Source organism: Stieleria sp. JC731 (genome assembly GCF_020966635.1).
In the GTDB taxonomy this organism is placed as follows: domain Bacteria; phylum Planctomycetota; class Planctomycetia; order Pirellulales; family Pirellulaceae; genus Stieleria.
Genome location: NZ_JAJKFQ010000011.1, coordinates 288,358 through 403,700 on the forward strand (window position 1 = coordinate 288,358; position 115,343 = coordinate 403,700).

Below are 115,343 nucleotides of genomic sequence, written 5' to 3' on the forward strand. Positions count from 1 at the left end.
ACGGCCGGTCCTTTTGCGACTACTTCGTTTAAATACACTGCGTCTCCATCAACCGTTCGAAACGCCAATCCACGCAGTGACTGCCCGACGGGCTCAACCGACTGGTCTGCTAACAAGTTGTGGCCGGGCGCGATTTGCTTGGATGCGTCATCAACAACTTCGCCCTCAACCGCATTGTCTTCAACTGCACTGCTTTTGACGATCGGAAGAATCGCTAGGGCGGCAACCAATAGTATGCGGAAGGTCATCAATTCACTCTCAAGCATCAATTCACTCTCAAGCAAGGGGTGAGGCCAATTGTGGTATGCAAAACTAGGACGCAAGCTTTGAAGGCGATTGCGTTACCAATGGAACGACCCCGGGGCGTGGTGGTCCCGTAGCTCTGCTGCGGCAGGGAATAGCTTAGCAACTTGCGGTTACCACGTCATGACAGAGTCCGATTCGCAGCCTGTGCGGGACGACTGGTCGAACGCCTGAAAATCAGTGCACAATCGTACGGCTTCTAGTCCTCGATAAATCACCGTCGTCACGATCTTCCACGTCGCTGCTGATTCACCACACCGTTTTCGAGTCGCTAAGTGGCCTAGCAGCACCATGCTGCAAGCTGAAACGACTGGCGTTGCAAAAGCCTCGCTCTCGATCCGCGACCAGCAATTGCGCCCTCGGGTTGGCCTTTTTATGCCGTACAATAGATGGATGCATTTGTGACCGCGATTTGTTTAGTCGACGGGCAATATTTTCCTGTACCGAACCGAACCTATGAACCGCCGCTCCCAGTTAACGACTGTTTCGATTGCACTGCTTTTGCTGGCAGGTTGCGACAAGATCCCCTATTTTGGATCTGCCCCCGACAACGTGACGGCAACCACGGCAGAAGTCGTACTCGACCAAGAGACTGTCGGACAAACGGTTCCAGTCGGGCAGGCGATTCACGAGGTCAGTCAGGAAGGCAGCCAGCGGATCGGGAAATTGCTTGAGAACGTTTTCCCAACGTTGGAGGAGGCTCGGACGCTCGTCGACCAGCACGCAGATCTCCCGGACAGTTCTTCCATTCCCTTTCGAACCGACAAGCAATCCAATTCGGCGGCAATCAACGAATTGCTAGACGAGGCGATCGAGGCGCTTTGTATTTCGCAGGTCAGCGACTATCGGCAACAGATACGTGACGCGACAAACGCGATTGCAAATTCGCAAGAAAAGATCGCCGATTACCGTCGTCAGCGATTGAGCGCCTCATACGCCAAAGACCAATCTCAGATCGATAAGGTCAATCCGTTCGAGCTTTCCAAAGAAGCAATCGATGAACAGATCAAGTCGGAGCAGGATTCGATCGAAAACCAGCGTGAGCGACTTGCTGAACTGAAGGCGACCTTTGCTAAAGAGCTGACCAAAATCGGTGTCGATGTCGATGAGGAAGGCGTCGAGTCTTTGTTGTCGTCCGTTTCTGGTGACGACATCGTTTCTATGGCGGTGGTCTTTGACAACATCAAACAACTGACGTCGCAGCTACAAGAGCTGACCGAGGAAAGCGGCGAAGCACTCGAAACATCCAAACGTTACTACGGGATGTACGTCGTCTTGGTGCACGTTATGGACCGGATCCAAAAGACATTCATCCGTGATATCAACACCGACTACATTCCAAAATTGGATGGGTTTGCCGAACAGGCGACAAAAAACATCCAACAGGCGCAGACGTTGATCAAGGCAAACGGCGGTGACGTCGATACGCTGAAGGGCAACATCGAGTCGAATGAACTGACCCGGCGGACTGCCAAGTTATACATCGAGTTCTTGAAGCAAAATGCACAGCAGATTGCCAACGAGAACAAACGAGCGCAAAAGAATCTGGCGACAGCGATGAATACGTACGATACGGTCAAGTTGTCTAGCGACGTGGCAAAACTGATGAGCACCGGGCGTCGTGATTTCGAAGTGTTAATGAAGCTAAAAGTGCCATCACTGCGCGAGTTCAACAACGATGCAATTCGGAAGGAGTTTCAACGGATGACGTCGGAACTGCGATCCACATAACGCCAGCTTCACAGTGTTGAGGCTTGCCTTTGAAGATAGACGCTAGGTCGAGGAACTCGTCACGGTCAATTCGACCGGGCAATGATCCGAACCCATGATGTCGTCGCGAATGCCCGCCGATTCGATTCGATCGATGAAACGTTTGGCGACCCAAAAGTAATCCAAACGCCAGCCAATGTTCCTTGCCCTGGCGTTCATCCGGTAGGTCCACCAAGTGTACTTTTCTGGGGACGGGTCGAAGTGGCGGAATGAATCGATGAATCCGGCACTGCAGACGTTATCGAGGCCAGCACGTTCTTCTTCGGTAAAGCCAGCGTTCTTGCGATTGGCTTTGGGGTTGGCGAGGTCGATTTCTTTGTGAGCACAATTGACATCGCCACAAAAGATCACCGGCTTGCGGCGGTTTAGTTTTTTGACGTACTCCAAGAAAGCCGCGTCCCAGATCTGACGGTAGTCCAGGCGTGCTAGTCCGCGTTGTGCGTTTGGCGTGTAGACATTGACGAGATGAAAATCGTCAAATGTCGCCGTCAGCACGCGGCCTTCGGAATCGTGGTCGACGATGCCAATGCCATGATTGATTTTTGATGGTTCGATCTTGGACCAAATGGCAGTCCCGCTATAGCCTTTCTTTTCGGCTGAATTCCAGTACTGATGGTATCCAAGTGCGGCAGCCCAGTCTGTTTGAACTTGTTCTGCGGAGGCTTTGGTTTCCTGGAAGCACAAGACGTCGGGTTGTTCGGTTTCCACATAGGATCGCAACCCCTTGTCCATGGCAGCGCGAATACCGTTGACGTTCCAGGAGACAAGTTTCATGGTTCGGTGAGAATAGAGGCTGTGATCGAAGTGCTATTTCGGTCGCGGAAATCGTTCAGGCCCGTAACCGTTGACGATTCGATTTATTCCGTCAACCAGCCGAGGCACATGGAAGTTGATCAGTAGGCCGAAGCGAAGATCAAGCAGTCTAAGATGTGAAAGAGTCTGGGCTTTGTCGACCGGATGAATCGCAGATTTGGCTTTAATCTCGACGATTCGTCGGTGATCGACCAACAAATCGGCCCGGTAGCCACAAGCCATCTTCACGTCGCCGTAAATTAGTGGTACCGGATACTCTTCTTCAACGTCGAATTGACGATTGCGTAGTTCATAGGCGAGGCATGCTCGATAGGCAGACTCAAGCAGTCCCGGTCCCAAGTTCTTGTGAACTTCGATGGCAGCCCCAATGATCTCACGCGTTAATGAGTCTTCAGACATCTGTCACTTTCTCCGATGCGAATACAAAACTGACGCCTGTCCCTGCATCGGAAAGCTTGCCTTTGTTCAAGCGAGACTACCGAGATTATAAACACCGAGTCACTGACAGCACAGAGGAGAGCCCTTTGATTGCTAGGCAACTCTGTGGTGTCAGTGCCTCTGTGTTTAAGTGGATTCCTTCCCAGTCAGTCCCGGTCCGATTTGCGTGCGTCGTACCAGCCTTGGTGGTTTTGTGTTATCTGAACGGGGAGCTTGAATAGGCTTGAGATTCTTTGGCTTGTTAGAGCTGATTGTTTTGCGCCGTCATAGGTGATCGTGCCTTGATCGAGTAGCACGACGTGGTCCATCTTGGGTGGGATTTCATCCAAGTGATGTGTCACCAAGACCAGGGTGATTTCCTGTTGACCACTCAAGGTTTCGATGACATCCAAGAATGTTGCCTTGGCGGTCATGTCCAGGCCACCTGTCGGTTCATCGAGCACAAAGATCGGTGGCCGATGAACGATGGCTCTGGCGATCATCGTGCGCCGACGTTCGCCGGTCGAAAGACGTTCGACCGGCTTGTCTTTGAATCCGGTCATGCCAACGGATTCGATAGCTGATTTGGCTGCCTCTCTGATTTCATCGGTGACCTCTGGCCCAAACTCTTTCAAGCGTGTCGCCGTGAACCCACTGATCACCGCTTCGGTGACCGTCATTCGGCCTGTTCGCCCATGCGAAAACTCTGAATCCAGCATGGGAGAAACGATTCCCATGGACCGTCGCAATTCGTGCACTTGCCACGATCGTTGGCCGAGGATTTCTACATCGCCCTGAAAACCTTGGTCATCGATCGACGGATAGAAATCACGCGTCAACAGTTTTAGCAATGATGATTTGCCTGATCCGTTTGGTCCAAGGATGGCTGTGTGCTGTCCACGTTCGATCTTGGTCGAAACGTGATTCAAAATCACGGTCTGCTCGCGACGAACCGTTACTTGGCGAAGATTGATCAATGGGGCCACAGTGCAAGTTCACTCGCGATTGAAGTTTGGATGTTGCGGTGCCAGGATCGTCGGTTTGGCAGGCCGATACGTTGTACAATAATGACCTCTCCTCGGCTTCCCCTCCCGCATTCGGCTTACCTTAGGCTGTGTCTCATGCATTCGTTTCAACGGGTTTCAGGCGTGCTGCTCTGCGTGCTGCTTTGCTCGCACGTTTCATTTTCACAAGATCGTCCGCCCAACGTATTGATGATCGCGATCGATGATTTGAACGATTGGATTGAACCGCTGGGCGGGCATCCTCAGGTTCAAACTCCTGCCATGAATCGGCTGGCGTCGCGAGGCGTCACGTTCACGAACGCGCACTGCCAGGCTCCGCTTTGCAATCCGTCACGAACATCCATCATGACGGGACGGCGTCCCTCGACGACGGGCGTGTATGGATTGTCGCCCTGGATTCGCAACGTCGATGAGCTACGCGATCTGGTGACGATGCCGCAACATTTTGCCGCCAACGGATACAAAACGTTTTTAGGCGGAAAGATCCATCACGGCGGCTATGGGCGAAGAAAGAATCCCAAGAGTGAAGCGGACGTTTGGGGGCCGCCGGCAAAAGTCGGCGCGCGTCCTGCAGAGAAATTGATCGGCGAAACGCCTGGTGGAAACAATCCTCTGATGGACTGGGGCACGTTTCCTCATCGCGACGAAGACAAAGGTGATTGGGAGGTCGCTTCATGGGCTGTCAACCAACTCGATGAACTTGGCAAGCAGCAAGACCAGCCGTTCTTTCTCGCCGCCGGATTTTTCTTGCCACACGTCCCCTGCTACGTGACACAGAAGTGGTACGACATGTATCCAGAGGAAAGCTTGGTGCTGCCTCCGATCCTTGCTGGAGATCGGAACGACACGCCGGAATCATCGTGGTACATCCACTGGTACCTACCAGAACCAAGAACGAGTTGGCTGGTTGAAAATGACCAGTTGAAAAACTTGACGCGTTCTTACTTAGCTTCGGTCAGCTTCGTCGATTCACAAGTCGGTCGCATTCTCGATGCGTTAGATCAATCCGGCTTGGCCGATTCGACCATTGTTGTTCTGTGGAGCGACCACGGTTACCACCTCGGCGAAAAAGCGATCTCAGGAAAGAACTCGCTTTGGAGACATTCGACGAGAGTCCCGCTGATCATTTCTGTTCCAGATGGCTTGGCCAATATCGATGTGGCGGCTGGATCGAAGTGTCGTCAGCCCGCAGAGTTGCTGGACTTGTATCCCACCTTATCGCAACTGGCGGGCTTGCCGATTCCTGCTGGTCAGGAAGGACAGAGTCTGGTTCCGCAGTTGGCGAATGTTGATCAGCTGCGCGAACGACCAGCAATTTGTACGCACAACGCGGGCAACCATTCGGTTTGTGACACGGCATGGCGATACATCGTGTATGCCGACGGGGCACAGGAGTTGTACGACTTGGCAAAGGATCCTTGGGAGCAACACAACTTGATCGGCAGTGCCGGAATCTTGCCCGTGCATCAAGCGACCGTTGATCGTCTATCGGCCTACCTGCCTACCGAGGAATCGCAACTCGCCCCAGGGAGCGCGCACCGCATTTTGGAAAAACGCGAGGACGGGTTCTACTGGGAAGAGAAGAAGATCGTTCCGGAAGACGCAATGAAATAGACGCCTGTGAATCTTATTCCGCCCGACTAGCAAGGCCTTCGATCTTCAATCGATCGAGGCCTCGCGGTTCATCGTCGGTTAGGCGGCGGTTTTCAAGCCAAGACGCCCAAGCAAGACACCGACCGCAAGGACAATGGCAATCGCAATCAATGCGACCGAACTTGCGATGACATATTTAAAGTTTGCTCGGTTTGAAAACAGCTGATTCCAGCTCAATCGTTGATCCGGATCGACGCCTTGGATCGAAGCCATGACAACCGGTTCGCCGTCGTCAGGCCCGGGGCCTTGTGGAGTGACAGTGCTGGCGAAAAGCAAGCCTTGGTCTTGGTGGCATTCGGTGCAACCCTTCGCGCCCAAGGCCCAGCCGGCAGGGCGAACGTTGTGTGCCAAAGGCCACTGAATCATGTCGATCGCTTCGGTGTCTTTGACTTCGATCTTCTTGATCGTGTCTTTCTCATCTCCGGATGCGTAGACAAAGCCTGCCGAAACATAGACGGCTTGTTCGGCACCAGTTTCTTTCTCGATTGCGGCCAATGCGGCGGCGACCTTTTCGGCAAATTCTGCCTCGCCCGCTTTGGCAACTGCAGCGGCGACCTTGTCGCCTTCCTCAGCAGTCCATTCTTCTGGTTTGGCGCGATACCGATCCTCACCAAGGACTTCTTTCATGTCCGCGCTTTTCAGTTTCGGTTGCAAGATTTCTTCGACGAAATCATTGCGGACACGAAGAGACCGACGCGTGATCTCGTAGACCTTTTCAGGAGGCAGTGGCGTTAGCTTGTCATTCTCAAGCGTCGCCCAATAAGCAGGCCAGAAAACGCGGTGAGGATAGACACGTCCGTCATCACCTTTGGCAAACACCGGACCCTGGATCTGGGGAAGTTCCGCACCGGTGCGGTGAGCTTTCTCGCCGAGTGAGTGCGCCAGCGAAGTCATCATTCCCAGGGCTCGTTCACGAGGAATGGGGCCCGAGTGACATGCCGTGCATGCGAGCTTTTCAAAGTGCAACGCCGGAAGCCCTGCGTGTGCAGGCATGGGAGAGCCAAGTCTTCCTGGCAGTTGGTCTGTTGCCAAGTCTTCGATCGCGTGGGTGTTTTCTGCATGATCTGCGGCAGAATCATATTGGGCAGCAAACTCCGCACCGAGGTGGCAACCGGCACAGGAAAGCGTCACCATCGGTTGTCCGCTCGGATGCGTTTCACCGGGGAAGCCACGCACGGTGTGATGTTCGATGCCGTTGCGGTGACAGTCGACACATTTCATCCCCGCGCGGATGTGAACGTCTTGGTCATGCGTCCAGCGTGCTTCGATGCCGTGTTCATCGATTGTGCGTTGGCTATGGCATTGGTAGCACGAGTTGTTGTCTGGTTCGCGAACCAAGTCGACAAAGACCGTTCCATCGGGAGCGAACTTGGATGCGTTGTAAGTGACCTGTGGCAGCTTTTTCTGGATATCTTCGTCGTTCGGATCTGACCCGTCCTTGATCCTTGATACATCGCCGTTGATGTCACCGATGTGCAGCGCTGCGGTTGCGGCCCATGCAAAGTTCTCTTTGGCGATTTGTTCGCGACGGGCGTTGAAGTCGTAGGACCCGGAGACGCCGTGGCAGGCAAGGCAGTCGATTTCGAGCGATCCGGTTAAGCCCCAGCGGGAAGGTGTTGCTTCGTCTTCGGGTGTGGCACTTTCCCCCTCGGTCTCTTCCGTTTCGGATTGATCTGCAGCAGGCTGGTCTGGAGCACTGCTCATTGGGCCGCCGGGAAGGCGTCCTCCGAATTGTTTCGTCAGTGCCCAATAATCAATGCCAACCGATTCTGGGTTGAAGCTCTTGGAACCGCTGCGAAATGATAGGGGTAGCTGAGTCCCGGTCCGAGGGTCGGTCCAAATCCAGGGTTCGCCTTCGCGTCCGTCCTCGGTGTCTGGCATAAATGCGTTGAAGTGCCATCCATGCGATATCGACTCGTAGTCGTGACAGCGTCCGCAAGTTTTTACGCTGGAATACGGCGTCTGCGAATCAGGCTCGATCCGTTTGTCGTTGGCGTCATACAAATGGATATGGTGCAGGTATCGCGCATTCCCGTCGGTATGTGCGTAATGTGATCCATCTGCACCGTAACCGATTCGTGCGGTGGTCAGTCCACAGGTGATCAACAGTGCCGAGAAAAAGACGGCTGAAATACGGCGATTGATCGTCATTTCTTGATTCAAATAGTAGATGTCGGCAGCACATGGGGCGAATGGAAAGACGATCAAATCTGTCCCCCATTCACGCCTACCAAGTTCGGGAACATAATTATGTCGATGCCAGTTCACCACCCTAACTGGCTCGATAGCCTAGCAATTGCTTGGCAATTCACCACCGAAAATGTATTCACCCCAGGAAGCACGATGACTCAGACAGGTGTCATTACTTTTAAAGGCAACCCGATGACTTTGGCCGGCGAGGCTTTGGAAGTCGGTTCCCCGGCACCCGACTTTGCGCTGCATTATGCCGAAGGAGGTATTCAGACGCTAACATTGGCGGACCTGAAGGGGAAACCATCCATCGTTAGCGTTGTGCCAAGCTTGGACACGCCGACCTGTGCGACACAAACGAAGAAGTTCAACGAAGAGCTTGCCGCACTGGGCGACAAAATCAATGCAGTGACTGTCAGCCGCGACCTTCCCTTCGCACAAGCTCGTTTTTGTGGTGCCGAAGATATCAAAATGCGCACCGCCAGCGACTATCAGACGCATGCGTTCGGAACCGATTGGGGCGTTCAGATCGAAGAGCTAAAGCTTTTGACACGCGCCGTGTTCGTTTTGAACGCCGACGGCGAAGTAGCTCACAAAGAAATCGTCTCGGAAGTCACCGAAGAACCCGATTACGCTACCGCAATGGCTGCGCTGCGTATGCTCGTCTAGTGCGAATGGTTCTGTAGTCCATCGGACTCTAAATACGAAGAAACATGTCGAACGAAATTTCTCATACGGACGAATCGCTCCCCATCACCGTGGCTGCTTTTTACCGCTTCGTCGCGGTGCCTCAATTCGAATCCTTTCGCACCGGATTTGAAGAGGTCTTGGATCAGCACGGCGTCAAAGGCTCGGTGCTGCTTGCCAGCGAAGGCATCAATGGCACAATCGCTGGGCCACGCGTCGGCATTGACGCGTTCTTTGACCACGTTCGTTCGTTTGAGGAATTCAAAGAAGTCGACATCAAGTATTCGTACTGCGAGAAACAGCCGTTCCGTCGTCGACGTGTACGGCTGAAACGTGAAATTGTCACGATGGGAGTCGAAGGCATCGATCCAAACCACACTGTGGGGACCTATGTCGATGCCAAAGATTGGAATGAACTGATTCGTGATCCCGATGTCGTTGTGATCGATACACGCAACGACTACGAAATCTCAATCGGGACATTCGAGCGGGCGCAGAACCCCAATACCGAATCCTTTCGCGAGTTCCCCGATTACGTCGATAAGGAACTCGATCCGGCCAAACAGAAAAAGGTCGCGATGTTCTGCACCGGAGGCATCCGCTGTGAAAAATCAACCGCGCTGTTAAAGCAGAAAGGATTCGAAGAGGTTTACCATCTCAAAGGCGGGATCTTGAAGTACCTGGAAACGGTACCCGAAGACGAGTCTCTCTGGCATGGCGATTGTTTCGTGTTCGACAATCGCGTCTCGGTTAGTCACGGTCTTGCCGAAGGAAAGCACGTGATGTGTTATGCCTGTGGCTGGCCGGTGAGTGAACAGGAGCAGCAGCACGAAGATTACAAAGTCGGTGTGCATTGCCCCAATTGCGTCAACGAAATCTCCGAAGAACGCAAGCGTCGCTTTGCCGAGCGACAAGACATGTGGGACCGTCAAGGCTATCAGCGATAGGCGTGATGACGACCTCCGATGTGGTCCGCGATCTCAGTCTTTTTGGCTAAGACGTTCCAGGTACACACGGGCGACATCGCCCATGTAGTTTGCACCGGCGAAGCTGACAGACTTTTTCATCTCGGCCTTGGCCTTCGTTTCGTCACCCATCGCATCGGCATACAACCCGAGGTACAGATGTCCGTAGAAGCGAGCAGACTTACCCGTCGACGAATCTTCTTCGGTTGATTCCATCTTGCTGATGACGCGTTCGGTATTGCCGTCATGTAAAAGCTGCAGGACCTCTTCCATCGGGATCCGCCAATCGCCAGGGGCCGGAAGCAATAATTTCTTTGCTTCATCGGGTGACTTCGATTTCGCCACGCAAAGGAAATGCCACGCGGCGTTTTCGACATCGTTTGAGTTCACTTCGCGGTGGATCTCAAATTGTTTGGCGCCTTCGTCGAATTTGCCGGCGAAAAACAAGGCGATGCCTCGTTGCCATAGGTAAGGCTTTGCTTGTGGGCGAGCCTCGGCATACCGATCAAACAGCTTGACGGACTCGTCGACCTTTCCGCATCGCAACAGCACATCGGCACACAGGCTAACCTGCTGCAGATTCATATCGGTTTCGGCAAGCGACTGTGCTGCTTTAGCGGCGGCGTCATAGTCTTGCTTCATTAAAGACTGGCTTGCTTGTTGTGCCAGTTTGATTTGCGATTCGCTGGGCTGTTGCGCCAGCACCGAAACCGAAGACGCGAGAACAAGCAGACTCAGCAACGGGAGTCGATGCAGCATGGCGTGAGCGATCATTCAATGGCCGGAAACGTCGGAGGAAGGTGTCGCTCGATTCTACACGGTTGCATCTGTACGCAGTTGCATCGACGTCGCTTGCGTTGCAACCCTATGGTGCCACGACTTCGAGCAGTTCGATTGCCGGTTCGCCATCGCAATAGATGAGGGCCGTTCGGCCGTAAAGGGTCTGGCCTTCGGTCGCACCGAGCAGTTCTGCCAATGATGGGCCGGATTTGATTTCCCAAAGGCCACACAGTTGGACTTCGCGAAGCACGTTGTGTTCGATCAAGACTCGACCCAATGGGATTTGCCGTGATTCGATCTGCTGCCAGACCTCTTTGTCGAGTGCGTTGATGTTCAAGCGGACGATCCCGTACTGAACGACTTTGCCCGAACCGGATGTCTGTAACGTTATTTCGCGGCTGTACCAATCGCCATCTGCGTTGGTCGTTCGATGAAAGCGATGGACCACGACATCGACGCTATCACCGTGATGTGATTCCACCGTCACGGTCATGTGAGCGTTGTGATTAAGCAGTTCGTTGTACGGAGACGGCAGATCGGTCGCCGGCTTGCATTGTCCTAGTTTTTCGAAACCCGAATCGGCGTCGTAGAACTCCGCCAGAAGCGTTTCGATTTTGACGTCGGCGTCTTCCTGGGACAGCTCGGTTACCATGATCTGACTCGTATCAAGGAACGCTGGCAGGTGACTGGCCAGCGTAAAAAACATACCTAAACGCTTTGATCGTTCTTATGCGGTCGGCGCGACAATACCAAGTGAGACGACCGATGTCGATTTGATTTCGGGGCGTTCCAAAACTGTATCGACTAGGAAGTACAGTAGCCGGCGAAGGGCGTCTGGTTCCAGTGAATCGGCAACAGCTTCGGCCCGTTCTTGGTGCTTATCGACAAGTCGAAATGCGGTTTCGAATACACCGGCCTTTTCGTAAAGGCGGCGGACTTCGGAAAGCCTGGCTTGGTCGTTGACTTGGCATTCGGGCGAAGCGAGGTGCAGCAGTCGCTGCTTTGCTTCAGGGTCGAGCGATTCCAGTGCCAACGCCCAAAGAAGCGTGGGGCGTCCGCCAAAGGTGTCGCCACCGGCGGACATCTTGTTGTGATCGTCGCCGGCAAAGTCGCCCAAGTCGTTCAGGATTTGGAACGCGACACCGAGGTTTCGGCTGAAAGTGCGAATCGCTTGTCGGTACTCTTCGATCTTAGACTCGTCTGCATCGCTCGCGCCGAGTCGAACTCCGCTAAACAATGCGGCTTCGAAAGCCGGCGATGTCTTTAGCGCGTAGATCTTTAATGCGTCCAGTGGCGTCAATTTTCGGTCAGCCGCGTCTCGCCAAACGAGTTCGGCCCCCTGCCCTTCGCCCAGTCGGGTGTGTGCGGCAGCCAGACAGTCCAGTACATCCAATTGTGCGGATGCATCGGCGCCTTGCATCGCGGCGCGGTCGCTGATTAAGCGATAGCCCATACCGACCAAGTAATCGCCAACGTTGATTGCCGTCGGGATCCCGAATTCCTTGTGAAGCGCCGGTTGGCCATAGCGAAAGCCATCATCGTCTTCGATGTCGTCGTGAACCAAGCTGGCTTTATGGAACGTTTCGATGCTGAGTGCTGCACGAAGAACCGCCGCTGGGATCTTCTTGACAGATTCCGCACCTGACTTGCTGGTGCAATCGCCACCGGTCATGGCGTCATACGCAGCCATGGTGATGAACGGGCGGGAGTGTTTGCCGCCTCGGGTCAGGAAGTCGTACGAGATATGTTCGGTCGCTTCGATCGCATCCATCGCTGCGACTTTCGCAGCGTTCAGTTCGCCATCGCCAAAGGGAAGCTTGCCGCGCGAACGCGGCACGATCGATTCAAGTCGAGTCGGTTCGAATAACTCGCCCGCGGCACGCATGAGGTGAACGTAGCTACGCGTTTGTTGTTCGGCTGGCTCGTACGGCGTGCGGATCATTTGATCGACCCACGCTTCGTCGACTTTGGTGTTTCTGCAATCGCTGCTCAGCAATGGAACCGCCATGCAGGGAATCCCGGCAAGCAGAACTTTGTCGATGGCTTTTTCGAGCACATTTAGGCAGGCGACACCCACGACCGCATCGACATATCCGCCGACGATGATCTTCATCACGACAGGCGAGCCCTCGGCGACCAAGACACGGTATCCCATTTCTTCGGCGAGACCGCGAAAGTCTGCGATGCTGCATGCGCCGCATTCTTTGCAGTTCATTCCGAACTCGTCGTAATCCGCTGGGCACCCTTCGGCGTGCTTTAGGCAGTGCGGTAGCAGGAATAGTCGCCGTTCTGGCGGGACGGTCCGAAGTTGATGTCGCCAAAACGATGAGCTGATCATCACCATCATCCAGCCCAGGTAGGCTTCCGGCAGATCGGCTTCTTCGAGCGTTCGTCTGGCGATCTGCTCGAGTTCATCTTTGGTCATCGGGACGGATCGGTCCAGACGATCGGCCACTTGATCGCAACGGTCTCGCAAGCTTTCGCGTAGGGCTAGCGATTCGGGGACCTCTTTGAGGTGACTGGTTTTGCGACGACGACTTTTACCGCCTGTTGATGGCGTGCTGTCGTGGCCGGTGTTGGTCTCGGTGGAGCTAAATCCTGTCGACAAACCGAATCCCCTGATCGAAGGTAGATGGGCGAAGGTGTGGGATCATTTTAGGTGGGTCGTGGCCGGCACGTTGCTTCGATTTTCGAGGCGTTGGCAAGCAATTTCGTTTGCCGAATCAGTGTGGCCAGTCGGGGGAGACGTTTGCGTCGCTCGCGCGTAGGAATTTTCCCAAGGCGGTCGTCGCAAAGATCAGTGGGTACAGTCGTTCGTGGTACCAGAGCTTGGCAAAATAAAATCCGATCGGCCAAGCAAACTCGTGCCTGCGGTCGCGGACGCTTTGGACCAAAAAATCGACTCCCCGTAGTATAGCCTCCATGACCTCGTCATTCCCAGCGGCGGCGTCCCCGGCCTTTGGGGATGGTTCCACGGGATCATTTACCGCCTGTTGATCTTGTTCTAACACCTCGCCGTGAAATTGGGACCGCCCAAAGCGTGAGGACGTGACGTTTTCGCACAATCTCCGTTGCCAGATCACCATCGAAAGGGCTTCGACTGCCAAGGCGGTTTCTTCTACGCTGCTACACAGGTTTGACGACACTTTGATTCCGTCGAAGCTGGTTTTTGACGCTTCAGAGCGGTCGCTTGAGGATTCCGTGTGGTGGGGGGGGCGATTGTTGTCGGCCAGGCGATGGATCTTTTCCACCAGTGAACGACCGCCACCCCAGCCACCGTCGACATTTTGCGAAGCCACGAGGTATTTGGTGGCTTGGTTTCGGTTTTCTGCGGATCCTTCGCCGCAAGCGAGGACTTTCGCTGTACCGTAAATCGGATTCGATTCGTCGTCTCGATCTTGGTTTCCAAACCAGAGTGGCAGCCACGATCCGTCAGGCTGCTGTTGTCGATTCAGGAAGCGAATGCCTTGGGAAATTGCCTTCACGGTCTCGTTTGAATCCGCTGACACATTATCGGCGGCCGCGGCAGCTTTGATGGCGCGAATCGCGTGCGCCGTCAGGTCGGTGCTGCTGCGGTCAAACGGTAGTTTTCCCCAGCCGCGACAAAACGTGGGCCATCCACCATTGCGATTTTGCAGGCGGAGCAGCCAACCGATTCCCATTTCGATCGCGGAATCGATTTTCCTCAAACGCTGCTCGCTTGCGTTTTCGCGGACGCAATGTTCACGCATTTTTGTCAGTGCCAGGATGGCTGCGGGAGTGTCATCGCTGTCGGGAACTGCACCGGATAAATCTGTCCATCCCCATCCACCCGGTTCAGCGCCCGTAAATGGGTGGCGGACACGGTGCTGGCAGGACAGATGCCAGTCCAGTAGTCCGTCGCTGTACCAGCTGCAGTCGTCCTCGGGATCAGAAGACAAGGCGTGAACTGAAAGCGATGTCACCCAGGTCGCGAGGTTCGTATCGATTGGCCAGCTGCCATCGTCCAGCATGGACTCATTGAGAAATCGCAGTCCAGATTCGACGACATCAAGCCTGCTGCGTCCCGTCGCTGCAAGGCTCATGACAACAAACGCGGTCAGTGGCGTCGCTTCGAGGTAGCCGCCGCTTTCGGGCTGCATTTTTCGCAGCACGTGCAACGTTCGCTCAACCGACAAGGATCGAATCATACGGATTGGCGCGAAAGCTCGTTTGCCCAGGAAGTGCCGCGCTTGGCCGATGGCGACCAGTGCGGGGATCGCATAACTGACGACCGGCATTTGCAAGAATCGGTACATTGACTGCGGGAAGACGGCGGCCTCGAATGGCAACGCCGCGACTTCGTCCCAGGAAATTAAACCCGCAATCGCCATGTTGTTCATGATCGGAACGACAAACGTTTTGTCTTTTCCGTAGCGGCGGCGCAGCCCTTCAAGACGACCCGATCGATCCAGGTAGTCGTTCAAGCGGGATTTCTGGTCAGCGGAAAGTGACTTGAGTCCATGTTGCTCGGCGAGTGTCGCTGCTGACAAAACCAGATAACTGGTCGCAATATTCGAATGGCTGCGATCGGTGTCACCAAAGCCGCCGTCATCGTTTTGCTGCCCGACCAGATAGCGAAGTCCCATTTCAACTTGCGATCGAAGCTTTGTCGAATCGATCGAGGGGGGCGCTGATGAGTCCGATAGGACCGCACACATCGCACTAACGGCGGTTGCCGTCGATAACGAGCTAGGCGAAAGCGTTCCCGTCCAATGGCCTCGTTCGTTTCGCTCGTTGATCAACTGCTGGCGCAATTGATCCAGGGTTTGCCGGGCCTGTTGTCGAACGTTGGTAATCTGGGAAGCGAAATCGTTCAAAACGAATTGGGTCCGGTGGGATCAATTGGGGGGAGAGAACGCAGCGGGACGTCCCGTGCAGTTGGCGAGATGGGATTCGGTCATTCATTTGCCCCAATCGCACAATTCAACGCGGTTTTGAATGCCGCGTCAGGATAACTTGCGAAGGCTCGCTGGACTATCGATTGCCAATTGCGGACCATTGAAGGCCAGAATTGAAATTGTTAGGCTCTGAGTTGCTTTTCGCCCAGAACTGTTAACGTCATTGCGACGCTTGGTCAGCTGAACAAGTATCGCTTCTGCGGGCCAAATTCCCCAATCGATTAGCAATCAATCAACGTGATCGCACCAAACCTTGCTTCGCAGCTTCCTGATGAACAGCGAATCGTCATCACCGGTATCGGGCTGACTTCACCCAACGGCAACGATTGGCAAAGCTATCGTGAGGCGTTGCTGGAAAATCGCAGTGGCGTTCAGCCTTATGAGATTCGTTATTTCGGCAAAACCTTGGCCGGAATCTGCGATTTTGATACGCGTCGCTATCAGACCAAGAAAGACGTCCGCCGCGGAACGCGTGCCGGTAGCGTCGGGGTCTACGCAGCTAACGAAGCGATCAATCACTCGGGAATCGACTGGGAAAATACCGATAAGTCACGTGTCGGGATCTATGTCGGGGTGACCGAGCACGGCAATGTCGAAACCGAAAATGAAATCTACATCATCAAAGGCTTTGACTACGACACGAGCTGTTGGTCGCATCACCACAACCCTCGTACCGTTGCGAACAATCCGGCAGGCGAGATTGCGCTCAATCTGGGCGTGACCGGCCCCCACTACACCATCGGGGCTGCATGTGCGGCAGGCAACGCAGGGTTGATTCAAGGGGCGCAAATGCTGCGTCTGAACGAGTGCGATGTGGCGCTTGCCGGTGGGACCAGCGAAAGCATTCATACCTTCGGGATCTTTGCCAGTTTCAACAGCCAAAACGCTTTGGCGCGGCACGAGGATCCAACCAAGGCTTCTCGTCCGTTTGACGTTGCCCGCAGTGGAATCGTTGTTGCCGAAGGCGGCTGCATTTACACGCTCGAACGTCTGAGCGATGCGAAACGTCGCGGGGCCGAAATTTACGGCGAACTGGTTGGTTATGCGATGAACACCGACGCGACCGACTTCGTTTTGCCCAACCCAGAACGTCAAGCCGAATGTGTGCAGCTGGCTCTGAAGCGGGCCGGGCTGCAGGCCGATCAGATCGATATCGTCAGCACCCATGCGACCGGGACCAGCAGCGGCGACGCCCAGGAATGCTCGGCACTGCGGAGCGTGTTCGGCGAAAGTGAAAACGTCCGAATCAATAACACCAAAAGCTATATCGGACACGCGATGGGGGCTGCCGGTGCACTGGAGCTTGCTGGCAATCTACCCGCGTTCCAAGACGGTGTGGTGCATCCGACGATCAACGTCGATGAGCTGGACGAGAACTGTGCGCTACCTGGACTGGTGCTCAATGAGGCTCAGGATGGCCGCAAGGTTGACTACATCTTGAACAATTCGTTCGGCATGTTGGGAATCAACTCGGTCGTCATCATCGGTCGGGTTTAGCGGAAAAACTAGCTGTCGCAGCTGTCTTCAGCGTATGTGTTGTTCTCTGACGCTCGACGGCGCCCAAGCTGCGGCTTCTTCCGCCCTCGGCGGATCGACTCGATTGCCATCGGCGCAAGCTGCCGGTGGTGAACGCCCGAGTGTTTTGGGAATTCGATCCGCTCACCAGCGGGGGCACTTTGCATGCCCGTTACAATTCTGTGACATCATCGCGACACGGGGCGAGAATGCCCGAAATTCTGGACTGGCGGGCACTTCGATTTCTGCCAAGAAACCGGTACACTCCCCGTTTTGACATCCAGACCTCCGCGTTTTACCAATCTCCAGCTAGACATGACGCCAGCCGAAATCCGCGAAGAAATCATTGACATCCTCGAAGACATTTCGCCGGACGATGATCTGGATGATTTGAAGGATGATGTTGCCTTTCGTGAACAACTCGAATTGGACAGCATGGACTTTCTGGACATCGTGATGGAGCTTCGCAAGCGACACCGAGTTCAGATCCCCGAAGAAGATTACGGCGCACTCGCTAGCATGAGCTCGACGGTTGAGTACCTTGAGCCCAAGATGCGTGACATCGTCAAATCCTAAAACCAACCGGTTCGGACACGCGAGCCGACAGCTCGCGTTTTGATGCAGAACGCGGGCAAGACGTTGTCGAGATCGAGGCATTGCCGATAAGCAGCATTGCCGAACAACAGCTCTGCCTTTCACCTTTCTGCACTTACCCCCGCAATCTGCTGTGACCGAAACAAGCGGCAATCAGCACTACGATACGATCATCATTGGCGCCGGCATGAGCGGGCTGGCCGCGGGGATTCGACTCGCTCACTATGATCAACGCGTCTGCATTCTTGAGCGGCATTACACCATCGGTGGCCTGAATTCGTTCTACCGAATGGGTGGCCGTGATTATGACGTCGGCCTACATGCGATGACAAACTTCGCGCGTAAAGGTTCCAAACGCGGACCATTGGCCAAGCTCATCCGTCAACTGCGATTTAGCTGGGAAGACTTCAAGCTTGCCGAGCAAGTCGGGTCATCAATCCGCTTTCCCGGTGTGTCGCTAGACTTCAGCAACGACGCTGAACTGCTGGAAAGCGAAATCGCCGAACGGTTCCCCGATCAAATCGACGGCTATCGTTCACTTTGCGAATCTTTGCTCGACTATTCCGATATGGATGGCGGTGACGAGCGGTTTATGCGCTCGGCACGCGACGTCATGGCCGAACATATTAGCGAGCCACTGCTGATCGAGATGTTGCTTTGCCCATTGATGTGGTACGGCAATGCTCGCGAAGACGACATGGATTTCGGGCAGTTTTGCATCATGTTTAGAGCCTGTTACTTGGAAGGCTTTGGAAGGCCATTCAAAGGCGTCCGGGTCATTCTGAAAAATCTGGTGCGGAAGTTTCGCGGACTCGGCGGTGAGCTGAAGCTGCGTAGCGGTGTGTCAAGAATTCATGTCGACAACGGTCGAGCGGTCGGTGTCGTTCTGGATGACGGGACCGAGTTGACCGCGAACCGAATTTTGTCGTCTGCGGGAAATGTCGAAACCATGCGACTGTGTGATGACATCACCGAGGTCGAGGTTGCCAAAGCTGGAAAGCTGTCGTTCATCGAATCGATTTCCATTCTCGACCGCATGCCGCAATCGTTTGGATTTGATCGCACCATTGTGTTTTACAACGATAGCGACAAGTTCCATTGGCGACGCCCAGACGACGAGCTTTGTGACGCAAGGACAGGTGTGATCTGCTCGCCCAATAACTACATCTATGATTCCGATGAAGGCGAGCTGCCAGATGGTGTGATTCGGATCACCACACTTGCCAATCACGACCGTTGGTGCAATCTCGGTGATGATCGATACGCGGCCGAAAAGGTCCGTCAATACGATGCGGCAGTCGGTTCGTCGGTACGCTTCATGCCGGACTTTCGTCAGTACGTGGTGGACACCGATGTCTTTACCCCGAAAACGATTCGGCGCTTTACTTGGCACGACAACGGTGCTGTTTATGGTGCTCCCGATAAACAGCTCGATGGGACGACGCACCTTCCCAACGTCTTTCTTTGCGGTACCGACCAAGGATTTGTCGGGATTGTCGGTGCGATCGTCAGTGGCATCAGCATGGCCAATCGCCATTGTTTGATGCCCTAAAAACAGTTTCGAAGTTGTGCGGCGATTGATTCCGTTCTTGGACTGCCGCGAAAACTTGGTTTGACGCTACACTATCAGTATGGCGAAGAAGCGGTCTAAAAGTAAGCAATCACGCGTTCAGTTTCGAAAGCGGTACCAGGGGCGGGTCCGTGATGGAGACTTGACGCGTCAGTTCAATTCGGGCGAAACCGAATCGCTTGCCGATGCGGTCAAAAACGAACGGGTCAGCGGCAAGGGCGAGTTGACTCGCAAGCGGACTGTCTCTGGGGCTAACTCAGAAATGCCAACTGCGGCCGACAGCGAAGCCAACGCCTCACTGATCGACGGTCGTGTCATCTGTGCCCATGGACTAAGCAACACCGTCTTGGCCGATGATGGTCGTCGATTTGACTGTGCGATTCGCCAGGTCCTGAAGTCGATCAGCATTGAAGGCCGCGGAACCGTTGTCGCTGGGGATCGAGTCAAGTTTCGTGCCGAAAGCGATCGAACCGGGATGATCGAGTTTGTCGCGCCAAGACACGGCGTGATCAGCCGACAAAGTCGCGGCCAGCAGCACATTATCGCGGCAAATGTCGACCACTTGTTGATCGTCACCAGTGCCGCAGAGCCGTCTTTAAAACCGGCGTTGGTTGATCGGTTTTTGCTGACCGCGCAGCAATGCGACGTCAATCCGGTGATCGTGATTAACAAATGCGATCTGGTCGATTGTCGTCAGTTGCAGCCGATGATTGGCGTCTACGCTTCGCTTGGTTTCAGAGTCCTGCTGACAAGTGCAGAGCAACGCATCAACATCGATTACCTACGTGAGTTGCTGCGTGGAAAACAAACCGCATTGTCAGGGCAAAGTGGTGTCGGCAAAAGCAGTTTGCTCAATGCTGTTCAGCCTGGCCTCGGTTTGGCCGTTGCGGCTGTCAGTCAAGACAACCAAAAGGGACGCCATACGACAACGACGTCCACATTGATACCGCTAGAAAATGATCCAATCGGCGCGGTCTTTGATACGCCTGGAATTCGACAGTTTCAACTTTGGGATATCACAGCGGAAGAGGTCGCTGGCTTGATGCCAGATCTGCGACCGCACGTTGGTCACTGTCGGTACGCCAATTGTCTGCACCTGAACGAAGACGGTTGCGCGGTCAAAGATGCAGTCGCCGATGGCAAAGTGGACCCACGGCGATACGATTCGTACTGCCACCTTCTTGAAGAAGACTTGTTGCTAGGGCGGTCGTAAGTAACCGCCTTCGCATCTGTCACTCCAATCATGCAGGTGATTCGAGTGTGTCTTCCGGCCTGAGGTATCGCGGTTTACTTGACGTCATCGATGCCATTTAGGTCCCACACACGGACCGTGCCGTCACGCCCACTTGTCGCGATCTGGTATCGCGTCGAGTCAAGGGAAACGTTGTGGACCGCTGAAGCGTGACCGGTCAATGATGCGGCCAGTTCGTTGGTAGCAATGTCCCAGATGCGGCACTTGCCGTCATTACCAGCGACAACGGCATGCGAACCGTCGGCACAGAAGGACACGCTCCAGTTGTCGCCTCCGGTTTCGTCAATCAGTTCTGTTTCCAGTTCGCCGGTTGCGATATTCCACATGAACATCGCTTTGCCCCATCCCACGGTCGCCAGCATGTCGCCTTTAGGAGCGAATGCGAGATCGTAAATCGGTCCCGGGTGGCCGTGCATTGTTTGGCGTGTTTCCAGGGTTTCGGCGTCAAAGACACGGACCTCTTTGTCGCTGCCGCCGGTCGCGATGTGCTTGCCATCGGCCGACCAAGCGATGGAGAAGATCGAACCTTCCTGGGCAACGGTTGCGATTTCGTCGCCTGTATTGACATCCCAGATATGAACAACGCCTTTTCTGTCGCCAGCTGCAATTCGATCGCCATTTGGTGAAAAGGCGATTTTTCGAACCGCCGATCCAGCTTGCCATTCGATTTCTGATTCAAGCGTTTCGGCGTTCCAAAGCTTGACCATTCCGTCGTCACCACTTGTCGCAACCAATTGGCCGTTGGGGTGGAACTGGATGGTCCAGGCGATGCCTTTGTGGGCATCAAAGCTGCGTAGAACCTTCTGACTGGCGACATCCCAAAGACGGACGCTGCCGTCTTCGATTGCGGCCGCTACCTTGTCACCGTTAGGCGTAAAGTCCACCGACCAAACGGTGCCTGGATTACCAGCTAAAACCGTCGATGGGAACGTCGGTCCGGTCGTTTCAACTGAACTGACACCGCCGTTTGCCCAGAAAGCGATCGCCAAAATCAGGCTCAGTACCCCAACTAGGCCAGCTCCCCAAGCGGCGCGCAGTGTGTTTTTGGAAACGAGGCGGTGGGTACCGCTGCGGCGAACTTTCTTCGTCGTTGTCGACGCGATTGAAGGGACATGAAGCGGTGAGATCGGTGAGATCGACGAAACGATTTCGGCAAGCGTTTGCGCGACGAAAGCAGCCGATTCCGGTCGACGTTGAGGTGACTTCTCCAGCAAAGCCATGGTCAATTCGGAAAGTGGACCGCAGACAGCCGAGTTCAGCTTCGTGGGACTCGGTGGTGTTTCGTCCATGATCCTTTTCATGACACCGACAATCGAAGGGGCTTCGAAAGCCGACTTGCCTGTCAGCATTTCGTACATCACCGCACCGAGCGAAAACAGGTCGCTGCGTTCATCGGTCCCCGCCCCGGTGGCCTGTTCGGGCGACATATAAAGCGGCGTGCCTGTGACCATGCCCGTCTTGGTTAACCGGACATCGTCGGTTGCCCGAGCAAGACCGAAGTCGGTCAGCTTGACTCGATTGGACGATTTTTCCAGCAGGATATTCGCCGGTTTAATGTCACGGTGAACCATGTCGCGTTCATGTGCCGCGGCCAACCCGGCGGCGATCTGCATTGCGATTCGAGCTGCTTCGATCGGGGGTAGCGGCTTCGATTGGGTGAGGCGTTTTTCAAGCGTTTCGCCTTCGATGTACTGCATGACCAAGAAGGCGATTCCGCCGTCGTCTTCTTTGGCCACGTTATGCATCGCGACGACATGTTCATGCGAAATCGCCGCCGCCGCACGTGCCTCGCGGCAGAACCGTTGGCGGGCTAAGTCGTTTTTGTCGTACTCGGGATTGAGGACCTTGATCGCAACGGTTCGCTGCAATTGCGTATCAAAGGCTTCCAAGACGATTCCCATGCCGCCACGGCCGATCACTCGTGCGACTTCAAAGTGTTTGAGCTTTCCGATGTAGGCCGGGTCGTCCGATGGCTTCAAAAAGGGCAAGTTCACCGCGGGCGTTTCGATCGTCGGGCCGGGATCGACTTCGCCCGAACCTGACGATTCCGACCCGGTCGATTTCTGCAATTCCACCGAAGTGTCATGAACACGTTCGGTGTATTGCGAATCCGCGCTGTATTGCGAATCAACACTTGGATCCGGATCGAACTGCATCGAGATATTGCTGACGGCTTTCCAATAGGCGGAGTCACTCGGCGGGAGCGCCGTGACCTGCTCTCCAACCAATGCTTCGATTGGGACGTCGACTTCGCGTTGCAATTCGCCGATTGCGACCTGCTCAATTGCGGATTGGCAACGTGTGCACGCGCCAACATGCTCGGTGGTCGATTCGGTCAGTTCAGAAGAGAGCTGCCCGTTGACGAGCGCTTCTAGGTCTTGCTTGGAGGGGCATTCGGAGACGCTCATTAGAAGTCCCCTTCGTCGGTTTGAATTTTCTTAATCTCTGCACGCAACCTGGCGGTCACTCGGCTTTTTGCGACATAGATCGCGCCGGTCGTCATCGACAGTTCCTCGGCGGCGTCGGCAGCCGAACGGCCCTCGACAGCGGTCATGCGGAACGCTGACCAGGTTTTGGGATCCGAGCTTTCTTCGATGGTTTTCATGGCCGATGCCGCGAGGGTCCGCAGATGTTCCAGTTCCCACTGCTCTGCCAGCTCATTGCGTTCGTCGGCGGCCTGCGTCAGCAGTTCAAGCTGTGCAGTGTCGTTGGCAGTGTTGCCGGCCGATCGTTTTTGTTTTTCGAAGTAGGTGTATAAGCGGTTTCGTGTGATCGTGAATAACCACGCCCGAAACCCACCCTTTTCTTTGTCGTATTCCAATTTCCCGATTGCCATCCCCACGCGTCGAAACACGTCCTGAACGATGTCCGCAGCATCCGCGTCTTGAAGCCCACGACTGCGCACAAACCGGTACAACATCGGACCATAATCGCGCAGGAAATCCTCCCACGCTTCGTAATCGTTCGCGTCACGCAATCGCATTAGCAGCGTCGCGCGTGTGACTGGGGAATCGGCCACCCTATAGTCATCTCGGCTCGAGGTTCGCAAACTCGGTGAGCCTCTTCGGCAACCTAACGATCCGAGCGAGCGATAACATCGAAATTATACCGACCAATCCAGTCCAGGCACTGGGGCTTTCGCTTCGTCTAGGAATACTTCGACCGTCGGCGGACCTTTCACCAGCATTTGCATTATTCCGATCCATATGTCGCTGGTTGGCCGAAATGACACTGGGTGTCACCGCTTTTGCGAACTTTATTGCATCGATCGTGGGACTGGCATCCTCCTAGAGTCCCCAGTTTCCACGAGTTTTCGGTCGATGTAGCGGGATAGGCGAGTGATCCAAAGCCCTGGTGGTCGCTCTAAAATCGGCAGTCGGGAACGCGAAGGTTTTGCCGTCGCGACAGTTGATCGATGAATTGTCGGTGTTGCGACAGACCGACGCAGTCCCATTGAGGTTTGTAAGTCATTGGGGGGAAGCAGACCGGTTGGCTGAGCAGATAACCGACGCTAACCCGTATCGGTTTAGATTTTGGTGTGTAACCGACGCTAACGCGTTTCGGCTGATAGGTTGCGGATCAGGTATTTGAGGACAACCGACGCTAGCGCGTATCGGCTCATGGATTGGAGCGAAGCCGAGGCGGTTCGGTTGTTTTTCAATGAGCCGCGTTGGCGCTAGCCGCGGTTGACTGTTACCGCCAACTGCCACGACCTCAAACGCGTACCTACTTTACCTGGATATCGCCTTTGGTCAGGTACAAACGGTTTTGCTGAAACTCTTTTCCAACGAATGCGGCTGCCGAAATTTTCTTGCCTGACATCGATGCTGGAATTTTGAATGTGAATTCCAGTTTTCCTTCGCCGGACGCTTCCTTTACGATCCTCTCGATCCGTTGACCCGAATCGTCCTTGATCGTCACGTGAAAACTTTGTTCGCCTAATGCTTTGGGTAGCTTATGCCGAATCGAAATCACAAAGTCTTCACCGGCCTTGGCTCCCTGACCGACATTCCAACGGAAAAGTGATCGATCCTGTTTCACTTTCGCGTTGGTATTGCGTTTGGATCGTCGAGCGTCCGCTTCGGCTTGTTTGCGATCGACGTACTCGCTGACCAAGGCATCATCGGTGCGGTTTTCAAAGGCTTGCAGCATGTGGTCGCCGCTTTGCTCCATCTGACGACGCATCGCCGCGCGGTGTTCGGCGATTTCTTTCTGGTATCGCGGATCGTCGATTAGGTTGACCAACGCATCAGGATCGTTCTCGTAGTCATAAAATTCTTCACGGACACCATGCTGGAAAAAGTCCAGCCGTTTTGCGATTTCCGGATCGGTCGGAGCGAGTTTGACCATCGCGCGATAGGTCATCGTGCCGGTTGTCGCGGTTTTGAAAACTCGCTTTCCGTCAGGCCAAGCGTTGAACAGGTATCCAAAACGTTTGGATTGAACGCCCCGCATTGGGCTGCGGTTGGCACCTGAGTTTTCGTTGTAGACTTTGTAAACGATGTCGCGGTTGTCTTGATGTTCACCTCGCAATGTCGGTGCGAAACTGCGGCCATCGAATCCGCCGGGTTGGGGCAAACCAGCGATATCAACAATTGTTGGCAACAAGTCGACTGCGGAAACCATGTGTTCACGGTCGACCGCGTCTGCTTTAGTGACGCCCGGCCAGCGCACGATCAACGGGGTCCTGGTGCTATGGTGCCACAGTGCCGTTTTTGCAAATGGCAATGGCATCCCGTGATCGGACAGAAACACAATCACGGTGTTGTCTTGCAAACCGGACTCGTTTAACGCCTTCATGATTTGGCCGACACAGTCATCGGCGCGACGAACCGAAGAGTAATAGTGCGCAAGTTCTTGGCGGACATCTGGATGGTCGAAGAGGAAGCCCGGGATCGGAACTTCATCCGCAGTGAAGACTCGCGAGGGAACATTAGGATCTTCTGTCTGATCTCCTCGCTTGCCCATACCATAGAAAGGCTTGTGAGGGTCGGAGATATTGATGTTTAAACAGAATGGCTTGTCTGCTTTGGCCGCATTCTCAATTCCACGGCTTGTGGATCGATAGTACGACTCGGGGTTTTTCATGTCTTGTTGCTCGCCGTCCAAGATGGTCAGGTCATCATCCCAGCCATACGGTTGGTACGGTGTGCTATGCGAGACTTTGCCGCGGATCGCAACGTAGTAGCCGCCCTTTTTCATCAAGTCGACCAAGTGCGGGTGATCCGCATCACGGACTTGGTAAAACCCTTCGACTCCCGTGTTGTGCGGATAGCGGCCCGACCACATGACATTTCGTGACGGAAAGCAGTTGCCCACTTGGACATGGGCGTAGTGGTATCGCAGTCCTGATTCTGCCAAAGCATCAATATTGGGCGTCGTGCCTTCCAACTTGCAGCCGAACTTGCCGACCGAATCACAACTCATGTCGTCGACGGTGATCAGCAGCAGGTTCGGGCTAGATTTCTGTGCGTCACCGGCGTAACAAAATATCGACGCCGATGTCGCAAGAACCAAAGCGATGAAGTAACGCATTTGCAAATGGGGTGGGAGTGATGCGGAGGCGGGAAAATCCGGCAAGCGTTGCGATCAGGTGAATCGCTGGCCGCTATGTCGAAAAGTCGATTCGTGATGAAGGTATTGGCGTCGCAGCTTGTTGTGTTGCAGTGACAGCCGGTGTCGAAACTACAGCTCAGTCAGTTTCAAGTTTCGAAAACGAACGAGCATGTGATGGCCGGCATGCAATTGCAGTCCCACCGGACCTTTGTCGTTGATTGCGATTCCGGTGTAATCCACAAACGGTTCTCCATTGAGAAACGTTTGAATGCGTTTGTCTTTCAGCACGATCCGGATGTGGTTCCATTGACCAACACGGTGGACTTGGGCGATCTTGTCGCTTTGGGCTGGGTAGCTTCCGCGTTTATCTTTGGGCGCGTAGATGCAGCCGGTCATATCCTTTTTCAGGCTACCGGAGATACCGATTTGGACTTGGTGCCCGTCGCCACGAAGCATCACACCGGTGTCGTAGTATTCTGACGGAGTCTGGTATTCCAGTTCCAATTCGTAGTCGGTGTACGATTTATCGGTCCAGAGAACGGAACCTTTTTCGTTTGGGTTTTCGGCAATGATCATGCCGTCATCGACTTTCCAGTGGCCGCTGGTGTCTTCGGCCGGTTTGGCTGTCCAGCCTGCCAGCGTTTTGCCATCGAAGACAGGGGTTTCTTCGGCGTATGAAGGTGTAGCTAGAACCACGCAAGCGACGAGGCTGGCGATAGTTTTAGTGATTCGTCGTAATGGCATCGAGGTTCCGCCTCCGTCCGCGGGCTTTGTCTAACTGGGGTGATGAATACCATGAATTGATTCAAGGTGATTCATTCTATCCTTGGCGGACGCGGCACGCTGGAGACTTCAGCTTAATTCAGGCAACTTAAGCCAGATGAACAAGCCTATTCATTTAGATGCTTAGCTGGATTCTTGGTCAGAAGGCCGAGTCATCCACGCGAACGAGGCGACGATCAATAGTGCGACCACGACGGAAAGTGCCGTTTTCAGGGTCGCTCCGATTTCCAGTTCCATCGAGGCGTATCCGATTGCCGCAAGTCCTGCCAAGCCGACCGCGGTTAACGCTTCACCGGCAATCACGCCAGAGGAAAACAGAATCCCGCCATGCAGAACTTTATCGTGTCGGTCCTTCGGTTTTCCTCGGGTTGCGAAGTACGCGATCAAACCGCCGATAAGGATCGGTGTGGCCAAACCGAAGGGCAAGTACATCCCGACAGCGATCGGCATCAAATGAGCCCGATAGTTCGATTTGCGTTTCATGATTTCGTCGATCACCAAGATGATGCAGCCGACGGCCGCGCCAGCACCAATCAAGTTCCACGGCAGTGTCGCTTCGCCGGAAAAGCCTTTGGCGAGCGACGCGAATAAGCTCGCTTGTGGTGCAGACAGGTTCGGCCCGCCGATTCCGCCTTCGGTGTTCTCGTGAAGCAACGTTAGTACGGGGGCCATGACAAACGCCGCGATCGAGACACCGGCGATTTGCATGATCTGTTGGCGAAACGGAGCTGCACCGACGAGCGATCCTGTTTTCAAATCGTTGCAAACGTCGCCGCTGGTGCAGGCAACACAGCACACGATCGCAGCGATGCCAAGCGTCGAAACCATCGCTTCGGTTCCACTGGATCCGTAGAGCCACAGCATGCCACCGGCGACCAGTACCGCTGTGATTGTCATTCCCGAAACGGGGCTGTTGGAGTTTCCGACGAGTCCAACGATGTAGCTAGCGACGGCGGTAAAGAAAAATCCCATTGCGAGCATGACGACTGTCGACAAGGCGGTCACGCCTGCCGATCCCGTAAAGCGATAGTTGATGAACGCCAACATCCCGATGCAAACTAGCGCGAGCGTCACTATCACTCCCGACGGAATGTCTCTTTCGCCAGCCAAAGGGGCATCTTTGTTTTTGTCGAATCCGCCCCACAGTTCCACCACGGCGGCTTTCAAGCCGGATCGGACCGCAATAAGAGAGCTTAGGCCGCCAACGACCATCGCCCCAACACCGACGTAGCGGACTTCGGTGCTCCAAATTCGCCATGCGCCATCGATTGCCGTTTCCGATTCCAAAGCCCCACCAAGCAATGGGATCCCGATTAGCCAGCCAAGTGTGCCGCCAATAAAAATCAAAATCGCGACGTTCAGACGAACGATAAAACCCACCGCGACAAGCATGGGCGAAAGGTCGCCGCCGAAATAAAAGATACGGCTTCCGGTGGAGGCTGCAGCCTGCAGCGTCTCGGTCAACATTCCGAAGTAGCCGGCAATAACCTTAAATAGGCCGCCCAATACCCCACCCGCGATCAAACGCTGCGCGGCACCTTGCTGACCGGATTCGCCGGCCTCAAGAACCGCAGCACATGCGATGCCCTCGGGATACGGCAAATCTGAATTGTTGGCGACGAAAACACGTCGCATCGGAATCATGAACAAGATCCCGAGAAGACCACCGGTCAACGCCACGATCGACACAGTCCAGAAGTCGAAGTCCTGCCAGTGGCCGATCAAAATCATTGCCGGCATGGTAAAGATGATACCGGCAGCCAACGATTCGCCAGCTGATGCGCAAGTTTGAACTTGGTTTGCTTCAAGAATGCTGGATCGTTTGAACATCAGCTTGAACAACAGCATTGCCATCACCGCAGCCGGAATCGATGCCGACACGGTCATGCCGGCTTTGAGACCGACGTAAACGTTGGCCGCACCCATAACGACCGAAAGGACGAGTCCCAACACGATCGCTCGAACTGTTAGTTCCGAACGCGTGTCCGTATCGGCGGCGTTGGGGGAAATGCTGGGAGTCGATTCAGACATGTCAAAAGCTGCGTTGGTTATTGGGACGCGCGAGCTGTGGCGGACGCATCCGTTCGAGGCGGATCAGTGCGGAGCGACTTCGATGAGATAAGCAGCTGGAGCTATCGTCCTATCATCAGCGAAGGCAACTACGGCTGGGCGGATAATATAACGAGACAGCCAACCGTTGCATTGAGATGCAGGTCGAAAACAGATTTGCTCTTTCCATAGGCTTCAATTTTTCACTCAAAAGCACCCGAAGGCGGTGCGATCTTCACCAAGAAAACGAAGCATCGGTAATGCCATTTTAGGATCGATGTTGGTTTGGATTTCATTCCCCCTGTCGTTTCTTCGTCGGTGCTGTCGACTCTGTGGCCTGGCGAAGCCATACGCCACTTCAGGCTTCTCAAACAAACTGTCCAGCGATCGGTGAGAGGCAAATGCCACTTCTGGTAAGGCTGTGAATCACTGCGGATCGTTGCGATAAGGGGGCTGCTGGTTAAATTGTGTCGCTAATTTGAGGGTTCTGGATTCCCCACGGCACTCCGCGATCGGGTACATTGATTTCGCTGCGAAGCCACGACATGCGATCGTCAATCACGCCTGCAGGAGCCGAGCCTATGCGAAACTGCGTCAAGCAATACGCCATTGGGTTGTTGTTAATACAAGGGTTATTGATTCTCGGTCAGCAAGCAGCCGTTGGCGAAGAGCGTGAGCTTGTCGCATCAATCGATCAGCCAATCCCGAGAATGCCTCCTGGGGCATCCGTATCTACAGTCTCTCCGGGTGATTCGGCATCATCATCGACGGCAATCTTGCTGCCGTTCGCAGAGCATGCTCGTGTGTTTAAAACGGAGCTGGACCAGCAGTTGTTTGCTGAACTGACAGTCAAACTTGCAAATACGGCAAAGCAATATGACCAATGGGGATTGGTCAGGACCCTGGTCAACTATGGCGATGTGAGCGATATCGACGTCGAATCCATTGCAAAACTGGATTGGGGATCGTGTGATCCGCAGTTGACTTTACAAGACCGGATTCTCCGGCATGGTGATCGATATCGAACCGAACGTGTGCTGCCAGAAGATCGTCGATTGAGATGTACGTTTGACGGAACGCTCGCACGGATCCGCAGCACGTTCGGATTGGTCAACGGACCGAAAGAGATGGTGCTTGGTGCATTTGAAGAACCGTTCGAATTCTCTTGCCCGCACGTTGCACTTTGCAGCAGCAGCTTCGGCCCGTCGATCGAATGGATGTTCGATTCAGGTTTAATGGACAGCGCGTTTCGGTCCGGGTTTGTCATCGGGCCGATCGAAGTTCAACAATGTGATGTTGATGGACATCCATGTTCCCGTGTCGATTGGCGGACCGTCATGAAACGGGACGGACAAATCGTTCGTTGTTCGGTCAGCTTTGCGCAGGACCGCGGCATGATTCCGATTTGCAAAGAATTTGCGACGCAAGTCACTGGCACGTTGTGGGAAAAGCGACTCGCAAAAACGAACACATTCCAAACCGATCAAGGGGGACGATGGTTTCCGAAGCAGGCCGATTTGACTGTCAATTTTCGAAACGACTATCAGGTCACCCGAGCATCGTACGAGCTGGACGATCAGTTTCATCAGGCATCGGTCTATTCCGATCAGTCAGCGATCTTGCAAGTGCACCAAAACCCGCCGCCTGCACTCGTTAAACCTTACACGCCTCCGGAAATACTGACGACGACTCCGCAGCGAGTTTTCCAATCTGATGACTATCTGGGCATCGTTGGGACCAGTGTCATCACCTACGGCGGGGCAAGCTTGTTGATCATGATTTTGGTTTGCGTCTGGTTTGTCTGGCGAACCAAAATGGGAGCATCGATTCGAAAGTTTTGCGCAACGCACCGAACCTTTTTCGGAACGCTCGGAATCGTTGTAACAGCAACGTTCGGAATGTTATGTACGCTGCCTCCCGGGTGGATGTCGTTTGGCGTGACTTTCATGGTGACCGGAGTGTTCGGTCTGCTCTGGATCGTATTCCAGATGATTTTGTTTCACGATGCTCGGATCACAATTCGTACGATGCTTTGTGGTGCCGCAGCTGTCGCAGTCATGTTTGCCGGTTACAACGTCGGTGTGAAACGAATGTTGGCACGCCAAAAGATGATCGAAGATGTCCGGACCACCGGCGGTCAAGTCGTTGTCGGACTATGGCATCTCGATGAAGAAGGCTTGTTCTTGCCGACCGCTTTGGCCAACCAGTTTGGCGAGGCGTGGACGGGGCGTGCCAGCCGAGCAGCGATCGAGCAAACGGCATTCAGCCGAAAAAATGTCAGAACATGGTGCCTTGAAGAATTGCGTTGGCTCGGAGTCGCGTCGGATGAGAATGAGGACTACGACGTCGATCCAGCCGCGCTAGGGGAAATGGAAGGTGACTCGCTGCTGTGGACATTTCATGCGGACAACGGATACGTCGGTGACGAAGCGATGCAAGAATTGTCTCGCTTTCACGGGCTTGTAGACCTGCATTTTGATTGTCAACGCCGCCCGGTGTCGAGTTACCTATCCGAGCTGAAGTGCCTTGAGCGGATCTGGCTGACAGACGTTATTGTCGACGAAAACCTGTTCAGGAAACTTGCCGAGTTGCCACGCTTAGAATCTGTCTTCTTGATAACGCCCGAGTTCAATACGCAAGGCATTGACTGTTCTGACTGTCGCATCAAGTCGGTGGAAGTGCAGCATGGCAGCATCGATCAGCAGGCAATTTCGATGTTAGGGCAGCTGCCGACTTACCTGACCTTTGTCGATTGCAAGTTCAATCTCAGTGCGGTCAGTCAGCCAATCGATCTTCAGCAGACGCAATCGCTGCAGGTGTTTTCGTCAATGATTGACGATCGCGCGCTGGTGAATTTTGGGAAGGCCCCAAAACTGAATTGGTTTCATCTTGGTGCGACCGATGTAACTGTCGAGGGCATCGAAAGCTACAGTCGCATGCATCCATCGATTCCGATTACGTTGGAATAGTGTCGTCGGTGGCAACTCGCGATGGAAATCCCGGGTTCAATAGTGCGGCGGCTTCTCGTCCGTCATATTAATCTGTGGATCGACCGCACTTTTAACTCGATCGAGTTCTTGTTCCCACTTAAGAATCTGTCTCGTAAGTCGGTCGATATAGCGAGATTGGTCAACGACGACTTGATTTAGTTCGTCGTACTGACGCTGTAAGTGCGCCAATTGTGTTTCGACTTCGACCAGTCTTTCATTGTTGTTCGGCATTTGTACCCAGTGTCATTGCTATGTCGGAATTTTTGCAGCGGATGGATAATTCCGTCGACGAAGCATCTCGTTGCTAACGGATACCATCGGTGGCCAGCAGCCAACGGCAGCCAACTACCAACAGCGGTCTGTGATCGCGTAGAATCGTTACTGTGTCGATCTGCGATCGTGTTGCTTCCCGCCTATTAAATTATCCGCTCGATATGGTTTCTGCTCTTCATCCTCGTCAGCGTTTACTGATGGGACCTGGACCCAGCACGGTCCCCGCCCGGATTTTGAAAGCCATTTCATCGCCCACGCTCGGCCACTTGGATCCGCAGTACATCGGATTCATGGACGAAACCTGCGACATGATCCGCCAAGTTTATCGAACCGAGAACGCATTGTCCTTCCCCGTTTCGGGGACCGGAATGGCCGGTATGGAAACGATCATGGTGAACTTGATCGAACCGGGGGACGAAGCGATCGTGATGATCAACGGCGTTTTCGGCAGTCGCATGAAAGAAATCCTGACTCGCTGCGGCGCGTCGGTGCATGTCGTCGAAGTTCCATGGGGGCAGACATTCACAAAGCAACAATTTGCCGATGCGGTGACGCAATATCCGAACGCAAAGTTGTTGGGTGTGGTTCATGCGGAAACGTCGACAGGGGCGTTGCAAGATCTTTCCGGAGTCGGCGAAATCGTTCATCAAGCCGGAATGCTTTTTGCCGTCGACGCCGTGACATCGTTGGGCGGACACGATGTTCGCGTGGACGATTGGGGAATCGATGCGATCTATTCGGGAACCCAAAAATGCCTCTCGTGTCCTCCAGGGCTTTCGCCGGTCTCGTTTTCTCCACGCGCATTGGAAGCGATCGATCAGCGGAAGGCTCCTGCGCAAAGCTGGTATCTGGATGTCAGCTTACTCAAAAATTATTACACCGGTGGCGGAGGCAGGGCCTATCACCACACCGCACCGATCAACATGGTTTATGCACTCCGCGAAGCTCTCGCAATCGTGTTGGAAGAAGGACTCGATGCGCGATTTGAACGCCACCGAAAGATGCACCTGCTGCTTCGCGAAGGTCTTCAAAAGCTGGGCCTGCAGTACATCCCGGAAAATTCGCTACATACGCTTAACTGCGTTGCTGTACCGGAGGGAATTGATGAAGCGGCCATTCGCAAACGGTTGCTAACCGAATTCGATATCGAGATCGGCGGCGGTTTAGGCGTCTTCGCAGGAAAGGCTTGGCGAATCGGATTGATGGGCGAATCGGCGGCTGAGAAAAACGTGTTGACTCTTCTGGCGGCGCTCGAAAAATGCCTGCCCTGAATTCTCAGCAACAATGTTCTCCTTTGCAGTCGCTCGTTGATCAACTGCCAAAGGGGCGTGTCAGCGAAGACCCATCGTATCGAGCCGCATTCGAATCCGATGGACTGACCGCGTTTCGCAAGCGGCCGCTTGGCGTTGTCATTCCTGAGAACCAGGACGAAGTGGTTCAGACGGTACGCTGGTGTGTTCAAAACAACGTTCCCTTTGTCGCTCGAGGTAGCGGCACCAGTTTGTCTGGCGGCTCGATGCCGGTTGCCAACGGGATCGTTATTTCGCTGAACAAGCTGCGACAGATTATCAAGCTCGATCCCGAAAATCGCATCGCGGTTGTCGAACCCGGGGTGATCAATCTGCACGTTTCGCAAGCTTCCGCTCCGCATGGCTTGTACTACGCGCCCGATCCGTCGAGCCAAAAGATTTGCACCATTGGCGGGAATATCGCCTTCAACTCCGGTGGAGCCCACTGTTTGAAGTATGGCATGACTAGCAATCATGTCATTGGAATGAAGGTCGTCACCGCAAGTGGCGAAATTGCTGAATTCGGTTCCGAATCGATCGAATCAATCGGCGCCGATATGACAGGCTTGTTCGTCGGTAGCGAGGGGCTGTTCGGGATCGCGCTGGAGATCACTTTGCGATTGATCCCGCTGCCGGAACGTTTTCACACGGTCCTGGTCGGCTACCACTCATTGCGCGACGCTGGGGATGCCGTTTCAGCCGTGATCGATTCTGGATTGTTGCCAGGCGCGATGGAGATCATGGAATCTTTGGCGATCGAGGCTGCGGAAGCGGCAACTGCATGTGGCTATCCCAAAGGCGCCGAGGCGGCGTTGATTGTCGAGCTCGAAGGCCCACGCGAACGACTCGAAATCGAAAAGCAACAATTGCGTGATGTGATCGCAAAAACCAACGCGTTCGAAACGGTCGTCGCGGCAGATGACGCCCAGCGCAACGCGATCTGGGCAGGACGGAAAAGCGCGTTCTCAGCGGTCGGAAAACTGAGTCCAGACTTTTTAGTCCAGGATGGTGTCGTCCCTCGAAAACGTCTCGGCGAAGCCTTGGTGCAAATCCAAAAGTTTTCGCAGGAGTCGGGGCTTCGCTGCGCAAACGTTTTCCATGCGGGCGATGGCAATTTGCATCCGTTAATCCTGTTTGATGATTCCGTGCCTGGGCAGCTTGAACAAGCCGAAGCCTTGGCCGGAAAGATCCTTACCCTTTGCGTCCAAATGGGAGGCTCGATCACTGGAGAGCACGGCGTCGGGATTGAAAAACGTGATTATCTTTCGCAGATGTACGACGACGATTCGATGGCGACGATGCATCGAATACGCGGTGCATTTGATCCCAAGAATTTGGCTAACCCTGGCAAGATGTTTCCCGGTGGTCCGCCGGAATCAGTCGGTATGGCCGTGCGTTCGCAGTCTGGTGGGCGGGCACCGGATTCATTTCCGGTCGAAGTCCAATCACCACAGGAACTTCGCCAGGCGATCACTGATTTTGATCAAGTCTTGGTCGTCGGGAATCAGACAAAGCGTCCGTTGTCGGTGGCGAAGGATACTCAGCTGATTTCGACTCGATCGATGAGTGGCGTCACCGAATACGAGCCCTCGGAGTTTACCTTTTCTGCGTTGGCCGGAACGACTCTGGCGGAAATAGTGAATCTGCTTGAAACCCGTCGGCAGTACTTGCCGTTTGATCCGCTGTTGGTTGATAAAAATGCGACCATCGCTGGGACGTTGGCAGCAGGGATCAGCGGTCCCGGTCGGCATCGCTATGGTGGCCTGCGCGATTTCATACTCGGGGCGACGTACATCGATGGGACCGGCACCGTGATCAAATCGGGTGGACGAGTGGTAAAGAACGCTGCAGGGTTTGATCTGCCGAAACTGTTCGTGGGCAGTTGTGGTCGACTGGCTGCGCTAACGGAACTAACCTTCAAGGTATTCCCACAGCCACCAGCGTTTCATTCTTATCGGATTCGATGTGCCGATCACGAAACGGCTCTGTCGGTCGTCGCAACCCTCGCACGAGGGCGGTGGGAGCTTGACGCGATCGACTATGACTCGGCCAACTGCACCGTTTGGATTCGAATCGGCGCGATGCGGCCGGTTGCCGATCTGCTTGTCGCGGACATCGAAGGCAGCTTGCCAAGCCAAGCGACGCAGATCGAACTTGTAGCTGATGAAAATGAGTTACCGTGGCGATCATTAAGTCGACTCGAGGGATTGAATCGCGACGATCAACTGGTGATCAAAATACCAATGTCGATCCGACTGGCCACCTCAATGGCGGATTGGTGTGATTCAGAACCGAAATCGGCCCATTTGCACGTCAGCTGTGCAGGCGCTATCGGCTGGTTAGCGATCGAATCATCGCGGTTGGATGAACTCGATCGCAAATTGTGTGATGAACAGGCGACAGGACTGGTCGTCCAAGATTCACAGGGTGTCGCGAAGAAACCTGTGATCGGATTCAGTCGAACGCAACCGATTGAGCTGGAAGTGAAACAGGCGATTGATCAAGTGCAACGTTTTCCCGGTTTGGTGTATTGATTCATGCGTCACGAGATTGATCGCGAGAAGTTTGGTTCGTTTGGCCCTGTGATGGCAGATGCTGTCAGTCAATGTGTGCACTGCGGATTTTGTTTGTCGGCTTGTCCCACCTATCAAGAGTTAGGACGCGAGCCGGATTCACCGCGTGGACGCATTATCTTGATGAAAGAAGTCTTGGAAGGTTCATTACCGATCGCTTCAGCGGCACCGCATTTAGATGCTTGCTTAGGCTGCTTGGGATGCGTGCCGGCGTGTCCATCGGAAGTTCCCTACGGTGACTTGATCAGTCCATTTCGGGCGATTCACCAAGCGGAACAGCCACGCTCAATCGGTAGCCGGATTAAAAGAACGCTCGCGCAATTGACCTTGCCCTATCCCGGACGGTTCCGTTTGGCAGCGAAGACGGGCAAGTTGGCCAAGCCTTTTTCGGGCCTGATGCCGAAGTCGCTAAGAGTGATGCTGAACATGTTGCCCGAGACAATGCCCGAGCGGCAGCAGCTTGACGAAGTGTACCCGGCAACCAATTCAAAACGAGGTCGTGTCGCGTTATTGGCTGGATGTGCGCAGCAGGTGCTTGCGCCGGACATTAACATCGCAACCATTGACGTGCTAAATCGGAATGGGATCGAGGTCGTCGTTCCTAAACGGCAGGGCTGCTGCGGTGCCTTGTCTTGGCATGTCGGCAACCTCGCGTCTGCACAAAAAATGGCGATCCACAATCTTGCGGCATTCGAAGGTGACTTCGATGCGATCGTGACCAACGCGGCTGGATGTGGGAGCGGCATTCATGAATATCCGTTGATTCTCAAGGGCACGCCTCATGAACATGCCGCTATAGAGTTTGCCGAGCGAACGGTCGATGTCGCGGTCTATTTAACATCCCTGAACGATCTGGCTCCGTTTCCAGATCGCGAAGGCGAAACCGTTGTGGCGTATCACGATGCTTGTCATTTGGCCAATGCCCAAGGCGTTAGGTCGCAGCCTCGTGACCTTTTACGCCAAGTTCCCGGTGTCAAGTTGGTGGAGGTTACAGACGGGCATCTCTGTTGCGGGTCAGCCGGAACGTACAACATCGATCAGCCAGAAGTCGCCGCGTCATTGGGCCAGCAGAAAGCGACGAACATCATCAGGAGCGGCGCAAGCATGGTCGCAATGGGAAACATCGGATGTATGGCACAGGTCGAAAAGCATATTGATGCTCAAGGAGGTGCTGTCGAGGTGATGCATACGATGCAGATTCTTCAGCGTGCTTATCAAGGCAATTTGTAGCGAGCGTTTGGCGAAAAGATGGCGGGCAGTTGATTGGGCCGCATTTTCGAGGCTCAGGATTGTCAGCTCTGCCGGTCCAAGGTCCCCAATGCGTTAGATCGGTTGCCGGAACGGTTAGATCGCTTGTCAATTCCGGGCGGGTGGGACGCACAACAACGCCGTTCCGTGCTATCCTCTGGGCTTTTCTGGATGCCACACTGCGCCTACTAGGGCGTGGATACCCGATTAATTGATAGACGAGCGACGTTGATGAGTGATCCGATCTGCCGGTGGGGGATTCTGTCCACCGCGAATATCGCGCGAAAAAACTGGAAGGGAATTCGGTTGAGCGGAAATGGCGTCGTCGCGGGGGTATCAAGCCGTAGTGCCGACCGCGCGGACCAGTTTATCGACGAATGCCAGCGTGAGGTTTCATTTGAAAACCGCCCTATCGCGTTCGAAGGCCACCAGTCGCTGCTCGATAGCGATCAGATCGATGCGGTCTATGTTCCTTTGCCGACAGGGCTTCGAAAGGATTGGGTGATTGCCGCGGCGAAAGCCGGAAAGCATGTCTTGATCGAAAAGCCGATCGCCGACACTGCCGAAGACGCACAAGAGATGCTTGCCGCGTGTCGTGAAAACAATGTCCAGTTGATGGACGGAGTGATGTTTGATCACAGCCAGCGGATCAAACAAGTTCGTGATGCGGTAAAGAATGGTGAACTGGGCTCGATTCGACGTATCCAAGCCCACTTTTCATTTACCGGTGACAAAGAGTTTCAGTCAGGCAATATCCGCACCGATCCAAAGCTCGAACGCCACGGTTGCTTGGGCGATTTGGGGTGGTACTGCATTCGTCTGATCCTTTGGTCGATGGACTGGAAAGCTCCGTCTCAGGTCAGCGGCAAGACAATTCATAAGCTTAGCCGAGAAGGTGTTGATGGTTGGGTACCGGGCGAGTTTTCCGGCGAACTGGTTTTCGAAGGTGGGCCGACCGCCTCGTTCTTCTGTTCGTTCCTAAGCTTTAACCAGCAGACCGCGACGATCTCGGGTGACGAAGGTTACATTTCGCTCGACGATTACGTACTGCCTTTGTACGGATCACACACATCGTTCGATATCAATCGACACGACCTGGAAATCGATAATTGCCGCTGGAACTTTCGCCGCAGAACCGAAACACGAGTTTGCGACGAGTATCACAGTGGCGAACCGAACGCGCAAGAAGTCGGCATGGTTCGTACCTTTGCGGATTTGGTCAATCGCAAAGAGATCAACAACGAACTGACCCGACGCGCTTTGCTAACACAGCAACTTCTTGATGCTTGTCGAAAGAGTGACGAAGCCGGCGGTGGCTTGATCGCGTTCACCGAAAAGTGATCGGAAACCCGATCGCTTCGACAGCTTCTCACCGCATCTTATCTGCACTGATTCAATACCTTCCTATTTCCTTCCCTGCATCCCTATGACAATTGCGACGTTCTTTTTGTTTACCGCTTTAGTGGCGGTCGCGACTTGGTTTGTGACCCGTGGCGGTGGTGAAGCGACAGATGAAGGCTACTTTCTAGCGGGGCGTTCGTTGACGGGCGTCTTTATCGCCGGATCGCTGCTTCTAACGAACCTGTCAACGGAGCAGTTGATCGGATTGAATGCCGCGGCATTCGACGAGGGCTTGTCGGTGATGGCTTGGGAAGTCGTCGCCGGGATTTCGCTGGTCGCGTTGGCATTGGTTTTCTTACCCCGCTATCTGAAGTCCGGTATCGCCACGATTCCGCAGTTCTTTCAAAACCGGTACGGCAATGGCGTGCAAATCTTGACCACGGGTATTTTCGTGGTCGCATACATGCTGATTCTGTTGCCGTTCGTGCTTTACCTCGGTGCCCGCGGATTGTCGGGCATGTTGCAGCTTGAAACACAGCTTGGGCTTTCAGAAATCCAAACGCTGTGGACCGTGATCATTTTCATCGCCGTAGTTGGCGGTGGTTATGCGATCTGGGGTGGACTGAAGGCCGTTGCCGTTTCGGATACCTTCAACGGTGCTGGACTGTTAGTCGGCGGTTTGCTGATCACCTATTTTACGATGAACAAGGTCGCCGACGGTGGCAGCTTTTTCTCCGCCTTCACCAAGATTGCCGAGCATAATCCTGACTCGTTTCGATCGCTTGGGACGCTACAGGAAGACGTTTCTTGGCCAACGCTGTTTACCGGCGTGTTGTTGCTGAACTTCTTTTATTGGTCGACGAACCAGCAAATTATTCAGCGAACCTTCGGCGCAAAGAACTTGGCTGAGGGACAGAAAGGCGTTCTGTTGGCTGCGTTTTTCAAAATCTGTGCGCCACTGATTTTGGTACTTCCCGGTATTGCAGCGGCTTACTTGGTACAAACCGATCCGGAATTCGCTGAAGCGGTCAACGGAAAAGCTGACAAGGCGTACGGGGCGTTGGTTGCAAGCGTTCTTCCCGAAGCACTTGGCGGGTTCTTCGCGGCGGTCGTTGTCGGTTCGATCCTTTCAACATTCAACTCTGTATTGAACAGTAGCGCAACGCTGTTCTCGCTGGATATCTACAAGCACCACTTGAAGCCGGATGCCAGCACCCGCTCGGTTGTGATCTCGGGACAGATTTGTAGCTTCGTGGTCGGAACCATCGCGGTCATTTTGGCGCCGACTTTGTTCTATGGTCGTGAAGAGATCTTTGGGTATTTTCAAAAGCTCAATGGCGTCTACTTCATTCCAATTCTTGCGATCATGTTGGTCGGATTGTTGAACAAGCGAGCCGATGGGATGTCTGCTTTGACGACCTTGGTGGTCGGTTTGATCGTGATGGCGATCGGAACGTTTTGGGAAATCAAGTTGTTCGGGTCCGGGTACCACTTCATGGCCGCCGTCTTCATCGGTCTGGTCACTCTACAGCTGACGCTCAGTGCGTTGGGGCTCCGACGTGATACGCCGTACGAGCAGCGTGACGTCGGCGCTGTCGATTTGACTCCTTGGAAAGCTGCTCCGTTTGTTGGGGGTGGATTAATTCTCTTTGCCGTGGGCGTTTACGCGTTCTTCGCGCTGTAGTCCGACATTGCAGCAACATTGGTGTCTTCGTCGCGGCTTCAGGTCCGTTTCGATACCAATAAAACCAATTTTCACAACACCCAGACGAACCATCGCCTGGGTGTTGTCGTTTGGCGTACTGTGGTGGTTTTTTGGCCTTCTGCTGTGGTCTCGAAATGGCCATCTAGGGTGTGCTTTCCATTGTCGATTTAGCTTCAAAAGGCTTTATCGGGTCTTAATGGATTTGTCGGTGAAATCACTGAACAGTAGCACTGATGGGTTGTATATACTTCGCCTTGTACTTGACGGATTGTCGCGGGAGAGATGTCCCGGCCAGAGTGTGGACTGATGTGCAGTGGGAAGCCAATTTAGGTGAAATTTCCCTTCACAGTCTGAACGCAGGGCATCGCGCGTCCGATTGAGTACCGGTTACAGAAGCTATCAGCCAATCACTTCGTTTAGCCTGAGACGCGATGGACGCCCCTCCAGAAGAACCGTTTGTGGATCCGTCCGGTGAAACGCCCGTTCGCCCAGCTAGGGAGGGCGAGACGCGGATGTGTAACGCGTTGGAAACCAACATGATCTCGCCACTTGAGGCGGGACAACGTTTTGGTGAATTCGAAATCCGCGAATTGCTCGGACGTGGCAAAGCGGGTTTCGTCTATTCGGCGCTCGATCTACTGTCAAAGCGACGCTGTGCACTAAAGCTGCTCTGCCGCATGTCGTCGCACGACCTCTATCGCAACAAGCTCGGTTTTCGTCGGATGTCTCCGTTTCGGCACCCGAGTCTGATGCGGACCGACCGTATTGAGATCATCGAAGATTACACCGTTCTGACGATGGAGGAGATCGACGGCGAGACCTTGTATGCATATGCCCGTCGGCTCCGTACAGAGCCTTCACAGGTGGCGTACAAAAAACTGCACTCGTTGTTGCACGACTATGCCTCGGGTCTTGCGGTGATGCACTTCGGTGGGCTGGTCCACCGCGATCTAAAGCCAACGAACTTGATGGTTCGCGAAAACGGGAATGGGGTCATTGTCGATTATGGCTTGGTTGCCAATTGCGATCCCGAAACCGATCCGTCTGGGCTGCGACCCTACATCGCGGGAACGCCACGATATTTCTCACCGGAAGCACTTTGGGAGCAGAGCTACACACCGGCGGGCGATGTTTTCAGTCTCGGTCTGGTGATGCTTGATTGCCTGAACGAAGTCGCGGGCAACGACCAATGGCTACGCCGCGGTGATTTTGCCGATTGGGTTCGCGATGAAGACGAAGAAACCATTGCAAACGCGATATCCGAAATGGACAAGGAGATTCCACCGGTATTACGGATGGCGATCGCCGGGATGTTGTCGGCGGATCGATCACGTCGACCGTCGTCACTTGAAGTCGTCTCGATGACTCGGGTAGGTGACGACCCGATCCGGTTCAGGACGTTGCACCATCTCTTTGGACGAGAGCAGGAACTGGAACAGTGCAACAATTTCATTCGTGACATCTACCGCGGGAGAACCGGACGGCTGCACGTCTATGGTGTTGCGGGTGCCGGAAAAACTCGGCTGCTTGATGAAATCGAACGTCAGCTGCGGCAAAACCACTGGGGCCAGGTTTTTCGCGTGCGTTGCCGATCGCGAGAAAACCAAACATTGCAGGTGATCGATCAGCTTGCCGATCAAGTCGCTCAGCGATATTCGCAGCGTGACCGTGAGCGGATCACGCTGGATGCGGTCAGCGCTTCCATTCTGAAGAAATCATTTCCTCAGCTGAAGCACGTCATCGCCGAAGACATCTACGAGGTTCCTGCTTCGTTTGATGGAAAGCCACAGCGTTTAGACGCGTTGACCGCGGCGATTCGACTGAGCCGTGAACTTCGCAAAGTCGGTCCGCTATTCATCATCATCGATGATGTTCAATGGTCTGATCATGACAGCCACACCATGTGGGACGCTTTGCTGTCGGACGATTCAGGTTATTTGGCGATCATCACGTCGTCTCGCGATGCCGAGACAAAGATTCGGTATCCTGCTGATGAGCGTGTCCACATCGGTCAACTGCCTCACGATTCAGCGTTCGCGTTTTTGCAAACCGCGGCAACACGGTGGGGTGCGAATATCAATGCGGCTGGTCTTGAGGAGTTGGTTGACATTTCCAAATGCAATGCGTTTCGCTTGCATGAGCTTGCCGAAGAGTTCCGACCCGGTGGGATGTTGCACCGCGTTGCTGATTCGGACGATTCGTCAATTTCAAACCTCGACGAAGTCGATCGCTTCTGGCGAAATCGTTTTGACAAGTTGACCAACGAAGCGAAGTCGATTCTTGCGTTTATCGTCGCCGCAAACGCGCCCGTGTCGATTTCTGAATTGGCTGACCTAACTGGGGTGGGCGACCAGGTCGATATTTCGGTTTTTGAACTCGTGCGGCAGCGTTTGGCTGTGGATGACGCGTCAGGCGCAGAGTGCGTGACGGTGGTTCACGACAAGATTGCAGACGGTTTGATCGAGAATCTGGATCCGGCCGAATTGGAACGCGCCCACCTAGCGTGGGCTGAGCTGCTGAAAAAGCAAAATCGACCTCGTGACTTTGCCGCACGAATCGCCTCGCACCTGTATTCTGCCAAACAGGATGGTGCCGCTTTACCATTCGCAATATTGGCCGCCGAAAATGCCGATCGGGCTTTCATGAAGTCCGAGGCTGGCGAATGGCATGAAAAGGTATTGAAGCAAGTTGCCGGCAAAGCTCGCTTAAAGCATTTGCGGGATGCGGCACGATGTTTCCAGGAAGCCGACTTACCGGAGCGAGCCGCTCCTTACTATGAAATACTGTCGCAAACGGAAAACGACGAAGACGAAAAGCGACGATTGAAAGCGACGGCAACTCAGTTGCTTGTCCGAAGCGGGCGTCTTGATCAGGCGCGACCGCTAATCCAGGATCTGTCGGCCGAACTTGCAATCCTGCCAAGACGCAAGGTCGCGATGTCTACTTATCGGTCAGGACTTGAGCAGCTAAACACACAGTTGGCAAAATTCGATTTCGTCGCCCTTCGAGACGAATTGATCGCCGATGAACCGCCGACGCGGCCTGCAAATGCGGCGACTGCGATGGCGTTTTGTAGCGACGCGACCCGATCAATGGCGTTCTTGGATTTTCAAGGCACGATCCAGTTGATGGCCCACGGAGCAAAGCTCGCACTGCAAAGCGGCAGCAATGCAGACCGTCTCCATTTCGGAATTCGATCGAATGTTTGGAATGGACTGTTGGCCGGGCGTGACCATGACGCGATCAAACAGTCGCGTGAATACTTAGAAGAAATGGTCGGCCACATGGAGCACTTTCCGCCGGGGCAGATGACCGGCGATGCTTGGTCAGGATTGGCATTTCTGCGTTTAATTTCGATGCAGTGGAAAGTCGTGCCGCAAGCGGTTGACCAGTGCATCGCAGATTTCGGTAATGATTCCCGCCGCCTCGGCTTCGAAGCCACTCATACCCGTTGGTTGAAACTTTGGGCTGACTGGCATTTGGGAAATTGGGATTCGCTTCGAATCAATGCCAACGATATGGCTGATGACGCCGACCGGCGTAATGACAACTACCAACGCTTTGTTGCCACATCAGGCTTTTCAGGCAATGGCTTTCTGGTCGACGGAAACATGCAGCGTCTCGCTCAACTCAGTGGTGAGCACTGCAGCATTGTTAGCGATACCGGATGCACTGAACTGATTCACATATTCCAATGGATCAACTCTGCTCAGGTCTACTTGTATCAAGGCGAGTTTTCAACCGCAGGACGTGTTGTCCGCAAGATGCATCGGGAGTTAGGTCGGTCTCCGATCCGCCGGATCAATCTGCTGCAGATCGTCGCTGACTATATGCTTTGCCTGACATCTTTGCATCAACGCCAAGAGGCAGCGTTATGTGGGAAAAGCGGAGCATCATCCTCTGGGGACCCCACAAGCGATCCTGCCATCGTACGCAATGCGATTCGTCGACTGTGCCAGCAGCCGTTTGATTTCTCCAAAATGCTTGGGGCCCTAATGAGAGGCGTAGAGCGGCGGATCAGCGGAAATGCAAAGTCTGCGAAGAAAGCTTTCCAAGACGCTGCGGATATCGCAACACTGCATTCACTGACCCCTTATCGCTTGGCTGCTGAGGACGGTTTGCTGAGCCTGCAGCAGGACGTCGATCGAGATTCGCTGCGACAGTTCATGCTGACGAACCGGGTCAAGGACCCGACAAAGCTCGAACGGCTTTACACCGTCGGATTGCCAAATCTCCCAGACTCGATCGTTTAGTCTATTGAATAGCTCTTTTGGCTGTTCCGCTGATCCCGATCACACATCGGGATCGTGTCGGTGCCCCGACCCAATAGAGACGCTTACCAAACAAAAAAAGAGCGTACCGATAACTCGGTACGCTCTTTCAATCGGAAGGAGCGATGGGCGACGCTTGCCTATTGGATTGACCGAGAGTGAATCGTCACTCTCGGCGATTTATTAGGCCCAATTCAAGTCCATCCGATAAGTTGAACATCGGCAGGACTTGATCGAGCGAATTTACTCGCGGCTTGTCAGATGAATCTCTGAAGCCAGTTTTCGTTCACATCACCACCGCTTGGCGATCGTGATGTGAATCGTCTCATTTCTGGCGAACGTCTTTCACCAAACCATTCTTAGTAGCGATAGATCGCTTCGATTTGCAGGCGACCTTCGATCACGTCTTTGAACTCAGTCAGTGGGAATTCATACGCGATGCCGTATTCGGTCGAGCATTTAGGTTTGCACTTCAAACCGACCGACTGTGTTACCAAGTCATTTCCGGTAACATCGCTGACAGACAAGTTGAATAGGTCTTGTCCGGCAACACCAAGTGCAGCACCATTGTCAGCGCTGTCGGTCCAGTGCCACCAAGCAAGTTCAGTCAGCAGGTAAACCGTGTCGGTGACTTTGACGTCAAAGTGGTTTGACCAGTGGACTGATTCACATTGAACGTTTCCGTCAGCGGGTGTTCGCCAACCGAAGGCGGACATCCAGTGTGCGTTACCGTCCAGCAGGCGTTGCCCGCCGGTGGCAAACAGGTGGAATTCGCCGTCACCGATGTCTTGCAACGCGTCTTGGCTGCCGATCGGGATTTCGTATGTACCACCAACCGATAGCAGAGTGCCGCTTTGGGCGTCACGCAGAAGGTTGTATTTCAGACCGGCGGTGACCGAAGCCCAGCCGTCGTCCAAAAGTGTGTCCAGTGCCCCGTCGGTGTTATCAAAGATGTATCCATCTTTAACACCAATCAAGCTCAAACGCTCTGTCAATGCGACTCGGAACTGCATCGCCAACAGTTGGATCGATCCACCTGCGGGAATGTTGTTGCCGATCGTTGATGGAACCCAGTGATTGACAAAAATCGGACGGATTTCTGTCAACGTTCGGGGATCTTCAAAATGAACAAAGTTGATCATTGGGCTGACGAAGTCGTCAAAGCAATGATCGGTAGGCTTGATGAACTGGGTTAGCAGTCCATCGCCAAGTGATGGCAGGCAAGCCGCATCACATCCGGAATCGCAGCCGCCCCAAGCGTCGCAGGCCGCAAGTGGCCCACAGCCGCTGTCGCAACCTGTTGCGTCACAGCATTCCGAAGAGTCACAACCGCCGCTGAGTAGTCCCAAGCCAGCAGCCTCTGCGGCAGGCGCGGCACCCGTGGCAACAGCGATTGCCAAGACTAGTTTTTGTAGTTTTTCTCGTACCGTTGATCTCATCTTATCGCCTCCGTGTGATCGGTTCGGTGTTGCTTTCCATTCGGAACCGCACACCGACAAACAGAAGCGAAAACGTAAGTCGTGTACAAACCTCCCCACTGTCAAAGCTTGACAGCACCAGACTTAAAATCGCTAAGCATTCACACCACCCTAGGGAAGCCCCATCGATGATTGACTGCAAGCGGGCGGACAAGCGTGACGTATCAGCACAACCGGTAAGGAAGCGAAGTCTGAAAGGGGGACACGCGGCAAAACCGAGGGGAACCTGCCACGCGAATTTTGGTGACGATTTTCAGACTTTGTGTCGCTGGGATCGTTTTCACGGATCAATTTGAGCCCTAGCAAATTAGGAAGCAGTTGTTCATGACATTCGCTGTGACAATCGGGCACGCCGCCTTTGACGCAGTTTTATGAACCAAATGGGCTGTCGGGGGCATTGGCAAGACCGTTCGGGTGGAACCTTTTCGAATCGGTCTTGCGACGGTTCGGCGACGCTTTCTACCCTGCCACCGTATTTTGCTAATTCTCCATACCGAGATGATTGCGCCATGGAAGGCCGACAAAACGAAAACCATGCGGTTGCCAGTCCGCAAATCGATTCGCCGTTTCAAGTGATTCGGCGTGTGACTTTCCTTGCGTCTCTATTCGTGTTGCTGTTCGCGACGCCCGTGATGGCGGACGAAGAGGCGGAGTGGATTTGGGCTAACGGATCCACACCGGACCAATCGATTGCCCGGGGCGCGCAGTGTTTTTTCCGTAAGCCGATCAACCTGAAGGTGCCTGCGGATGTGCGGATTGAAATCGCAGCCGACGACGCATACGAAGTCTATGTCAACGGAAAAGCGATCGGCCGGAGCGCGACTTCTCGTGTTGTGAATACATACGCCGCGACCGAACACTTTGAAGTCGGCCGAAATATTGTCGCCGTCCATGTAACCAACCGTAGCGGCGACACCGCGGCGTTGGTCGCGCGAATCGCGGTCCGACCAGAAAATAGCGACCGATGGTACACATTCAATTCCGATGCCTCCTGGAAAACGAGCGTCCAACGCCAGGACCTTTGGGAAACCGCGGCTTTCAACGATCGTCTATGGGGTTCGGCTGCATCATTCGGTTCTTTACAGGAAACCGATGGCGGACAAGTCGCGACTAGCCAACAGCCTCCAGCGGTTAGCACTCCAAGTGCTGTTCCGATGCCTCCCAAAGCGGACATCGCGGCTCAGCAACCCAAAACCAATTCCGCAGCAGTGGCTGAACCAGCGGCAACCGCGACGGAGAGCATCGCGACAGAAAATGTCGCGACGGATTCCCAATCTGACCAACGGGAACGTTTTCAAATTCAACGCGGTTTCGGCGTTCAGCGAATTTTGGCGGACGACAAAGTTGGGTCCGTCTTGGCAATGACCTTCAACGAATTCGGGCACCTGCTGGTTTCAAAAGAAGGTGGCCCATTGTTGTTGATCTACGATGACGACGAAGACGGAATTCCGGAAACGATTCGGACGTACTGCGACAAAGTCAATTCTTGTCAGGGAATCTTGGCTCTCAATGGACAAGTCTTTGTCACCGGTAGCGGCCCCCAGGGATTGGCGCTCTACAAGCTTTCGGACGCGGATCGCAACGGTTCGTTGGAACAGGTCGAAGCGATCGTCAAATTCACCGATTGGGCTGGACGACCTGTCAAAGCACACGAGCACGGTCCACACGGTCTGCGACTGGGACCCGATGGCATGATTTATGTCGCGGTCGGAAGCCATGTCAAAGCGGTCGGAACCAAAGGCGATGGTGAGACCTATCGCAACGGGTACGAAGGCGATTTGCTTCCACGATACGAAGACCCTGCCGGACATGCCCGAGGCGTGAAAGCTCCTGGCGGAACGATTATTCGTACCGATGTCGAAGGCAGCATTGTCGAGCGTGTCGCCGGCGGCTTGCGAAATCCCTATGACTTGGTCTTCCATAGTGGCGGTGGGCTCTTCGTTCACGACGCCGATATGGAAGCCGACATCGATACCCCATGGTACCGGCCAAATGCGGTTTTCAATGTCACCGAAGGTGGCGAATTCGGTTGGCGAACCGGATGGGCCAAATGGCCCGAATACTATCTGGACCGATTGCCAACGATGCTGGATACCGGCCGAGGAAGCCCGACGGGTGGCGTTTGCTATGAGCACTACGCATTCCCCGTTCGTTTCCAAAACAGCTTGTTCCTTGCTGATTGGAGCGAAGGCCGGATTCTGAACGTCCGCCTAACACCACGTGGCGCAAGTTATGTTGCTGAAAGCGATGTCTTTTTGCAAGGACAGCCTTTGAACGTCACCGACTTGGAAGTCGGACCTGATGGTGCACTCTATTTTTGCACCGGCGGTCGATCGACAACCGGAGGCATCTATCGTGTGGTTTACAAAGGTGATGTTCCCGAACGCATGAAAAACTTGGGCAGCGGTATCGCGGCCGCTATCCGCCAACCACAAATCGAATCGGCCTGGACACGTCAGAAAATCGCTTCGATCAAGCGAGAACTTGGCGACCAATGGAATCAACTCGTTGCGGGTGTGGCTTACAGCGATGACAACCCACCGGAATACCGTGTTCGAGCGATGTTGTTGATGCAGCTGTTCGGCCCGGTTCCGAGCGAAGCCTTGCTGCTGGAACTGAGCAACAGCGAAAACGACTTGGTGCGAGCACAAGCCGCGATCATGCTAGGACGTGAACCCGGTGCGGAAGGCAAGCAACGTCTGATGGAGCTGCTGGCTGACAAATCATTGGCCGTCCAACGTTCCGCATGCGAAGCAATGCTGCGTGGCAATGTAGTCCCCGACGATATCGAAGCATTGATGGGGATCATCAGTAGCGGCGACCGCACGTTGGCGTACCTCGGCTGCGAAGTCTTGCAAACGGTTCCGGTTGAAAAATTCAAAACAGAAGTGCTTAACACCGCCGAAACTCGCGCGGCCATCGTCGGCATGCTTGCACTTGTCAACGTTGACCGAAGCGAAGCGACTGCCCTGCAGGTGCTTGAGCGAAATAGCGAGTTGATGAAAGGTTTCCTTAGCGACGCTGATTTCATCGACGTGCTGCGACTTTGCCAAGTCACGTTGCACTTGAGCGGTGTCGATACCGCAAAACTGCGACCCTTGGCGGCTCAAGTTGCAGAGGAGTTCCCTGCCGGTGAGCCACGGATCAACCATGAAGTCATCCGTTTGGCAACTTACTTGCAAGCGGAATCACTCGCCGACCGAGCGATCAACTACTTGGAATCAGAGGCTCCTTACGAAAGTCGTACCCTGGTAGCGATGTGCTTACAATCGATGAGCGACGGCTGGAAAGCCAAGCAAAGATTCGCGCTGTTGAAGTTCTTTGAGAAAGCAGCGAATCGATCGACGTCCGGCGCATTGCCGTTGTACATGATGGATGTGACTCGCGATTTCGCATCAACACTGTCGATGGACGACTTGCACGCGATCTTGGAACAGGGGCATGTTTGGCAGAATGCTGCACTTGCCGCAATCTACAAGGTGGAGCGTCCGATTAGCCCTGAAGTCGCACAGACGCTTTTGCAGTTGGATCAAAAAATTCGTCACAACGCCGAAGAACGCGACGTTCAGCGACGGCTGCGAACCGGCATTGTTGCATTGCTGGCGACTAGCGATGAAGCCGATTCGGCTGACTACTTGCGTGAGTTGTGGCGTGAAGAACCACAACGCCGTGCAGTGATCGCCATGGCACTGTCAGTTCATCCCGATGGTGAAAACTGGGACTACCTCGTTCGCAGTTTGGCGCTCGTCGATCATGAAGCCGGCATCGAAGTTGTACGTGCATTGCGAAAAGTCGAAATCGCGACCGACGACCCGATGGCACTTCGTCAGCTAATCCTGTTGGGACTAAAGGCAGAGGCCGACGGTCGCTCGTTCGAAGACGTGGAACGCTTGCTGGAGCACTGGACCGGGATGGAGCGTCCAGAGAGTGACGAGAAATCGATGGAGCCCTGGCAGCAGTGGTACCAATCGTCCTTTCCGGATCGTCCTCCAGCGGTTCTGCCTGCTGCAGATCAATCACGTTGGGACTTCGAAGAACTCGTTTCGTACTTGGAAAGTGACCAAGGACGCAGCGGTGACCCTGCCAATGGCAAACTCGCCTTTACCAAAGCCCAGTGTGCTCAATGTCACCGCTTTGGTAACTATGGAGAAGCGATCGGGCCCGACCTTTCGGGGATCGCGAGACGATTCACCAAACGCGAAATCATCGAATCGATCCTTTATCCGGCTCATGTGGTCAGCGACCAATACGCAAGTCGTAAGCTGCTGACGCTTGACGGAAAGGTTCATGTCGGCATGGTCAGCGAACAAACCGACGGCACGATCGTTGTGCGTGACTCGAACAACGCGATGGCATTGGTCGAAGCCGACAATGTTGATCAGATTTTGCCAAGCAACACCAGTATCATGCCGAGCGGATTGATCGACAATTTAACCCAGCGAGAGATCAGCGATTTGATGTCTTATCTAGGTGTGGTGCCCGCCGCCGAAATCGCGGCAAAACCCTAGTGCTGGCTCCTATGAGCCGCACCGCGCTAGCGGCGGTTTTCGTACGGGCAACCGGTGCTAACGCCCATCGGCTAATCCGATAATCAAGTAGTGCTGGCTTTTATGAGCCGCACCGCGTTAGCGGCGGTTTTTGTACGGGCAACCGGTGCTAGCACCCAATCAGCTAATCCGAAAATCAAGCTGGACCAAATCGCTCGCCTCGCTCGATCTGCAAACGAAACGCTCTGGCATGATGCCGGGGTGATGAACGTGCAGCGATTCGGTGACCTATCGTTGATTGTTAAGTCATCTTTGTCCCGTCGTCGGAACGGGGATATTTGTTGAATCGCTGCGGGATTGACGACGTTCTGACCTACATTTCAGGATCCGACGCCCTTATTGGCTGATCGCAGGCCACAATTTCTGGCCTTTATCTCGGAATCCGGCCGGCGAATTGCTGGCAGCTGCAGTTTCGTCTTCCCAAGATCGGATTGCCCAGCCAGAATACCCGGCTATGGCGCCCTGGTGGCTCGTGGAACGAGCCCCCTCTCGGTGGGTTGCCTCAGGTCTGGGCGAGTTCCCCCACCAGCTAATCGCCGGCCAGTAAACTCCCAGTTTTTCCTCAACGAATCGAATCGATCGTGGATCGTCGCACCTATACCTTTCTCGTACTTTCGGCGGCATTCTTTTTTCTTTACATGTCGATCCGGAATCAGTTGGTTCCGCCGCAGAACGCGGAAAACGACGTGGTTGCCGAAGCTGTCGATGAGAACGCTGATCAAGCCGACGCAGCACCGGATGCGTCAGCTGAACAAACGGATGAAGCTGATCCAGAAGATGGGCCAGCGATCGAGTCTTCCGACGGGAAGGACCAGTGGTACACCATCGGCTCGATGGATCCTAACAGCAACCACAATCTGCTGATCACCTTCCGCAATCGCGGTGGTGCCATTGAACGCATCGAAGTTACTAAACGTGATAGCGACGGCGATTTGGCTTACCGCCGTGTCGATACCAAAACAGGCTATCTGGGTTACTTTGCCGGGACAGCCAGTTCGAAAGTTGACGGTGTGACGGTCAATGTTGTTGGCCCCGGTACGCCCGCGGCAATCGCCAAGGCGGAAAACGGATCGACCGGTATCAAGATCGGCGATGTGATCGTTGCTGTCGGTGAAACGCCCATCCAGTCAACCGCCGATATTGATAAAGCCTTAGACAAGACAGAGCCAGGTGATTCGATCACGGTCGAAGTCTTGCGAGAAACCGGTGAGGGACAGACGCCTCTCAAGATGCTGTTCGACGTCGCCCTGTCACAGCATCCACTGGATCTGGTGCGTTTGGCTGAAGACGGCGGCGAGGATCAGGTGGCTGGCAATATCTCGCGATTGTCTTGTTTGATGACACTGGCAAAGGCCGGTCAAAAGCGGATCCCAAGTGGTGAGCGATATATCAAAGCGCTCGGCGAACCTTCCAACCAGTATTGGCAGGCTTCGACAAATACCGCCAACGACGGCAGCGAAAGCATCGTCCTGGAGACGACCATCGGGACGGCCGCGATGAACGAGATTGGTGGCCAGCCGGTGAAACTGAAACGAACCTTTAAGGTGTCGCCATCGAGCTACGTGGTCGACATGGATATCGAGGTCGCAAACATCGGCGACAAATCGCAAGAGCTCAGTTATCGCGTCGAAGGCGCCAACGGAATCACTTTGGAAGGTTGGTGGTACAGCAACAAAATCAGCCCCAACTGGATGGGCGGCGCTGCAGCTCGTGACATCGTGTACCGGACCGCGGCCGAAGGTCACCGTTTGGTCAGTGGCGTGACGCTTTTAAAAGAAGAACGCAAATCTCCCGAGGATCCTTTCCAAGGCATCTTCGCGTCGGACAGTGAAGAGTCGGCAAAGGATTTGAAATACATCGGAATCGATGCTCAGTATTTCGCGGTCGCCTATATGCCTCCAGAAGGCGAAAATTCCTTAGACGGATACGCGCGAGCAGAAGCGATGATCGTTGCCGACGAGGCTGCGGTGGAAAAGCACAAAGAACGTGCGGTCAATACATCCTTTGCCCTCAATAGCAAGGCGGTCGAATTGGCGCCGGGGGAATCGTTCCGGCAGAGCTTGCAGATGTTTGCCGGTCCGAAAGAGCCTGAACTGCTCGCCGCACACGGCATCAGCGACTTTATCTACTACGGTTGGTTTGGGTACTTCTCGACAATTTTGTCGGGACTGCTGCACGTGTTGCGAGGGATCGTCGGGAACTATGCCGTCGCCATTATCTTGCTAACGGTCATTGTTCGCGGTGCGATGTTCCCGCTCAGCCGAAACGCTGCGGTCAACGCTCAAAAGATGCAAGAGCTGGCTCCGGAACTGAAGAAGATTGCCGAAAAGTATAAAGACGACATGGAAGGTCGTTTGAAGGCTCAGCAAGCATTGCAAAAGCGAGTCGGTTTCAATCCGCTAGCGGGTTGCTTGCCGATGTTCTTGCAGTTGCCAATTTTCATGGGCCTCTATAGAGCCTTGTCGGTCGACATCGATTTGCGTCAGAAGCCGTTTTGGTCGCCAACCGGGTGGGCCTCCAACTTGGCCGCTCCCGACCAGTTCATGTACTGGGGCGATACGATGGGCGACTTTATCGCAGGCCGTGGAACGGGATGGCTAGGGCCTTACCTAAACATCTTGCCCTTGATTGTTGTCGTGCTGTTTATCACCCAGCAAAAGCTGTTCATGCCGCCTGCCACAGACGAACAGACCGCGATGACGCAAAAGATGATGACGTTCATGACCCTCTTTATGGGCTTGTTCTTCTTCCGCGTTCCGGCCGGTCTCTGCCTGTACTTTATCGCCAGCAGTCTCTGGGGTATTGGCGAGCGTTTGTTGGTGAAGAAAACGCTTCCCAAGGGGAAACACTTTGACCTGGAAGCCGAAGGCGACGTCATCGACGCAGTTGGGGTCAAGAAGAAAGAATCGGGTAAGCAATCGCTAGCTGAGCGTTTGGTCGCTCAAATGCAGCAGAAGGAACCCGAGGCTGCCGTGGTGCGACCGAATAAACGAAAACGTCCGCCGAACAAAAAGAAATAGTCTTCGGTCCCTTGTTCGAGGTCAATTCAGGCGAAAGCAAGCCAACTCGAAAGCGAGCCCATCGGCAGTCCCCGATGGGCTCGCTGTTTTTTTATAGCGGGAGCGTTCTCTAGCACTTCTCTTGCACGTTGTGTGCTGAATTCTGCCGCAAAACTGGGTAGACTGGCGGTAGTGGTTTGCGTCCACCCAGGGGCTCTAATCTTCGATATGTATCCCGGGTGGAACAGCAGTCATGCTTTCTCAGTTCCCCGGTTGAAGTGCTTGGCGTGCGAATCGTGCCAACTCGGACTTTTCTATTGGTCGTAAATGTGATGCGGATCGATGCTTCTCGCTTGACGGCTTGTTGGGCAAGCGGACGTCGTGCTGCCGTTCATACCACAGCACTCTTTTCGTTAACCTTGTTAACGCTCATTGGCTGCGATCGATCATCACCACCATCAAACGATGAGCCGCAAGTCCAAACGAGTCCGGCATCCAGCGATGGACCCGTGTTAGAAAATGCTGCGACCGACAACACGCTGTCTCGGGATGCGGCACTAGATCAAGCCGCCGAAGCCATGCAGCAGGGGCGATTGAAGGAAGCTCGGTCGCTGCTAACGACCCTACTACTGGAAGACCCAACCGACGTCATCGTCATCTTTCAGCTAGCCACCGTTCATGCGGAACTGGGGGAACTGGAACGTGCGGTCGAAGTGATCGAATCGATCGAGCCTGATGATCCAACCGCCGGTCTGCCCGCACTTGGGCAATCAGCCGATTGGTGTGTTCAGCTGGAACGGTATGACGATGCGGAGAAGCGATACCAGCTGATCTTGAAAGAGGTCCCCGATGCCGCAGAAGCACATCGAAAACTGGCTTATCTGTACAACCGCCAAGGTCGACGGCATGAAGCGGCGCAGCACATCTATCAGCTTTGTCGGCTCGGAAACGTTCGCCAAGACGAACTGCATGCCTTGGTCGTGCTTAGCGATTCGATGTCGTTAGACACAGATGACAGTACCGCTGCCAATGATCCCAACACTGTCGACTACAGTCCGATCGGACCTTCCGGCTTGGCAAGGCAACTGTTTACCGAACATCGTTATGCCGAAGCTGCTGACGTTCTGCGTCCCGCGATTAAAAATCGAAAGGTGCCACCATCGGTTGTCGCTTTTTATGGGCGGATACTGGCAGAAGCACAACTGGATCAGGAGTTCGTCCAGTGGCTTGCCCTGACAGACGAAAGTGTTCGGCAGTATGCCGAGTTTTGGGCGGGCGTCGCGGTCTATCTTGGCACTTTAAATGATTGGCAGTCTGCATCACGCGCGGCAATGGAAGCACTGAACCGCGATCCGACCGATTTTCGATCCATCAATCGGTTGCACCTGGCGCTGACACTGTTAGGGCGAACGGAAGAGAGTGATCGCTGGGAACAGCGTTGGAAAACCTACAAGCAGGTGCTGACAATCAACAACCAGGTTTCGGCATCCAGTCCACCCAGTGTCGACGCGATTGACGAACTTGCTGCTCAGCTGTTTGCCATCGATCGAAAGCTCGAAGCGGTGTTGTGGAAATCGATCGAGTCTTACTATCGGCAGATGTCATCCGACGCGATGGCACATTGGAATGAACAGCGTCGTCAGTTGGTGAAAACCGGTACGGAGATGCCAAGCCAAGAAAGTCGACTACTAGGAATGGGCCTGGATACATTTCCGATGCCGGAATTTCAGGCGATTGTGAAGAATATCGATAAAGACTCTTCGGTGGCATCGCGGCATTCGGCGATCGAAGTCGCGACGCCCGAATTCGCCAATCTTGCGACACAGGTCGGACTGAATCACAGGTACAAGCTTGGGCCGGACGATCTGCGGCAAGGCTTCATGATGTATCACCAAACAGGAGGCGGAGTTGCTGTCACCGACTTTGATTTGGATGGCAACCCCGACCTGTACTTCGCACAAGGTGCTGCTGCCGAACCGGATTTTGTCGCAGCGGAATCCAATCAGCTCTATCGGTCTGACGGAAGCCGCGTTGTGGATGTCACCGTGAACGCGTTCGCATCGGATTTTCAATACACCATCGGTTGTACAAGTGGGGACTGGAATCAAGACGGCTTGCCGGACATTGTCACCTCGAACATTGGGACTAGTGTCCTGATGATCAATCAAGGCGATGGTACCTTTCTCGCTCGCCCATTGGCACAAACTGAAACTGTTGATCAGATGCCAGCCTCGATCGCGATGGCGGATTTAAACTCCGACGGATTGGCCGACCTGTTCGAAGTCAATTACTTGCGTGATAGCCAAATCTCTCTGCGGCCGGAAAAGAACGCCGCCGGAGATATCATTGAGGCTGTCGGGCCCGCCGATTTTGCACCGGCGGCTGACCGTGTCGGTCTGAATGACGGAACTGGCGGTGTGACGTTGCAACCTATCACCGATCAAGACTCGGCAACGCACCACGGACTTGGCGTCGTGATCGCAAACTTCGACGGCAAACCAGGCAATGAAATCTTTGTTGGCAACGACAAATCTGCTAACCAATATTGGGTGCGTGATTCAGACAAATCGACTTGGCAAGACGTCGCCGGGCTAAATGGTTTGGCGTATTCATACGACGGTGGTGAAACGGCAAGCATGGGAGTCGCCGCGGGCGATTTCGATCGAAATGGTGAGCTGGATCTTCACATCACAAACTTTCAAAATGAAAGCGCTTGTTTGTACCTTTCCCGCGACGGTGTGTTTCAAGATCGTGCCAACCGCTACCGTTTGGGAGTCCCAAGCCGTTCCGTTTTGGGATTCGGTTCGCAAGGGCTGGACTACGACAACAATGGCTGGACTGACTTGGTGGTTACCAACGGTCACATCGACAATTACTTGAAGATGAGCGGACCATACGAACAGGAATCACAACTGTTCGCGAATCATGGTGATCGATTCGAGAAAGTCGATGTGGTTGATCCATCTGGCTATTGGGCACAAATGCACCTCGGTCGCGCGCTCGCACGCGTCGATTTCAATCGCGACGGCAAGCAAGATTTTGTGGTGACTCACATGTCTGATCCGTCAGCGGTTCTGATCAATCAAACCAAGACAGATAATCATGTGGTCCAAATCAAGTTAGTCGGTACCAGAGCCGAACGTGATGCAATTGCGACAAAGGTAACGTTGCGATCGGGCGAGACAACGCAAACCGAGTGGCTCGTCGGTGGAGACGGATATCTGTGTCATAATCAGCCGGTTCTCTCGTTCGGATTGGGAACGTCGACCACTGTCGATTCTCTCACCGTCACGTGGCCCACCGGAGACGAGCAGGGATTTTCCAACGTCACTGTTGATCATCAGCTTTTGCTTGTCGAAGGTGACGACGATCTATTTACGCTTGAAACGTTTGCTGATGATGGGAATTTGAACTGAGATGGTCCATTGCAGTGCGAACAAGCCGAACGAACCAATGATTGCCTGTCGGTATTTGCTTTGGATTTGTGCCCTACAGATTCTTTTGTGTGGCTGTGGCGGAACTGTCTCCAAGGATGCACCGTCAGACGGCTTGATGCCCGACACTGAAACAGAGCCTATTGAGGCGGTTGCTCCAATTGCCCCGGTCGCACCTTCGGTTCCAAAGGCTCCGGACGCTCCTGGCAACGAATCTGATACAGCAGCACAAGTAAGTATTGATCGCGACGAGGCGATTTCGAAATCCGAGAAGCTCGCTGGCCAAGGTGACTTCGATGCTGCGTCAGAACACCTGCATGAATTGTTGCTCGTTGACAATCAAGACACCGAAGTCATCTTTCGATTGGCGGGGATGCGTGCTGCGAAGGGACGTCTTGACGAAGCCGTCGACTTGCTCGATTCGATCCCGACGGATGATCCGATCGCAGGTTATCCGGCACTTGGCCAGTCGGCTGATTATTGTTTGAAACTCGGTCGCTACGGCGAAGCGGAACGTCGGTACAAGCGAATCGTTCGGATGTATCCTGATGCCGCGGTCGCTCATCGGAAACTGGCGTTTCTCTACAATTGTCAAGGGCGGCGGCACGAGGCTGCTTACCATCTGCAATCGCTGTGTATGCAAGGCAATGTTCGGCAAGACGAATTGCACGCGTTGATCCATCTGAGCCATGCGATGACGGATGGGGATGCACCTGGCGGCGAGCAAATCATCGAAACCAATGACAACGATCCGAACTACATACCAATTGGCGATTCGGCTCAAGCAAGAATGTTGTTCACGGCGGAACGTTACCAGGAAGCGGTCGATCTGCTAAGGCAGTCGATTGCCAACGGCGAACAGCCTAACTCGATCAAAGCATTCTACGGACGTGCAGCTGCCGAAGCTCAGGATCATCGCCAACTTCAACAGTGGTTGAAAAATCCCAGTCGTGATCTCGAGCAATACTCCGAATACTGGGCGGCAATCGGTTTGTGGTTAATTGCAGAAAACCGATACGAAGAAGCTGCTAGATCTTTAATGGAGGCAATCGACCGCGATCCCACGGACTATCGATCGATCAGTCGATTGCGCTCGGTATTGGAAACGCTCGGCGACGACGAAACTGCCGCAAAGTGGGACGAGCGAGCGGTGACACTGAAAACTGTTTTCACGCAAAACAATCAAGTTGCCGATGCCGGTGAAGCTGGTGGAGAGGCGATCGAGAACCTTGCGGAAAGCTTGTCATCGTTAGGACGCAATGTGGAGGCTGTTCTGTGGAGGTCGATCGCTGCCTACCATCGGCAAGCGTCAAATGATGAAATGCAGCAGCTTCGCCAAGCATTGCGACAAACCGTGCAGAGTCGCCAGGCGTTTCCTGATCAGCAAGCACGGCTTTGTGGTTTATCGCTGGAGTCATACCCGCTGCCGAATTTGAACCTGCCCGGTTCAGAAACGAATCTGGCGTTGGAACACGCTGATTCGAACGCCGTTCAGCGGACTGATTCGTTCGTGCCAGCTGCGTTCGAAAATCTTGCTGATGCGATCGGGCTAAAACACAGCTATCAGGTCGCCAGCGAACCGCGGGAACGCGGATTTACGGTTTATCAATCGGTGGGTGGCGCTGTCGCGGTTTTGGATTTTGATCGTGATGGAATCGCAGATTTGTATCTCGCACAAGGCGCCGCCGACCCGCCGGACTTTGTCAGCCGCGAAAGCAATGTCTTGTACCGATCGAATGATGGATCAATCACTGAAGTTACCAATTCGGCACACGCCGAACTTTATCGCTATTCGACCGGCGTAACCGCGGGTGATTGGAATCAAGACGGCTTTGATGATCTGTTTGTCGCCAACATTGGTGAAAATGCCATATTGATAAACAATGGCGATGGCACGTTTACCAAGCAAGCGTTTGACGACCGAGACGACAAGACGTTGATGACGACTTCGCTAGCTGTTGCGGATCTCGATGGCGATTCCTTGCCGGACCTTTTTGAGCTCAATTACTTGCATGATTCGCGGATTACCGATCGGCCAAAGACAAATGCTCGGGGGCAAGTGATCGAACCTCTAATGCCTCAGCAATACCAGCCGGGACTGGATCGGATCGCTGTGAATCAGCCTGACGGGCAGCCTTCGTTTCAGGATATGGGGACACCATCGGAATCAGCCCGAGCTGGCTTAGGTGTCATCGTCGGTGACTTTGATCACCAACGCGGAAACGAAGTGTTTGTTGGTAACGACGTCTATGCAAACCAGTTGTGGGTAAAAGACAGTCAAGGCATTTGGGCCGATATGGCGATGCTTCATGGCTGTGCGTACGGTTTCAGTGGCGCGAAGACAGCATCGATGGGAATCGCATCAGGCGATTTCGATCGCAACGGTTGGCTCGATTTTCACATCACCAATTTTCAGCGTGAAAACGTCAGCTATTACCTAAATCATTCGGGACGGTTCAAAGATCGCAATATCCAGTACGGCTTAAGTGAACCGAGTTCATCCGTGCTCGGATTTGGGACTCAATCGATCGACTATGACAACGATAGTGACTTGGATTTGGTTGTCGCGAACGGTCACATCGAGGACGCGATTGCAAACCATGCTCCGTTTCAGCAGCCGATGCAATTGTTTGCCAATCGACGCGATCGATTTGAATTGGCGGATGTCGATGACAAGTCTGGATATTGGTCGCAATCGCACCTCGGTCGCGGCTTGGCAAAGCTGGACTGGAATCGTGATGGCAAGACGGACTTTGTGGTCACCCACCTTGGCGAGCAGACCGCATTGTTAGTCAATCGCTGTACCGATGCGAATCATTGGTTGCAGGTCTCGCTTGCCGGTGTCGACTGCGAACGGGCCGCAATCGGAGCTCGTGTCACCGCGAGCGTCAATGGTAATCGTTTGACTGAATGGGTCACGGCTGGTGATGGCTTTTTCAGCCGTAATGAGCCGATCGTTTCGTTCGGACTAGCCGCGGAAAGTGTTGTTAGTGAGTTGACGATTGACTGGCCAGGCGGTGCACGTCAGACGTTCAGCAACGTGGCGGCTGATCAACATATTCTGGTGGTGGAAGGAACCGAGGATCCGTTTTCATTTTGAATCTGGTTTATACTCGTGGTTTCGATTGTTCGCCGCGTCTCATCTTCTTTTCTTTCGTTTATGGCATTCAAAGAGATCCCCACAAGCTGCATTGTTTTCGCACTAGCAGTCGTCATTTCCGGCCTCGTTGGCTGTGATTCGGATTCGAATGACCAGACACCTGTCACGAAAGTTTCTGTCAAAGATGAAGACGAAATGCTGGCGGCGCGGCGATTGGTTTCCGCCGAAAAGTGGCAGCAGGCGGGCGATGTCGCAATCAAAGTTCTACTTCGCGATCCGGACAATGCTGAAGCCGCATTGATCGCAGCGGAATCGGCACTTCGCCAGGGCAACGCGGAACGTGCGGTTGAACTTGCCGCTTCGATCGATGATCAATCTCCGCTGGCCGAAAGTGCGATCGATATTCACGCCAGATCTCTATTCATGGTTGGCAAGGTATCGGAAGCTGCTGATGTCCTGTTGGCCGGAATCAAAAAACGCCCTGGGGAATGGGTTTGGCATCATCGTGCATGGGCGTTGCTAACGCGAATCGGACGTCGTGAAGAAGCATCGCTTGTCGCCGATCAGCTCTGTCTTGCGGGCGAAGCGACGGAAATGGAATTGAACTCGCTGATTCGTCGGACAGAATCTTTTCCGACGCAGTTGGAGTCGGACTCCGAAATCGAAGCATATTTCGAGCCTGGCCTGGGCATTGCTCGCTGGTACTTCACTCAACTTGAGTTTCGAAAATCACTTCAAGAGTTAGAACTGGCGATGGAGAACGGCTTGAAGTCGCCCGCCGCGGTTGCACTTCACGGACGTCTGCTTGCTGAGACACAGGCTCACGATCGATTTCCATCATGGCATGCCGGTTGCGATCCTAAGGAAGTTCAGCGCTTGGGTGATTATTGGGCTGCACTTGGAACCTATTTCTTTGATCGACGTCAATTCGAAGCCTCCGCCCGTGCGTTGCTCAATGCGGTCTATCAAAACCCCACCGACCGCAGCAGCATGCAGCGGTTGGCTAAAGTTTTTGATGCTTTGGGAAAGCCCGACCAGGCACAGCAATATCGGGTGCGTGGTATCGATTTGGCTCAGTGCGAAAATACATCCAATCGATTGCAGCAACGCAAGTTGCCATTCACAGAGCATCGCGAGTTGCAGCAGCGGATTATGCAACAGCTGTTGGAAATGGAACGCCCTTTCGAAGTGCTCGGTTGGGCTGGGCTAATCCATTCCACTAGCAGCAATGCCAAACAACGTGAAATCGCACTCAAGCGAGCAGAGATTCTACGCACCGAGGGTGCTGTCAAGCTGGCTCGTGAGTCAGCATTGCTTGGCGAAAAATTGGAAAACTACAAGTTGGGTGACGCCTATCAAAGGCTGCTCAATGACAAGTCTGCTGGCTCGTCGACACAGAAGGTCGTCGATGTCGTTCCGCTCGCAAAGCCACACCTGGTCGACGTTGCCGCAAAGGTTGGACTCGATTTTCAATGGTACCGCAGTTTGGAACTGGATGAATCACCGATTCCGATTCACGAATCGATCGGCGGTGCGATCGCAGTGTTGGACTATGATCTTGACGGTTGGCCGGACCTTTACTTTGCCCAGGGTTCGGGGGATCCTCCATCAGCAAATTGCACTCGATCGAATGTCTTGGTGCGAAACGTCGCGGGGCGTTTTACAGATCAGACTGCTTTGGCTAATGCTGAAGATTTCAACTACGGTTCAGGTCTAGCCGCGGGTGATGTCAATCAGGATGGATTCATCGACCTCTACGTCGGAAGCTTGGGGAACAATCGCCTGCTGATCAACAATGGGGACGGCACATTTCGTGATGCAACTGAAACACTTGGTGAAAACTCACCGCAGTTCACTTCATCGCTGGCGATCGCGGACATTAACGGAGATCGATTGCCCGATCTATTCGAGTGTGACTATATCGAGATGGACGGAGCGTTCGCGTTGCCCAAGATCGGGCCCGATGGTCGACCGTCGCAGCCATCTCCGCTTGAGCATTACGCGCAATCCGATCGGTGGTTTGTCAATCGTGGCAACGGATCATTTCAATTGCAGAAAATCGAGCGTGATGTCGCCGTTCCGGGAACCTCGCTAGGAGTCGTCGTGACTGACTTTGATGGTCAGCCTGGAAACGAAGTCTTTGTGGGAAACGATGTTCGCCCCAACCATTTGTTGATGCACCTCGGCGATGAAAAGCTAGGCAATGCGGCGGATGCGAAGGGTGTCGCCAACGGGTTTGAAGGTGCAGCGAATGGTTGCATGGGGATTGCCTCGGGAGACTACAACCGAGACGGGACGATCGACTTGCACATCACGAACTTCAATGAGGAATCCGCCAATCTTTATCTTCAATCGCCCGATGGCGGATTCACTGACTATGCCACTCGCTATGAATTGAAAGGCCCCAGTTTTCCGATGGTCGGATTTGGTACCAAGGCGATCGATATTGATCGCGATGGGTGGCTAGATTTGGCCGTGACCAATGGGCACATCTTTGACATGACTCCCTATGACGAAATGTACAAGATGCCGCCGCAGTTATTTATGAACCTTGGCACTCGATTCGAACTAACAAATGTCCAGGACGAGTCTGACTATTGGTCCGGAGACTATTTGGGACGTTCGATGGCAAAGCTGGACTTCGATCGCGATGGTGATTTTGATTTGATCATCAACCACTTGGATCGGCCGGTCGCACTGTTGGAAAATCAAACAGAAACACAGGGGAATGCCATTCAACTGGAGCTTTGCGGAACACGAAGCGAACGTGACGCGATTGGTGCCAAGGTAAGCGTGCGTTCCGGTGAGACAGTTTGGAGCGAATGGGTAACTGCAGGAGACGGCTATCTATGTAGCGATGAAGCGACCATGGAATTTGGTACTGGTGCCGCAAATACGATCGATTCCATCGAAGTGAAATGGCCTTCGGGATCTACCCAAACTTTCCCCGGTCCCATCGAACCGAAGCGGTATCTGTTAATCGAAGGGGAACAGGAGTTGCTGCAACGGTAAGTCCGTTCGAAGTCTTGACCAGAGCCGTTTCGCTGTTCGATTTAAGACCAAGGCGTTCGCCAACGTTATTGACTTTTAGTTGCCCCAAGCATGTTGACTGTGTAATAATTTGCTATCTTAGGCTTCTGTTGCAGAAATGGTTTGTCCGAGATGTCTCAGTCGATGGCAATTGCCGCAGACATCAGATGCGTCAACGTTGATGTGTGTAGTACGGCGTTTGTGCGTTCGGCTTTCCGATTTCGAACTTGTTTATTTTTGGGTTCGGCATCGACATTTTGATGGTGTCTTTGCCAGTCGATTTTTGTGGATCAATCAAATGAAAAAGCTTCTCGCTATCGCGTGCCTCGTCGCTGCTCCCGCTGTCTGTTTGACCGGATGTGGAGAATCGGGCAACAAGGTGATTCAACCACCGGAAGGTTCGACATCCATGACTAGTGACCAGATGGCAGATTACGAAGCCCAGATGCGTTCTGGAGCAAGTTCCAGCGCTCGCCCTGGTAACTGATCTTCGTTGCGGTCTCAAGCCAAAGCGTCTAAAGCGTAGCCCGGCCATCTTACTGATGACGGGCTACGCTTTTTTATTTTCAGCAGCCACGAATTCATTCAGTCAATTGACGTCAAGCATCCGCAATGCCAAGCTTTTCCTGCATCTGCTCAAGCGGAACGCCTTTCGTTTCGGGAACAAACATTTTTACCCAGACCAACTGAAGAACCATCATGAAGCAGAAGAAGCCGAAGATGGTTGCAGGCGGTAGCGACTCGGCCATCTTTGGAAAAACGAGTGTCAGTAGTGCTGCGAACAACCAGTGCGTCGAACTGCCAAGTGCCTGGCCCGCCGCTCTGCTGCGGTTAGGAAAGATCTCGCTGATGAACACCCAGATAACCGCGCCTTGTCCCACCGCATGTGCCGCAATGAAAGCGAAGATACAAGCCGGAACGATTTGGTAGCTTTCCACGCTGAAGGCATAGGTGCAAAGTCCCAGCGAAGCGATGTAACCGAACGATCCGATGTAAAGCAAAGTTCGGCGACCGAAACGGTCGATCAGCCACAGTCCTACGTATGTGAATACGAGATTGGTAATCCCAATTCCAAGCGATTGAAGCAGCGCCGCATTCTTTTCCAGACCGGTCCATTCAAAGATTCGCGGGGCGAAATACAGGATCGCATTGATGCCCGAAAGCTGATTGAAAAAGGCAATCAGAAATGCCAGCATGATCGGCCTTCGAAGCCGAGCGGTGAAAAACTTCTCAGCTTTGTTGGTGTCACCCGCACTTGCTTGGACAGTGTCTGCAAGTGACTCAATTTCCTGGGAGGTAAGATCGGGGTTGATCGAGCGGAAAACTTCTAACCCCGCATCGCGCCGGTTCCCATGTGTGATCAGCCAGCGAGGACTTTCCGGAAGCGTGATACACAAAATCGTATACAGCAGCGCCGGAAAAGCTTCGACACCAAGCATCCAACGCCATGCCACGTCTGCGCCAACGTATTTGCCAATCAGATAGTTCGACGCAAACGCGATCAGGATTCCGAAAACGATGTTGAACTGGAACAAGCCGGCCAGCCGTCCTCGCATCTTTGGCGGTGATATCTCGGAGATGTATAGCGGGGACGCGACGGTCGCGATCCCCACACCGACTCCACCGATAAATCGAGCCAACATGAACGAGAACTTTTCGGGGGCCAGTCCTGATCCGGCTGCCGAAACGAAGTACAGGATACCGACCCACAGCAGGGTTTGACGCCGTCCGAATCGCTCTGCCGGCCAGCCACCCAAAATGGCTCCGATCACGGTTCCCCACAGAGCTGCACTCATGCATAACCCATGCAGCGTGCTGTTTAGATCCCAAACGGACTGGATCTTTTGCTCTGCACCCGAAATCACGATCGTGTCAAAGCCGAATAGGAATCCCGCCAGCGACGCTGTCACTGACCAGACGAGCAACCGATTAGCCATAGAACTTGCACCTTATGCAGCGATAAAGGCCAAGACCATAACCGCGGGCAGCATCTGGCACAATCGTTCCCCTGCTCTACAACACCGAACTTCGGGCTTGATCCACAAACCCCTTGGCCAAGTTATTGGTAGGACTGCAATTCGTATGCTTCGCCGCTGTTTTGAATGATCAGGTGCAGTTGATCCGCCTTCAGTGTGCCAAAGCTTTCGATTTCGCTATCTGGCCAAGTGACGGTGACGTCTTCGATCTGTACCGCATCGCCGAGACCAGCAAGCAAGATGTCTTCGTTAGCGCAGAGGTAGCCATTTCCAGAAAGCTGCCAAAGCGTCCGTGACTTGCCTTCAACTTTGAACCGGACAACTGCGCCGATCGCGTTTCGACTGCAATGGCTGCCGCGTAATTGCAATCCGATACGATGTTGATCCGTTTTCGACTGATTGACCAACAGACCGATGCGTTCGCGGGTGTGGGTGATCGCCAAATCACAAAGCCCATCGCGATTGAAGTCCGCTGTCAACATTGCCCGCCCCACATGATCGGTCTTAAAGTAGCTGCCCCATTGGTCGTCGCTGATGGTTTCGAAGGAACCTTCGCCGCCACGTCGAAAAATTTGCAGCGGCTGAGCGTAGCGGTCCGCACCGGGTTCGGAAAACTGGCCGATGTTGCCGTTGGTCACAATGATTTCATCGAGTCCGTCATTGTCTAAATCGATCGCTTGTGATCCGAAGGCAACGAATTCAAGTGTGGGTTTAACAAGGCCCAGTTTTGCCGTTTCGTCACGCCAAAGCCCAGGTACGATCTGTTCGTAGTAGATGTTGTATTCACGTCCAAAACCGGTGACATACAAATCCAAATCGCCGTCGTGATCAAAATCACTGGCCGCGATTCCCATCGATGCTTGGGCTAGAGACCGACCGTCAACCGCAAGGCCACTTGCAGTTGCCCGGTCATCGATGGCTTCCTGATTCGCCACTGCATCCGTCGGCGAATCAGGAAGTTCATAGTAGAAATTCCGCGTCATGTCGTTGGCGACATAGATTCCCAATCGCTTCCCATCCAACATGCCGGCTAGGATGCCGAGTCCCCGCCCTGGCGGCCCCTGGCTGATCAGATCATTGGTGACATTTGCGAAGCTTGCATCGGCTGTACCCAAGAAAAACTGATCATGGTCCCCTGCGAAAACCATTGGATGACAGGGGCCGGGAACACCTTGTTTGTTTGGGCAGGCTTGGTCCAGTTCAGGGACTGTGGCACAGTACTGAGTAACGATCAGGTCGCTGATACCGTCTCGGTTGATATCGGTAAATGCCGCCGAAGTTGACCACTGGATTGGTGTCGATTGATCCAGCAAGGACGAGCAATCGGTGAAACTTCCGTCGCCGTTATTTCGGTAAAGAAGGTTCGTGCCGAGATTGGCAACGAAGACATCGGGAAAGCCATCTTCGTTAAAGTCACCGACCGCAATGCCTTGTCCAAAGTGTGTGTCGCTGAATCCTGCCGCATCACTGACATCGGTAAACTGTTTGCCAGTATTTCGATGCAAACTGTTTGGATGAGAATCAGCTTGAAGCATCGTTCCCCCTGCGTTGATTACAGCAAGATCACAGAGGCCATCGAGGTCAAAATCGATCGCTCCTCCCCCTGCACCTGTCGAGCGAATCAGTGGTGCAAGCTTGGGATCGCTCGGATCATTTTGGTCGCCAACTCCTGAAAGGTTCCATGCGATTCCGCTTTCGACAAGCCGTACATGGTCGTGTGAAGTCTGGTTCGGTACCAATCGATTGACCGTCGGATTTTGGAAGCGATCGATTTTTGGCGAGGGCAAAGAGCTAAAGTCGAGTTGCAATGCCGGATTTTGTTTGGCAATCCATCGTTGGTCTTCGCGGAGCGACGCGATAACTTTGCTGCGAAGGTTTGTCAGTTCTGACTCGGCGGGGTTCTCTTTAAGTGTGGATGCGATTGCAGACCATGCTTCTGCCTCCCAGACTCGCCCGGCATCGAAAAGGTTTTTCGCGACAATAACGGCGGCAAGTTGGCTCTTGGAACCGCCACCGGTAAAGTCGTTAAAGGAGTCGCGGATGGCGAGTAGCTTTTCGGCATGTTCCGTAATCACGTCAAGGTCGCCATCGCCGATCGTTTGGTCGGACTGACTTTGGAACTGTTGTGCAGCTTGCTTTAAGCGGTTCCATGCGAGACCACGGTTGGGATCGCGCTGGGAAGCTTCCCAGTAGGCGCGAGTCGCCTCGGCGGTCTTGCCTGAATACTGCATGTAGTCGCCAAGTGTCAGCCAGTAATCCGCGTATCGAGTTGATTCGACCGGCGCGGCTGAATACCAGTCGTTCAGTTCGTCCCAGCGAAGTTCGCCTACAAGCGATTGGCCGTACATCGCATGGGCAGGCGAGAAGTCAGGGTGATGTTGAAGGATGTCTTCGAGAACTTCGGAAGCTTTTGCAAATTCGCGGCGGTAGAGGTGCAGGAATGCTTCTGACAATCGCACCCGATGGTCGGCGGGGTTGCGCTGCAGCAATCGTTCGGATGACTTTTCCGAAAGCCTGCGTGACGACGTTTCCGTCGTTGACAGCAGCAGTGGCAGCGTGAAGTGGCGATCTTGGATCAGGATACGGAGATGTTTTGGGATCGCTTCGGTGCGTTGGGCTTCGTTGTAAAACCCGATCAAGATCTGGCGGTGTTGATCACGTTTGGGAAAAGCCTCGACGGATTCTTCCAGTAGCTCAATCGACGCGTAGATCTCGCCAACGTCCATCAAACCGGCGATCGCGGTATCAACGACACCTGCTGGCTCCAAATTGGACTGGCGTGCTGCTTCGACAAGCATCTGTGCGGCTTCGCTTTTCCGATCCAGGAACGCCAGTACACCTGCAGTCAGTTTTAGAAGCTCAGGATCATTTGGATTTTCAATCAATGCTTTGCGGGAGTACCGTTCGGCCGTCTCCCACTGCTGGTTCGCAATCGCTAACCGCATCAATCGTTCAGCATCATCGTTCTCTGCAGTATCCTCCTGCGCAACGGAGCTGTTTGGGGCCTTAGACGCTGATTGAGGCCCACATCCGGTTGAACAACACAGCGCCGCCACGAAAGCAGCCGTAAACGGTGAAATCGCGGTTCTTCTGGGGGGTGTCATGGGCATCGTCAATGGCTGCTTCTCGGAATTAACTGAACAATTACCGGATTTTTGCTGGTTTGGCCACCCATTAGCGTGTGATTAATCCCCTATGAGCATATATTGAGGGGTGCCGTGCCAGCATTGGGGCAATGCCCCATTATTTTGCGGGGTTCTGCATTCGTTCCACTTATTTTCCGGGAGATTTGTAATGGTACGAGGAAAGAAGGGGGCAAATGGTTTCACGCTTGTGGAGCTACTTGTCGTCATCGCAATTATTGGAATTTTGGTAGGGTTGCTCCTACCAGCTGTCCAGGCGGCTCGGGAAGCCGCTCGGCGGATGAGTTGTAGCAACAACTTTAAGCAGATTGGTTTGGCAATGCATAATTACCATTCTGCTTACAAAGAGCTTCCACGTCAGAACGGTGGTACTGGCTTGGGACGTCTTGATGGCAACACGTCATGGTGGGAAGGTTCCACCACGACGAACAACGAAGAGCTCAGTGCTTTCGTTGGGATGATGCCATTCTTGGAGCAGCAAGGCCTTTGGGACAACATTGTCCAGCCGGGCACCAGGACGCTTAACAATGCACCATTGCCACGTGCAGCAGGAACGTTGGGACACTGGACTTCGATGGGACCGAACCCACGATTGGACCGCGAAGGCGGCGAATCACGTCGGTTTATCCCATGGTCGACTGAAATCCCAACTTTGCGTTGCCCTAGTGACCCAGGTCAGGGAACTCCAGCAGGTGGTCGTACGAACTACGCCGTCAGCTTGGGTGACTCCTACAACCAAGTCTGGGATCACGGGCACAAGAACGCTGACCTGTCACCAGGTGACGCTTGGCGTGCAAAGTTCTTCAACGCTTCGGATCGTGGTTTCTTCTCACGTAAGAAATCCACCAAGTTCCGTGACATGCTTGACGGACTATCCAACACCATTGCCGGTGGTGAAATCATCACTGACCTTGGTGACCGTGACAAGCGAAGTGCTCTTGCTGCTGTAATCCAAAGTTGGGTTGTTGAAAACAATCCGATGGAATGTGTCGACCGCGGATGGATCGATCCAGAGTCACCATCGTTCTGGTGTGACAACGGTTCGACCGGATGTACCGCACCGGCTCGATACATGGACGGTGAAGCTGGTCGTGGTATGAACTGGGCTTGGGCCGCGTTCACCATGACCGGGATGCACACCATTCGTCCACCCAACAGCGAAATGTGTGAAGCACACTGGTACGACAACGTCGGCCTGTGCCCACCAAGTAGCCGTCACCAAGGTGGCGTCCACATCCTGATGGGCGACGGAGCGGTAACATTCATCACCGACTCCATCGAAGCTGGTGACCAACGTGCGGCCTGCATCGGTTCGCACAGCGAACCACCACGTAGCCCAGACGAGCCTTGGCGAGTTGGTAAGCCAAGCCCATTTGGTGTTTGGGGTGCACTCGGAAGCCGTCGTGGTCGTGAGACCATCGAAGAGCAACTGTAGTCTGCCTCTACATTGATTTGAAAAGTCGCATGGCCTCGCTCGCAGTTTCTGTGGGCGAGGCCTTTTTCGTGATCTTAGGTGTTGGCATTGATCTGATTGCCTGCGATTTCACATGCGGGCAGCTCGCTTCCCTGATCTGAAAGATGGCAGAAACGCATTGCCGTTTAACCTGCATTCTAGACGTGATGAATTGATCTTCAGTTGCTATGGATTGAAGGTCTGTGTCTTCGTCTATCTCGCTACAATGAATGGCAGGAGCGAAAAGCACGATTTGAGCTTTTTCATCCGTCGTTGGGTTGCCAGTCGTTTGCTCGAACCGAACTAGGGAGTGTTCGTGAGACGCGTTCTGATCTTGCCGTTGTTCTTTCTTTTTTTAATCGGCGCTTTCGTCCAAATTCCTTTTTTAGCTGAGGAAAGGCGTTCGGCACCGAGTGACGTACCATCCTTGCCAGCGACAGAGGCCTTGCCAGCTATAGAGGCAACGCCGCAGGCATCCGCTAATGCCGACACACTTGTACCAACTTATGTTGGGCGAGAAGTCTGCAAGGAATGCCACCAAAGCAACTACGAACTTCATCAGCACCACGGCCATAAGTCGACCTTTGCCTTAGCCGCCGATCCAGAGATTGCCGAACTGTTTCGTGGCAAGACCTATGATGCCGGTCAGCCGTACGGCACTTATCACTACGATGTTGATGGAGAAGGTTTGTACGTCACGATCCCCGACAAATTTGGTGATCGAAGATTTCGATTGGATTACGCCTTGGGATCAACCAAGGGTGCAATCACGCTGCTTTCTTTGATACCTGGACAGGATGGCCAAACGATCGCGATTGAACATCGCGCCTCGTGGTTTAAAGCTTTGAATGATCTTGCGCCAACTCCTCAGGAAGACCCAGGTACACCTCGAATACCAGGAGAATTCTTTGGACTGATGCATGAAGGCATCGTCATGCGAAAGTGCGTTTATTGTCACACGACGCAGGGCGAAATCGAGAACCAGACCGTCAACGGGTTGGTTGCGAACGTCAATTGTGAAAAGTGTCATGGTCCCGCCAGCGAACACGTCCGACTCGCCAAGCAGATGGACAATCCACCCAAGTTTTCTGTCGGCAAAGAGGATTGGGATGTCGAATCCGAAATCCAGCTTTGCGGGGATTGTCATCGCTTGCCGGCGACGATTTCAACGAAAAAGATTCGTGAATACCCCGACGAATTGGTTCGGTTCCAGCCTGTCGGAATCCTACGAAGTGAGTGCTATTTGCAATCAGGCGGTCAACTCACGTGTTCGACCTGTCACAATCCTCATCAATCGGTTCATGAGGTCAGCAAACAGGAGCACGAACAGAACTGTATTGCGTGTCACCAGCAGTCTGAATCCGATCATGTCGCTTGCCCGGTGTCTCCAAAGTCCGGCTGCATCGAGTGTCACATGCCGGCTTTAGAATTGCCCGGATTGCATGTCGGTTTTCATGACCATTGGATTCGGGTCCACGATGAACAGTAGTGTGTCACCAACATGCGTCGTACAAGTGCGTCAAAACATGAGTTTGGCAAGTAACCGATCCACCGGTGTGACATTCGGTATCGTTCTGATCTGCCAATTTCTAATTCTGGCGGTTGGCTGTTCGCAAAAATCAGAGCCGCTAGATCAGCAAGTTCAAGCACCTGAACCGGCTTCGCCAACAATCGCAGAAAGGCAGTCGCCGCAGTCGAGTGATGCGGTTGAAAGCCACGCTGAAGTCCAGCAACCCGCAGCGTCAAACGAAACCAGCCACGCGAAGGACTTTGCTGCCTCGCCAAAGCCGATGGATCCGATCGCACTACAAGATGCCGCGATGGAGGCATTGCAAAGAGGCGATACCAATTCGGCTTTTCAGTTGATCCGGAAAGCAAAGCGTTTGCAGTCGGAAGATCCACACACAAACTTTTTGATGGCCCGGATTTTGGCGGAGCGAAAGCGGTTTCCCGAAGCGATCCAGATGTTGGACAAGATGGTGCTCACCAGCCCAGAAGCGAGACTGCCTATCCTAGGGCAAACTGCAGAATGGATGTTGATGTACGGCCAGTGGCAACAAGCCGAAGACCGACTGAAAACATTGCTCGAAGAAGTGGATGACGGGACACTTGTTCGACGAATGCTTGCCGGATTGTATCTTCGTCAAGGACGTCGTATCGAAGCGTTTGATTTATTGAACCAACTTTGTCGAGCGGGCAATATTGAGGAGGTTGAATTACGTGCGTTGCTAATCGGTTTGCATCCGTTTCAAGGTGAGCAAACCGATGACGAACTGGAGCCGGTCGGACCGCTGGGCGCCGCAAGGTTTGCAATCGCAAAGGGAGATTGGCAGGCCGCGCGTCAGTTGTTGGATGAGGTGGTCGATCGAAACGTTCATGAACAAGAGTTGTTCGTTCGAGTTCTAGCTCAGCAAGGCGAATTCGAACAGCTGAATGCTTGGGCAGAAACGTTGTCTCAAAGCGTGGCAGCGCAACCAACGACGGCGGACGGATGGTTCGCATTGGGAGTGTTACAATCCCATCGCGATCTTCCCGAAGATTCAGTGAAGGCTTTTTGCGAATGTGTACGGATCGATCAAACCGATTGGGCCGCGTACGAAAAGCTAAGTGAATCGTTAAGTCAACTGGATTTATCGAAACCGGCTCAGGAAGCATCGAAACGTTCACAAACCATCCAAAAAACACAGCAGCTTGGTGCCGCAATGGCGTCGACAGACAAGCGCGACAACGCTGACTTCGATGCGTTGATTGACAGTCTCGATATGCTCCAGCGCCCTCTAGAAGCTGCAGCTTGGAAGGCGATGCAGGCCGTTTACGCGCAGTCTGCAGGGGAACTTTCAAGTCAACAAGCGATGGCTCTACTGCAGGAAATTAACAAGCAACGCCAGCAGGTGTTAGCATCCGGAAATGCATCCGCGTCAGAATCATTCATCAAGTGCGGCGTCGATTTAGAGGCTCTCTCTGCAGAACCCAATTCGGTCCAGTAATCCTGCTCAGTTGACTGGCTCGATCAGTCGCCTGGCGCACTGACCAGCGGTTGCCTCTTACCATCAGCCGCTTGGTGCCAGCCTGCGGTTACTACCTGCCGCATCAACCAGAACCGCACGCTCGCGGGTTGCGGCTGATAGACGCAGCACGATCATCGGTTTTCACCATCAGCCGCTTGGCGCCAGCCTGCGGTTACCACAACCGCATCAACCAGAACCGCACGCTCGCGCGTTGCGGCTGATATACGCAGCACGATCATCGGTTTTCGCCATCAGCCGCTTGGCGCCAGCCTGCGGTTACCGCCTGCCACATCAACCGGAACCGCACGCTCCCGCGTTGCGGCTGATATGTGTAGCACGATCATGGGTTTCCACCATCAGCCGCTTGGCGCAAGCCTGCGGTTACTACCTGCCGCATCAACCAGAACCGCACGCTCGCGCGTTGCGGCTGATAGACGCAGCACGATCATGGGTTTCCACCATCAGCCGCTTGGCGCCAGCCTGAGGTTACTACCTTGGGATTTGATGCTAAATAATGGTATATTCGCTCGAATTATGAATGATGATCCACTTGCCTATTTCATCACCTGGACGGTCTATGGCACATGGCTGCAGGGTGACGAACGCGGATGGCGTCGATTTCGTGGCGGGCATGAAACACCACAACCAATGCTATCCAACTGGAGACGGGAACGGTTGCAGTATGACGTTATGCTGCTGAATGATCACCATCGCCTTGTCGTCGCTGAAACCATCGAACGTCATTGCAGGCAGCGAGGCTGGAAACTGTGGGTGGCTAACTCACGAACCAATCATGTGCATGCCGTGGTCTCCGCGACGAATTGCAGTGGGGCGAGAGTCCGAGATCAGTTGAAGGCCTACTGCACGCGGTTGCTGCGCGTAAATGATGCGAGATTCCAAAAACGACCGGTTTGGAGCCGCGGTGGTGACTGGCAATGCGTTAATTCAGAAGATGATTTAGCAACTGTCGTGTCATATGCGGGCGAAGTTCAAGATGCGAAGGACAAACAATAAAACTGCTGCCTGGTCCGACTGCGGTTACTGCAGTCGTGTCAGATGGAACCGCACGCTTGCGCGTTGCGGCTGATGATTGTGGCCGAACATGCGATCAACCGCTTGGCGCCAGCCTGCGGTTACTGCAGTGGTGTCAGGTGGAACCGCACGCTCGCGGGTTGCGGCTGATAGACGCAGCACGATCATCGGTTTTCGCCATCAGCCGCTTGGCGCCAGCCTGCGGTTACTGCAGTCGTGTCAACACAAACCGCATGCTGGCGCGTTGCGGCTGATTTGTCGTCCGCCCTGCTCTGCGAACAGGGTGGACGTCAATCATTTCTTAGTCCGCATAATCGCTACGAGGCGTCAGGGTTCGGTCGCAACGTTTCGAAGCTTTTGAGAGTCGTTTGTTCGTCTGGCCGATGACTCAGGTGGACCGTGCCGCAATCGAATCTTCCCCACGCATCGAGATCTCAGTGCGTGGTGTTGATCAATGTATGGAGACAGGTTGGATCATGCGGGCGTCAATACACTCTTCTTTCGCAACGGCAATCATCGGTGTCGGATTCGTCGCGGGCTGCGCAAATCCGACAACCATCTTGGCTCGGAAATACTCTGCGGTTATAGAGCAACCGGCGCTCAGTACGACCCCGATTGGTGTGGCGCGAACAGATGAGACGCATGCAAAGACCACGCTGACGGCGACTCCGGCCGTTTCTCAGTTACCCAGTACGCCGACGGAATCGGGGAAACCTATTCAACAAGTCGATTTCGAGTCATTGGGGGACTTGGTCGCCAGTTCCACTGCTGTCGAAGCGGATCCTTCCCTTGAAATTACACAGCAGAATGATTCGGTGGACTCGTTGGTTGCGATTGCGGTCCAAGAGAATCCGACGCTTACGAAACTTCATCGTGAATATCTTTCCGCGGTTGCCAAATCTCGCTACGTCGACAAGTTGCCCGACCCTCGAATTGGAACGAATATCTTCGGCCGACCGCTTGAGACTGCAGCAGGATCACAGCGTGCCAACCTTAGCGTCAGCCAAGCGATTCCCTGGCTCGCAAAGTTAAATGCGCAGCAACAGCAGGAATGTTTGCGCGCATTGGCGATTCATTCAGAATATCAAGCCGCGCGGTTGGACGTTGTCGCTCGAGTTCGTACGGGTTGGTTTCGCTTGTACGTTATTGACAAGCAAATTGAAACGACAAAGGCCAATCAACAATTGCTACAGTCGCTGATTGATGTTGCGAACGCCGGTTTCGCTGTCGGAACGTCAACGCAAGGTGAGATCCTGCTTGGCACTGTCGAGATGTCCAAGCTGGAAGAACGATTGTTGCTGCTGAGCAAACAGCGGCGTGTAACGGAAGCCGAGATCAATCGTTCGATAGGTAGAAACGCCGGGGTGCCGATCCGTTCGGTGGACGCCTTAGAAGTTCAGCCTATCAAAGACGATTCGGCAACCATTCACCAAATCGCTTTGGCGCATCAGCCCGAAATTCATGCGGCACGATATCGAGTTCAGGCCAGCCGCTGGGGCGTGGAAGTCGCAAGACTCAGTCGGCGTCCCGAGTTCATGGTGTCGGCGAACTACTTCATGACCGATGACAACCGCCCGGCGTCGCCGGTGGTCAATGTTGGCGAAGACCCTTGGTCGATCGGTTTGCAGATGAGCTTGCCAATCTGCCGTGAAAAGTATGACGCTATCGCAAACGAAGCAGGTTGGAAACACCAAGCGGCACACGCTGGTGTTGAAGAATTGATCGATCGGTACGATTCCTTGATCGTCCAGCTTAAGGCCGAAGCCAGTCGGGCGAACGAAACCGCTTCGCTCTACAAAACCACAATCATCCCGCAAGCTCAACAGGCCTTGGCTGCTAATCAGCAGCTATTTGCGAACGGGAAAGCTGACTTCGATCGTGTGATCAGTGACTATCGAACCTTGCTTTTGTTGGAACTGGGGTATCATCAAGCGGTCGGTGAGTTGGCAATCGCGAACGCCAAATTGAGGCAGGCGGCGGGGATCGATCTCTAGTCGTCGAGCCCGTGGAAGTCATGTGTTTCGGCCAGTGGCTTGCCGAGACCGAAATTCCGGGTGCCTGAAAACCGCATGGCCTGGAACGGAAATTCGGGGTAAACTTGACACCAGCACGCTCTCGTTCCCGCGCGGTTTTCACTTAAATCTCTTTCGAGTGCCAACCAGTGGATCCGCTTGACCTGCCGTCTAAAATCATCTGACTGTGTGACGTGAGAGGTGCAGATGTGAGCTTACACCCCACTGATACGGGGGCGATAGTTTCGTTTTTGTCGACGTTGATTCTCTTTTCCGATTACGACTTTGTTTCGTCAATTCCAGAAAACAGCCGTTTGGATGACAGTAGCGATGCTGCTGGTGCAATCGGTCTGTCCTCAGGTCGCGATCGGTTGTGGGTGTCAGACGTCTTTCAGCCAAGCATTTTCGGAACACGCAAATTGTTGTTGCTGTTCGGAGCTGATATCCGAAACGCATCCATCATGTCCACATTGCGACGCGAAGCGGTCTGAGTCCGATTCCTCTGAGTGTGGCTCAGGAGTCGATTCGGCGGATGGGCAAAGTGAAAATTTAGGTGTCCAGCTCGGTTGCCGTTGCAGCCATTCGGCATCGAAGACCCCCGTGATCCCAAATTCAAATGACGGTCCCGGGGCTACACTACAGTGTTGGCTGGACTTGGTTTCCGCTGCGAATGAAGCCACTGCGATTACCATCGCATCGGTATCGGTTTCATCTCATGGGCCCTGGTTATCCAGTGAAGAGCTAACACGTCATCACAAGCAAATTGTGTTAGGTGTTTGGCGAACATAGCCAATATCCCTTCTTGATGCGTCTCGCTATGACGCCAGCATTGTTTGCCAGCGATAGTTCATCGCAATCGTCGAGGGTGTATCCGTAAAGATCCCTCCGAACGAGTGTTCTGAACTGTCAATTCAGTCTGATTCCATACCTGACCATTTAAGCCAGGTTTCTCGTTTCTGAACCTACCTATTTAACAAAAGGGTTTACTCATGCGCGCTTTGAAATTCTCGTTGATGATGGCTCTCGCCGCAGCCTTCGTCGGATGTAAACAGTCGACTCCGGAACCGACTGCGGTCGATGATGCACCCGATGTCACAATGGTGTCCACCGACAATGAATATTGCCCAATGATGGGCGGCAAAGTTTCCGCCGATGGAGGCACCGTGGAGTGGAACGGAAAGACGATCGGGTTCTGCTGTGACGGATGCGATGAGAAGTGGGAAGCTCTCACCGAAGAAGAGAAGGAAGCGAAGTTCGCTGCTGCGGAAGCTAAAAGCGAAGGTGAAGCTGATCACGACCATAGCGATCATGATCACGGTGAAACGAACACGGGGAACACGAAGCTTCCTGATTAAGTTCATCTCGGTTGAGCATTTCGAATTGGGTGGCTGACTGGGGCACGTTTCGGCACGGTCCAAATGCTGATTCTCTCAGTCAGTCACTCGTCTTCTCATTGTGATTATGTTGGTACAGGATCGATGTCGAGCGATTCAAAATCAGCGGACTTCGAAGGCCGCGTGAAGCTTCAGCCACGAAAACTGTCGTGGTGGCTCCGTCGTGTCGGCAATGTCGGCGCGTTCTTCTTTGCAGGCGTATTGCTGATTGTTGTTCTGGGGCTTGCACAGCGGATCGGCTGGCTTAGCAGCGGAATGGGATCCGGCAACAGTACCAGTGCCGGCAGCGGACAGCAGATCTACACATGTCCGATGCATCCACAGATTCGTCAAGAAGGCGAGGGACGCTGCCCCATTTGCGGGATGGCACTGGTCCCCGCAGCGACCGCGTCTTCAGGAGGCGATGATTTCGCGATCCAAATCGAGCCGGCACAGCGTCGTGTCGCCAACATCCAAACCGCTCCGGTCGTTTCGCATCCAGTCATTTCCACGATCCGGACGATTGGCTCGATTCGGATTGACGAAAGTCGAAAAGCGACAATCGCATCTTATGTGGACGGTCGAATCGAACGGTTGTTCGCAGACTACACCGGGGTCTTCGTCGAACCGAATGATCATCTGGCGGTGATCTACAGTCCGCAGCTCTACGCGGCGCAGGTTGAGTATCTTGAGGCAATTGAATCACAGAGCAAGCTGGTCGGCTCGGCACTTCAATCGGTGCGCGAGACACAGGACAAGCTCGTTCGCAACGCGAGACAGCGACTAATCGAGCTCGGCTTAAGCGAACAACAGCTGCTGGATCTTGAAAAAAACAAAGAGGCAAAGTCTCGGCTGACGATTTATGCGCCGATCGGTGGGACGGTGATCGAAAAGTTGGCAGAGGAGGGAATGTATACGAAAGCCGGTGAGCCGATTTACCGGGTCGCGAATCTTTCCACTGTCTGGTTGATGTTGGAACTGTACCCAGCGGATGCGGCAAAAATCCGGTTCGGCCAAGTTGTGAAAGCTGAGCTAAATTCGATGCCAGGAAAAACACTGCAGGGACGTGTGGCATTTGTCGATCCGGAAGTCGACCCGTCCAATAGGACGGTTGGTGTTCGTGTTGAATTTAAAAACGCGAATGGCGAATTGCGACCCGGCGATTATGCCGAGGCAACCATCGAGATCCCGATCGGTCCTAAAGGTGATGTTTACGATGCGGAGTTGGCGGACAAGTGGATCAGTCCGATGCATCCGCAAATCATTCAGGACCAGCCTGGGACTTGTCCTATTTGCGGGATGGAGTTGGTTCCGACTTCGCGATACGGGTACAGCAGTGATCCAGTTGAACAGACCGAATCATTAACCATACCTCGTACGGCGTTGTTGATGGCGGGGGAATACAGCGTCGTCTATGTCGAGACCGAACCCGGACGATTTGAAATTCGCAGTGTGAAAGTCGGTCCGATTCTCAAGGATGAGGTTGTCATCGTTGACGGGCTCAAAGTCAGTGAAAGCGTCGCAACCTCAGGGAACTTCTTGATCGATTCCCAAATGCAATTGGCCGGAAAGCCCAGTCTGATCGATCCGACACGGGCGATCAAAAAACAATCCATCCGCAACACGCCACTACAATTCGACGATATCAATGTTTCTGTCGTCAACGGCGAAACAGGGGCAAAACTCGAAGAGTTGTTTCAAGCTTACTTCGGAATCCAACAAGCCTTCGCGGCCGACAAACGACCGACCGAAAATCAAGTCAAGCAGTACCAAGACGTTGCCAATGCGTTGCTTCAAGCCGATCAACTTGATGATGACGTCCTGAACCTCATCGAATCTACACTAGATCCCGTTGCCCATTTACATCACCACAAGATTGATGAGGCTCGCCAAAAGTTTAAGCCTATAAGCCATGCGGTGGTTCGCCTTGCGACTATCGCGCGAGGTGAGTCGGCGAAGCAACCGTTCCATCAGTTTTTCTGCCCGATGGTCAAGCAGGGCGAAGGTGATTGGTTGCAAGACAACGATTTGTTGAGCAATCCTTACTGGGGCAGCGAAATGCTGCGGTGCGGTGAATTGGTCCGTACCATTTCGCCGGATCAACAAACGCTTGTTGATGACACTCCCGCCCAAGGGGACCAATGAGATGTTGCGATCCCTCATTGCGTTCTGCGTCCGCGAACCGTTGGTCATGGCCGTACTCATCTCGGTGGCGGTTGGGTTTGGAATTCATTCTGCGAAGAATGTCTCGATCGATGCAATTCCCAACGTGGGTGAAAACCAAGTCATCGTTTTCACCGCATGGCCAGGCCGTTCGCCAAAAGATATCGAAGACCAGGTGACGTATCCGCTATCGGTTGCCTTGCTGGCAGTCCCTGAAGCCGAATCGGTTCGAGGGAAGAGTCTGTTCGGTTACAGCTTTGTTCAAGTGACCTTTAGCGATTCGACGGACTTTTACTGGGCGCGCTCACGTGTGGTTGAGCAACTGGGGACGGTTGCTGAGAAATTACCCGATGGCGTCTCACCAGTTTTGGGACCCGATGCGACCGGGCTTGGGCAGGTTCTGTACTACACACTAACACCAACCGATGAGACCAACCTGGCAGACTTGCGAAGTATTCAAGACTTCGTCGTCAAGTATGAGCTGCAAGCGGTTCCCGGCGTTAGCGAAGTGGCGAGTGTCGGAGGGCATATACGGCAATATCAGATTGAGGTTGATCCAGATAAACTCCGGTTTCACAACATTCCGCTAGACCAATTGGTTGATGCGGTGAAAAGTTCGAATCTGGATGTCGGAGCAAAGACGGTTGAATCGGGCGGCATGGAGTTCATCATCCGAGGACGAGGGTTTCTCGGATCAGGCGAAGAAACCGGGCAAGCGATCAAGGATATCGAGCAGACGGTCGTCCGTTCGCGTGATGGGATACCGCTGCGAATCCAGGATATCGGGCAAGTCCAACTGGGACCGGAATTTCGGCGTGGCGCAATCGATCTAAACGGAGTTGAGGCCGTTGGCGGAGTCGTGGTGATGCGTTTCGGGGAAAATCCTCGAGATGTGATCGAACGGGTTAAGCAAAAGATCGCTCAAATCGAACCCAGTTTAGGTGGGGTGAAGATCAACATTGTTTATGACCGAACGGGACTGATTCACGAGACTATCGGCACGCTTACCGAAGCTTTGACACAAGAGGTTCTAATCACCGCGGCTGTCATTCTGGTGTTTTTGCTACACCTTCGTGCAAGCATCGTCGTCGCATTGACGCTGCCGATCGCAGTGCTGTTGGCCTTCATCGGAATGTACCTGTTCGGCATTGATGCCAACATTATGTCACTGGCGGGGATCGCGATCGCGATCGGAACGATGGTCGACATGGGCATCATCGTTTCAGAGTCCATCTATGATCGACTTGCGAGATGGGAGGCCGATGGTCGCGCCGGAGGACAGGAAAAGCGAATTGAATTGATCAATCGATCGGCAAGCGAAGTCGCTCCTGCAGTGGTCACTGCGGTTCTAACAACTGTGATCAGTTTCTTGCCCGTCTTTATGCTGACCGGTCGTGACTACAAGCTGTTCGCGCCGCTCGCATGGACGAAGACTTTTTCACTGTTGGCGGCCCTGCTTGTCGCGGTAGCCATCGTTCCGCTGCTGAGTCGACTGTTTTTGAAATCCAATCAGCTATCCAAAAAAGCTCGGGTCTTCGGGGCACTCGGATTTGCGATTGCCGGTGTCTTTGTTGCAGTGATGATCCGTGGGGACGCAATTTCAGATGCTCGGGAGTTTTTGATTTATGGTGTCGCGGCCCTAGTTGGTGGTGGGCTGGGGTACTGGATCTTGGGAGAACGACTTTGCCCGGTTGATCAAAACCCTGTAAGCCAATTGGTGTTGATGCTGTACCGTCCAACCCTTGGGTTCTTTTTGGCACGGAAAGGACTTTTTCTTGCGTTGCCAATCATGACCACGCTATTGGGCATCGGTGCATGGATCGGTTTGGGGCCTGTGCTGCGACCGATCGAAAAAGTCGGCGGATACCTTGGGGCCGACTTCAATGGTGTCCCTGGTTATGTCGAATTCAAACACTTTTTCACCGGTTTGGAATCAGACGATTGGATCGCACTCGACGAAGGAAGTTGGTTTTACATGCCAACTTTGTATCCCGCAGCGAGTTTTTCACAGGCCATGGAGGTGCTTCAGACTCAGGACGCACTGATCAAAGAAATCCCCGAAGTTGCAGACGTGTTGGGCAAGATCGGTCGAGTCGATTCGGCACTTGACCCGGCGCCCACAGCGATGATCGAAACGTATGTGATGTTAAAGCCACGTGATCAGTGGCGAAGCGGCATCACTGGCACAGACATTTGGGAACAGATCAATAGCGTGGCGACTCTGCCCGGGGTCACACCGGCTTCACCCCTTCAGCCTATCGAGGGCCGTGTTGTGATGCTGCAAAGCGGCATCAAGGCTTCGATGGCGATTCGCATCTATGGTGATAGTTTAGATGGTCTGGCCCAAGCCTCACTGGATGTTGCCGAACATCTAAAAAAAGTACCGCAGGTCCAAGCCGGGACGGTTAACCCAGATATTGTGCTTGGGAAACCTTATGTCGAATTTGATGTCGATCGTGATGCGGCCGCCCGCTACAGCATGTCGACCAATATGGTCAATCAGATTATCGAGACTGCTTTAGGGGGAAGCAATGTCACGAAAACGGTCGAAGGACGTGAACGATATCCGGTTCGCATTCGATATGAACGGCACCTGCGGGAACAGCTTGACGAACTGAAAAATCTTCCGGTTGTGACACATTCAGGAAGCGTTGTGCCTCTTTCGAACTTAGCTTCGATGCAGACGACTTGGGGGCCTGGTGTAATCAATAGCGAAGACGCGAGGCTGGTCGCCCATGTTTCATTTTCGCCCTCCGGAATCACTGGTGACTTGGAAACGGTTCAAGCCGTCGAGCAGTCACTGCGCAATGCTCAGAATGACCAAACCTTGAAGCTGCCTACCGGCTACGCATTGAAGGCAGTCGGTTCGTTTCAGAACCAGATCGAAGCGAATGAGCGATTGATGTGGGTGATTCCGATGGTGATTCTTATCAACCTGTTTATCATCTATTTGCAATTTCGGCATTTGCCGATCGCGATCACGGTCTTCGCGGGAATCCCGGTGGCGTTCGCAGGCGGAATGATCTTTCTGGCTTTGAATGCGGTCGAGATCAATACCGCTGTCTGGATCGGGTTTATCGCTTTGTTTGGGATCGCCGTCGACGACGGGGTCGTGATGGCAACGTATCTGGACCAAGTGTTCACAAGAAAACGGTTGGCAAGCGTTAGCGATATTCGCAAGGCAACGATCGAAGCCGGTTGTAAACGGATTCGCCCTTGCCTGATGACAACGTTTACAACCATCATCGCATTGATGCCAGTGATCTATTCGACAGGCCGAGGATCTGATGTCGCAAAGGCGATGGCTTGGCCGGTCATCGGCGGTATGGCGGTCGAGTTGTTGACCTTATTCGTTGTGCCCGTCTTATTCGCAGGGTTCAAGGAGCTTGAGATGAACTTGGGGCTGGATGATCGACATTGGCAAGCGGTCGATCCGGAACGAGCGGATGATTGAATTTACCGGCTGGAGGCGGAGTGGGTCGCGACAATCGCAAAACCCCATGCGGAGTGGGATTGAAGGGAGCCAAGGGTGAGTTAACCTTGGCTGATTCCAATGTGTATTTGTGATCCCGACCGTTGCCGGACTTGATTTCATGCTGACCAAGCCTCGCTTGATTCTCTTGGTGGCGATTCTGCTGTTTGTTGTTTTCCGCTACCCCATTCTGGAGCATCATCCAGGAATTCAAGACGAGCAGTGGTTTGCGATTCCAGGCTACACCATGTGGAATGAAGGCGTTCCACGGATCCCATACCTTCCAACGAGGATCCGATCGTCTTTCTTTGAGAACGCCGATGTCTGCTTGATGGCATTGCCACCTGGATTGGCGTTTGCGCAGGCACCGTTTTTCGGAATATTTGAAGCGGGGTATCCGACGGCTCGAATACCGACATTCTTGGCGGCGATCGGAATCATCGTGATCGCTTTTCGATTGGCAAAGCTTTTCGAAGTCGGCGACTTTGTCTTGAGCATGCTGCTGTTCGTTATTGCCCTTTCACGTCCGTTGATGTTTGCCGGATTGACGTCTCGTCCCGACGTCCTCTGTATCTTCTTCGGACTGTTGTGTTCGTTGATCCTCGCGACCGAATTCGTTGCCACTGACCGTATCACCCAGACCACGGCGGACGTTTCAACGAGACGTCGATACCTTTCAGTTGCCTTTGCGGGACTCAGTTGTGGACTTGCCGGACTCTGCCATCCTTTGGCGATCGTTTTCGCGATGCAGGCTGGTATAGCGTTGCTGTTTTTGGGTGGAGGTATCAAGCGAATGTTTATCCGATTGGTGACATTCGGCTTAGCATCACTAGTCGGCATTTCGCCTTGGCTGCCCTATATCGCAAAGTACACGTATGAGTTCCGGTCGCAGTTCATGTCCAATGTCTTGGATCGTGCTGGGCCAGGTCTGTTCGCAAGAATGCTCTGGCCATTCCCATCGTTGACGCATCACACGGGATTGCTTTGGGAGTTGTTAGGCCCGATTCAGCTGTCGGCGTTACTTCTGGCGATCATCTTCGGAACGGTCTATGTCGCTCGGCGTTTTAGGACTGTTCCTGTGCTAACGAAACCAACAGAGGCTATTGGCGAAGATGCGGGGGTGCACGATACGGAGACAAGCTTCGAACAACGACAACCCAAGCGGCTGCAAATCTTTATCGTGGCAACATTCTATGCATGGTCAAGCTTGTTTTTGACCGCCACTGCTGCCGGACGCCATCCAAGCCAACTGTATTGGCTCTATGCGTTCATTTGGTGCATGCTATTCGGAGCGATCGCCCTGGATGAAGTTGTTCATCGTGTGCTTGCACTGAGGTCAGAACAGCAGCATGTGGCTGGTAAAGTTTATGCGGTAACGTCAATCGGTTTGGTGTTATGCATCGCGATCGTTTTGCCCGGGGGAGGTTTTCGAACCTGGCTAACCTATGTCACCCATTGGAAAGACCCACGTTATCACGGCCAGCGATTCATAGCAGAGGTGCTTGAACAGATACCGCAAGGTGCGGTCTGTTACGTCGATGTCAGCTATGTCTTTGATGTTTACTTGAGCGGACGGCCGACGATCCTTTGTGCAAATCGTGAAGGAATGTGGGGCGATGAAGAATTGCACTATGATTGCTTGTTGTTGGCTTGGGAGGGCGACGATGGCGATTGGGCCAATCACTACGAAGCCATGTTTGTCAAGCAATTTGGTTCACAAGCTTCGCCGCAAAATTGCTACGTCGACTTGTTTGTGCCGCTAATTCAGCTGAAAGATTCGACGCTCAAAAAACCTGAAGCAATCAATTGATTCGAGGCACACTTTGTACGTTGTTCGACAAATCCGCTGTCCCGAACAAGAACATGGATCAGGATTCAACCCACGGGTGAATCGAACAAGTAGAATACGAGTCTCTATTTCATATTGACTCAGATCTTCGGTCGAACGGTTGGTGCGAGCATGCGTTCCATTATGAAAAGTGCAATTTGGATTTCCGTTGTATTGCTAGTGACCTTCACGCTCGGCGCCCGCGAGAGTGCGGCTCAAGAGGTGAGAACTTGGGCGGATTCGAGCGGGCGATTCAAGTTGCCGGCGACATTGATCGAGGTCAAAGACGGTACCGTATTTCTAAAGCGAACTGACGGTCAGACGGTAAAAGTGCCGCTGGATCGGCTAAGTCCATCGGACCAGCAGTACCTTCGGGGACTTGAAAATCCTTTCGAAATGGTGGCGGAAGATTCCAAGACGACGCTACAGCCCTCTGCCAGCCGACCTTCTTCAACGCCACCACAAACGGTATCTGGTTCCGCAGACAATTCGAACGAGGCCACCACGGGGCTCGCTGTCTGGGGGAATCCGCCAGAAGTCCGTTGGACCGGAGTGAAAGAACTTGACGAAGGTTTCGGCGATCAGCAGTGGACCTACCAGCCCGTTGAAAACACGCTTAGTTTCGAGCCGAAACCCGCGTCTGTGCCTGAGAAGAAAAACTTTTTCGAGGGCATGAGGCGACTGCAGGTCAATCCGGTCAACGGAACTTGCGTTGCTGGGTACACCTGGACCTTCAGTACTCCGGAACATGTCAGTCGCATCTCGCTGGTAGATCTAAAGACGGGACAGTCTCGGAACAGCGAATTGGTCACTTGCAATATGTGCCCGCTAGCGGTCCTGCAAGACGGCGAGACTGTTCTGATGCAAGGGACTGGGCGTGAACGCGAGGGATATGAAACAGGAGATCAACTACAGCTTTGGAAGTTCAACGGTACCAAGATCGCTCGATCGGGCATCTGGATTCCATTTCCAAGTGAGAAAAAGGCGTTCGGCAAAACTGTGAACGCCCAGGTTTCGCAGGCGTTTCCAATCGCAAACAACCGGATCATCTTGCTCGCCGACAATGGGCACTTGGCGTGTTTTGATCTTGGGACCTTAAGCCCACAATGGCATTTTCAACTATCGCAAAACCGCGCGATCACGATGACCGTGGATCATCAGCAGATGTTCGTTCTCAATGAACGTCGATTGCTGCATGTCGACCCTCTGACTGGTGACGTCAAAGGTTCATTGACGTTGGAAGGTGAGCCACGGATGGGCTGGACGAAAATCCGTTTGAATCCGACTGGTGAGCGAATGTTGATTTCGTACGTCAATCATTTGCGAGTGATCGATCTGGTCGATGGTAAGACTTTAGATGAGTACGCAACTGCTGGCGGAGCACCCTTGTCACCGAATGGTTTGGGGTACCCTGCCGATGACTATGCGCTGCTAAATAATCACCTGTTGTTCCACATACCATCGCGCATCACGCTTTGCGACTACAAGGACGCGGCGTCGATTGAAACGGTCGGGGGCCTGGCGTTCGTTGGCATTTTGTCCGACCGCGGCGGAAGAATCGTTCCTTTAAAACTTCCGCATCCAGAAGCGGAGACGATGTTGAAACAGGCTGTTGATGATCCCAGCGTATTTTTGATGTACCCGGGAGTCCAGGTTTCGTTGGATGTGTCCGACGTGCCCGCAGCCTATCGCGCCGAAGCCGAGAGTGGTCTCCGAGAGGCGATCGGTACCGCCGGATACCGGTTTGCAAAATCAGCGAATTTGCAAATCAAAGCGGCGGTCACTGGTCCGGTTCAGGAAGCGGTTTCGTATATCGCCAGAGGGGCCTATATCGCGAACAAGTACACGACAACGGTTGAGATTCGCTTCAACGGAGAAAAGGTTTGGAGCCGATCGTCAAGCAACATCCCCGGCGTGTTGATGACGAAGCGTGGGCAATCGATTCAAGAGAAACTCGATGAGCTTGGTCGGTCACCCAACGTCGGATTCTTCAAGTCGATTCCCTTGCCAAAATTGCTTCAAAAACCGACCAGCAACGGCAGCGGCAATCAGCAAAATGCCCTGATGGTGTCGAAGTTTACGATGCAAGGGATTGTGGATTCGAAGTGATGAGTCTTGTTGGGGAAGGTGCCTGGGCGTGCATATGTCGATTGTTTGAAACTCTGAGCCGTGCGGCGTTAGCCGCGGTTAGGTGATTAACACTGCAGAATTTCATCAACCGTCGCTAGCGCGATAACGGCTCAGTTTGAGTCTGGTATGAGCCGCCCGGCGTTCGCCGCGGTTAGGTGACTAATACTGCAGAGTTTCATCAACCGTCGCTAGCCCGATAACGGTTCAGTTTGAATTTGGTATGAGCCGCACGGCGTTAGCCGCGGTTAAGTGATTGGCAGTGCAGAGTTTCATCAACCGTCGCTAGCGCGATAACGGCTCAGTTCGAATCCGCTATGAGCCGTACGGCGCTAGCCGCGGTTAAGTGGCTAACAGTGCAGAGTTTCATCAACCACCGCTAGCGCGACAACGGCTCAGTTTGGATCTTGTATGAGCCGCACGGCGTTAGCCGCGGTTAGGTGACTAACAGTGCCAAGTTTCATCAACCGTCGCTAGCGCGATAACGGCTCAGTTTGAATCCGGTATGAGCCGTACGGCGTTAGCCGCGGTTAGGTGACTAACAGTGCAGAGTTTCATCAACCGTCGCTAGTGCGATAACGGATCAGCATCACAAACTAACCTGAGCCGTAATCGCGCTAGCGACGGTTGTATGGTTGTTGCCTTTCTGCGGGCGGAACCTGTGGGACCTTTGATGCGAGGCAGGAGCTTCTCACGAGAATGGATACATCGTTCTGCGGACGATCAACTATCGAACTCTTTGAAGTTCGATTCGTCGGCAGCGCTCAATAGGACTTCTTTGCCCGCTTCTCGGTCAGGATTTGATCCAAGACACTGATGACTTGACTGCTTCCAACTTCCATGTCCTCAAGAGCATCGGCGATTGATGGATCGTCTGTCGAAATTGGAGTGGAAAGAAGTTCAAATACTCGCTTCGTACCTTGATGAACCTGAGCGTGTGGTGCTTCGAGCTTTTTATAGGAGAACGTCGACGAGAATGTCGCTTGCCCTTCCCCGTCGTAATACCACTTGCCGAGTCGGCAATTGTGGCAGTCGACAAAGTCGAAGATGGGCTCTCCTTCGAGAACACTTAGATACGTGTTGACTTTCCAAACGATGTGGTCCAGCTTCGCCAGACTCATAAAGACGATATCGTTCGCGGCTGATACCTGAATCGTCGATTCGACGTTGCCTTTGTTGGTCTGAAGGACACGGTCATTGAGGTGTGAAACGGTATCGCGAATATGATCGCTCCGCTCATCGAGTTCTCGCACACGATCAGCAACAACCGTTGATTTTTCTAGAATCTGTTCGATCGATGTGGCGATATTCTTAACCGCGCTACTGGTTTGACTGGATAGGTTTTTAACTTCGCCAGCGACTACCGCAAACCCTTTGCCGGCTTCACCTGCTCGTGCCGCTTCGATCGTCGCGTTTAATGCCAAGAGGTTGGTTTGGCATGCAACGTCTTCAATCAATTCGACGAACATCCGCATTCCGATCAGTTGCCGATCGGTTTGTTCGACAAGCGAACGCATGTCCGTCACTGCGTTTGAGAATTCATCTGTCGCTGAGCGGATCGATTCAGATTCATGCGCCAGTTGTGAGCAGTTCTCTTCAATTCGACGGCAGTTTTCGATGTTTTGAATATTGACTGAAACAGCGTCCGCCAATCCCGACTGAATATTCGACAACCCCGCACGAAGCTGGAGATTTTCGTTCTTCAAGATCTCGATTAAACGATCGTTGTTTGTCTCTTCAACCAAATCAGCGTCATGGATGACTTGGCGTTTTTTGACAAGAAACATGTCCCGTGCTGTCCCAGCGTTTCTGTAGTTGTCAGTCCTCGCAATGCCGAACGCTAGAATGCGGTTTACTGGGTGAAGGAAATTCCTCGTCGATCTCGCGGGGATTTTGCGTCTTTTCAAGGGCTATCGGTTGCCAACGATGATTGACGCCAACGCACGGAGTCGGTTGTCCCTCATTTGTCTTTATGCGTAAAAAGCTGTCATGTAACCGACATTCGGAGGGTTAATCGCCGGTCTCATTGCTCGTCTGGTTGGATGAGCCGAGGTTCCAGGAATCCACTTTACCACCGTACTTGTTGGCGATCGATGCAAGCTTGGCTTCGGCTTCGTTGACCGATTCCAGAGTTAGTAGCAGAGTGGCTTCAAGATCCAATCGATAACAACACAGAGACTCGTCGTACTGGCTGTCCTTGACTTGGAATCGCAAGTCGCGAGCATGCCCAGACAATAGCCGCACATCGGTGTCCGAAGGTAGTAACAGTCGGAATTGGAGGGGCCAAGGAGTGGATTGATCGATGCCGGTCGAGAAAAGCTTTGTTAGCTGCCTACGGTTCCGTTCGATATTTGCGTTTGTCAGTCCATCGATTTTGATAATCGTCAGCCCCAAACGTCCGGCCACAAAGCGTAGTGCGAGAAACGTGATGGTTGTACAACCGATGATGACAAAAGCAAAAACCAATCCTTTCCCGAGGCTACCCATGTCATCTCGCACTACGAAGGATCTGGCCAGGTAGGCGACACCGCCTCCACAGATGAGCGAGATGAAACTGACGGTCCACCCCGTGATCGAAAGTCGACTGAAATCAATGTCCAATTCGTTGATCGACGTACCGATCCTTTCAGCCATGTCAGGGCGACGATTCATCATTTACGCTCACAGGAAAAGATCGTGAGCAGCGTATAGTCGCTGCGGAACAGTTTCGTAGGTTGCTTGCCGTATTTGTCTTGTCGTTTCGGCGAATTGGTCAGTGACATTTTGCGGCAAACCAATCATAACAGCGATCCGATTTTTCGGCTTAAGTTGAAACGCATCTTGAAATGCCAATGTCCGTTGCTTTCTCGATGCGGTTTTGACACTCGGCGAGTTAGTCCGATTGCCAGAAGTTGCTAAAAATTCATTGTCCTGCCTCAAATCCCACCTTCACTGTGATGTGTTTTTCTCGTTTGTGCTATCCACTTCGGCTAGTTGTATCGTCGTTCGCATGGATAGCGTTTTTTCATGTGCCTGCAATCGCGCAGGACGCACCGCCAGTTTCAGCATCGTTGGGTAGCAACGATGTTGTGGACGCATCCACGCTGACAGGCAAAGTCATGGTGGGGTATCAGGGGTGGTTCAACTGCGAAGGCGATGGGGCCGATTTGGGTTGGAAGCACTGGACACGCCGCAGGGGTCTGCCGTCGCCAACAAATATTACTGTGGATTTGTGGCCGGACCTTTCGGAGATGGATGCCGATGAACGGTATGCCACAGAATTCAAAAACCAAGATGGCAATCCGGCAGAAGTTTTCAGCAGTTACAATCGAAAAACGGTTCTCCGTCACTTCGGTTGGATGAAGGACTATGGAATCGATGGAGCGTTCGTTCAGCGATTTGCCAACCAGTTGCAAAATCGGCGGCTGAAGCATCACGTCGATGTCGTGCTATCGCATGTTCGTGAGGGTGCGAAGCAATCGGGGCGAACCTACGCGGTGATGTATGACTTGAGCGGGTTAGGTGCCGGTGATGTGAAACGGGTCGCCGAGGATTGGAAGCGTTTGCAGACTGAAGAGAACATCAGCGCTGACGCGGGTTACCTTCATCACGAAGGAAAGCCGTTGGTCTCCATTTGGGGCATTGGCTTCAGTGACAATCGGCCGTATTCACCGCAAGAATGTTTGCAGTTGGTCGAAGAGTTAAAGTCAGCTGGTTGCGCGGTGATGTTGGGAGTGCCGTCATATTGGCGTGACGGAACTCGCGATGCGATCGGTGACCCGATCTTGCACCAAATCATTAAGCTCGCCGATGTCGTTAGCCCTTGGACGATCGGCAGGTATCAATCGCCACGCCAAGCAGAGCGTCACGCAGAACAAGTCTGGCGTTTGGATCGGGAGTGGTTGGAAGCCGAAGGCATCGATTTTCTACCGGTCGCTTTTCCCGGGTTCAGTTGGCGAAACTTGCATGGTGGTCAGCTGAACCAAATCCCTCGTTTGAAAGGTGATTTTTATTGGTCTCAGATCACCGCCGCGAAAGATGTCGGTTGCAAGATGCTGTATGTGGCGATGTTCGATGAGGTGGATGAGGCAACGGCAATTTTCAAATGCACGAATGATCCGCCTGTCACAGAAGAGTCACAGTTCATTACGTACGAAGGGTTGCCAAGCGACCACTATCTAAAATTGACCGGGCAAGCAGCGGAATTGTTCCGCGATGCGAAGTAAGTGCGGATCGCAATGAACCGCGCTATCGCAATGAGGTCTCAGTTCACCTATCAGATACTGAGCCGTTTTGGCGATAGCCACGGTTCTGGCACGACACTAATCAGCGAGATCAAGTCAATCTCACCCAACTGGAAATCGTCTAGCCAACCAATTCAAGGATGGCCTGGTCGGTTGCTTCGTTATTGCTTTCGGCATCGAACTTTGCGATCACCTCTTGTGCCACGATCGCACCGAATGCGTAAGCACTGTCGTAGTTTTCAGCCGTAATGATGTTTCCATCAACAATCACATCGTCTGCGACCGTATTCGCATCACCGATTGATCCGCTTGCCACCTGAGTGGCCCCGTTCGATTCGATATGATCGCGAGTGGCTTGAACTTCACCTCCATCAGCACTTGGCAGTGTTCCGGCCCAGGATGATACCGTGTGTCCATCGATGGGGCTGACGCCGTCGACTCGAGCCCACGCCAACACCGTTACTCCGTTACAGATCGCGGCGACGTGTTTATCTTGGGCAACGAAGTCGTTGATCACGTCGTTGACGATCTGTTTGGTTGTTTCGTCACCTTGGTAGTTCCCGTTGTCGTAGGTGCCTTCGAATCCATATTGATAACTCGCCGCCCCATAGCCACCGATGAAGACAATGGTGGAGTAGTCTTCGGCGTTGACATCCGAAAGTGCAAGGTCTGGTTCGACGTTCGGTTCGCGTCCTTCAACGACGGATATCGCATGTGGTGTGGCTGTTTCAGTGGTTGCTGCCGCGACGACGACCTCCAGTCCTGCAGCTTCGATTGACTCGCGCGATTCGTAGTATTCCCGGTGATAAAAGTCTTGGTTGGCGATCACCATGAGGACGGGTTTGGGCTCTGTTTCATCCTCCGTACCGCCATCATCATCGTTTGGGCGGCTGGTGAAATCGTCAATGACTTCGCGGGCGACCACCGTACCGAAGTAGCTGGCCGAATTGTAGTTTTGTGCGGTGATGATCTTTCCGTCGATAAACACATCGTCCGTGGATGTGGAGGTGTCACCAATCGAGTTGGCCGGAAGCATCGTTGCCCCCTGGCGTTCGATCTGTCCGCGTGATGATTCACCAACACCATCGGCCCCCGGCGCGGCACCATTCCAGGCGGTAACGGTGCGATCTTGCAGTAGGCTTTCGCCATCAACATCGGCAAATGCCAAAACGGATACACCGTAGCAGACAGCGGCGACGTGCTTGTCTTGTTCGACAAACGCATTGACTAAATCATTGACAACGACTTTCAGGTCGCGTGTCCCGTTGTAAGCACTGTTGTGATAGGTGCCTTCAAAACCATATTGGTACTGTGCCATTCCCCAGCCGCCGGAGAAAACGATCGCGGAAAAGTCGTTCGCATTGGCATCGCTGAGGGCCAGATCGGGGACAACGAAACCTCCGTCGCTGCCCTGTCCCGAGCGGGCGTGTGGACGGGCGACCTCGGTCGTGGTGGCGGCCACAACGACCTCAAGGCCGGCGGCTTCCAGCGATGCTCGGGTGTCGGCGTAGTCCTGATACCAGAAATCTTGATTCGAGATAACCATCAGGACCGGTGAGGGGCCGTCGGCACTGGCCGAGCTATCGTTCGTTGTTGCCACGACGCTGATTTCCGAAGCGACGGCTGACTCGATAAACGCATCCGGCAAAAGTTCAAAACCGTCCGCAGCCATCAGGCAACGGGCTTCGGTGTTTTCAAAAGTGAGCCGACGAGAGGTCTTGGGGCGACGGTGACGAGTTGATCGAAAAGACATTGGAAAAGCTCCTTCAAACCTTTTTGCACTTTAGGGTGGATATTGAAGGCAGCTTGGATGGGCAAAATCAGCTGTTCTGCAGCGGATTGCCTCGGCCTTCACCCCTGACTCGCGAATCGAATCACGATTGCGACAGATTGGTGCAAAAAAGTTTCAAATCTTTTCGTCGCGATAGCCTTTGGTCAGAATTGCCCAAGATTTAGGAGAAAGCCCAGTCGAACACGGCTCGAAAAGGCAGCTCGCGAAGACGGGACCACAAAAAGAAATTACGGCCGCGACATGGGGCGTTCGTCTCGGGATCCACCAGTGCTAACACGATCGTTGTTCGTGCGTTTCTGGCTAGGTTGAACACTGGCCGCCGCGATTACGACGCAGTTGGCCGCAGGCCGCATCGATTTCATCGCCTTTGCGTTGGCGGAACATCACATTGACACCGGAGGCTTCCAAGATGTCTTTGAATTCAGCGATTGCCTGCTTTGTCGGGGTGACATAGGGCAAGCCTTCGACAGGATTGTAGGGAATCACATTGAGCATCACGTTGCGAGTCCGCAATATGCGTGCCAGTTGTCGGGCGTGTTCGATATCATCATTGATGCCACCGAGCAGGACATATTCAAATGTCAATCGCCGACCGTTGGCTTCGAAATATCGGTCCGCGGCATTCAGCACCGCATCGATACCGATTTTCTTGTTGACCGGAACAAGCTGGCTTCGCAGTTCTTCATTGGGAGCATGAAGGCTGACGGCTAGGTTGTACGGGACGCCGCTGGCGGCCAAACGATCGATCGCCGGTGGTAGACCGACGGTACTAATGGTGATCCGTCGTGGGCTGATACCCAGGCCATCGGATGATTTTGCGGTATCGAGTGCTCCAAGAACATGATTTAGGTTTGCCAGAGGCTCACCCATCCCCATCATCACGATGTGGCTCAGTCGTTCGCCTTCGTCCAATCGCGATTGAAGGCGAAGCATCTGCTCGACGATTTCGCCGCGAGTGAGGTTGCGGTCGACGCCATCAAGACCGCTTGCACAGAACACACAGCCCATCGCGCATCCCACTTGGCTGCTGACGCAAATACTCCGTCGATGGCCGTCTCGCAGCAGTACGCATTCGACTTCGCCACCATCGGCCAAGCGAACGAGCAGTTTATCGGTACCGTCGCGGCTTGTTTGGACGGCCGCCTCTTGAGACTTGAAGACGACGAATTCCTGGTCGAGAACTTGGCGAAGCGACTTCGGCAAGTCACTCATCTGTTCGAACGACTGCGCCCGCTTCTGGTACAACCAGTTAAAGATCTGCTTGGCGCGGAACTTTGGTTGTCCGTGCTCCTTCAGCCAGTTTTGCAATTGATCCAGCGAAAAGTCCAGCAGATGAAGCCGTTCATTGCCTGAAGCTTCGCGATCGCTGGGAGGGGCGGATTGGATAACTGGAAGGTTCAAAGGATCTTTGCGACAAAAGGAATGGTGGCGTTGCCATCACCGACGTTGGATTGAAATGTCGTCCACCCACGGGCCGCCTATTCGCGCCTGGTTGGTCTGTCGTCATAGTTTAGGAGCAGTCAACAAAATTGTCAGCCGCTAATCACTAGGCCTCGATCACATGAATTTGCCAGAAACGATTGACCGACAAGAAGCTTTGGACCGATTCACGCAGTTGACGGCAATTCCGGGCCGAAGCGGCGATGAAAAGGCCGTTGCCGAGTCGATTGTCGAGCAGCTCGTCGCCGCGGGACTGGATCGATCCCTTTGCCAGTTTGATGGAGCGGACGAACGAACGGAGATCGAAGCGAATTGTGGGAATCTGATCGTCAAGCTGCCTGGCGGTGGCTCCGGCCCCCACGTTTTGTTGTCCGCACACATGGACACGGTACCAATCTGCTTGGGAAGCCAACCCGTCATCGAAGGCGACTTTGTGACCAGTTCTGCCGAGACGGGACTGGGGGCGGACGATCGCAGCGGCTGTGCAGCGATTCTGACTGCCGCCATCGAACGGCTGCGACGTGGCAGTGACGATCTGCCACCGGCTACTTTGTTGTTCACAGTTCAAGAAGAAATTGGGCTCAAAGGCGCCCGCGCTTTAGATGCGTCTTTGATTGACTCGGTCGACCTGGCTTTCAACTTTGACGGGGGGGATGTAGCGAAGATTACCACCGGTGCGATCGGAGGTGAGCGGATCGATATCAAATTGAAAGGCATTCCGGCGCATGCGGGAGTCGCTCCGGAAACTGGTGTCAGTGCGATCGTGATTGCCGCCAAAGCCATCGCGGTCTTGCAACAGGAAGGTTGGCTCGGTCGCGTGACCAAGCCCAATGGCGAGGGCACATCGAATGTTGGTGTGATTCAAGGTGGAGATGCGACCAACGTGGTGACACCCGAGGTGAAACTTCGGGCGGAAGCGCGTAGCCACAATTCAGAGTTTCGGACCGAGATTGTCCAAACGATCGAGAAAGCGTTCCAGTGGGCTGCGGCAGACACCTGTAACAATGCGGGGACCGCCGGCCAATGTGAATTTACTTCGCGCGTTGACTACGAAGCGTTTGCACTCGCGGACGACGATCCTTCGGCTCAAAAGCTCGAAGCGTTGCTCCAAGCTATGGGGCGATCTTCCTATCGCAAGGTTGCCGGTGGTGGTTTAGATGCCAATTGGTTGAACCACCATGGGATTCCCGCAGTGACCGTTGGCTGTGGACAACAGAACATCCACACCGATAGTGAAAAGCTTGACATCAACGATTATTTGGCTGCCTGTCAAATCGCATCGACGTTGATCTGTAATCCGATTTCACAATAGTGCCGCGGGCGTAGCGATGACGAACGACGACCAAGACGTTTGCCTATGCTTTCACGTTTCGCGTCGGAAAATCGAAAAGTTTATCCGAACGACGAAACCCAAAGCGGTCTCACAAATTTCGGAATGCTACGGTGCGGGCACCGGCTGTGGTTGGTGCCGTCCGTTTCTAACGAGACTTTGGCAATCCGAAACACCGGAATCCGAAGCGTTGCCCACTGCGGAGCAATACGCCCAGCAACGCGCGATCTATCGCAAGAACAAAGATTCGTGATCGTTCAGGCCCACGATGACGAACGTCAGCAGTGGCACGGACCAACCGGTACAATGAACCCGATCGTGGATAACTTGATACTGGGTTCTATCGATAGACGAGGTCGGTTATGTGTCGCGTCTGGTGGCTGGCATTGCTTCTGTGCGGATGTTCTATCTGTCTGACGATCGAATCGGGCAAAGGCTTTGCGGATGAGACTACGGACAAAACTGCAGACGAACGTTCGCTGCAAAAAGAAGCTCGCCTAAAATTTATCCAAGCAACAGCGGAGAGCTTTCAACTCGCTCTCCGCGATGCCCCGGAAAAGCGGCTGAGTTTGGACGAGCAACCCTTGCTGCGATACACCAATCCGGTCCGTAACTTCTTTACCGACGGCGTTGTCCTACTTTGGCGATATGAATCCGAACCGGTTTTGATGGGCGCTGTTTCGGTCCGCGGCAATGGTGCGGTCTTTTGCGAATTCACCGCACTGTCATCGTTGCAGATGTCCGGCGACCTTGGGCTGCGTCGCCAATGGACACCGGAAAAGACAACTCAGGTGGATGTACCGATCGATGTGGACGGCCCTGCTACCCCAGATTTAAAACGTCAAGCTTTGCTGATGAGACGGTTGATCCGTCGATTCTCGGTCTGGATGTATGAAGCAGAAGACGAAAACAATAAGCAGAAACTAAGACTGTTGAGCAACCCGCTGGTTCAATGGACCGACGAAAAAACGGGTTCGTCGATGATGTGTTTTGGCTTCACCGAAACAAATGACCCTGAGGGTTTGGTGATCTTAAGATACAACTCGAAACCAGAATCGGGGCAAGCAACATGGACCTACACGCTTTCCCGGATGACATCACGCCCGTTGACTTTCGAACTTGACAATCAGCCTGTTTATGAAGTCAAGCCATACTGGGGCCAGCCACAATCCAACACCGATAGCTATTTGGAGCGAAGACTGAAGGACTATGAAGAATAGGAATCGACCCACTGTGTTTGATGCCACTGTTTGTGCGTCCGGTCGGAGTGTCTCATTTATTCTGGGCAGCATGATCGCATGCTTTGCATTCAGCCAGCCCGTTGCGTTCGGTCAAAGCGAGTTCGGTGAAACAGTTCGGCCGCCGAATATCATTTATGTGATGGCTGACGATCTGGGGTACGGTGACTTGGGCTGCTATGGGCAACAACAAATTAAGACGCCCAATCTGGATCGCATGGCGTCCGAAGGGATTCGGTTTACGGATCACTATGCAGGTCACACCGTCTGTCGCCCTTCACGTTTAGTGCTTTGGACCGGAAAGCATGTCGGCAGCACAAAGTTGATGGGCAATCGTCCGCGATCATTGACCGGGACCGAAACGACGGTTGCAAAGCTCCTGCAGAATGCTGGCTATGTCTGTGGCGGTGTCGGGAAATGGGCACTCGGAAACGTCGATTCGCCAGACCAGATCGATAACCCTGGGCATCCCAACAGAAATGGTTTCGACTATTGGTTTGGTTATATGAACCAGAGCCAAGCACACAATTATTTCCCTCTGTACCTTTGGGAAAATGACCGCCAAGTTCCCCTGCCGGGTAATGAGCTACTGAAGGACGATCTGGCCCGGGGCCGAGTTTCTTCGAAGCGGGTGACCTACTCGCATGATTTGATCACCGAAGCGGCGATGAACTTTATTCAACGCAACTATCGTCAGCCGTTTCTGCTGCACATCCATTGGACGATCCCACATGCCAATAACGAAGGTGGTCGTGTACTGAAGGACGGCATGGAGATTCCCAGTTATGGTGAATATGAACAGCAGGACTGGCCAAATCCGGAAAAGGGCTTCGCCGCAATGGTGACGCGCATGGATCGTGATATGGGGGATCTGTTTCAACTGCTAAAAGATCTTTCGATCGATGAAAACACCATCGTCTTTTTCACATCCGACAATGGGCCGCACCGTGAAGGCAACCATGACCACGAATTCTTTGATTCCAACGGAGTTCTAAAAGGCTTCAAGCGATCGATGCATGAAGGTGGAATCCGCGTGCCGATGATTGCACGATGGCCTGGTAAAGTTGACGCGGGTGTCGATTCTGATTTGCCGTCAGCCTTTTGGGACTATCTGCCAACCGCATGCGACTTGGCGGGTGTAGAGGTACCGGAACAAGTCGACGGGATTTCGTTTTTGCCCACACTGGTTTCAGAAGGTCAACAGGAACGACACGAATACCTTTACTGGGCCAGCCAGGAAGGTGAGACAACCGTCGGGATTCGCCAGGAACAGTGGAAGCTGGTTCGCTATCGCCGAGACAAACAGGGACAACCCGATTGGCGATTGTATAACTTGCATAGCGACCCCGGCGAACAACATGACGTCGCCAGTCAGCACGCTGATGTGGTTGAACGTATGATCAACGCGGTCCAGTCGGACCAGTTGCCATTGATTGCCGAGAAGTGATCGAGGTCGTCTTCGTCGAGACGTCTAGAATTGCCGGATCAGCTTGTGTGGCAAATCCGACTCCCGGATCAAAATGGGATTCGGTTTCTTTTGCTGAAACACAACGTACCGCAATCGAGACGGGCCCGTCAGCGAAATGTTTTTCTGTTCGCTGTGCTCGAGAATCACTGCTAACTGTTCAACGGTGACTTGGCGATAGGCGTGTTTTGCCAACACTTTTTGAAGATCCACCCAAGATCGCCCTTCCATTTTCGGATTGACGTTTGGCGGTGGCCAGGGGAATTGCTGGGCCAGCAATTCGGGTTCGATCGCCAGTACGGTTGTGGCAACTTCACGGCGAGAATCAAACCAGCGGATCAGTTCGCTATGTGACTTTTCGTCGGTGTCGATGACTGGCGGTTGCCGCCAAGCCGCATCGACGATGGGGGAGATGACGTCTTCGATTGGCTTGGACACGATCAACGGGGACACCGAAACGCACCAATCGTGTCGAGTTTCACAGTGCTGTTCCAGGACACGAGATCGCGGCGTGCTGGTTTCGACGGCAACGGTGAACCGAAGGTTGGCGTCAAACTGATAGACCGGTTGTAGGCCCGTCACATAGCGACGAAAGAGGTTTCGCCAGGACTTATTAGAGGCGTTGTCTTCAGATCCACTGCCCTCGGCGACAAAGTCTTCGATTGCCTGCTCCTCGATGAATTCACGATAGTGGCGAAGTACACGTTCCTTACTCCACTGTAGCAATGCTTGACTAAGAGCCTTGGGATTGTTTTCATTGAGAGAAAACAGCGTTGACGTTTCCTCGGCTTCTTCCAAGAGACGCAGCAAGTCATCGCTATCGGGAACACCAACGCAGAAATTCATCACACGCAACTGGCGATCGCAGATAAACAGGATCGACTGCCTAGGCAGGATTTGAGTCGGATCGCTGAATACATTCGAGGGCAGCCCTGCGGCGACGCGCTGGATGACGAACTGCTCCTTAAGGCCAGGACGTAACTTGGTGGCATCAGCGACTGCGGCCTGCAAAAGCGATTCGCACCACAGTGGCCCTGTGAAAGCCTCCTTATCGGCAGCGAGAAGCTTTTCGCGTTTGTGGACATCAGAGGCTTCGTCGGTCACCAGGATCAACGCCCACTTCGAATCCGTTTGGCTTGCCGAAGGCCTTTCGAAGAGCTCAGGATTGGGCTGAGCAAAGCACTGTTTGTGAAATCTTTCTGGCAAGATGCCAAGTGCAATACCGAGACCGCACAGCATGACAAACGTACGTCGCTTCATTTGAGACTCTAAGAGATAAGTAGAGAAGAGCTGCAGACCAATCCAGAGTCGGTGACGATTCAATCGCAAGCCATTTTTTAAGCAGCTGAATCGGTCGTGGAGGTCCACACAAACGGGCTTCCTTCCGAATTCTGTTTACATCTGCAGGGTGTCGTCCGGTCCCCCTTAGTATAAGGTCTGCTGAGGCGTTGGTGTTCCAGGTGTACCCAAGCTAAGGCACATGTTGAGGTGAGAGCTTTCTACCACGACGATCGATTTGATGTCGTGGCAAATCGTTGGACGCGGAACTTGCAATCAGCAAAAGAAAAAAGGCTTCTGCAAAATTGCTTTGCAGAAGCCTTCTTAAAAGAGGCGACTAGCGGAGTCGAACCGCTGTAGACGGATTTGCAATCCGCTGCCTAACCACTCGGCCAAGTCGCCTGACTGTTTGGTCAGCCTAGGAAAAGTTTCTCCGATCGTCAAGAAGCCCTCAAACCGAAGACTTAAGTAAACCCAGAGAATCGTTCCTTGCTGTGTGCAATGGGATATCGGCCTTCGGCTGGCTGCTCTTGAGGGACATCTGCAGAAATAAAAAAGTTCACTTCTGTCACCCAAATCTGCCGCAAAGAAGCTGCCCCCCCAAAAAAAAGTTCAGGCGGATGGAGGCCACCAAGGAGTGCTTTTTTGAATCATGAAACCATCGTTTGTGATCGATCTGACAGATTCCGAGACCAGGGGCTTGGACGACCGATCCGAGTCCGTTTTGGTGACCGGTGCGGTGCTAGGACGAATCGGCAACCACCTATAAGCTGTCTTCGTTCAGGGCATCGCAGAGTTTGCTAAGCAGAGTTCGCTAAGCTGAGTGTGACGAAGTGAATCGTTCACGAGCGTTATGTGCCTTGCCAGTCCCTGTTCCCCGCCTGTTTTAGATTCCCCGCTCCCTTCTCGATTGGATGATCGGCTCCGCGATGACAAAGAAGTGCACCACCCTCGGACTAAAGCCCAGTTTTGGTTTCGGCGATCGAACCGGATTGGCAACGCCTGGTCATATCGCGGCGATGAAGCGTTGTGGTCAGGGGATGACTGCGATTTATCCTCAGCAGTCCATTCGCGAAATGACCCGGACGCAGCGAACACCCCAAGGCGTGATGCAGGACGCGATGAACGCGGTCGAGGAAGCTGGTTGGGAGGGACCGGTCGGTGCTGACGCGGATCACTTGAAGACCAACGAAGACGTCGACATCACGGCGGCGGCTGGGTTCACCTTTTTTACGATCGATCCTTCCGACGACGTCGATCAAAAAGCGGATGATTATGACGAATCAACCCTGCGGGAACGATTTGTCACCATCCGTGATTCGGTCGGATGGTTTGACCAGTACGTCGGTAAAGCGATCGCTTTGCCGACCGGCACGACCGTCGATTTGGACGAGCAAGCTTGTATGCGTGCTGCGGTTAAATACGGTGCCGCGATTGCTCGGGCACTGCGGCTTGGGAACCACATTCGCAGCGTCAACGAAACTGCGGGACAAGACTATGAAATCGAATTGTCCGTTGACGAGACCGATCAGCCGACGACGCTGGCCGAGCATTTCATCATCGCCGATCAATGCCTAACGGGAGGCATGAAGCTTGTCAGTTTGGCACCACGATTCATCGGAGATTTCGAAAAAGGCATTGATTTCAAAGGCGATTTAGAAGCATTGGAGCGATCGTTGGCGGATCACGCCGCGATCGCCAAACTGCTGGGGCCGTACAAGCTGAGTTTGCATTCCGGCAGCGACAAAGTTTCCATGTATGCCGCGTTGGCACGGACCACCGGTGGTCATTTCCACGTGAAAACCGCAGGAACAAGCTATCTAGAAGCTCTGCGTGTTGTGGCAAAGCACGACCCACAAGCCTTTCGCGGCATCATCGATTTCTCGCGGGATCGCTATGAAACCGATAAGGCGACCTATCACGTATCGGCAACTTTGGCTGACGCGCCGACGACCGAGCAAGCTGACGATTTAACGCTGCAAAGTGAATACCTGGAACTGTGGGATGATGTCCCGGTCGGAAAAGGTTTCACCAAACCCGGACGTCAGATTTTGCACTGCACGTTTGGTTCGGTGCTGACTGACGCAAAATGGGGAAAGGTGGTTCATGACTGTTTGGTTGCCCACCCGCAGACGTATTGCGAAGTGCTGGACGATCACTTTGGTCGCCACTTGGACGCACTGAAAAGCGGCATGTAGCGGCTAGCGATCGTCGTCCATTGGCGATCAGACGGTCGTGATTGCGAAATGCTGGGGGGGCGAGCCATTCAGGTGGCTGCTGAGTGATTACATTGCTCAGTGAGCACATAGCTCAGTGATTAGATTGATTGTGCGCATCGTTCGGTAGCGACGTCTTGTCCTGCTGCTTTTCTGTCGACGTATCCAGTGTCGACTGATAAAACGATGCCTCTGATCACCTCCCACCTGCATTTCGCAACCTGCCCCCTTCTGTCGTTTGAGCTGACATGCCCGAAGCCGATAATCCTTACGAGACAACCACGCCATCGACAGTCCAGTCGGGCAGTAATGAAATCGTCCAGACAACTCGCGAACCGCTGCTTAAGCAGATGGCGACCAGCGAAGATTGGTGGGCCATTTGGATTGGGTTTGTGATCCTGGCGATCGGATTTTCCATCGTCTTTTTCACTGCCCCAGACGACTACACGAGCCTTGATTCTCTGAAAGGCGTCAGCGAGCTGTCGACCTACTTGGCCAAGCCTGGTGGCTGGGAAGATTCGCCGGTTCCGGCGCTGGCAAAAAGCTGGAAAGGTATCCTGGGCGCGTTCGTTGTCATCGGTGTTCTATTCACCGTGGCGACCAAGCTGCGTGGCAAAGACGCCATCGGATTCATCAAAGGGTTCCCGGTCGTGTTTGCCCTTGCCACGTTCGCATACGTCTTGGCTGGCCAATCCGTGATCAAGGCTTACAACCTTGAATACGCCCTTTGGGCATTGCTGGTCGGACTGATCATCAGCAACACACTGAAAACGCCTGCCTGGCTTCGTCCGGCGATTTTGACCGAATTCTCTATCAAGACCGGCTTGGTGTTGTTGGGCGCAGAGGTGTTGATGAGTCGCTTGATGGCACTCGGCATTCCCGGCATCGGAGTCGCGTGGGTTGTCACACCGATCGTTTTGATCAGCACCTACATCTTTGGTCAGAAGGTTCTCAAAATTCCGTCGCGATCATTGAACATGGTCATCAGCGCCGACATGTCGGTCTGCGGCGTTTCGGCTGCGATCGCGACTGCAGCGTCTTGCCGAGCAAAGAAGGAAGAACTGTCGCTTGCCATCGGACTTTCGCTGTCGTTTACCGTCGTGATGATGGTGGTTTTGCCGGCGGTGATTCAAGCGATGGGCTTGCCGACAGCAGTGGGCGGGGCATGGCTTGGCGGAACGATCGACGCGACAGGTGCGGTTGCCGCAGCAGGCGGCGTGCTCGGCGACGAAGCCTTGGAAGTCGCGACAACGGTCAAGATGATTCAGAACATCCTGATCGGCGTCACCGCGTTTCTGGTTGCGGCGTACTGGGTCGCCTATGTCGAAAAGAACGAGACCTCTGAAAAGGTTGGTGTCGGCGAGATCTGGTACCGCTTTCCAAAGTTTGTTTTGGGCTTCATCACCGCGTCGATCCTGTTCTCGTTGATCCACGGTCAAGTCGAAGGCGGCAACTTGTTGATTGATGCGATGATCAAAGATGGCACCAAGACGCTGCGAGGTTGGTTTTTCTGCCTCGCATTTATTTGCATCGGGCTGGATACGAACTTCAAAGCACTGTTGCCGTATTTTAAAGGTGGCAAGCCAATGGTGCTTTACGTTTGTGGTCAATCACTAAACCTGATTTTGACCCTGCTGATGGCTTACTTGATGTTTGGCGTTCTGTTCCCACCGGGCCAATGAAACGATTTTTAATCGTCGCTGCCTGTATCGCAATGATCTGGGGCGTGGTGCTACCACGTCTAGCCAAGACGGAGACGGTGCGCGAACGCAATGCTTGGCTGAAAGAAAATCAGATCGATCCGGCAGCGATGTTTTACACCGAGCTGCCCTTGATGGATCGCGTTCTTGCCGGCAAATAGACGGATTCGATTCTAGAATCCGAGCAGGCGATGGATCGTCGTGGCAGCCTTGATCTGGCTGCCACTAAATCGCTATCCGTTCGCGAAGCTTCGTTGCGAAGGATCAGGAATCTTCTTCGCGAAGTTTGGCCAGAACGGTGTAGTCTTCCAGCGTGCTGGTGTCACCGACTGCCTCTTGTCCGGCCGCGATATCGCGAAGCAGGCGTCGCATGATTTTTCCGCTGCGTGTTTTAGGCACCGATGCGGCAAAGCGGATGTCGTCGGGCTGCGCGAGCGCACCGATTTGTTTCCGCACGTGCTGACGGAGTTCTTTGCGAAGGTCGTCGCCCGGATCCGCTGAGGTCACCGTGACGAAGGCACAGATGGCTTGGCCCTTGATGTCATCCGGTCGGCCGACAACTGCGGCCTCAGCAACCAGTTCATGACTGACCAATGCGCTTTCGACTTCGATCGTGCTCAGTCGGTGGCCCGAGACGTTGATCACGTCATCGATACGTCCCATGATCCAGTAGTATCCGTCTTTGTCACGACGTGCATTGTCGCCGGTTAGATACTTGCCAGGGACGGTCGACCAGTACGTATCGACATAGCGTTCGTCGTCGCCCCAAACGCCACGCAGCATGCCAGGCCATGGCTGGTCGATGCATAGCATGCCGCCATTTTCGCCTTCGACAGGTTGTCCGGATTCGTCCAAGATGACTGGGACAACACCTGGAAGCGGTCGGGTGCACGAACCGGGTTTTGTGGCGGTAATCCCTGGCAGGGGGCTCATCATGATGCCACCGGTTTCGGTTTGCCACCACGTATCGACGATCGGGCAGCGTTCACCGCCGATCTTCTTGTGGTACCACATCCAGGCTTCGGGGTTGATGCCTTCGCCGACAGATCCGAGCAATCGCAAGCTCGAAAGGTCGTGTTTTTCGACGTGTTCATCACCCCATTTGATAAACGCACGGATGGCGGTCGGGGCGGTATACAGAATCGTGACTTTGTACTTTTCGACCAAGTCCCAGAAACGGTCTTCAGCCGGATAGTTTGGAGCCCCTTCGAACATCAGGCATGTCGCACCTGCCGAAAGTGGTCCGTAAACGATGTAGCTGTGTCCGGTGATCCATCCGCAGTCAGCGGTGCACCAATAGATGTCGTCGTCGCGATGGTCAAACACCCATTGGAACGTGCGTTTTGCCCAAAGGTTGTAACCCGCCGTGGTGTGACGGATGCCTTTGGGTTTACCGGTGCTGCCGGAGGTGTAAAGGATGAACAGCGTCGTTTCGCTGTCGAGCGGTTCGGCTGGCAGATCGCCTGACTGCTTGTCGACGATGTCGTGCCACCAAACGTCACGACCTTCGGTCATTGGGGCGTCGTTACCGACACGACGCAGCACCAAGCACTTTTCGACCGAAGGAGACTTCGTCAATGCTTCATCGACCGTCTCTTTCAAGGGCAAGACCTTGCCACGACGATAAAGACCGTCGGACGTGATGACCAGCTTGGCGCTCGCGTCTTGGTTTCGATCGGCGATCGACTCGGCGCTAAAGCCAGCGAAGATGACGGAGTGAATCGCGCCGATCCGAGCACAGGCTAGCATCGCAATCGCAAGCTCGGGTGTCATCGGCATGTAGATGCTGACGACGTCGCCTTGGCCGATGCCAAGTTCTTTCAGTGCCGCAGCACACTTGCAGACTTCGACTTTCAATTCGTTGAAGGTCAGTGTTCGCGTATCACCGGGTTCGCCTTCCCAGATAATCGCTGGCTTGTCGCCGCGTCCTTGATCGATGTTGCGATCGACGCAGTTGTAACTGGCATTGGTCTTCCCACCGACAAACCACTTTGCGTTCGGAGCATCCCACTGGCAAACTTCGTTGAACGGTTCGAACCAATGCAGGTGTTCGAGAGCTTCTTCCTTCCAGAAACCGTCGCGATCGTCACGGGCCCGGCGATAAAGATCTTCGTACTGTTCTTGTGTCGAGATGACTGCTTTCTGAGTGAACTCGGCTGCTGGTGGAAACAATCGAGTTTCGTCAAGAACGTGGTCAATTTGGCCGGAAGCAGATTCGGACATCGAGAAGAAATTCCAGTCGATTCGAGGGAGGAAGGTGGGAGGAGTAGCGGAATAGTCTAAATGGTTTCGACACGCGGCGCAAGTCTAGCAGCCACTTTCACTTTTGCGTTTGAAGACCTCTGGCGACAGAGATTTCGCCGCACCGAAAACCGCGCCTTTGCGCGATAAAGTTTACCCGATTGATAGTCTCCCGAAGGTCTTGGCGGCACGCTACAACAATTCGTTATGACGAACGCTTTTTCAACATCGCAGCGATGCCAACAAATGGCATCCGTCGCAGGACATGTGGTCGCCAGGGCCGATGATTTCATTGCCGCTTGCCAAAGCGATTGGAGGACCGATCCGGTCGAAACGATCACCGGAGAGCTTCTGCCGCTCTGTGCAGCGCTGCGATGGATCGGAAAACGCGGCCCGGCCGTTTTGCGCCCCAAACGTCACGGCCTTTGGGGACGCCCAATATGGCTGGCAGGCGTTCAATCGGCCGTTCATCGCGTCCCATTGGGAACGGTGCTGATTCTGGGAACATGGAACTATCCGGTGCTGCTTCCCGGAGTCCAAATCGCTCAGGCAATCGCCGCGGGAAATCGAGTCCTGTTTAAACCGGCCGTCGGCACCGAACGCGCCGCAGAGATTCTGGTGGGCTGTTTTCGGGAAGTCGGTATCTCCGAGCAGCAATTGGTGCTCACCGATTCGAGCGTTGAAGCGGCCAGCGAGGCGATCGATTCCGGAGTTGACTTGGTTGTCTTAACCGGATCGGCCGGGACAGGACGGAAAGTCCTTGCGAGTGTGGCACCAACGATTGCGGCTGCCATTATGGAACTTAGCGGCTGTGATGCGGTCCTCGCGTGTGACGGTTGTGATTCCAAACGGGTGGCAAAGGCGATCCGATTTGGCTTGACCTTCAACGGCGGAGCCACATGCATTGGTCCACGGAGGCTGTTAGTAAAATCAGGACAGCGAGACACCGTGATCAGCGACCTGCTGGCGGAGTTGCAAGATGAGCCGGAATACATCGTTCATCCGGTTGCCAGGGATCAGGTTGCCGAGCAAATTTCGAGTGCGATCGCTGACGGTGCGGTTGATCTGCTGGGAAGATTTGATAAGTCAAAGTTACGAGCCTCAGGCAGGCTTTCACCGATCGTTTTGGATCGGGTGCATATCGACGATCCGATCGCCAACGCCGACCTTTTCGCCCCGGTGATCTCCGTAATCGAATGCCGCGATGTCGACCTAATGATTGCTGCGGTCAACCAATGCCCCTACCGGCTTGCCGCCAGTGTCTTTGCGGATACAGCGACGGCAAAGAATGTGGCGGAGCGGCTGGAAGTCGGCAGCGTAACGATCAATGATTTGATCGCGCCTACGGCAGATCCGAGACTTCCCTTCGGCGGTCGCGGGCAGAGTGGCTTTGGTGTGACACGCGGAGCCGAAGGGCTGCTTGCCATGACGGCGGCAAAGGTGGTTAGCACTCGAAAAGGAAACTTATTGCCGCACCTGGATCGTCGAAGGCGGCGTGACCGAGATCTGTTGCAGGGGCTGATGGAGTTTTTACACGGCGGAAGGCTGCAATCTCGTCTGTCGGGCTTGAAGCGAATGGTTCGTGGCGTCAAAACAGAAGACGAGCCGCGCGGTGGCGATCGGACGTGATCGACTGCCGGATTGCGCAAGGCTTGTCGCAAGGGAAGAATACCGCGACCTCCATTGAAATAGGGATTTTCGCATTATGATCGCGGCTGATTCGGTACACCAAAACGTTGTCGTCATCGGAGCCGGTTTGGCTGGGCTATCGAGCGCCTGTGTCCTCGCCGCTCGAGGCCATTCGGTGACGCTGCTCGATAAAAACGATTGGGTGGGAGGCAAGGCGGCTCAGCATGCCGCCGAAGGCTATCGTTTTGATATGGGGCCGACGATTTTAACGGTTCCCAGCGTGCTTAAGCGTGTCTTCGAAGAAGCCGATCGCAAGATGGAGGACTATGTCAAAATCTTGCCATTGGATCCTCAGTGGCGATGCTTTTTTGAGTCCGATGGAAAAGGCGGAAACGCTGGCGAAAACAGTGTTCTGGACTTAGTTTCCGATGTCGAGCAAATGAAACGGCATCTCGCCAAGTTCACTTCGGGTGAAATCAATGGCGAAGGATACGAGCGGTTTATTCAGCTGAGCAAACACTTGCATGAGGTTTCCGATCGTTTCTTCTTTTGGCGATCGATCGGCGGACTGGCAGACACGATGGATGTCAGCGGAGCATTTTCGCTAGACGTTCTTAAAGATGTCTTGTCACTGCGGATGGGCAAAAGCGTTGCCGGTGTGGTGCGATCACATGTGCCCGACGGCCGGGTTTCCCAGATGATGGACCACTTTACACAGTACGTGGGGTCATCGCCGTACGCTTCACCCGCGGTGCTTTGTAGCATCGCACACATGCAAACCGAAGAAGGCATCTGGTATCCCGTTGGCGGGACGCGGGCCGTTCCCGAAGCGTTAGCAAAGCTTGCCGAGGATCTGGGCGTCGATATCCGCACGGGCGTCGACGTGATGAAGATTAACAGCGATGGAAAGCGAGTGACTGGAGTCGTGACTGCTTCCGGCGAGACATTGCCCTGTGATGCGGTGGTCAGCAACTGCGATGCGGTGCGGACCTATCGAGAATTGTTAGACGGAACGGTGCAGTCGAAAAAGTTCGAGAAGTCCAACAAGTATTCGCCCGCATGCAGCGGTGTCGTTCTGTATTTGGGGCTCAACCGACGCTACGAACAACTGCTGCATCACAACTTTGTCTTTTCAAAAGATCCCGAAAAAGAGTTCGAATACATTTACGATCGTGGTGAACCTGCACCGGACCCGACTGCTTATGTCTGTGCCCCAGCGATCAGCGAACCCGAGGTCGCTCCGGAAGGCTGCGAAGCACTTTATATCTTGGTGCACACGCCTTACCTGAGGAAACATCACGATTGGAAAAAGATGCTGCCAGAGTATCGAGAAGTGATCTTGGACAAAATGGAATCGTGCGCCGGTACGAAAGGGATCCGAGACGCGATCGTCTATGAAGCCTCGCTAACACCGGAAGGCATTCACAATCGTTATCGAGTCCTAAACGGTGCGATCTACGGCTTGGCCAGTCACGGGAAATTCACCGGTGCGTTCAAACCTGGCAATCGCCGCAAAGACTTGCAAGGGTTGTATCTAGCCGGCGGCGCGGCGCATCCTGGGCCCGGAATGCCGATGGTGATGATGAGCGGATGGATCGCCGCAGACTCGCTCGATCAAGACGCGCGCGGTGGCAAGCTGGTCTCGTCCAAATCCTAGTGCTGTGACAAAGTCAACCGAGCATTCGTCATCCGTGACCGTTCAGACGCCGGAGATTCAGCCTGCCGCGGGTTGGTTTCTTTCAGGTTTTCAGCAATTCTTGTGGCGATACCTGCGTCGACATTTTCATACAATTGCGATTTTGCACGAAAGCCGTGCCGCTCTGTCATCGCTGAGCGGTCGCCCTTTGATCGTCTATGCCAACCATCCCTCGTGGTGGGATCCGTTGATCGCACATTTTTTGAATGAGGCGTTGATGTCCCCACGCCACTTTTTCGCTCCGATCGATGCGGAGGCACTTCAAAAATACAAAGTGTTCGAAAAGCTTGGATTCTTTGGCGTGCAGATGGCATCACAATCGGGGGCAGCGAATTTCCTGCGACAATGCTCGTCGATTTTGCGGCGAGATGACAGTGCGTTATGGATCACACCGGAAGGACGTTTTGCTGATGTACGTGACGATTCAGCTCCATTGATGCCGGGGCTTGCTCACCTATGCTGGAAAAACCGCAATGCGGTCGCCGTTCCTTTGGCGTTGGAATATACGTTTTGGGATGAACGGTTGCCCGTCTGTTTGGTCAACTTGGGCCAGCCGATCGATACGGCTCAGCGAACAGACTGGAGCAAAGCAACTTGGAGCGATGCGTTGCGACAGCACTTGCGAGACGCTCAGTCAGAATTGGCCAATGCCTCCATTGCACGTTCCAGTGCTCCCTTTGATCAGCTGCTGAAAGGACGGCGTGGTACCGGCTGGTTCTACGACACTTGTCGGAAGCTAAAATCAAAACTTAGTGGGACAGATTTTGACGCCAGTCACGGAGAACAGTTTCAGTGATCGTTTTTCTTTCACTGGTCGCTTTGTTCTTCTCCGCAATACCGGCACTGATGTGGCTGGCCAATCTTCCTTTGTTTCGCCCCAGGGAATGCATCGTTGCTGATGGAAGCAACGAGGCGGAACCGCTGGTGCCGATTTCGGTTTTAATCCCGGCTCGTGACGAAGCCGATGGCATCGAAGCCTGCATTCGTCACGCCCTTGAAAGCGAAAAGGTTGCTGTCGAAGTCATCGTGCTTGATGACGATTCATCCGATGACACGGCAGACATCGTTCGTCAAATTGCTTTGGAAGATCAACGCGTTCGGCTCGTCTCGGGAAAGCCTTTGCCCGACGGATGGAACGGCAAACAACACGCGTGTAAGCAGTTGTCCGATGAGGCAAAGCATCGTTACTTCGCGTTCATTGATGCCGATGTGCGATTAAAGCCACGGGCGTTGTACACGCTGCATCGTCTGCTGCGAGAGCGATCTTTGGGATTGATCAGTGCGTTTCCTTTTCAAGTCACCGTGACATGGCTCGAACAATGGCTGATCCCGATGATGCATTTCATACTGCTGTCGTACCTGCCGTTTTCACGAATGCGGCTGATGAAGGACCCCAGCCTAGCGGCTGGATGTGGGCAACTGTTTTTGACCGAGCGTAAGTCTTACGTCCAGGCTGGAACACACGAAGCGATTCAATCATCGCGCCACGACGGGATCAAATTACCGCGGGCGTTTCGCCAAGCCGGTTTGATGACCGATGTTGTTGACGGCACCAATTTGGCAAGCTGCCGGATGTATCAAAACGCCGAACAGGTTTTGCGGGGCGTGTTAAAGAACGCGGTCGAGGGGATCGCGAATCCGCGTTTGATTGGCGTGTTCACGGTGTTGTTGTTGGGATGCAGCGTCTTGCCGGTCTTATCGTTGCTGCTGGCGATTCAGTTTCAAAGTGGCTGGGGCATCGCCCTGTCATTGCTTTCGATCGCGATTGCGCACGTTCCACGAGCGTTGGGCGTGGTCTACTTCCGTCAGCCCATCATGGGGGCCGCATCGCATATCCCAGCAACAGTTTTATTCGTGATCTTGCAGTGGGTGGCGTTCTGGAACCACCTAATGGGGCGAACGGTAGCTTGGCGTGGACGCAGCTAAGTTTGGATCGTCACCGCGGCCGGTCGGTTTGGGATTTGGCTGTGAATTTGGCCGTGAATTCTTGCCTGTTTTCGGCGGTTCGCTGTATCGATCGAATCCGCGACATCACCGTGTTCGATTACTCATAACTCGGGTGAGCTGGAAACCCTTCTGGTGGCGGTTTTCCCCCTGAAATTGCTTTTGTTGCACTAACCGCCCTTACATTGCTATACTGCGGAGGAACGGCGCAAATGGATTGCTGATGTAGAGCGTCGTCCCACCATTTAACAGCGTATCAGGCTCCGCACGAATTTGGCGGTCGTCTGATATTCCCGCCTGACCTATCCCACCTCCAAGCTCCGCGGCCTGATCATGTTGACGATCACGGGGCCGGCTAGCCGCTATTGTGACGGACGAAACCGGCGCAGCTTTTTGAAAATTGGTGCACTGTCATTCGGTGCCGGCGGGCTTTCGCTTGCCGATCTCTATCGAGCCGAAGCGGCCAGCCCATCGGGACGGCGGCATAAATCGGTGATCAATATTTTCCTGGCCGGCGGTCCTCCGCACCAGGATATGTGGGAGATCAAAACCGATGCCCCCAGCGAGATTCGCGGGGAGTTTCGGCCGATCAATACGAACGTTCCCGGCATCCAGATTTGCGAAGTCTTCCCAAAGCTGGCATCGATGATGGACAAAGCCGCGGTGATTCGCAGCGTTGTCGGATGTCGAGGTGGGCACGACGCGATTCAGTGCTTCACCGGTTGGGAAAACAATTCGTTGCGCAGCATCGGTGGTCGTCCTTCGATCGGTGCTGCAACATCGAAGTTGTTCGGCCCCGTTGATCCTGCGGTGCCTCCTTTCGTCGGTCTTGCCGCGCCGACACGACACCTGCCTTGGTCCGACGCTGGGCAATCAGGGTTTTTGGGCTCGGCCTTTACGCCCTTCAAACCCGACGGCCCCGGCATGAAAAACATGACCCTGCAAGGGATCACACTTGATCGATTGGCCAATCGTCGCGCGTTGTTGTCCGAACTGGATGTGATGCGCCGGGACATCGATATCAACGGCACGATGGAAGGGATGGACGCGTTCGGTCAGCGAGCGTTGGATGTTCTTACCAGCAGCAAGCTGGTCGATGCCCTTGATCTCAGTAAAGAAGACCCTCGCGTTGTCGAAATGTACGGGGACGGCAAGCCGTACAAGTATCAGTACGACGGTGCACCGACTTGCAATGAGCAACTGTTGGTGGCACGTCGCTTGGTAGAGGCCGGCGTGCGAGTTGTCAGTCTAAGTTTTGGACGTTGGGACAGTCATGGTCAGAACTTTGACTTAGTTCGTGACCACGGTGGAAAGTTGGATCAGTGCCTCAGTGCGTTGATCACTGACTTGGATCAGCGTGGGATGCTGGATGATGTTGCCATCGCGGTTTGGGGCGAGTTCGGTCGGACTCCAAAAATCAATCCTCAAGCCGGTCGTGACCACTGGACCAAAGTCAGCTGTGCGTTCTTAGCCGGCGGTGGAATGAACACCGGTCAAGCGATCGGGGCAACCAACCGCATGGGTGAAGAGGCCACCGAACGCCCTGTCGACATGCAAGAGATTGTCGCAACGCTGTATCACACGTTGGGGATCGATACGCAAACGACTGCGATTGCAGACCCTACCGGGCGACCACAGTTTCTTGTCGACAAGGACCCGATTGTCGAGTTGGTCGGATGAGCACAACACGTTTAAAAAGCCAGCTTGGCCTACAAAGCCTGCTTGTCGCGATCGCTTCGCTGGTTGGGCTCGGCTGTCTACCAGCAACGGCTGCCGAACTGCAGTTCATAAATACCTTTCCCGAAGGCACCAGCCTAAAAGGGATCGACGCGCGGATGCAATTAATCGTGACAGCCACTGACGGCGTCATGGCGACCGATGTCACACGTGATGTCGACTTTGCCGCGTATCCCAAAGGTATCGTGCAAGTTGACTCCAACGGTTTTCTACAGCCTGTCGCCGATGGTGAAGCTGAAGTCATCGCCGCATTTCCTGATGGAAGCCAAGCGACAACGCGAGTGACCGTCGAAGGAATGAATGAACCCGAGCTCGTCAGCTTTTGTGGACAAGTCGTTCCGATCTTCACGAAGCTTGGATGCAATGGCGGAGGTTGCCACGGGAAAATTGCTGGGCAGAATGGTTTCCGACTTTCGCTGCTGGGCTTCGAACCCCAAGAAGACCATCGTCACTTGGTTGCCGAATCTCGTGGTCGACGGGTTTCTCCTGCGGCACCCGATCGAAGTTTATTGCTGTTGAAGACGACCGGCGAAATGCCCCACGGCGGCGGTGCTCGTGCTGACAAGCAGTCACACGAATACCGCGTTATGCGACGTTGGATCGCTCAAGGGATGCCGTACGATATTGGTGACGTTCCCAGTGTTGAGAAATTGGAAGTCTTCCCCAAAAACCGTCGGTTGTTTGGGGGACAATCACAGCAACTCGCCGTGATCGCGACTTACGATGATGGTCGTGTCGAAGATGTGACCCGTGCGGCTGTCTTCGAATCAAATGACACTCAGATGGCAGACGTCAGCGCGACCGGTTTGGTCTCGACCAGTGATTCCATTGGCGATGTCGCGGTGATGGCTCGTTACAACGGATTGGTCGCGGTATTCCGAGCAGAGATTCCTCTGCAAGGCGCCAAGACACCCGAGCAAATTGCGGACTACCAGCATCCGGTCGACTTGGCCGTTCGTCGAAAGCTTGCTTCGCTTGGGATTCAACCTTCAGGAACTTGTGACGATTCGACCTATCTTCGACGGGTCACGTTGGACATCTGTGGTCGGATTCCGACGCTGGATGAAACGGAAGCGTTCCTTTCCGATGGGGCTGGTGACAAACGTGCCAAACTTGTCGATCGGTTGTTGGATAGCGAAGACTACGCGACCAACTTTGCTCGAAAGTGGAGCGTGATTCTGAGGAATCGACGTGATGGTGGCCCATTGAAGGCTGACACGCTCGTATTTCACCATTGGATTCAGGAATCATTTCGCAACAACAAACCCTACGATCAGTTTGTCAGCGAATTGTTGACAGCGCGGGGCAGCGTTTATAGCAACCCCGCTGTTGTATGGCTAAATCATGTGACTGATCACAACGAACGGGTTGAAGATGTCAGCCAATTGTTCATGGGACAGCGGATTCAATGTGCCCGCTGTCACCACCACCCTTATGAAAAGTGGAGCCAAGAAGATTACGCTCGGATGTCAGCGTTCTTCACGACCGTGACAAAGAAAGACGTCGGAGGCGAAATCACCTTTGTGTCACGTGTCGCCTCAGCGACCTCCCCCCACCCCCGCACCCGCCAGCCCCTGCCCCCGGCAGGATTGGATGCATTGCCCCAAGACATCGACCCCTACGAAGATCCGAGGACGGAACTTGCGACTTGGTTGACTTCGCCGGACAATCCATTCTTTGCCCGTTCATTGGTGAACCGTTACTGGAAACACTTTATGGGCCGCGGATTGGTCGAACCTGAAGACGATATGCGAATGACCAACCCCCCTTCGAATCCAGAGTTGATGGATGCGTTATCGGCGTCGTTCATCGATTCAGGTTTTGATCTTCGTCAACTGATCCGTACGATTTGCACCTCGGAAACATATGCGGCATCGTCGGACGCGAACGAATCAAATCTGATCGATCGGCGGAGCTACTCAAGGTTTTTCCCAAAACGATTGTTGGCCGAAACGTTGTTGGACGCTGTCGACCGTGTTACAGGGGCAACCTCAAGCTTCACCGGTATGCCCGATGCGACTAAGGCGATTGAATTGCCCGACACTGGGTTCAATTCGTACTTCCTAACAGTCTTTGGCCAGCCTGATGCGAAAACGGCTTGCGAATGCGAACGATCAGCGGAAGCCAACCTCGCGCAGAGTTTGCATTTGCTCAATTCCGAAGAGATGCAAAACAAACTGGCAACCAGCACCGGTCGGGCTCGGCAGTATGCAGAAAATCCATCGCGCCCATCGGAAGAAAAGGTTCGAGAGCTGTATCTAATTTCGCTCTGTCGTGAACCGTCTGAAAAGGAAATGAAAGCCAGTTTGACCTACCTGGGCCAACAGGCTGAAGCCGTACAACTTTGGGAAGACCTGATTTGGGCTTTGGTTAATTCAAAAGAATTCCTGTTCAATCACTAATGCTTTCCTTCATCATCCAGCAATCTTGCGGTGATCGAAATCGTCGCCGCTTGAACAGAACGGTCTGCTGCGGTTGCAGAATCAGTCTGCATGGCTTCATCGCGATGGCACTTTTCGTCTTCGCCGCGATCGGGTTGGACGACACCCAATGCGCGGCGCAGCTTCCCTCGCTAGGTCTCAAGTCGCTGTCTCAGTCGTTCTTTGCACCAGGCGAGACCTACAAAATCCATATTGCTGACTCGGTCCATGGCCAAGAGATTGACGAGTTGCATTTTTCGCATCCTGGGATCAATGCTCAAGTCTTGC

71 protein-coding genes and 1 tRNA gene (2 of these 72 only partly in view) are annotated in these 115,343 nt (G+C 53.7%); 47 read left to right on the forward strand and 25 right to left on the reverse strand.

All coding sequences use genetic code 11. The features are described 5' to 3' along the window. Positions 1–248, reverse strand: partial view of a redoxin domain-containing protein gene (locus LOC67_RS18095; RefSeq protein WP_230264078.1) — the start only. Its footprint begins 1,681 nt before the window's first position; only the first 248 of its 1,929 coding nucleotides appear in the window; its start codon is at positions 246–248; the stop codon falls past the left edge of the window. Between the two features lie 511 nt (positions 249–759). Between LOC67_RS18095 and LOC67_RS18100 the strand changes: the two genes are divergently transcribed. Next, positions 760–2,034: a hypothetical protein gene (locus LOC67_RS18100; RefSeq protein WP_230264079.1), complete on the forward strand. Its 1,275-nt coding sequence runs from the start codon at positions 760–762 to the stop codon at positions 2,032–2,034. A gap of 42 nt (positions 2,035–2,076) precedes the next feature. Here the strand turns inward: LOC67_RS18100 and LOC67_RS18105 are convergent, their stop codons facing one another. The 3 genes from LOC67_RS18105 to LOC67_RS18115 all read right to left on the reverse strand — a co-directional run bounded on the left by LOC67_RS18105 (position 2,077) and on the right by LOC67_RS18115 (position 4,289). Then, positions 2,077–2,847 (reverse strand): exodeoxyribonuclease III, encoded by a 771-nt coding sequence (locus tag LOC67_RS18105; protein WP_230264080.1) that lies wholly within the window; start codon positions 2,845–2,847, stop codon positions 2,077–2,079. A 33-nt stretch (positions 2,848–2,880) separates the two neighbouring features. Further along, entirely contained in the window at positions 2,881–3,285 is a 405-nt protein-coding gene (locus LOC67_RS18110) for a GxxExxY protein (RefSeq protein ID WP_230264081.1), read from the reverse strand. Between the two features lie 185 nt (positions 3,286–3,470). Beyond that, entirely contained in the window at positions 3,471–4,289 is an 819-nt protein-coding gene (locus LOC67_RS18115; protein WP_230264082.1) for an ABC transporter ATP-binding protein, read from the reverse strand. A gap of 135 nt (positions 4,290–4,424) precedes the next feature. Between LOC67_RS18115 and LOC67_RS18120 the strand changes: the two genes are divergently transcribed. Beyond that, positions 4,425–5,942: a sulfatase gene (locus LOC67_RS18120; protein ID WP_230264084.1), complete on the forward strand. Its 1,518-nt coding sequence runs from the start codon at positions 4,425–4,427 to the stop codon at positions 5,940–5,942. A 78-nt stretch (positions 5,943–6,020) separates the two neighbouring features. Here LOC67_RS18120 and LOC67_RS18125 read toward each other — a convergent pair whose 3' ends face one another. Beyond that, positions 6,021–8,249, reverse strand: coding sequence for a hypothetical protein (locus tag LOC67_RS18125; RefSeq protein WP_230264085.1), 2,229 nt, complete (start codon positions 8,247–8,249; stop codon positions 6,021–6,023). Positions 8,250–8,324: 75 nt separating this feature from the next. Between LOC67_RS18125 and tpx the strand changes: the two genes are divergently transcribed. Then, entirely contained in the window at positions 8,325–8,840 is a 516-nt protein-coding gene (gene tpx, locus LOC67_RS18130; RefSeq protein WP_230264086.1) for a thiol peroxidase, read from the forward strand. A 44-nt stretch (positions 8,841–8,884) separates the two neighbouring features. Beyond that, entirely contained in the window at positions 8,885–9,805 is a 921-nt protein-coding gene (locus LOC67_RS18135; protein ID WP_230264087.1) for a rhodanese-related sulfurtransferase, read from the forward strand. Positions 9,806–9,838: 33 nt separating this feature from the next. Here the strand turns inward: LOC67_RS18135 and LOC67_RS18140 are convergent, their stop codons facing one another. From LOC67_RS18140 to LOC67_RS18155, 4 genes are all read right to left on the reverse strand, one after another. Further along, positions 9,839–10,582: a tetratricopeptide repeat protein gene (locus LOC67_RS18140; RefSeq protein ID WP_230264088.1), complete on the reverse strand. Its 744-nt coding sequence runs from the start codon at positions 10,580–10,582 to the stop codon at positions 9,839–9,841. A gap of 106 nt (positions 10,583–10,688) precedes the next feature. Next, positions 10,689–11,309 (reverse strand): hypothetical protein, encoded by a 621-nt coding sequence (locus LOC67_RS18145; protein ID WP_230264089.1) that lies wholly within the window; start codon positions 11,307–11,309, stop codon positions 10,689–10,691. A gap of 21 nt (positions 11,310–11,330) precedes the next feature. After that, positions 11,331–13,211 carry a DUF116 domain-containing protein gene (locus tag LOC67_RS18150; RefSeq protein ID WP_410001157.1) on the reverse strand — a complete coding sequence of 627 codons (1,881 nt, stop codon included), beginning with the start codon at positions 13,209–13,211 and terminating at the stop codon, positions 11,331–11,333. A 115-nt stretch (positions 13,212–13,326) separates the two neighbouring features. Further along, positions 13,327–15,441 carry a prenyltransferase/squalene oxidase repeat-containing protein gene (locus tag LOC67_RS18155; RefSeq protein ID WP_230264090.1) on the reverse strand — a complete coding sequence of 705 codons (2,115 nt, stop codon included), beginning with the start codon at positions 15,439–15,441 and terminating at the stop codon, positions 13,327–13,329. Positions 15,442–15,759: 318 nt separating this feature from the next. Here LOC67_RS18155 and LOC67_RS27630 point away from each other — a divergent pair, with 318 nt between their 5' ends. The 4 genes from LOC67_RS27630 to rsgA all read left to right on the forward strand — a co-directional run bounded on the left by LOC67_RS27630 (position 15,760) and on the right by rsgA (position 20,414). Continuing rightward, positions 15,760–17,019, forward strand: coding sequence for a beta-ketoacyl-[acyl-carrier-protein] synthase family protein (locus tag LOC67_RS27630; protein WP_230264091.1), 1,260 nt, complete (start codon positions 15,760–15,762; stop codon positions 17,017–17,019). A 333-nt stretch (positions 17,020–17,352) separates the two neighbouring features. After that, a complete protein-coding gene (locus LOC67_RS18165; protein ID WP_230264093.1) occupies positions 17,353–17,613 on the forward strand; it encodes an acyl carrier protein in 261 nt (86 codons plus the stop codon). Positions 17,614–17,764: 151 nt separating this feature from the next. Then, entirely contained in the window at positions 17,765–19,183 is a 1,419-nt protein-coding gene (locus tag LOC67_RS18170) for a phytoene desaturase family protein (RefSeq protein ID WP_230264095.1), read from the forward strand. Positions 19,184–19,262: 79 nt separating this feature from the next. Continuing rightward, entirely contained in the window at positions 19,263–20,414 is a 1,152-nt protein-coding gene (gene rsgA / locus LOC67_RS18175) for a ribosome small subunit-dependent GTPase A (protein ID WP_230264097.1), read from the forward strand. Between the two features lie 74 nt (positions 20,415–20,488). On the opposite strand, the gene LOC67_RS18180 is transcribed toward rsgA, so the two are convergent. From LOC67_RS18180 to LOC67_RS18200, 5 genes are all read right to left on the reverse strand, one after another. Beyond that, positions 20,489–22,861 carry a WD40 repeat domain-containing serine/threonine protein kinase gene (locus LOC67_RS18180; RefSeq protein WP_230264099.1) on the reverse strand — a complete coding sequence of 791 codons (2,373 nt, stop codon included), beginning with the start codon at positions 22,859–22,861 and terminating at the stop codon, positions 20,489–20,491. Further along, complete coding sequence (locus LOC67_RS18185) at positions 22,861–23,472, reverse strand: RNA polymerase sigma factor (protein WP_230264100.1); 612 nt, start codon at positions 23,470–23,472, stop codon at positions 22,861–22,863. The genes LOC67_RS18180 and LOC67_RS18185 overlap by 1 nt, the downstream gene beginning before the upstream one ends. A 707-nt stretch (positions 23,473–24,179) precedes the next feature. Further along, positions 24,180–25,988 carry a sulfatase gene (locus LOC67_RS18190; RefSeq protein ID WP_230264101.1) on the reverse strand — a complete coding sequence of 603 codons (1,809 nt, stop codon included), beginning with the start codon at positions 25,986–25,988 and terminating at the stop codon, positions 24,180–24,182. Between the two features lie 150 nt (positions 25,989–26,138). Further along, complete coding sequence (locus tag LOC67_RS18195; RefSeq protein ID WP_230264102.1) at positions 26,139–26,753, reverse strand: DUF1080 domain-containing protein; 615 nt, start codon at positions 26,751–26,753, stop codon at positions 26,139–26,141. Between the two features lie 162 nt (positions 26,754–26,915). Further along, a complete protein-coding gene (locus LOC67_RS18200; RefSeq protein ID WP_230264103.1) occupies positions 26,916–28,823 on the reverse strand; it encodes an OPT family oligopeptide transporter in 1,908 nt (635 codons plus the stop codon). Between the two features lie 563 nt (positions 28,824–29,386). On the opposite strand from LOC67_RS18200, the gene LOC67_RS18205 reads away from it, so the two are divergent. After that, complete coding sequence (locus LOC67_RS18205; protein WP_230264104.1) at positions 29,387–31,810, forward strand: hypothetical protein; 2,424 nt, start codon at positions 29,387–29,389, stop codon at positions 31,808–31,810. Positions 31,811–31,846: 36 nt separating this feature from the next. On the opposite strand, the gene LOC67_RS18210 is transcribed toward LOC67_RS18205, so the two are convergent. Further along, entirely contained in the window at positions 31,847–32,062 is a 216-nt protein-coding gene (locus LOC67_RS18210) for a SlyX family protein (RefSeq protein WP_230264105.1), read from the reverse strand. Positions 32,063–32,265: 203 nt separating this feature from the next. Here LOC67_RS18210 and LOC67_RS18215 point away from each other — a divergent pair, with 203 nt between their 5' ends. The 6 genes from LOC67_RS18215 (at position 32,266) to LOC67_RS18240 (ending at position 44,513) form a co-directional block, all read left to right on the forward strand. Further along, positions 32,266–33,375: a pyridoxal-phosphate-dependent aminotransferase family protein gene (locus tag LOC67_RS18215; RefSeq protein WP_230264107.1), complete on the forward strand. Its 1,110-nt coding sequence runs from the start codon at positions 32,266–32,268 to the stop codon at positions 33,373–33,375. Then, positions 33,363–35,927, forward strand: a complete 2,565-nt coding sequence (locus LOC67_RS18220) for an FAD-binding oxidoreductase (protein ID WP_230264109.1) — start codon at positions 33,363–33,365, stop codon at positions 35,925–35,927. The genes LOC67_RS18215 and LOC67_RS18220 overlap by 13 nt, the downstream gene beginning before the upstream one ends. A 3-nt stretch (positions 35,928–35,930) precedes the next feature. Continuing rightward, complete coding sequence (locus LOC67_RS18225) at positions 35,931–37,196, forward strand: (Fe-S)-binding protein (protein ID WP_230264111.1); 1,266 nt, start codon at positions 35,931–35,933, stop codon at positions 37,194–37,196. A gap of 249 nt (positions 37,197–37,445) precedes the next feature. Further along, positions 37,446–38,555 (forward strand): Gfo/Idh/MocA family protein, encoded by a 1,110-nt coding sequence (locus LOC67_RS18230; protein WP_230264112.1) that lies wholly within the window; start codon positions 37,446–37,448, stop codon positions 38,553–38,555. Between the two features lie 85 nt (positions 38,556–38,640). Beyond that, the gene (locus tag LOC67_RS18235; protein ID WP_230264114.1) at positions 38,641–40,239 is read left to right on the forward strand and encodes a solute:sodium symporter family transporter; all 1,599 of its coding nucleotides are present in this window, start codon (positions 38,641–38,643) and stop codon (positions 40,237–40,239) included. Between the two features lie 452 nt (positions 40,240–40,691). Continuing rightward, on the forward strand, positions 40,692–44,513 hold the full coding sequence (locus LOC67_RS18240) for a protein kinase domain-containing protein (RefSeq protein ID WP_230264116.1): 3,822 nt from the start codon (positions 40,692–40,694) through the stop codon (positions 44,511–44,513). Between the two features lie 377 nt (positions 44,514–44,890). Here the strand turns inward: LOC67_RS18240 and LOC67_RS18245 are convergent, their stop codons facing one another. Beyond that, complete coding sequence (locus LOC67_RS18245; protein WP_230264118.1) at positions 44,891–45,970, reverse strand: hypothetical protein; 1,080 nt, start codon at positions 45,968–45,970, stop codon at positions 44,891–44,893. Between the two features lie 548 nt (positions 45,971–46,518). Here LOC67_RS18245 and LOC67_RS18250 point away from each other — a divergent pair. The 6 genes from LOC67_RS18250 to LOC67_RS18275 all read left to right on the forward strand — a co-directional run bounded on the left by LOC67_RS18250 (position 46,519) and on the right by LOC67_RS18275 (position 63,606). After that, on the forward strand, positions 46,519–50,517 hold the full coding sequence (locus LOC67_RS18250) for a HEAT repeat domain-containing protein (RefSeq protein WP_230264119.1): 3,999 nt from the start codon (positions 46,519–46,521) through the stop codon (positions 50,515–50,517). A 620-nt stretch (positions 50,518–51,137) separates the two neighbouring features. Next, positions 51,138–53,576, forward strand: coding sequence for a YidC/Oxa1 family insertase periplasmic-domain containing protein (locus LOC67_RS18255; protein ID WP_230264120.1), 2,439 nt, complete (start codon positions 51,138–51,140; stop codon positions 53,574–53,576). 488 nt (positions 53,577–54,064) lie between these two features. Then, entirely contained in the window at positions 54,065–56,971 is a 2,907-nt protein-coding gene (locus LOC67_RS18260; protein WP_230264121.1) for an FG-GAP-like repeat-containing protein, read from the forward strand. Between the two features lie 136 nt (positions 56,972–57,107). After that, positions 57,108–60,089, forward strand: a complete 2,982-nt coding sequence (locus tag LOC67_RS18265) for an FG-GAP-like repeat-containing protein (RefSeq protein ID WP_230264122.1) — start codon at positions 57,108–57,110, stop codon at positions 60,087–60,089. A 15-nt stretch (positions 60,090–60,104) separates the two neighbouring features. After that, positions 60,105–63,101 (forward strand): FG-GAP-like repeat-containing protein, encoded by a 2,997-nt coding sequence (locus LOC67_RS27635; protein WP_230264123.1) that lies wholly within the window; start codon positions 60,105–60,107, stop codon positions 63,099–63,101. Positions 63,102–63,417: 316 nt separating this feature from the next. Next, positions 63,418–63,606: a hypothetical protein gene (locus LOC67_RS18275; RefSeq protein ID WP_230264124.1), complete on the forward strand. Its 189-nt coding sequence runs from the start codon at positions 63,418–63,420 to the stop codon at positions 63,604–63,606. A gap of 112 nt (positions 63,607–63,718) precedes the next feature. Here the strand turns inward: LOC67_RS18275 and LOC67_RS18280 are convergent, their stop codons facing one another. Together LOC67_RS18280 and LOC67_RS18285 are read right to left on the reverse strand one after the other, a co-directional pair. Further along, on the reverse strand, positions 63,719–65,056 hold the full coding sequence (locus LOC67_RS18280) for a sugar porter family MFS transporter (protein WP_230264125.1): 1,338 nt from the start codon (positions 65,054–65,056) through the stop codon (positions 63,719–63,721). Between the two features lie 122 nt (positions 65,057–65,178). Beyond that, positions 65,179–68,040, reverse strand: coding sequence for an FG-GAP-like repeat-containing protein (locus LOC67_RS18285; RefSeq protein ID WP_230264126.1), 2,862 nt, complete (start codon positions 68,038–68,040; stop codon positions 65,179–65,181). A gap of 349 nt (positions 68,041–68,389) precedes the next feature. Between LOC67_RS18285 and LOC67_RS18290 the strand changes: the two genes are divergently transcribed. From LOC67_RS18290 to LOC67_RS18340, 11 genes are all read left to right on the forward strand, one after another. Beyond that, positions 68,390–69,673 (forward strand): DUF1559 domain-containing protein, encoded by a 1,284-nt coding sequence (locus tag LOC67_RS18290; protein ID WP_230264127.1) that lies wholly within the window; start codon positions 68,390–68,392, stop codon positions 69,671–69,673. A 334-nt stretch (positions 69,674–70,007) separates the two neighbouring features. Next, positions 70,008–71,180 carry a multiheme c-type cytochrome gene (locus tag LOC67_RS27640; RefSeq protein ID WP_230264128.1) on the forward strand — a complete coding sequence of 391 codons (1,173 nt, stop codon included), beginning with the start codon at positions 70,008–70,010 and terminating at the stop codon, positions 71,178–71,180. Between the two features lie 37 nt (positions 71,181–71,217). Next, the gene (locus LOC67_RS18300; protein WP_230264129.1) at positions 71,218–72,678 is read left to right on the forward strand and encodes a tetratricopeptide repeat protein; all 1,461 of its coding nucleotides are present in this window, start codon (positions 71,218–71,220) and stop codon (positions 72,676–72,678) included. A 555-nt stretch (positions 72,679–73,233) separates the two neighbouring features. Beyond that, positions 73,234–73,713 (forward strand): transposase, encoded by a 480-nt coding sequence (locus LOC67_RS18305; RefSeq protein WP_230264131.1) that lies wholly within the window; start codon positions 73,234–73,236, stop codon positions 73,711–73,713. 410 nt (positions 73,714–74,123) lie between these two features. Next, positions 74,124–75,725, forward strand: coding sequence for a TolC family protein (locus tag LOC67_RS18310; protein ID WP_230264132.1), 1,602 nt, complete (start codon positions 74,124–74,126; stop codon positions 75,723–75,725). A gap of 269 nt (positions 75,726–75,994) precedes the next feature. After that, positions 75,995–76,234, forward strand: a complete 240-nt coding sequence (locus tag LOC67_RS18315; protein WP_230264133.1) for a hypothetical protein — start codon at positions 75,995–75,997, stop codon at positions 76,232–76,234. Between the two features lie 498 nt (positions 76,235–76,732). After that, positions 76,733–77,098, forward strand: a complete 366-nt coding sequence (locus LOC67_RS18320; RefSeq protein WP_230264134.1) for a hypothetical protein — start codon at positions 76,733–76,735, stop codon at positions 77,096–77,098. A 162-nt stretch (positions 77,099–77,260) separates the two neighbouring features. Then, a complete protein-coding gene (locus tag LOC67_RS18325; RefSeq protein WP_230264135.1) occupies positions 77,261–79,261 on the forward strand; it encodes an efflux RND transporter periplasmic adaptor subunit in 2,001 nt (666 codons plus the stop codon). Continuing rightward, the gene (locus LOC67_RS18330) at positions 79,233–82,733 is read left to right on the forward strand and encodes an efflux RND transporter permease subunit (RefSeq protein WP_315861067.1); all 3,501 of its coding nucleotides are present in this window, start codon (positions 79,233–79,235) and stop codon (positions 82,731–82,733) included. The genes LOC67_RS18325 and LOC67_RS18330 overlap by 29 nt, the downstream gene beginning before the upstream one ends. 139 nt (positions 82,734–82,872) lie before the next feature. After that, on the forward strand, positions 82,873–84,561 hold the full coding sequence (locus tag LOC67_RS18335) for an ArnT family glycosyltransferase (RefSeq protein WP_230264136.1): 1,689 nt from the start codon (positions 82,873–82,875) through the stop codon (positions 84,559–84,561). A gap of 150 nt (positions 84,562–84,711) precedes the next feature. Next, positions 84,712–86,688 carry an SHD1 domain-containing protein gene (locus LOC67_RS18340; RefSeq protein WP_230264138.1) on the forward strand — a complete coding sequence of 659 codons (1,977 nt, stop codon included), beginning with the start codon at positions 84,712–84,714 and terminating at the stop codon, positions 86,686–86,688. A 782-nt stretch (positions 86,689–87,470) separates the two neighbouring features. Here LOC67_RS18340 and LOC67_RS18345 read toward each other — a convergent pair. After that, positions 87,471–88,493, reverse strand: a complete 1,023-nt coding sequence (locus LOC67_RS18345; protein WP_230264140.1) for a methyl-accepting chemotaxis protein — start codon at positions 88,491–88,493, stop codon at positions 87,471–87,473. 223 nt (positions 88,494–88,716) lie between these two features. Further along, positions 88,717–89,361: a ribonuclease E inhibitor RraB gene (locus LOC67_RS18350; protein WP_230264142.1), complete on the reverse strand. Its 645-nt coding sequence runs from the start codon at positions 89,359–89,361 to the stop codon at positions 88,717–88,719. Between the two features lie 353 nt (positions 89,362–89,714). Here LOC67_RS18350 and LOC67_RS18355 point away from each other — a divergent pair, with 353 nt between their 5' ends. Further along, entirely contained in the window at positions 89,715–90,911 is a 1,197-nt protein-coding gene (locus LOC67_RS18355) for a glycoside hydrolase family 71/99-like protein (RefSeq protein ID WP_230264143.1), read from the forward strand. A 139-nt stretch (positions 90,912–91,050) separates the two neighbouring features. Here LOC67_RS18355 and LOC67_RS18360 read toward each other — a convergent pair whose 3' ends face one another. Beyond that, on the reverse strand, positions 91,051–92,682 hold the full coding sequence (locus tag LOC67_RS18360; RefSeq protein ID WP_230264145.1) for a DJ-1/PfpI family protein: 1,632 nt from the start codon (positions 92,680–92,682) through the stop codon (positions 91,051–91,053). A 339-nt stretch (positions 92,683–93,021) separates the two neighbouring features. Then, complete coding sequence (gene rlmN, locus LOC67_RS18365) at positions 93,022–94,122, reverse strand: 23S rRNA (adenine(2503)-C(2))-methyltransferase RlmN (RefSeq protein WP_230264146.1); 1,101 nt, start codon at positions 94,120–94,122, stop codon at positions 93,022–93,024. A 160-nt stretch (positions 94,123–94,282) separates the two neighbouring features. On the opposite strand from rlmN, the gene LOC67_RS18370 reads away from it, so the two are divergent. The 4 genes from LOC67_RS18370 (at position 94,283) to LOC67_RS18385 (ending at position 98,176) form a co-directional block, all read left to right on the forward strand. Continuing rightward, positions 94,283–95,473 carry a M20/M25/M40 family metallo-hydrolase gene (locus LOC67_RS18370; RefSeq protein ID WP_230264148.1) on the forward strand — a complete coding sequence of 397 codons (1,191 nt, stop codon included), beginning with the start codon at positions 94,283–94,285 and terminating at the stop codon, positions 95,471–95,473. Positions 95,474–95,489: 16 nt separating this feature from the next. Then, the gene (locus LOC67_RS18375; RefSeq protein ID WP_230264150.1) at positions 95,490–95,744 is read left to right on the forward strand and encodes a bacterioferritin-associated ferredoxin; all 255 of its coding nucleotides are present in this window, start codon (positions 95,490–95,492) and stop codon (positions 95,742–95,744) included. Positions 95,745–95,853: 109 nt separating this feature from the next. After that, positions 95,854–96,711: a hypothetical protein gene (locus tag LOC67_RS18380; protein WP_230264151.1), complete on the forward strand. Its 858-nt coding sequence runs from the start codon at positions 95,854–95,856 to the stop codon at positions 96,709–96,711. Between the two features lie 70 nt (positions 96,712–96,781). Next, positions 96,782–98,176, forward strand: coding sequence for an arylsulfatase (locus LOC67_RS18385; protein WP_261367019.1), 1,395 nt, complete (start codon positions 96,782–96,784; stop codon positions 98,174–98,176). Positions 98,177–98,200: 24 nt separating this feature from the next. On the opposite strand, the gene LOC67_RS18390 is transcribed toward LOC67_RS18385, so the two are convergent. Together LOC67_RS18390 and LOC67_RS18395 are read right to left on the reverse strand one after the other, a co-directional pair. Continuing rightward, positions 98,201–99,454, reverse strand: coding sequence for a hypothetical protein (locus LOC67_RS18390; protein ID WP_230264154.1), 1,254 nt, complete (start codon positions 99,452–99,454; stop codon positions 98,201–98,203). Between the two features lie 349 nt (positions 99,455–99,803). After that, positions 99,804–99,874: transfer RNA gene (locus tag LOC67_RS18395), tRNA-Cys, on the reverse strand. Positions 99,875–100,401: 527 nt separating this feature from the next. Here LOC67_RS18395 and LOC67_RS18400 point away from each other — a divergent pair. From LOC67_RS18400 to LOC67_RS18410, 3 genes are all read left to right on the forward strand, one after another. Continuing rightward, positions 100,402–101,670 (forward strand): tagaturonate epimerase family protein, encoded by a 1,269-nt coding sequence (locus tag LOC67_RS18400; protein WP_230264155.1) that lies wholly within the window; start codon positions 100,402–100,404, stop codon positions 101,668–101,670. Between the two features lie 266 nt (positions 101,671–101,936). After that, positions 101,937–103,370 (forward strand): YeiH family protein, encoded by a 1,434-nt coding sequence (locus LOC67_RS18405; RefSeq protein WP_410001158.1) that lies wholly within the window; start codon positions 101,937–101,939, stop codon positions 103,368–103,370. Next, on the forward strand, positions 103,367–103,549 hold the full coding sequence (locus LOC67_RS18410) for a hypothetical protein (RefSeq protein WP_230264156.1): 183 nt from the start codon (positions 103,367–103,369) through the stop codon (positions 103,547–103,549). Before LOC67_RS18405 ends, LOC67_RS18410 begins: the two co-directional genes overlap by 4 nt. Before the next feature lie 103 nt (positions 103,550–103,652). Here the strand turns inward: LOC67_RS18410 and acs are convergent, their stop codons facing one another. Next, the gene (acs, locus tag LOC67_RS18415) at positions 103,653–105,611 is read right to left on the reverse strand and encodes an acetate--CoA ligase (protein ID WP_230264157.1); all 1,959 of its coding nucleotides are present in this window, start codon (positions 105,609–105,611) and stop codon (positions 103,653–103,655) included. 225 nt (positions 105,612–105,836) lie between these two features. On the opposite strand from acs, the gene LOC67_RS18420 reads away from it, so the two are divergent. The 7 genes from LOC67_RS18420 to LOC67_RS18450 form a co-directional block, all read left to right on the forward strand. After that, positions 105,837–107,258: an aldehyde dehydrogenase family protein gene (locus LOC67_RS18420; protein ID WP_261366984.1), complete on the forward strand. Its 1,422-nt coding sequence runs from the start codon at positions 105,837–105,839 to the stop codon at positions 107,256–107,258. A gap of 76 nt (positions 107,259–107,334) precedes the next feature. After that, entirely contained in the window at positions 107,335–108,915 is a 1,581-nt protein-coding gene (locus LOC67_RS18425; protein ID WP_230264159.1) for a phytoene desaturase family protein, read from the forward strand. 4 nt (positions 108,916–108,919) lie between these two features. Then, entirely contained in the window at positions 108,920–109,750 is an 831-nt protein-coding gene (locus LOC67_RS18430; protein WP_230264161.1) for a lysophospholipid acyltransferase family protein, read from the forward strand. Beyond that, a complete protein-coding gene (locus tag LOC67_RS18435; protein ID WP_230264163.1) occupies positions 109,747–110,880 on the forward strand; it encodes a glycosyltransferase in 1,134 nt (377 codons plus the stop codon). Before LOC67_RS18430 ends, LOC67_RS18435 begins: the two co-directional genes overlap by 4 nt. A gap of 351 nt (positions 110,881–111,231) precedes the next feature. Then, positions 111,232–112,578: a DUF1501 domain-containing protein gene (locus LOC67_RS18440; RefSeq protein WP_230264165.1), complete on the forward strand. Its 1,347-nt coding sequence runs from the start codon at positions 111,232–111,234 to the stop codon at positions 112,576–112,578. Then, positions 112,575–115,037 (forward strand): DUF1549 domain-containing protein, encoded by a 2,463-nt coding sequence (locus LOC67_RS18445; protein ID WP_230264167.1) that lies wholly within the window; start codon positions 112,575–112,577, stop codon positions 115,035–115,037. Before LOC67_RS18440 ends, LOC67_RS18445 begins: the two co-directional genes overlap by 4 nt. A gap of 104 nt (positions 115,038–115,141) precedes the next feature. Continuing rightward, positions 115,142–115,343, forward strand: the start of a protein-coding gene (locus LOC67_RS18450) for a hypothetical protein (RefSeq protein ID WP_230264168.1). The gene runs 1,877 nt beyond the window's last position; only the first 202 of its 2,079 coding nucleotides appear in the window; it begins with the start codon at positions 115,142–115,144; the stop codon falls past the right edge of the window.

What these genes read in the sequence shown, in the direction of transcription:
- LOC67_RS18100 (WP_230264079.1), top strand. Translation starts at nt 760, where the DNA reads ATGAACCGCCGCTCCCAGTTAACGACTGTTTCGATTGCACTGCTTTTG.
- LOC67_RS18105 (WP_230264080.1), bottom strand. Translation starts at nt 2,847, where the DNA reads ATGAAACTTGTCTCCTGGAACGTCAACGGTATTCGCGCTGCCATGGAC.
- LOC67_RS18110 (WP_230264081.1), bottom strand. Translation starts at nt 3,285, where the DNA reads ATGTCTGAAGACTCATTAACGCGTGAGATCATTGGGGCTGCCATCGAA.
- LOC67_RS18120 (WP_230264084.1), top strand. Translation starts at nt 4,425, where the DNA reads ATGCATTCGTTTCAACGGGTTTCAGGCGTGCTGCTCTGCGTGCTGCTT.
- tpx (WP_230264086.1), top strand. Translation starts at nt 8,325, where the DNA reads ATGACTCAGACAGGTGTCATTACTTTTAAAGGCAACCCGATGACTTTG.
- LOC67_RS18135 (WP_230264087.1), top strand. Translation starts at nt 8,885, where the DNA reads ATGTCGAACGAAATTTCTCATACGGACGAATCGCTCCCCATCACCGTG.
- LOC67_RS18140 (WP_230264088.1), bottom strand. Translation starts at nt 10,582, where the DNA reads ATGCTGCATCGACTCCCGTTGCTGAGTCTGCTTGTTCTCGCGTCTTCG.
- LOC67_RS18145 (WP_230264089.1), bottom strand. Translation starts at nt 11,309, where the DNA reads ATGTTTTTTACGCTGGCCAGTCACCTGCCAGCGTTCCTTGATACGAGT.
- LOC67_RS18165 (WP_230264093.1), top strand. Translation starts at nt 17,353, where the DNA reads ATGACGCCAGCCGAAATCCGCGAAGAAATCATTGACATCCTCGAAGAC.
- rsgA (WP_230264097.1), top strand. Translation starts at nt 19,263, where the DNA reads ATGGCGAAGAAGCGGTCTAAAAGTAAGCAATCACGCGTTCAGTTTCGA.
- LOC67_RS18180 (WP_230264099.1), bottom strand. Translation starts at nt 22,861, where the DNA reads ATGAGCGTCTCCGAATGCCCCTCCAAGCAAGACCTAGAAGCGCTCGTC.
- LOC67_RS18190 (WP_230264101.1), bottom strand. Translation starts at nt 25,988, where the DNA reads ATGCGTTACTTCATCGCTTTGGTTCTTGCGACATCGGCGTCGATATTT.
- LOC67_RS18195 (WP_230264102.1), bottom strand. Translation starts at nt 26,753, where the DNA reads ATGCCATTACGACGAATCACTAAAACTATCGCCAGCCTCGTCGCTTGC.
- LOC67_RS18200 (WP_230264103.1), bottom strand. Translation starts at nt 28,823, where the DNA reads ATGTCTGAATCGACTCCCAGCATTTCCCCCAACGCCGCCGATACGGAC.
- LOC67_RS18205 (WP_230264104.1), top strand. Translation starts at nt 29,387, where the DNA reads ATGCGATCGTCAATCACGCCTGCAGGAGCCGAGCCTATGCGAAACTGC.
- LOC67_RS18210 (WP_230264105.1), bottom strand. Translation starts at nt 32,062, where the DNA reads ATGCCGAACAACAATGAAAGACTGGTCGAAGTCGAAACACAATTGGCG.
- LOC67_RS18215 (WP_230264107.1), top strand. Translation starts at nt 32,266, where the DNA reads ATGGTTTCTGCTCTTCATCCTCGTCAGCGTTTACTGATGGGACCTGGA.
- LOC67_RS18220 (WP_230264109.1), top strand. Translation starts at nt 33,363, where the DNA reads ATGCCTGCCCTGAATTCTCAGCAACAATGTTCTCCTTTGCAGTCGCTC.
- LOC67_RS18225 (WP_230264111.1), top strand. Translation starts at nt 35,931, where the DNA reads ATGCGTCACGAGATTGATCGCGAGAAGTTTGGTTCGTTTGGCCCTGTG.
- LOC67_RS18230 (WP_230264112.1), top strand. Translation starts at nt 37,446, where the DNA reads ATGAGTGATCCGATCTGCCGGTGGGGGATTCTGTCCACCGCGAATATC.
- LOC67_RS18235 (WP_230264114.1), top strand. Translation starts at nt 38,641, where the DNA reads ATGACAATTGCGACGTTCTTTTTGTTTACCGCTTTAGTGGCGGTCGCG.
- LOC67_RS18240 (WP_230264116.1), top strand. Translation starts at nt 40,692, where the DNA reads ATGGACGCCCCTCCAGAAGAACCGTTTGTGGATCCGTCCGGTGAAACG.
- LOC67_RS18245 (WP_230264118.1), bottom strand. Translation starts at nt 45,970, where the DNA reads ATGAGATCAACGGTACGAGAAAAACTACAAAAACTAGTCTTGGCAATC.
- LOC67_RS18250 (WP_230264119.1), top strand. Translation starts at nt 46,519, where the DNA reads ATGGAAGGCCGACAAAACGAAAACCATGCGGTTGCCAGTCCGCAAATC.
- LOC67_RS18265 (WP_230264122.1), top strand. Translation starts at nt 57,108, where the DNA reads ATGCCCGACACTGAAACAGAGCCTATTGAGGCGGTTGCTCCAATTGCC.
- LOC67_RS18275 (WP_230264124.1), top strand. Translation starts at nt 63,418, where the DNA reads ATGAAAAAGCTTCTCGCTATCGCGTGCCTCGTCGCTGCTCCCGCTGTC.
- LOC67_RS18280 (WP_230264125.1), bottom strand. Translation starts at nt 65,056, where the DNA reads ATGGCTAATCGGTTGCTCGTCTGGTCAGTGACAGCGTCGCTGGCGGGA.
- LOC67_RS18285 (WP_230264126.1), bottom strand. Translation starts at nt 68,040, where the DNA reads ATGCGGTTAGCGATTGCGAACCAGCAGTGGGAGACGGCCGAACGGTAC.
- LOC67_RS18290 (WP_230264127.1), top strand. Translation starts at nt 68,390, where the DNA reads ATGGTACGAGGAAAGAAGGGGGCAAATGGTTTCACGCTTGTGGAGCTA.
- LOC67_RS18300 (WP_230264129.1), top strand. Translation starts at nt 71,218, where the DNA reads ATGAGTTTGGCAAGTAACCGATCCACCGGTGTGACATTCGGTATCGTT.
- LOC67_RS18305 (WP_230264131.1), top strand. Translation starts at nt 73,234, where the DNA reads ATGAATGATGATCCACTTGCCTATTTCATCACCTGGACGGTCTATGGC.
- LOC67_RS18320 (WP_230264134.1), top strand. Translation starts at nt 76,733, where the DNA reads ATGCGCGCTTTGAAATTCTCGTTGATGATGGCTCTCGCCGCAGCCTTC.
- LOC67_RS18330 (WP_315861067.1), top strand. Translation starts at nt 79,233, where the DNA reads ATGACACTCCCGCCCAAGGGGACCAATGAGATGTTGCGATCCCTCATT.
- LOC67_RS18335 (WP_230264136.1), top strand. Translation starts at nt 82,873, where the DNA reads ATGCTGACCAAGCCTCGCTTGATTCTCTTGGTGGCGATTCTGCTGTTT.
- LOC67_RS18340 (WP_230264138.1), top strand. Translation starts at nt 84,712, where the DNA reads ATGCGTTCCATTATGAAAAGTGCAATTTGGATTTCCGTTGTATTGCTA.
- LOC67_RS18345 (WP_230264140.1), bottom strand. Translation starts at nt 88,493, where the DNA reads ATGTTTCTTGTCAAAAAACGCCAAGTCATCCATGACGCTGATTTGGTT.
- LOC67_RS18350 (WP_230264142.1), bottom strand. Translation starts at nt 89,361, where the DNA reads ATGATGAATCGTCGCCCTGACATGGCTGAAAGGATCGGTACGTCGATC.
- LOC67_RS18360 (WP_230264145.1), bottom strand. Translation starts at nt 92,682, where the DNA reads ATGTCTTTTCGATCAACTCGTCACCGTCGCCCCAAGACCTCTCGTCGG.
- LOC67_RS18370 (WP_230264148.1), top strand. Translation starts at nt 94,283, where the DNA reads ATGAATTTGCCAGAAACGATTGACCGACAAGAAGCTTTGGACCGATTC.
- LOC67_RS18375 (WP_230264150.1), top strand. Translation starts at nt 95,490, where the DNA reads ATGACGAACGACGACCAAGACGTTTGCCTATGCTTTCACGTTTCGCGT.
- LOC67_RS18380 (WP_230264151.1), top strand. Translation starts at nt 95,854, where the DNA reads ATGTGTCGCGTCTGGTGGCTGGCATTGCTTCTGTGCGGATGTTCTATC.
- LOC67_RS18385 (WP_261367019.1), top strand. Translation starts at nt 96,782, where the DNA reads ATGATCGCATGCTTTGCATTCAGCCAGCCCGTTGCGTTCGGTCAAAGC.
- LOC67_RS18390 (WP_230264154.1), bottom strand. Translation starts at nt 99,454, where the DNA reads ATGAAGCGACGTACGTTTGTCATGCTGTGCGGTCTCGGTATTGCACTT.
- LOC67_RS18400 (WP_230264155.1), top strand. Translation starts at nt 100,402, where the DNA reads ATGACAAAGAAGTGCACCACCCTCGGACTAAAGCCCAGTTTTGGTTTC.
- LOC67_RS18405 (WP_410001158.1), top strand. Translation starts at nt 101,937, where the DNA reads ATGCCCGAAGCCGATAATCCTTACGAGACAACCACGCCATCGACAGTC.
- LOC67_RS18410 (WP_230264156.1), top strand. Translation starts at nt 103,367, where the DNA reads ATGAAACGATTTTTAATCGTCGCTGCCTGTATCGCAATGATCTGGGGC.
- acs (WP_230264157.1), bottom strand. Translation starts at nt 105,611, where the DNA reads ATGTCCGAATCTGCTTCCGGCCAAATTGACCACGTTCTTGACGAAACT.
- LOC67_RS18420 (WP_261366984.1), top strand. Translation starts at nt 105,837, where the DNA reads ATGACGAACGCTTTTTCAACATCGCAGCGATGCCAACAAATGGCATCC.
- LOC67_RS18425 (WP_230264159.1), top strand. Translation starts at nt 107,335, where the DNA reads ATGATCGCGGCTGATTCGGTACACCAAAACGTTGTCGTCATCGGAGCC.
- LOC67_RS18440 (WP_230264165.1), top strand. Translation starts at nt 111,232, where the DNA reads ATGTTGACGATCACGGGGCCGGCTAGCCGCTATTGTGACGGACGAAAC.
- LOC67_RS18445 (WP_230264167.1), top strand. Translation starts at nt 112,575, where the DNA reads ATGAGCACAACACGTTTAAAAAGCCAGCTTGGCCTACAAAGCCTGCTT.